Annotated in this window: 92 protein-coding genes, 1 tRNA gene, 5 pseudogenes and 1 other annotated feature; of the genes and pseudogenes, 72 read left to right on the forward strand and 26 right to left on the reverse strand. The window is 44.8% G+C overall.

What is annotated here, in order from left to right:
* Positions 1 to 25 precede the first annotated feature (25 nt).
* From WKT10_RS11600 to WKT10_RS11610, 3 genes are all read left to right on the forward strand, one after another.
* Positions 26 to 469, forward strand: a complete 444-nt coding sequence (locus WKT10_RS11600) for a hypothetical protein (protein ID WP_340277320.1) — start codon at positions 26 to 28, stop codon at positions 467 to 469.
* A 353-nt stretch (positions 470 to 822) separates the two neighbouring features.
* On the forward strand, positions 823 to 2,214 hold the full coding sequence (locus tag WKT10_RS11605; protein ID WP_340277322.1) for an AAA family ATPase: 1,392 nt from the start codon (positions 823 to 825) through the stop codon (positions 2,212 to 2,214).
* Positions 2,207 to 2,923: a hypothetical protein gene (locus WKT10_RS11610; RefSeq protein ID WP_340277323.1), complete on the forward strand. Its 717-nt coding sequence runs from the start codon at positions 2,207 to 2,209 to the stop codon at positions 2,921 to 2,923. Before WKT10_RS11605 ends, WKT10_RS11610 begins: the two co-directional genes overlap by 8 nt.
* Here the strand turns inward: WKT10_RS11610 and WKT10_RS11615 are convergent.
* Together WKT10_RS11615 and WKT10_RS11620 are read right to left on the reverse strand one after the other, a co-directional pair.
* On the reverse strand, positions 2,904 to 3,245 hold the full coding sequence (locus WKT10_RS11615; protein ID WP_337434390.1) for a nuclear transport factor 2 family protein: 342 nt from the start codon (positions 3,243 to 3,245) through the stop codon (positions 2,904 to 2,906). The genes WKT10_RS11610 and WKT10_RS11615 overlap by 20 nt on opposite strands.
* A gap of 35 nt (positions 3,246 to 3,280) precedes the next feature.
* Positions 3,281 to 4,072: an SDR family oxidoreductase gene (locus WKT10_RS11620; protein WP_337434389.1), complete on the reverse strand. Its 792-nt coding sequence runs from the start codon at positions 4,070 to 4,072 to the stop codon at positions 3,281 to 3,283.
* Positions 4,073 to 4,171: 99 nt separating this feature from the next.
* On the opposite strand from WKT10_RS11620, the gene pdxR reads away from it, so the two are divergent.
* The 3 genes and pseudogenes from pdxR to WKT10_RS11635 all read left to right on the forward strand — a co-directional run bounded on the left by pdxR (position 4,172) and on the right by WKT10_RS11635 (position 8,274).
* Positions 4,172 to 5,569: a MocR-like pyridoxine biosynthesis transcription factor PdxR gene (gene pdxR / locus WKT10_RS11625; RefSeq protein ID WP_337434388.1), complete on the forward strand. Its 1,398-nt coding sequence runs from the start codon at positions 4,172 to 4,174 to the stop codon at positions 5,567 to 5,569.
* A 118-nt stretch (positions 5,570 to 5,687) separates the two neighbouring features.
* Positions 5,688 to 6,770: pseudogene (locus WKT10_RS11630) on the forward strand (iron-containing alcohol dehydrogenase); the annotation flags it as partial.
* A 16-nt stretch (positions 6,771 to 6,786) separates the two neighbouring features.
* Positions 6,787 to 8,274 (forward strand): aldehyde dehydrogenase family protein, encoded by a 1,488-nt coding sequence (locus tag WKT10_RS11635; RefSeq protein WP_340277325.1) that lies wholly within the window; start codon positions 6,787 to 6,789, stop codon positions 8,272 to 8,274.
* Between the two features lie 78 nt (positions 8,275 to 8,352).
* Here WKT10_RS11635 and WKT10_RS11640 read toward each other — a convergent pair whose 3' ends face one another.
* From WKT10_RS11640 to aroF, 4 genes are read right to left on the reverse strand one after another with little or no spacing between them, the layout of a single operon-like run.
* Positions 8,353 to 8,865 (reverse strand): GNAT family N-acetyltransferase, encoded by a 513-nt coding sequence (locus tag WKT10_RS11640; RefSeq protein WP_066549130.1) that lies wholly within the window; start codon positions 8,863 to 8,865, stop codon positions 8,353 to 8,355.
* Positions 8,865 to 10,157 (reverse strand): 3-phosphoshikimate 1-carboxyvinyltransferase, encoded by a 1,293-nt coding sequence (gene aroA / locus WKT10_RS11645; RefSeq protein WP_337434387.1) that lies wholly within the window; start codon positions 10,155 to 10,157, stop codon positions 8,865 to 8,867. Before aroA ends, WKT10_RS11640 begins: the two co-directional genes overlap by 1 nt.
* Before the next feature lie 21 nt (positions 10,158 to 10,178).
* Entirely contained in the window at positions 10,179 to 11,309 is a 1,131-nt protein-coding gene (locus WKT10_RS11650) for a prephenate dehydrogenase/arogenate dehydrogenase family protein (RefSeq protein WP_340277328.1), read from the reverse strand.
* Between the two features lie 34 nt (positions 11,310 to 11,343).
* A complete protein-coding gene (gene aroF, locus WKT10_RS11655) occupies positions 11,344 to 12,363 on the reverse strand; it encodes a 3-deoxy-7-phosphoheptulonate synthase (protein ID WP_296038184.1) in 1,020 nt (339 codons plus the stop codon).
* A gap of 329 nt (positions 12,364 to 12,692) precedes the next feature.
* Between aroF and WKT10_RS11660 the strand changes: the two genes are divergently transcribed.
* Positions 12,693 to 14,786: an elongation factor G gene (locus WKT10_RS11660; protein WP_296038182.1), complete on the forward strand. Its 2,094-nt coding sequence runs from the start codon at positions 12,693 to 12,695 to the stop codon at positions 14,784 to 14,786.
* 88 nt (positions 14,787 to 14,874) lie between these two features.
* Positions 14,875 to 15,039: a rubredoxin gene (gene rd, locus WKT10_RS11665; protein ID WP_066549112.1), complete on the forward strand. Its 165-nt coding sequence runs from the start codon at positions 14,875 to 14,877 to the stop codon at positions 15,037 to 15,039.
* An 81-nt stretch (positions 15,040 to 15,120) separates the two neighbouring features.
* Here the strand turns inward: rd and WKT10_RS11670 are convergent, their stop codons facing one another.
* A complete protein-coding gene (locus WKT10_RS11670; RefSeq protein WP_337434385.1) occupies positions 15,121 to 15,771 on the reverse strand; it encodes a Crp/Fnr family transcriptional regulator in 651 nt (216 codons plus the stop codon).
* 180 nt (positions 15,772 to 15,951) lie between these two features.
* On the opposite strand from WKT10_RS11670, the gene WKT10_RS11675 reads away from it, so the two are divergent.
* From WKT10_RS11675 to WKT10_RS11755, 17 genes are all read left to right on the forward strand, one after another.
* Positions 15,952 to 16,644 (forward strand): DUF5714 domain-containing protein, encoded by a 693-nt coding sequence (locus WKT10_RS11675; protein WP_337933003.1) that lies wholly within the window; start codon positions 15,952 to 15,954, stop codon positions 16,642 to 16,644.
* A 29-nt stretch (positions 16,645 to 16,673) separates the two neighbouring features.
* Positions 16,674 to 17,168, forward strand: a complete 495-nt coding sequence (locus WKT10_RS11680; protein WP_340277332.1) for a hypothetical protein — start codon at positions 16,674 to 16,676, stop codon at positions 17,166 to 17,168.
* Between the two features lie 106 nt (positions 17,169 to 17,274).
* Positions 17,275 to 17,580, forward strand: a complete 306-nt coding sequence (locus WKT10_RS11685) for a DUF5655 domain-containing protein (RefSeq protein WP_340277334.1) — start codon at positions 17,275 to 17,277, stop codon at positions 17,578 to 17,580.
* Between the two features lie 9 nt (positions 17,581 to 17,589).
* Positions 17,590 to 18,162 carry a GrpB family protein gene (locus WKT10_RS11690; RefSeq protein WP_340277336.1) on the forward strand — a complete coding sequence of 191 codons (573 nt, stop codon included), beginning with the start codon at positions 17,590 to 17,592 and terminating at the stop codon, positions 18,160 to 18,162.
* A complete protein-coding gene (locus WKT10_RS11695) occupies positions 18,159 to 18,311 on the forward strand; it encodes a hypothetical protein (protein WP_340277338.1) in 153 nt (50 codons plus the stop codon). Before WKT10_RS11690 ends, WKT10_RS11695 begins: the two co-directional genes overlap by 4 nt.
* Before the next feature lie 83 nt (positions 18,312 to 18,394).
* Entirely contained in the window at positions 18,395 to 19,087 is a 693-nt protein-coding gene (locus WKT10_RS11700) for an MBL fold metallo-hydrolase (RefSeq protein ID WP_066549102.1), read from the forward strand.
* 19 nt (positions 19,088 to 19,106) lie between these two features.
* Positions 19,107 to 19,433 carry a hypothetical protein gene (locus WKT10_RS11705; RefSeq protein WP_337434380.1) on the forward strand — a complete coding sequence of 109 codons (327 nt, stop codon included), beginning with the start codon at positions 19,107 to 19,109 and terminating at the stop codon, positions 19,431 to 19,433.
* A 296-nt stretch (positions 19,434 to 19,729) separates the two neighbouring features.
* Complete coding sequence (locus WKT10_RS11710) at positions 19,730 to 19,945, forward strand: PF20097 family protein (RefSeq protein ID WP_066549095.1); 216 nt, start codon at positions 19,730 to 19,732, stop codon at positions 19,943 to 19,945.
* Between the two features lie 110 nt (positions 19,946 to 20,055).
* Positions 20,056 to 20,511, forward strand: a complete 456-nt coding sequence (locus WKT10_RS11715; protein WP_340277341.1) for a hypothetical protein — start codon at positions 20,056 to 20,058, stop codon at positions 20,509 to 20,511.
* Between the two features lie 88 nt (positions 20,512 to 20,599).
* Positions 20,600 to 21,304 (forward strand): MFS transporter, encoded by a 705-nt coding sequence (locus tag WKT10_RS11720; protein WP_340277343.1) that lies wholly within the window; start codon positions 20,600 to 20,602, stop codon positions 21,302 to 21,304.
* A 368-nt stretch (positions 21,305 to 21,672) separates the two neighbouring features.
* Entirely contained in the window at positions 21,673 to 23,979 is a 2,307-nt protein-coding gene (locus tag WKT10_RS11725; protein ID WP_340277345.1) for a hydratase, read from the forward strand.
* A gap of 20 nt (positions 23,980 to 23,999) precedes the next feature.
* Entirely contained in the window at positions 24,000 to 25,343 is a 1,344-nt protein-coding gene (locus WKT10_RS11730) for a citrate synthase (protein ID WP_337434377.1), read from the forward strand.
* A gap of 3 nt (positions 25,344 to 25,346) precedes the next feature.
* Positions 25,347 to 26,348 (forward strand): isocitrate/isopropylmalate dehydrogenase family protein, encoded by a 1,002-nt coding sequence (locus WKT10_RS11735; RefSeq protein WP_340277347.1) that lies wholly within the window; start codon positions 25,347 to 25,349, stop codon positions 26,346 to 26,348.
* Positions 26,349 to 26,430: 82 nt separating this feature from the next.
* Positions 26,431 to 26,667, forward strand: a binding site (T-box leader).
* An 81-nt stretch (positions 26,668 to 26,748) separates the two neighbouring features.
* Complete coding sequence (leuS, locus tag WKT10_RS11740) at positions 26,749 to 29,163, forward strand: leucine--tRNA ligase (RefSeq protein ID WP_340277349.1); 2,415 nt, start codon at positions 26,749 to 26,751, stop codon at positions 29,161 to 29,163.
* 104 nt (positions 29,164 to 29,267) lie between these two features.
* Complete coding sequence (locus tag WKT10_RS11745; RefSeq protein WP_178275755.1) at positions 29,268 to 29,849, forward strand: 50S ribosomal protein L25/general stress protein Ctc; 582 nt, start codon at positions 29,268 to 29,270, stop codon at positions 29,847 to 29,849.
* A gap of 108 nt (positions 29,850 to 29,957) precedes the next feature.
* A complete protein-coding gene (locus tag WKT10_RS11750) occupies positions 29,958 to 30,215 on the forward strand; it encodes a hypothetical protein (RefSeq protein ID WP_340277354.1) in 258 nt (85 codons plus the stop codon).
* Positions 30,216 to 30,220: 5 nt separating this feature from the next.
* Positions 30,221 to 30,949, forward strand: coding sequence for a L,D-transpeptidase family protein (locus WKT10_RS11755; RefSeq protein ID WP_340277357.1), 729 nt, complete (start codon positions 30,221 to 30,223; stop codon positions 30,947 to 30,949).
* 41 nt (positions 30,950 to 30,990) lie between these two features.
* Here WKT10_RS11755 and WKT10_RS11760 read toward each other — a convergent pair whose 3' ends face one another.
* Complete coding sequence (locus tag WKT10_RS11760; protein ID WP_066549070.1) at positions 30,991 to 31,272, reverse strand: hypothetical protein; 282 nt, start codon at positions 31,270 to 31,272, stop codon at positions 30,991 to 30,993.
* 67 nt (positions 31,273 to 31,339) lie between these two features.
* Entirely contained in the window at positions 31,340 to 31,768 is a 429-nt protein-coding gene (locus WKT10_RS11765) for a hypothetical protein (protein ID WP_317438906.1), read from the reverse strand.
* Positions 31,769 to 31,904: 136 nt separating this feature from the next.
* Here WKT10_RS11765 and WKT10_RS11770 point away from each other — a divergent pair, with 136 nt between their 5' ends.
* Positions 31,905 to 32,072, forward strand: coding sequence for a hypothetical protein (locus tag WKT10_RS11770; RefSeq protein ID WP_340277359.1), 168 nt, complete (start codon positions 31,905 to 31,907; stop codon positions 32,070 to 32,072).
* Positions 32,073 to 32,231: 159 nt separating this feature from the next.
* Here the strand turns inward: WKT10_RS11770 and WKT10_RS11775 are convergent, their stop codons facing one another.
* Positions 32,232 to 32,465, reverse strand: a complete 234-nt coding sequence (locus tag WKT10_RS11775; RefSeq protein ID WP_066549066.1) for a hypothetical protein — start codon at positions 32,463 to 32,465, stop codon at positions 32,232 to 32,234.
* A gap of 190 nt (positions 32,466 to 32,655) precedes the next feature.
* Here WKT10_RS11775 and WKT10_RS11780 point away from each other — a divergent pair, with 190 nt between their 5' ends.
* From WKT10_RS11780 to WKT10_RS11805, 6 genes are all read left to right on the forward strand, one after another.
* On the forward strand, positions 32,656 to 33,831 hold the full coding sequence (locus tag WKT10_RS11780) for an alanyl-tRNA editing protein (protein WP_340277363.1): 1,176 nt from the start codon (positions 32,656 to 32,658) through the stop codon (positions 33,829 to 33,831).
* Positions 33,832 to 33,847: 16 nt separating this feature from the next.
* Positions 33,848 to 35,017, forward strand: a complete 1,170-nt coding sequence (locus WKT10_RS11785; RefSeq protein WP_340277365.1) for an AI-2E family transporter — start codon at positions 33,848 to 33,850, stop codon at positions 35,015 to 35,017.
* Positions 35,018 to 35,195: 178 nt separating this feature from the next.
* Positions 35,196 to 36,641 carry an ABC transporter substrate-binding protein gene (locus tag WKT10_RS11790; protein WP_340277367.1) on the forward strand — a complete coding sequence of 482 codons (1,446 nt, stop codon included), beginning with the start codon at positions 35,196 to 35,198 and terminating at the stop codon, positions 36,639 to 36,641.
* 121 nt (positions 36,642 to 36,762) lie between these two features.
* Positions 36,763 to 37,689 (forward strand): carbohydrate ABC transporter permease, encoded by a 927-nt coding sequence (locus WKT10_RS11795; protein WP_296038127.1) that lies wholly within the window; start codon positions 36,763 to 36,765, stop codon positions 37,687 to 37,689.
* A 14-nt stretch (positions 37,690 to 37,703) separates the two neighbouring features.
* Positions 37,704 to 38,570 carry a carbohydrate ABC transporter permease gene (locus WKT10_RS11800; protein WP_066549054.1) on the forward strand — a complete coding sequence of 289 codons (867 nt, stop codon included), beginning with the start codon at positions 37,704 to 37,706 and terminating at the stop codon, positions 38,568 to 38,570.
* Positions 38,571 to 38,593: 23 nt separating this feature from the next.
* The gene (locus WKT10_RS11805) at positions 38,594 to 41,029 is read left to right on the forward strand and encodes a hypothetical protein (RefSeq protein ID WP_317438911.1); all 2,436 of its coding nucleotides are present in this window, start codon (positions 38,594 to 38,596) and stop codon (positions 41,027 to 41,029) included.
* 62 nt (positions 41,030 to 41,091) lie between these two features.
* Here the strand turns inward: WKT10_RS11805 and WKT10_RS11810 are convergent, their stop codons facing one another.
* The 5 genes from WKT10_RS11810 to WKT10_RS11830 form a co-directional block, all read right to left on the reverse strand.
* On the reverse strand, positions 41,092 to 42,579 hold the full coding sequence (locus WKT10_RS11810; protein WP_340277369.1) for a DUF3604 domain-containing protein: 1,488 nt from the start codon (positions 42,577 to 42,579) through the stop codon (positions 41,092 to 41,094).
* On the reverse strand, positions 42,576 to 44,420 hold the full coding sequence (locus WKT10_RS11815; protein WP_340277371.1) for a sensor histidine kinase: 1,845 nt from the start codon (positions 44,418 to 44,420) through the stop codon (positions 42,576 to 42,578). The genes WKT10_RS11810 and WKT10_RS11815 overlap by 4 nt, the downstream gene beginning before the upstream one ends.
* Positions 44,420 to 46,021, reverse strand: a complete 1,602-nt coding sequence (locus WKT10_RS11820; RefSeq protein ID WP_340277373.1) for a response regulator — start codon at positions 46,019 to 46,021, stop codon at positions 44,420 to 44,422. The genes WKT10_RS11815 and WKT10_RS11820 overlap by 1 nt, the downstream gene beginning before the upstream one ends.
* 209 nt (positions 46,022 to 46,230) lie before the next feature.
* Positions 46,231 to 46,467: a polya polymerase gene (locus WKT10_RS11825; RefSeq protein WP_337434370.1), complete on the reverse strand. Its 237-nt coding sequence runs from the start codon at positions 46,465 to 46,467 to the stop codon at positions 46,231 to 46,233.
* Positions 46,468 to 46,499: 32 nt separating this feature from the next.
* Positions 46,500 to 47,363, reverse strand: coding sequence for a PHP domain-containing protein (locus tag WKT10_RS11830; RefSeq protein ID WP_337434369.1), 864 nt, complete (start codon positions 47,361 to 47,363; stop codon positions 46,500 to 46,502).
* A 96-nt stretch (positions 47,364 to 47,459) separates the two neighbouring features.
* Here WKT10_RS11830 and WKT10_RS11835 point away from each other — a divergent pair, with 96 nt between their 5' ends.
* The 8 genes from WKT10_RS11835 (at position 47,460) to WKT10_RS11870 (ending at position 63,737) form a co-directional block, all read left to right on the forward strand.
* The gene (locus WKT10_RS11835; RefSeq protein ID WP_340277375.1) at positions 47,460 to 48,575 is read left to right on the forward strand and encodes an ATP-binding protein; all 1,116 of its coding nucleotides are present in this window, start codon (positions 47,460 to 47,462) and stop codon (positions 48,573 to 48,575) included.
* Entirely contained in the window at positions 48,563 to 50,902 is a 2,340-nt protein-coding gene (locus WKT10_RS11840) for a DUF5682 family protein (RefSeq protein WP_340277377.1), read from the forward strand. The genes WKT10_RS11835 and WKT10_RS11840 overlap by 13 nt, the downstream gene beginning before the upstream one ends.
* Positions 50,892 to 52,019 (forward strand): VWA domain-containing protein, encoded by a 1,128-nt coding sequence (locus tag WKT10_RS11845; RefSeq protein WP_340277379.1) that lies wholly within the window; start codon positions 50,892 to 50,894, stop codon positions 52,017 to 52,019. Before WKT10_RS11840 ends, WKT10_RS11845 begins: the two co-directional genes overlap by 11 nt.
* Positions 52,016 to 54,085: an SWIM zinc finger family protein gene (locus WKT10_RS11850; protein ID WP_340277381.1), complete on the forward strand. Its 2,070-nt coding sequence runs from the start codon at positions 52,016 to 52,018 to the stop codon at positions 54,083 to 54,085. The genes WKT10_RS11845 and WKT10_RS11850 overlap by 4 nt, the downstream gene beginning before the upstream one ends.
* A 43-nt stretch (positions 54,086 to 54,128) precedes the next feature.
* Complete coding sequence (locus WKT10_RS11855; protein WP_340277382.1) at positions 54,129 to 57,677, forward strand: DUF4132 domain-containing protein; 3,549 nt, start codon at positions 54,129 to 54,131, stop codon at positions 57,675 to 57,677.
* Positions 57,678 to 57,847: 170 nt separating this feature from the next.
* Complete coding sequence (locus WKT10_RS11860; protein ID WP_340277384.1) at positions 57,848 to 59,668, forward strand: VanW family protein; 1,821 nt, start codon at positions 57,848 to 57,850, stop codon at positions 59,666 to 59,668.
* Positions 59,669 to 59,954: 286 nt separating this feature from the next.
* Positions 59,955 to 63,491: a pyruvate:ferredoxin (flavodoxin) oxidoreductase gene (gene nifJ / locus WKT10_RS11865; RefSeq protein WP_340277386.1), complete on the forward strand. Its 3,537-nt coding sequence runs from the start codon at positions 59,955 to 59,957 to the stop codon at positions 63,489 to 63,491.
* Positions 63,492 to 63,664: 173 nt separating this feature from the next.
* Positions 63,665 to 63,737 (forward strand) — tRNA-Ala (locus WKT10_RS11870).
* 78 nt (positions 63,738 to 63,815) lie between these two features.
* Here WKT10_RS11870 and WKT10_RS11875 read toward each other — a convergent pair.
* Together WKT10_RS11875 and WKT10_RS11880 are read right to left on the reverse strand one after the other, a co-directional pair.
* Complete coding sequence (locus tag WKT10_RS11875) at positions 63,816 to 64,688, reverse strand: methionyl aminopeptidase (RefSeq protein ID WP_317439123.1); 873 nt, start codon at positions 64,686 to 64,688, stop codon at positions 63,816 to 63,818.
* A 90-nt stretch (positions 64,689 to 64,778) separates the two neighbouring features.
* Complete coding sequence (locus tag WKT10_RS11880; RefSeq protein WP_066549023.1) at positions 64,779 to 64,994, reverse strand: helix-turn-helix domain-containing protein; 216 nt, start codon at positions 64,992 to 64,994, stop codon at positions 64,779 to 64,781.
* A 170-nt stretch (positions 64,995 to 65,164) separates the two neighbouring features.
* Here WKT10_RS11880 and WKT10_RS11885 point away from each other — a divergent pair, with 170 nt between their 5' ends.
* The 22 genes from WKT10_RS11885 (at position 65,165) to WKT10_RS11990 (ending at position 85,379) form a co-directional block, all read left to right on the forward strand.
* Positions 65,165 to 65,314 carry a hypothetical protein gene (locus WKT10_RS11885; RefSeq protein ID WP_167544882.1) on the forward strand — a complete coding sequence of 50 codons (150 nt, stop codon included), beginning with the start codon at positions 65,165 to 65,167 and terminating at the stop codon, positions 65,312 to 65,314.
* A 200-nt stretch (positions 65,315 to 65,514) separates the two neighbouring features.
* On the forward strand, positions 65,515 to 66,027 hold the full coding sequence (locus tag WKT10_RS11890; RefSeq protein WP_445293018.1) for a DUF1653 domain-containing protein: 513 nt from the start codon (positions 65,515 to 65,517) through the stop codon (positions 66,025 to 66,027).
* 14 nt (positions 66,028 to 66,041) lie between these two features.
* Positions 66,042 to 67,964 carry an excinuclease ABC subunit UvrC gene (uvrC, locus tag WKT10_RS11895; RefSeq protein ID WP_337434360.1) on the forward strand — a complete coding sequence of 641 codons (1,923 nt, stop codon included), beginning with the start codon at positions 66,042 to 66,044 and terminating at the stop codon, positions 67,962 to 67,964.
* A gap of 81 nt (positions 67,965 to 68,045) precedes the next feature.
* Positions 68,046 to 68,978: an HPr(Ser) kinase/phosphatase gene (hprK, locus tag WKT10_RS11900; RefSeq protein WP_066549018.1), complete on the forward strand. Its 933-nt coding sequence runs from the start codon at positions 68,046 to 68,048 to the stop codon at positions 68,976 to 68,978.
* Between the two features lie 25 nt (positions 68,979 to 69,003).
* Positions 69,004 to 69,915: a UDP-N-acetylmuramate dehydrogenase gene (gene murB, locus WKT10_RS11905; RefSeq protein ID WP_296038085.1), complete on the forward strand. Its 912-nt coding sequence runs from the start codon at positions 69,004 to 69,006 to the stop codon at positions 69,913 to 69,915.
* Positions 69,916 to 69,952: 37 nt separating this feature from the next.
* Positions 69,953 to 70,819, forward strand: coding sequence for an RNase adapter RapZ (gene rapZ / locus WKT10_RS11910; protein WP_066549017.1), 867 nt, complete (start codon positions 69,953 to 69,955; stop codon positions 70,817 to 70,819).
* A gap of 22 nt (positions 70,820 to 70,841) precedes the next feature.
* The gene (whiA, locus tag WKT10_RS11915) at positions 70,842 to 71,801 is read left to right on the forward strand and encodes a DNA-binding protein WhiA (protein WP_337434359.1); all 960 of its coding nucleotides are present in this window, start codon (positions 70,842 to 70,844) and stop codon (positions 71,799 to 71,801) included.
* A gap of 36 nt (positions 71,802 to 71,837) precedes the next feature.
* Positions 71,838 to 72,092, forward strand: a complete 255-nt coding sequence (locus WKT10_RS11920) for an HPr family phosphocarrier protein (RefSeq protein WP_066549013.1) — start codon at positions 71,838 to 71,840, stop codon at positions 72,090 to 72,092.
* A gap of 115 nt (positions 72,093 to 72,207) precedes the next feature.
* Positions 72,208 to 75,693, forward strand: a complete 3,486-nt coding sequence (locus WKT10_RS11925; protein WP_340277391.1) for a DNA polymerase III subunit alpha — start codon at positions 72,208 to 72,210, stop codon at positions 75,691 to 75,693.
* Between the two features lie 78 nt (positions 75,694 to 75,771).
* Positions 75,772 to 76,746: a 6-phosphofructokinase gene (gene pfkA / locus WKT10_RS11930; protein ID WP_066549005.1), complete on the forward strand. Its 975-nt coding sequence runs from the start codon at positions 75,772 to 75,774 to the stop codon at positions 76,744 to 76,746.
* Positions 76,747 to 76,806: 60 nt separating this feature from the next.
* On the forward strand, positions 76,807 to 77,169 hold the full coding sequence (locus tag WKT10_RS11935) for a DUF6145 family protein (RefSeq protein WP_340277393.1): 363 nt from the start codon (positions 76,807 to 76,809) through the stop codon (positions 77,167 to 77,169).
* The gene (gene dusB / locus WKT10_RS11940) at positions 77,159 to 78,121 is read left to right on the forward strand and encodes a tRNA dihydrouridine synthase DusB (protein WP_340277395.1); all 963 of its coding nucleotides are present in this window, start codon (positions 77,159 to 77,161) and stop codon (positions 78,119 to 78,121) included. Before WKT10_RS11935 ends, dusB begins: the two co-directional genes overlap by 11 nt.
* 216 nt (positions 78,122 to 78,337) lie before the next feature.
* Positions 78,338 to 78,820: a transcription elongation factor GreA gene (gene greA, locus WKT10_RS11945; protein WP_066548999.1), complete on the forward strand. Its 483-nt coding sequence runs from the start codon at positions 78,338 to 78,340 to the stop codon at positions 78,818 to 78,820.
* Positions 78,821 to 78,864: 44 nt separating this feature from the next.
* Entirely contained in the window at positions 78,865 to 80,817 is a 1,953-nt protein-coding gene (lysS, locus tag WKT10_RS11950) for a lysine--tRNA ligase (RefSeq protein ID WP_296038064.1), read from the forward strand.
* Between the two features lie 239 nt (positions 80,818 to 81,056).
* Positions 81,057 to 81,293, forward strand: a complete 237-nt coding sequence (locus tag WKT10_RS11955; RefSeq protein ID WP_008976884.1) for a DUF6462 family protein — start codon at positions 81,057 to 81,059, stop codon at positions 81,291 to 81,293.
* A 32-nt stretch (positions 81,294 to 81,325) separates the two neighbouring features.
* On the forward strand, positions 81,326 to 81,574 hold the full coding sequence (locus tag WKT10_RS11960; protein WP_117500813.1) for an excisionase: 249 nt from the start codon (positions 81,326 to 81,328) through the stop codon (positions 81,572 to 81,574).
* Positions 81,562 to 82,347 carry a ParA family protein gene (locus WKT10_RS11965; RefSeq protein ID WP_008976882.1) on the forward strand — a complete coding sequence of 262 codons (786 nt, stop codon included), beginning with the start codon at positions 81,562 to 81,564 and terminating at the stop codon, positions 82,345 to 82,347. Before WKT10_RS11960 ends, WKT10_RS11965 begins: the two co-directional genes overlap by 13 nt.
* Positions 82,337 to 83,236, forward strand: a complete 900-nt coding sequence (locus tag WKT10_RS11970; RefSeq protein WP_008976881.1) for a ParB/RepB/Spo0J family partition protein — start codon at positions 82,337 to 82,339, stop codon at positions 83,234 to 83,236. Before WKT10_RS11965 ends, WKT10_RS11970 begins: the two co-directional genes overlap by 11 nt.
* Before the next feature lie 90 nt (positions 83,237 to 83,326).
* On the forward strand, positions 83,327 to 84,325 hold the full coding sequence (locus WKT10_RS11975) for a DUF6017 domain-containing protein (protein ID WP_008976880.1): 999 nt from the start codon (positions 83,327 to 83,329) through the stop codon (positions 84,323 to 84,325).
* Between the two features lie 10 nt (positions 84,326 to 84,335).
* Positions 84,336 to 84,632 carry a hypothetical protein gene (locus WKT10_RS11980; RefSeq protein WP_008976879.1) on the forward strand — a complete coding sequence of 99 codons (297 nt, stop codon included), beginning with the start codon at positions 84,336 to 84,338 and terminating at the stop codon, positions 84,630 to 84,632.
* A 39-nt stretch (positions 84,633 to 84,671) separates the two neighbouring features.
* Complete coding sequence (locus WKT10_RS11985; protein ID WP_255779374.1) at positions 84,672 to 84,992, forward strand: SdpI family protein; 321 nt, start codon at positions 84,672 to 84,674, stop codon at positions 84,990 to 84,992.
* Between the two features lie 90 nt (positions 84,993 to 85,082).
* Positions 85,083 to 85,379, forward strand: coding sequence for a hypothetical protein (locus tag WKT10_RS11990; RefSeq protein ID WP_243037740.1), 297 nt, complete (start codon positions 85,083 to 85,085; stop codon positions 85,377 to 85,379).
* A gap of 240 nt (positions 85,380 to 85,619) precedes the next feature.
* On the opposite strand, the gene WKT10_RS11995 is transcribed toward WKT10_RS11990, so the two are convergent.
* On the reverse strand, positions 85,620 to 86,777 hold the full coding sequence (locus WKT10_RS11995) for a sensor histidine kinase (RefSeq protein WP_117500814.1): 1,158 nt from the start codon (positions 86,775 to 86,777) through the stop codon (positions 85,620 to 85,622).
* Positions 86,774 to 87,061, reverse strand: a pseudogene (locus WKT10_RS12000) (winged helix-turn-helix domain-containing protein); the annotation flags it as partial. The gene WKT10_RS11995 and the pseudogene WKT10_RS12000, both read right to left, overlap by 4 nt.
* Before the next feature lie 68 nt (positions 87,062 to 87,129).
* On the opposite strand from WKT10_RS12000, the gene ltrA (WKT10_RS12005) reads away from it, so the two are divergent.
* The 10 genes and pseudogenes from ltrA (WKT10_RS12005) (at position 87,130) to ltrA (WKT10_RS12050) (ending at position 98,525) form a co-directional block, all read left to right on the forward strand.
* Positions 87,130 to 89,037: a group II intron reverse transcriptase/maturase gene (gene ltrA, locus WKT10_RS12005; RefSeq protein WP_109258339.1), complete on the forward strand. Its 1,908-nt coding sequence runs from the start codon at positions 87,130 to 87,132 to the stop codon at positions 89,035 to 89,037.
* A 134-nt stretch (positions 89,038 to 89,171) separates the two neighbouring features.
* Positions 89,172 to 90,239, forward strand: a pseudogene (locus WKT10_RS12010) (VirD4-like conjugal transfer protein, CD1115 family); the annotation flags it as partial.
* A 324-nt stretch (positions 90,240 to 90,563) separates the two neighbouring features.
* On the forward strand, positions 90,564 to 91,046 hold the full coding sequence (locus tag WKT10_RS12015; RefSeq protein WP_117537619.1) for a DUF3955 domain-containing protein: 483 nt from the start codon (positions 90,564 to 90,566) through the stop codon (positions 91,044 to 91,046).
* A gap of 323 nt (positions 91,047 to 91,369) precedes the next feature.
* Entirely contained in the window at positions 91,370 to 91,510 is a 141-nt protein-coding gene (locus tag WKT10_RS12020; protein ID WP_117993716.1) for a Maff2 family mobile element protein, read from the forward strand.
* Positions 91,511 to 91,649: 139 nt separating this feature from the next.
* On the forward strand, positions 91,650 to 92,024 hold the full coding sequence (locus tag WKT10_RS12025; RefSeq protein WP_002591345.1) for a hypothetical protein: 375 nt from the start codon (positions 91,650 to 91,652) through the stop codon (positions 92,022 to 92,024).
* Positions 92,025 to 92,710: 686 nt separating this feature from the next.
* Complete coding sequence (locus WKT10_RS12030) at positions 92,711 to 94,873, forward strand: HelD family protein (protein WP_002591344.1); 2,163 nt, start codon at positions 92,711 to 92,713, stop codon at positions 94,871 to 94,873.
* 206 nt (positions 94,874 to 95,079) lie between these two features.
* Positions 95,080 to 95,499, forward strand: a complete 420-nt coding sequence (locus WKT10_RS12035; RefSeq protein ID WP_002591343.1) for a winged helix-turn-helix domain-containing protein — start codon at positions 95,080 to 95,082, stop codon at positions 95,497 to 95,499.
* A 422-nt stretch (positions 95,500 to 95,921) separates the two neighbouring features.
* Positions 95,922 to 96,317 (forward strand): plasmid mobilization protein, encoded by a 396-nt coding sequence (locus WKT10_RS12040; protein WP_105310330.1) that lies wholly within the window; start codon positions 95,922 to 95,924, stop codon positions 96,315 to 96,317.
* Positions 96,289 to 96,570 (forward strand): annotated as a pseudogene (locus tag WKT10_RS12045) (relaxase/mobilization nuclease domain-containing protein); the annotation flags it as partial. The gene WKT10_RS12040 and the pseudogene WKT10_RS12045, both read left to right, overlap by 29 nt.
* Positions 96,571 to 97,241: 671 nt before the next feature.
* On the forward strand, positions 97,242 to 98,525 hold the full coding sequence (ltrA, locus tag WKT10_RS12050) for a group II intron reverse transcriptase/maturase (protein WP_340277412.1): 1,284 nt from the start codon (positions 97,242 to 97,244) through the stop codon (positions 98,523 to 98,525).
* Positions 98,526 to 98,708: 183 nt separating this feature from the next.
* On the opposite strand, the gene msr(D) is transcribed toward ltrA (WKT10_RS12050), so the two are convergent.
* The 7 genes and pseudogenes from msr(D) to WKT10_RS12085 all read right to left on the reverse strand — a co-directional run bounded on the left by msr(D) (position 98,709) and on the right by WKT10_RS12085 (position 104,912).
* The gene (gene msr(D), locus WKT10_RS12055) at positions 98,709 to 100,172 is read right to left on the reverse strand and encodes an ABC-F type ribosomal protection protein Msr(D) (RefSeq protein ID WP_008976877.1); all 1,464 of its coding nucleotides are present in this window, start codon (positions 100,170 to 100,172) and stop codon (positions 98,709 to 98,711) included.
* Positions 100,173 to 100,292: 120 nt separating this feature from the next.
* Entirely contained in the window at positions 100,293 to 101,510 is a 1,218-nt protein-coding gene (mef(A), locus tag WKT10_RS12060; protein ID WP_008976876.1) for a macrolide efflux MFS transporter Mef(A), read from the reverse strand.
* Positions 101,511 to 101,875: 365 nt separating this feature from the next.
* On the reverse strand, positions 101,876 to 102,037 hold the full coding sequence (locus WKT10_RS12065) for a hypothetical protein (protein WP_153903692.1): 162 nt from the start codon (positions 102,035 to 102,037) through the stop codon (positions 101,876 to 101,878).
* A 4-nt stretch (positions 102,038 to 102,041) separates the two neighbouring features.
* The gene (locus WKT10_RS12070) at positions 102,042 to 102,419 is read right to left on the reverse strand and encodes a TnpV protein (RefSeq protein WP_008976875.1); all 378 of its coding nucleotides are present in this window, start codon (positions 102,417 to 102,419) and stop codon (positions 102,042 to 102,044) included.
* A 429-nt stretch (positions 102,420 to 102,848) separates the two neighbouring features.
* Positions 102,849 to 103,136 carry a helix-turn-helix domain-containing protein gene (locus WKT10_RS12075; protein ID WP_322099891.1) on the reverse strand — a complete coding sequence of 96 codons (288 nt, stop codon included), beginning with the start codon at positions 103,134 to 103,136 and terminating at the stop codon, positions 102,849 to 102,851.
* Positions 103,113 to 103,337 (reverse strand): annotated as a pseudogene (locus WKT10_RS12080) (hypothetical protein); the annotation flags it as partial. The gene WKT10_RS12075 and the pseudogene WKT10_RS12080, both read right to left, overlap by 24 nt.
* Before the next feature lie 27 nt (positions 103,338 to 103,364).
* Positions 103,365 to 104,912 (reverse strand): relaxase/mobilization nuclease domain-containing protein, encoded by a 1,548-nt coding sequence (locus tag WKT10_RS12085; protein ID WP_008976870.1) that lies wholly within the window; start codon positions 104,910 to 104,912, stop codon positions 103,365 to 103,367.
* Between the last annotated feature and the right edge of the window lie 15 nt (positions 104,913 to 104,927).

Here is a 104,927-nt window from a genome sequence, read left to right on the forward strand (position 1 = left end):
AGGTATAACGGAAAAAGCGTAGGGTATGAAGGGCAGTATTTCTTTATACAAATTACATATAATGTGGGGTGTTTTTATGATAGGAATTTTCAATTCAAAAAGTAAGATTATAAAGGCTGAGCTAGACCCTGTTTTGGAAAAATTAGGGTATCCAAAATTGAAGCGGGGTGATGTAGATAAAGGAAGAATTTGGATCCCTGAAAAAAACACAGGAGGCTTAACTCAGAAAATAACAATTCAGGAAGTTTATAATATTTTAAATATAGACTTACGGACTAACGTTTATGCTGCCAAAATGATACGAGTGGACGAGAAAGAAGGGATTTTAAGATTTACAGAGAAAGAGGGGAATGGGGTTAGTTACAAAAATATAAATGAGTTTAAGAATGTAATTTTTCGGTTTAAACTTCGTATGGAAAAAGATCTTGTTAATGAATTGGAAAAATTGAGTATGAAGCAAGAAAAATAAAAATATTATAGGATTGGGCTCTACATTGACAGATGTAAAAAATTCAGTAAGAAATTACGTAAATGTCTATGACACTTATGAAATGGAGACAGATAAAGGAATATGTTTTAAATTAGAAGATATTGATGATTGGGGATCATATATATGTATTTAGAGTCAAAGCGATAAAAGAGGAACAGGCAGAGTGAAAAGAATGAGTTCGTAAAGATGAAGCAGCGCATATCAGCTGTGATATTTGCCTATCCATATACAAAATTGTTTTTTGGAAAAAGGAATAAAAAATGCAAAAATACAAAAAATATTGAAAGTGAGTGCAGTTCATGTTAGAATTGGATTCATGGAGGAAGACATAGATGGAGAGTATTGTAAGGCTGGCATCGCTGACGATTTCCAATATTAAAAATGTTAGAAACGGTCAAATCATTATGCCGAATACTTACCGCAAGCACCTTTCTTACAGGAATGCCGAAGTGCTGGGTGTGTATGGACAAAATGGTTCAGGGAAGACGGCAGTTATTGATGCATTATATTATCTGCACAGAATTATGATTGGTCATCCGCTTGAGGATAAAATTGTGGATTATATTGATACAAAAAGCGACTGTGGGGAAATTTCTGCAAATTTTAATATTTTTACGGAAGATGTTATTTATGAGATAAGTTACACGATTGTGCTGCAAAAAAGTGAAAAATATGCAATGATCGTTCGGGAAACCTTAAGCTGTGCGATAAACCAGGGAAATTCCAGAAGCAACAAAACGGTATTCATGGATTATAAACGCATTGACAGGGCGGATATATTTTCCCCAAAGAAACGATTAGATGAGGTGATTGAAGCCGGTCGGGAGAACAGAACTGATCTTATTGTAGCCAAAAAGATGGCTGAAAAAGCGAATTGTTCTTATATATTTGGAGAAAGCAGCAGAGAAATTTTCTGCCGTGATTACGAAAATAATTTCAAACATTATTCTGAGGTCATAAAGGCATTATTCAAGTTTGCATTGAAAGATCTGTTTGTAATACGAAACACGCATTCCGGGGTGATTTCAGCAAATTTTTTACTGCCAATGGCGTTTAAAATTGAACAGAACGAAATAGGGATGAAAGGTGATCTTGCTATTTCTTTAACTGAGCCGGTTGTTTTAGGGAAAGAAGAGAAGGAGCTTCTTGATACGATTGTAGATCAGGTAAATATGGTTTTATATACAATCATTCCCGGAATGAAAATCGCTGTCCATAATTATGGAATGCAGCTGATGGATTCAGGAGAAAATGGCTACAGAGTGGAACTGGTTTCAATCCGTGGTGATATGCCGGCTATTCCCATTCGTATGGAATCAGAGGGGATCATCAAGATTATTTCGATATTAAATGCATTGATCCAGGCATTTGGGAATCCTTCTATCTGTTTGGCGATTGATGAACTGGATGCTGGGATTTTTGAATATATGCTGGGAGAACTGCTTGATATTTTCAATCAAAGTGCAAAAGGTCAGTTGATCTTTACCTCTCATAACCTTCGTGCACTGGAAATGCTGGATAAAGACAGTATCATGTTTTCTACGGCGAATCCGGATAGAAGATATATTCGGATGAAGAATAAAAAAGCTACAAATAATCTCAGAAATATGTATTTGAGAGGAATCCTGGTGGGTGGTCAGGATGAAGTGATTTATGAGAAAACGGACAGCCTGCGTATTGCACGCGCATTTAGAAAGGCGGGGAGGGCGATACAGCATGACTGAGAAAAAAGTAGTGATATTTATAGTAGAAGGACCAAGTGATGAAGCTGCCCTTGGGACAATTATGAAAGAATACTTTGCCAGTAATGAGGTGCAGTTTGTGGTTGTACATGGTGATATAACACTGAAGGATTATGTTTCAGCAGACAACATTATAAAGAAAATAAAAGGTCAGATTGAGGCAGTTAAAAACAAGTATCCGTATCAGTGGGGTGATTTTATCCGGATCGTTCATATTGTTGATATGGATGGCGTGTATATTCCGGATGAAGCGGTAAGAGCTGCCGATGTGGAAGCAGTCCGATATTTCGAGGATCATATAGAAGCTAAAAATGTTTTGGAAATAAGAGCACGCAATAAAAGAAAAGGGGAAATCCTTTACAAGCTGAGGACAACAGGAAAAATTCGCGGTATCCCTTATCAGATTTATTTCAATTCCTGTAATTTGGAACATGTCCTGTATGGTGAACTGAAAGATTTTACGGATGAAGAGAAAGAAATACGATCCGATAATTTTGCTGATCTGTATGAGGGAAGGGCAGAGGCGTTTATAGAGTTCATTTCCGGCCTGGCAGTAGCTGTTCCCGGCACATATAAGGATACCTGGAACTATATCGAAAAGAACTGTAACTCCTTAAATCGGCATTCCAATATGCATTTGTTATTTGAGCAAAACGGTGCTTCCAACCAGCTCACCGCGGCCGCACCGTAAGCCGTCTGATATGGCCGTCAGCAGAGAGCTGCTGGAGGTTTGCGATCGCCATCACATAGCAGCCTCCAAAGGAAGCAATGAACTCTGCCTGGCGTTCATTTAAGATGACCGGGCTTAGGATGGAATACTGGCGGAACAGAAACTTATTCTGAAAAAACATAGTGATTGCTTCTTTTCCGTAGAGATGGTATTCGTGCTGGGACGTTCCGTTGGGGCAGTAGTCGCAGTAATGCCCGTCTGAAGTGAATAAATCCCCCAGTGCTTTAAAATCCTTCGTTTCAAGTGCTTCTATATATCGTTCAATGGCAGAATGTTCCGTCATGGTGTCTGATCCTTCTTTCTTTTATATCTGAATTTCTAATAAACCTTTTCCGTATTCAACAGCGCATCTGTGCCACCGTCCACAAACATGACGATCCCGTTGACGCCTCTGGCCTCAGGAGAGATGAGAAATGTGATCACAGAAGCGATTTCTTCCGGATCCATCTGCTTTTTTGTGCCGTACTTTGTGGGGATCGGAAGGGCATTTAAGGCCGCTGCCGTATCCTTTGACCCGGTCGCTGTCATAGGGGTGTTTACATTCCCAGGAGCCACGGCATTGATCCGAACGCCGTTGGCGGCATAGGAGGCAGAGTGGCGGCGCATCCAGCGGCAGAGTGCATACTTGGAGGCAGCGTAGATCTGATCCCCAGTATTTAAGTCTGCTCCATCCATCCGGCCGATCACCTCAAGGATCCGATATTCATCGTCTCTGTTGTTGTTTAAAAGGTCTACCAGATCGGTTTTCATATCTTCCCTGGAAATGGCGCTGGAGGCAGAGATGACACAGGCGCCGTTTTTCTGCTTCAGAAGATCATAGGCGCCTTTTATAATGGAAATGGTTCCGAAATAGTTGACGGAAAGGATCAGACGCAGGTCTTTTCGGGAGCCGGGGATGCCGGCACAGAGGATCAGGCCGTCCAGTCCCTGAGGGCAGAGGCTGAAAAGCTCGTCAATGGCCTTCTGCCTCCCTTCGGGAAGAGACAGATCTGCTTCAATATCTCCACGCTTCCAGTCTATATTGATGGTTTCATGGCCTTTTTGCTTTAAAATGGAAATGGTTTTTGCTCCGATTCCGTTAGAACCTCCGGTTACTGCATAGACTCCCATACGATTTCCTCCCTTTACAAATGGCATTACCCCTATTATAATCGAAATTGAACTCTATTTAATACCCAGTTTTAATAAAAAAAAGGATACCAGATAAAAATGCTGCATTATGAATTAGTGAAAAAAAGGGGGTGTCCCCTCTATGAATGTCTTTATGAATGTCTGAGGGAGGACATTCTCAGAGGCCGTCTCCTGCCGGGAACAAAGCTGCCTTCCAGAAGAGAGCTTGCCAGAGATAATGGGATCAGTGTGAAAACCGTGGTGAATGCCTATGAACAGCTCCTGGTGGAGGGTTATCTGATCGCAAAGGAGAAAAAGGGCTATTTTGTAGCAGACGTAGAGACCATGGATCAGTATCATCCTGAGAAAGCAGAATATCCCCAGCTGTACCGGGAGGAGAAGTGGTTTGCAGATTTTACGGCTAACAATACCATATATGAAAAATTCCCCTTTTCCATGTGGCGAAAGGTCATGCGGGAGGTGCTTTCCGAGTACGATATGGAGCTGGTGCAGAGAGCCCATTTTCTGGGAGTCAGGCAGCTGAGAGAGGTTATTGCAGACTATTTATACAGGCTGAGAGGGATTGTGGTATCTCCGGAATGTATTGTCATAGGAGCAGGAATTGAATATCTTTATGGAAAGCTTGTAAAGCTGCTTCCCGGAGACTCTATTTATGGGGTGGAAAATCCGGGATACAAAAAGATTCCCAGGATCTACGAGGAATATGGTCTATCCTGGAGATATACGGAAATGGATGAAAATGGGATCAGTATGGAAAGCTTAAGAGAAAGCGGGGCAGATGTGATCCATGTGTCACCGGAGCATCATTATCCTCTGGGGACAGTCATGTCTGCCGCAAGAAGACAGGAGCTTTTAAATTGGGCCGTAGAAAAGGAAGGCAGATATGTGATCGAGGATGATTATGACTGCGAGTTCCGCTACCGTTCCCGCTCAATCCCTGCCCTAAAGAGCATGGATCGGAATGGGAGGGTGATCTATATGAATACTTTCAGCAAAACTCTGGCTCCTGCGATCCGGATCAGCTACATGGTACTGCCGGAAGCGCTGATCAGCCGGTATATTGATAATGCCAATTTCTATTCCAACACAGCCTCTGCATGTGAGCAGTATGCTCTGGCAAAGTTTATGGAGAAAGGGTATTTTGAGCGTCATCTGAGCCGCCTTAAGAAATATTATCACACAGAGGGGGAACGGCTGATCCGGATCATCCGCCAGTCCTCCCTGCTCCCGGTAGCAGATGTACGGGGCGGAGAGAGCGGAACCCATTTGCTGGTAAAGCTGGATACGTCTCTCACAGACGGACAGATTCGTGAGAAAGCGAAGCAGCAGGGGATTTTAGTAGCCTGTCTGTCCCAGTTTTGTACCAGGGTGCGTCCGGAGTATGAAAGGGTACTGGTGCTCAATTACAGCGATATGGATGAGGGACGGCTTCGTGAAGCGGTCCGAAGACTTGGAAATGTATTTATGCAATGGTAAAGGATGCTAAACTGGCATCCTTTTATTATTTTGTTTTGGCTGTTTTAAAGAGCGCAGATGGGTGGTAGGATGATGGTGTCACGGGGGTAACGGATCGCACAGGGGTTATGAAACAGGCGGTCTGATGAAGAGCCTGGGAGGCAAAAAGACACTGATCGTTACGGATGCATTCCTGGAGAAACAGGGAATGGCAGCCATGATCCAGGGAATTTTATCCGAAGCCGGAGTAGAGAGCGTAGTATTTGGGGGCGCAGAGCCAAACCCCAAGGATACCAATGTAGAAGCCGGATTAAGGGTATTTAAGGAAAACGGCTGTGATTCCATTATCTCTTTAGGCGGCGGCTCTTCCCATGACTGTGCAAAGGGGATCGGCCTTGTAGCTTCCAACGGAGGAAATATACGGGATTATGAAGGAATCGACCGTTCCACAAAGAATATGTGTCCCATGGTCGCAATCAATACAACCGCAGGAACGGCGTCTGAGATCACACGCTTCTGTATTATTACAGATACCAGCCGCCATGTAAAGATGGCAATCGTTGACTGGAGAGTGACGCCTCAGATCGCAATCAACGATCCGAAGCTTATGGTGGGAATGCCTCCGTCACTGACTGCTGCAACGGGGATGGATGCGTTGACACACGCTATCGAGGCTTATGTATCAACCAATGCTAACCCGCTGACCGATGCGGCGGCTCTGATGGCCATTACCATGATTACCCAGTATTTGCCAAAGGCAGTAGCAAACGGTACCTATATGAAGGCCAGAGATAAGATGGCTTACGGTCAGTATCTGGCAGGTATTGCTTTTAACAATGCGTCACTTGGCTATGTACACGCCATGGCCCATCAGCTGGGCGGCTTTTATAATCTGCCTCACGGCGTCTGCAACGCGATCCTGCTTCCTCATGTAGAAGAATTTAACCTGATCGGAAATATGAACCGTTTCCGCGATATTGCCAAGGCAATGGGCGAAAATATTGAAGGGCTTTCCGCCACAGAGGCTGCAAAGAAAGCGATTCATGCAATCCGCCAGCTCAGCGAGCAGGTAGGAATCCCGAAGGATTTAAGAAGTCTGGGCGTAAAGGAAGAAGATTTTGAGATCATGGCAGAGAATGCAATGAAGGATGTATGCCAGTTAACCAATCCGCGCAAGGCAACCAAGGAGCAGGTAATCGGAATTTATAAAGCTGCGTATTAAAAAGGAGGAAATCATTATGAAGAAAGCAGAGCTTCAGAGTAAATATCAGTTATTGATCGGAGGACAGTGGAAGGACGCTTCAGACGGGAAGCTTTTTAAGACCACCTGTCCTGCAGACGGGAGCTTTCTGGCAGAGTGCGCCGAGGCTACAAGAGAGGATGTAGATGAGGCGGTAGCTGCAGCCTGGAAAGCATTTGAAAGCTGGAAGAATACAACCGTGGCAGAGCGGGCCGCTGTCTTAAATAAGATTGCAGATATCATTGACGCCAATAAGGAGCATCTGGCTATGGTAGAGTCTATGGACAACGGAAAGCCTATCCGTGAGACGCTGGCCGTTGACGTGCCTATGGCGGCAGATCATTTCCGCTACTTCGCAGGCTGTATCCTGGCGGAAGAGGGAAGCGCCAATATGCTGGGAAATACGACCTTAAGCCTGATCTTAAGAGAACCCATCGGCGTGGTAGGCCAGATCGTCCCATGGAACTTCCCCTTCCTTATGGCTGCCTGGAAGCTGGCTCCTGTGCTGGCAAGCGGCTGCTGCAGCGTATTTAAGCCATCCAGCACCACTTCCTTAAGCGTACTGGAATTTGCAAGACTGGTGCAGGATGTAATCCCGGCAGGCGTATTCAATGTAATTACAGGCTCCGGCTCCCGTTCCGGCCAGTATATGCTGGAACACAAGGGCTTTAGAAAGCTGGCATTTACCGGTTCTACCGAGGTAGGACGCAGCGTAGCTATGGCAGCGGCTGAAAAACTGATCCCATCCACGCTGGAGCTGGGCGGAAAATCTGCCAATATCTTCTTTGAGGACTGTGATTGGGAGATGGCTATGGACGGCCTGCAGATGGGTATCCTGTTCAACCAGGGTCAGGTCTGCTGCGCAGGCTCCCGCGTGTTCGTCCAGGAGAGCATTTACGACCTCTTCGTAGAGGAGGCTGTCAAGCGCTTTAACCAGGTGAAGGTTGGACTTCCATGGGAAGAAGATACCCAGATGGGCAGCCAGATCGACCGCCGTCAGATGGAGAAGATCTTAAAATATGTGGAAATCGGCAAAGAAGAGGGCGCAAAGCTGCTCTGCGGCGGTGTTCAGGCCAAAGAGGGCGAGCTGGAAAAGGGCTGCTTCCTTCGTCCTACCCTCTTAGGTGATGTTACCAACCACATGAGAGTGGCTCAGGAGGAAATTTTCGGACCGGTGGCCTGCATCCTGAAGTTTAAGACAGAGGAAGAGGTCATTGCCATGGCAAATGACAGTGAGTACGGACTGGGCGGTGCTGTATGGACCAGAGATATCAATCGTGCCTTGCGCGTGGCAAGAGGCGTGGAAACAGGCCGCATGTGGGTAAATACCTATAATGCAATCCCTGAGGGAGCCCCCTTTGGCGGATATAAGCAGTCCGGCATTGGACGTGAAACCCACAAGGTAATCCTGGATCACTACACCCAGATGAAGAATATCATGATCAATCTGGCAGAAGTTCCCACCGGATTTTATCCTGCAAAATAAAATTTAAAAAACATCCCCTGTAATCAGGCAGTCAGAATGATACATTCCGGCTGGCCGGTTACAGGGGATTTCTTTTGGTTACAGCGTGATCCAGTACCGCTGCATCACGGTTCCGTCTTCTTTTTCAATTTCATTTTCAAGGATGCCGCCGTTGTTCATAATACTTTTGGCAGAGCCTGTATTTTCCTTTTTGCAGGTCATAAGGACACGGGTGATACCCAGTTTTTTACATTCCTCAAGTCCCAGGGCAATCATCCGGGTAGCAATTCCCTTCCGGCGTTCAGAAGGACGTACCCCGTCTCCGATGTGGCCGCCGAATTTTAAAAGATGGTCATTTAAATAATGACGGATATTGATGGCTCCCACCAGGATATTTCTCTCTTTATCCAGGCAGAAAAAGGTAGAATCGGGCACCAGGCCGGGAACCGCCTCCGTAAGCTCCAGGCTGTCTAAATAGGCTGGGAAATCATGAATGTCTGCCTGATCAATAGCACTTGGGATGATGGCTTCACCGGAGGCCTTCCATTCACGGAGCATATCCTCGGCCATTTCCCGGTATTCAGGCCCCATTTTTACTAACTGTAAATCCATTAACAAACGCCTCTCTTTTGAATCAGTCCCATCAGCTCCTCATAGAAGCGGGGATAGGAGATATTGACACAGTCCGCGCCCTGTATGGTTGTGAGTCCTTCCGCACACTGGGCGGTCACAGCAAAGGTCATGGCGATCCGGTGATCTAAGTGGCTGTTGATCACAGCTCCATGGAGGGGCTTTCCGCCGCGGATGATCATGCCGTCCTCTGTTTCAGTCACATCAGCGCCCATGGCAGTGAGGTTTTCAACCATGACGGCAATGCGGTTGGATTCCTTGACTTTTAATTCCCCTGCATCACAGATCCTTGTTTCCCCTTCTGCCGCAGCCGCCATGGCAGCGATCATGGGAAGCTCGTCAATGAGGGTAGGAATGATGGCACCGCCGACGGTGGTTCCGTGAAGGGCGCTGTGGCGAACCAGGATATCTGCCGTTGGTTCTCCCTCCTGGCCCCGTACATTTAAAAGGGTCAGATCGGCTCCCATGGCGCGGCATACATGGAGAAGCCCGTCTCTGGTAGGATTGATGCCTACATTTTTGATCAGGATTTCAGAGCCGGGAACCATCAGACCGGCTGCGATAAAGTAGGCGGCGGAGGAAATATCTCCCGGCACCATGACCTTTTGTCCGTAGAGCTGGGTGGCAGGGGAGATAGAGGCGGTTGTCCCTTCTGTGGAAACAGAGGCTCCAAATAGCTTTAGCATCCGTTCGGAATGATTTCTTGATACAAAGGGCTCTGTGACCTGGGTTATTCCGTCGGCATAAAGGCCTGCCAGCAGAATGGCGGATTTTACCTGGGCAGAGGCCACCTTTGAGGTGTAATGGATCCCATGAAGCTTTGTACCACGGATCAGGAGCGGAGCACAGTCATTTCCCCGGATGCTTGTGATATCGGCTCCCATCCGGGAAAGGGGCTCCATAATCCGTTTCATGGGCCGTTTCTGGATAGAAGCATCTCCTGTGAGAGTAACGTCAAAATCCTGTGCGCTGAGGATGCCTGAGATCAGGCGGGTGGTGGTGCCGCTGTTTCCGCAGTCCAATATAGTTTCTGGTTTTTTTAGGCCGTGAAGGCCGTTTCCATGTACCAGAACCACATCCCCTTTATTTTCAATGGAAACGCCCATTTTTTCAAAACAGGAGATGGTAGAAAGACAGTCGGCGCCCTGAAGAAAGCCGTGGATTTCCGTGGTTCCCTTTGCAAGAGAGCCGAACATAACCGCCCGGTGGGAAATGGATTTATCACCGGGAACTGTGATTTCGCCCCGGAGGGGACCCCATTTTTTCAGTTCCATAAAATATGATTCCTTTCTGTTTTACAGCCGCACCAGCTCAAACTTGTATTTTTCAAGCCGTTCCCAGGCCTCCTTCATGGAAGCCTCGTCATAAAAGGCAATTTTTAAAGCGCCTTCGCCGTGTTCTCTGTTGTTGTTGATGCCGATATTTTTAATACTGATGCCCTTTGCGGCTAAAATAACGGCAATAGTAGAAATGGATCCCACCTCGTCCACCACATCAACTGAAAATTCATAGGAGGGTTCGATAGGGCCTTTTGCCCGGTCTGTAATGGAATCTCGGTAGGAGCGTGATTTTTCAAACAGCCGGTAAATCTCTTTGTCCTTGTGTCCGCGGATCTGATCCAGAATATCCTGAAGGGAGCCGATATACTGCTCCAGCATATCTCCGATGGGCCCGGCGTTTGTCATGCAGATCTGCTCCCACATTTCAGGAGAGCAGGAGGCGATGCGGGTAATGTCCTTAAAGCCGCCTGCTGCGACCCTGCGCATGATGCCTTCCGGGGAATCGCTGTCCTTTACCAGGTTTACTAAGCTGGAGGCCACCAGATGGGGCAGATGGCTGATGGCGGCCGTTACCCGGTCATGCTCCCTGTAATCCAGCACCAGAGGGATTGCTCCCACAGCCTGAGCCACTGCCAGCAGACGGCAGACGTTGTCCGAATAGGATGCAGAGGGCTCTGTCAGGCCTTCTGGCGGGGTCACAATATAATAGGCATTTTCCAAAAGATGATCTGTAGAATGTTCATAGCCTGTTTTTTCGGATCCGGCCATGGGATGGCCTCCCACAAAACAGTGGGAAAGGCCCTGGCGCAGGATTTCTTTATGGATATCTGTTTTGGTGCTCCCTACATCTGTGATCAATGCTCCCGGTTTTAAATAGGGGCGGATGGCAGAGAGATACTGGGCATTATACTCCACAGGAGTACATAGGAAAATGATATCACATTCCAGGAGCTCTTCCCCGATCCCATTTAAGATCACGTCTATAATACCGTCTTTTTTGGCCTGCTCTAATTTGGAGCGGGTCCGCATATAGGCCATAATGCGGATATCTGGACGGGCCCGCTTGAGCCCCCTTGCAAGGGAACCGCCGATCAGTCCCAGACCGATAAAGGCTATAGTGGAGTCCTTGATTGTAAATTGTTCCATAAGATGCAGCCCCCTTTATCTTAAGATTTCCCTTTTACCGTGTGACCGTTCTGCCTGCCAGATCACAGTATGGCTTTAAGTCGGCCATGAGCTTTTCAAAGGCGTCAAAGGTCAGAGACTGGGGGCCGTCAGACAGGGCGCAGGCCGGATTTGGGTGAACCTCGATCATCAATCCGTCTGCTCCTACGGCGATCGCAGCCTTTGCCAGAGGCTCTACATAGGCTCTTACACCGGTGGCATGGCTGGGGTCTACGATAATAGGGAGATGGCTCTTCTGGCGGATCACAGGCACGGCGCTGATGTCCAGAGTGTTGCGGGTAGAGGTCTCATAGGTGCGGATACCGCGCTCGCAGAGTACGATATTTGGATTCCCCTCAGAAATGATGTACTCTGCTGCATTGAGCCATTCATCAATGGTAGCGCACAGGCCTCTCTTTAAGAGAACGGGCATACCGGATTTTCCTGCCTCCTTTAAAAGCTCAAAATTCTGCATATTTCTGGCGCCGATCTGGAGCATATCCACATATTTGGAGGCAGCCTCGATGGCGTGGGCGCTGGTGACCTCGCAGATCACATTTAAACCGGTGGCTTCTCTGGCTTCCTTCATATATTTTAAGCCCTCTTCCTCTAAGCCCTGGAAGGAGTAGGGAGAAGTACGGGGCTTGTAAGCGCCGCCCCGGAGGAAGGTAGCTCCGGCTTTCTTTACTGCAAAGGCGGTTTCCATTAACTGTTCTCTTGACTCAATGGCACAGGGGCCGGCCATAACGGTGAGCGTCCCAGGGCCGATATGGGTATTGCCTACCGGGATCACAGAATCATCCGGATGGAATTTCTTATTTACAAGCTTATAGGATTCAGTGACGGAAACAACCTTGTCTACGCCTTCGCTCATTTCGATGTTGCTTCCCATCAGCTTTGTCTTATCGCCTACCACGCCTACGATGGTTACCTGGGAGCCCTCGGAAAGATGGGGCTGAAGTCCTTTTGCTTCAATCAGATCGGTTACTTTTTTTACAGCCTCTTTGGAGGCGTCTGGCTTCATGATAATGATCATTTGTCTTCTCCTTTTCGTAGGGACACTGCTGTCTGCCCTAACCTCTTTTTTCTGATATCCTTCAGTTTAAAGCCTGTGTCTGAAAATGTCAACACTTTATTACTTTAAAGTTTCACACTTTTATGTACAAAATCATCATGCGGCGCAAAGGTGTGTAAGCAAAAAATGTCAAAGAATTGGAAAAGCCAGTTTAATTTTATGATCTTTCACGGACATTAAAATAAAAATAAAAATTTCATTGTGCAAATAAGTCAAAAAGCTTGAAAAATTCTGAAAAATTTAGTAGAATAGACACATGGCTTAAATAAATATGCACAGGAGGGAAGTTTATGAACGTATATGGTACTGAACAAATCCGCAACGTTGTATTACTTGGACACGGAGGCGCCGGTAAGACGACCGTTGCGGAGGCTCTGGCATTTATTACAGGTGTAACAAAGCGTATGGGTAAGGTGCCCGACGGCAACACCATCAGTGATTATGACAAAGAAGAGATCAAGAGGCAGTTCTCCATTTCCACCACCCTCATTCCTCTGGAATATGAAGGCGAAAACGGGCCTGTTAAGATCAATCTCCTGGATACTCCCGGATTTTTTGATTTCGTGGGAGAAGCAGAGGAAGCTATCAGCGTAGCAGACGCTGCCATTATCGTTGTAAACTGCAAGGCCGGCATTGAACCCGGCACAGAGAGAGCATGGGAGATGTGCGAAAAGTACAATCTGCCCAGACTGATTTTCGTCACCAATATGGATGATGATCATGCCAGCTATCGTGAGCTGGTGGTAAAGCTGGAAAAGAAGTTCGGACGTAAGATCGCTCCGTTCCAGCTGCCTATTCGTGAAAATGAAAAATTCGTGGGCTTTGTCAACGTGGTTAAGATGGCAGGACGCCGTTTTACTACTTTAAGCGATTATGAGGAGTGCGAGATTCCCGACTATGTTCAGAAGAACCTGACCATCGCAAGGGACGCTCTCATCGAGGCCGTTGCAGAGACCAGTGAGGAATATATGGAACGCTACTTCCTGGGCGAAGAGTTTACGCAGGAAGAAATTTCACAGGCACTCAGAACTCATGTAATCGAGGGCGATATCGTTCCTGTTATGATGGGTTCCGGCATTAACTGCCAGGGATTTAAGGTGCTTTTGCAGGCCATGGACAAATACTTCCCGTCACCGGATCATTTTGAGTGTATTGGCGTAGACGTATCCACAGGCGAACGCTTTACTGCAAAGTACAATGATGATGTATCCCTGTCTGCAAGAGTATTTAAGACCATTGTAGATCCATTTATTGGAAAATATTCTCTGATGAAGATCTGTACCGGTACGTTAAAGGGAGACACAACGGTATATAATGTAAATAAGGATGCTGAGGAGAAAATCGGAAAGCTTTATGTGCTCCGCGGTAAGGACGTGATCGAGGTTTCCGAGTTAAAGGCCGGTGATATCGGAGCAGTGGCAAAGCTTACAGTGACTCAGACCGGAGACACCATGGCAGTGCGCACCGCACCGATCGTATACCACAAGCCTCAGATTTCCACTCCATATACATATATGGCCTACAAGGCAGTAAATAAGGGCGAGGATGACAAGGTATCCACCGCTCTGGCACGTATGATGGAAGAGGATCTGACCCTGATCGTTAAAAATGACGCAGAAAACCGCCAGTCTCTGATCTATGGAATCGGCGACCAGCAGCTGGATGTAGTGGTAAGCAAGCTGCAGTCTCGTTATAAGGTGGCAGTTGAGCTTTCCAAGCCGAAATTTGCCTTCCGCGAGACCTTGCGAAAGAAGGTAAAGGTACAGGGCAAGCACAAAAAGCAGTCCGGCGGCCATGGACAGTACGGCGATGTTATCATGGAGTTTGAGCCCTCCGGCGATCTGGAGACACCGTATGTATTTGAGGAGAAGGTATTCGGCGGTTCCGTACCGAAGAATTACTTCCCCGCAGTTGAGAAGGGTCTTCAGGAGTGCGTACAGAAGGGGCCTCTGGCCGGTTATCCGGTAGTCGGCTTAAAGGCGACTCTGTTAGACGGTTCCTACCATCCGGTAGATTCCTCTGAGATGGCATTTAAGATGGCTACTATTCTGGCTTTTAAGCAGGGATTCGTGGATGCCAATCCGGTTCTTCTGGAGCCGATTGCTTCTCTGAAGGTAACCGTTCCGGATCGTTTCACCGGTGATGTTATGGGTGACTTAAACCGCAGAAGAGGCCGTGTTCTTGGCATGGAATCCGATCACCATGGCAAACAGGTCATTGAGGCAGATATCCCAATGTCTGAGCTGTTTGGCTACAATACCGATCTTCGTTCCATGACCGGCGGTCTGGGAGACTACTCCTATGAATTCAGTCGTTATGAGCAGGCTCCCGGCGATGTTCAGAAGCGTGAAATCGAAGCAAGAGCCGCAGCAAAAGAAGAATAAATAAAATGATAAATGTTGCATATATCACAGAAAACAGCAGATACTTGTGGTAAGATAACTCTAGATTTACGAAAGGAGATTTTAAATTATGAAGAAATATGTATGTGATCCATGTGGATATATTTACGACCCTGAGTTAGGAGATCCGGACAGCGGTATTGCTCCCGGTACAGCGTTTGAGGATATTCCTGAGGATTGGGTATGTCCGATCTGCGGAGTTGGCAAGGATCTGTTTTCTGTAGTAGAAGAATAGGATTGTTTTGATCTCTGAATAAAAAGACAGCGTCTGAGGAAATTTTCCCAGGCGCTGTCTTTCGTTGTGCCCGTAAAATACCTATACCAGCAGCCGGATTGATTTCCGGTCAATTTCCACCAGTTTTTCATCCTTCATCTTTTTCAGTTCCCGCGTCATGGCGCTGCGGTCAATAGAAAGATAATCAGCCAGATCTACCATGGTAAAGGGAAGCTGGAAGGCAGAAGAGCCAAAATGGACAGCCTGTTGGGAAAAAAAGCACATGAGCTTGTCACGGATGGTACGCTGGGAAAGAACCTCTACCCTGCGGCTTAGATCTCTGGCCCGGCAGGAGATCAGATCTATAAGGTTTCTTGTAAGCTGGTGGTGAAAGGCGCAGGCATTTGCGCAGGAAGCACAGATGCGGTCGTATTTAATAAAAAGGACATCACATTCCGTATCGCAGATGACACTCACGCCGGTCTGGTCGCTGCTTTCGTAGGAGAGCATGGAGCCGAAGATGCTCTGGGGAACCAGTTGTTCCAAAATGGTCCTGGCCCCGTTGTATTCGAAACGTACTACAGAAGCTCTTCCCCGGCCTATAATGCCGATTTCCTGAGAGCCTGAGTCATAGCAGCAGATGGTTTCATCCGGCCGGAAGGTTTTTATCCGCCCCTCCATGCAGGAGATCAGATGTTTGTACTCATCTAATGAGATGTTTTTAAATAGGTTTTTCTGAAAAAAGTCTGTCATATGGGAATCCCTTCTTTTGGTAGTTTAGATGTAAACTGTTGTTATTATAAAACATATCTGTTGCATTTGCAACATGAAGCGGGGGCCTGTAAAGAGAATGTAAAGAAAAATCCCTTTGCTTTTATGCATATTTCCTGTATCTTATAATTATAGAAATGAGTGATAAAGGAGAACTATACAATGAAAGAGGAATGTCTGATCTGCCGTCAGCCATTAGAATATCTGGAGGAGGATGTTTTGATGGAATGTGCGGTCTGCCATAAAAAAGAAAGCAGTAAAACACGCTGTATTCAGGGGCATTATGTGTGCAGTGAGTGTCATACTCAGGGGATGGACAGTATAATCGGGCTGTGTCTGCATGAACACAGCAAAAATCCTATTAAGATAATTGACAAAATGATGGCGATGCCTTTTTGCCATATGCATGGACCGGAGCATCATGTAATGGTCGGAGCTGCGCTTCTTACTGCCTATCATAATGCAGGGGGAAAGGTGGAGCTTTGGAAGGCTCTGCCGGAGATGTACCGCCGCGGAAAAGAGGTTCCCGGAGGAGCCTGTGGTTTTTGGGGAGCCTGCGGAGCAGGGATCAGTACGGGGATGTATCTGTCGATTGTTACAAAATCCACTCCTCTGGCAGAAAAAGAATGGGGATTGTCCAATCAGATGACAGCAAGGGCGCTTCAAAAGATTGGTGAAGCGGGAGGCCCTCGCTGCTGTAAACGGGATTCCTACCTGTCGATCATAGAGGCGGTAAGGTTCACTGAGGAAAAGCTTGGAGTCCATATGGAAATAAAAGAGTTTTCCTGTACGCGCTCCGACCGGAACAATCAATGTATTCAGAAAGCTTGTCCGTTTTATAAGGCCGGGAGATAATTTTTTTAAAGAGATGGGGGTGTGCTTTTATGGAAAAATTAAAAAAATACGGAAACAGTATCTGGAGAGTTCCGCTGATCGCGGTAATTGCAGGCTTTCTCTATGCCCCGATTTATACAAGAATCGTGCTTGGTTTTGGCATAATCCAACCGGGAGTGATTGACAAAAGGGTATCGCTGTTTACAGGCGCGGGAATCACTATGGCAGTTTTGATACTGGGCGGAATGCTTCTTCTCCGGGGACTGTCAAAAAAGGAGATATTTATTTCTGCATTTGTGCTTTCTGCCTATGGAATACTTCTGCTTCTGGTTCAATCACTTCTTGGTGCGGTAACGGGACCTGGAGCTATTGTGTTTATGTACCTGTGGAAGCCGCTGGAATGGACGGGTTTTTTCGTGGATTTTTCTTTCTATTTGAGGGAACGCTTTGGTTTTTCCCTCCCGTTGATCGGATGGCTGAGATGCTTGGTTTCGTTTCTGTTTGTGTTATTCGGGCATAAGACACATAAATCCGAAAAAATATGAAACGCTGGCAGAAGGGAGTGTTTTTATGGATCATACGGTACAGGACGCCAGACAGTTTTTTGATTCCTGCCCGGATACATATCCGCTGTATGAATGTTTTGTTTAAATGCTGGTTTCACGTTTTCCGGAAACCAGAATAAAGGTGCAGAAATCACAGATTTCTTTTTATAACAGACACCTCTACGCCTGTGTGTCATTTCTGAGAGTGAAAAAGAAGGCAGAGCTTCCAGAAAGCTATTTTGTACTGACTCAGGGACTGGCAGAGTCTTTAAATTCGGATCGTGTGGCTGTAAAGACAGAGCCATATCAGGGCAGATGGATCACTCATTTTGTGATCAGTAAGCCCTCTGATCTGGATGAGGAGCTGTTTGACTGGATTACTCAGGCGTATGATTTTGCGCAGTTAAAATGAGGAGGGTCTGTGAATAAATCATTATCAGAAATGACATTAAATGAATTGTGGGAATTATTTCCGGTTATTCTTTCTGAGCATAAGACGTATTGGAGCGATTGGTATGCACAGGAGAAAAGACGGATCGAAACATTTCTGCAGATGCCCGATGTACGGATCAGTCATGTGGGAAGCACTGCGGTTCCCGGTATCTGGGCAAAGCCCATTATTGATATTCTGGTGGAAATACCGAAGACAGCTTCTATGGAATATGTAAAAGAGGTGTTAACCCGTCATGGATATATCTGTATGTCGGAAAGGGATAACAGAAAATCATTCAATAAGGGCTATACAGAGAATGGATTTGCGGAAAAGGTATTTCATTTGCATTTGCGGTATTATGGGGATCATGATGAGCTGTATTTTCGTGATTATTTGAAGGGAAACCCTGCTGCCGCTAAAGAGTACGAGGCGTTAAAGCTGTCATTGTGGAAGAAATACGAACACAACAGGGATGCTTATACCGACGCCAAGAGCGAATTTGTTAAGGAGTGCACGGAAAAAGCAAAATTGGATCACAGGGGATGTGGACAGGATAAATGATAGAGGTATTATTTGGAGAGAGTGAAGCGGCTTCCATGAAAGCCGCAAAGAACAGGGAGGTAATCTGTGTTGGTTTTATGCTGGATATCGGTTTATGCCATAAAGCTTCCGGAGCATGCGGTAAGAAAAAGAAGCGTCATTTCCTATAGAAACTGGGGCGAGGTTTCGACGGAGGAGTTTGCCGGTTTTCTCTCTCAGGAGAGAAGATTGACGAAGGAGGAGAAGATTGAAAATGAAATTAAACAAATTAACGAACAGAATTTATTTTTTAGAACATGACCCTGAAGCAGACCGGCCTATGTTAGCTTATCTTAAAGGGGATAAATTATCTCTGGCGGTTGACGCCGGGTATTCCGCTGCTCATGTTCAGGATTTTTATGAGGCAGTCGAATCAGAGCATTTTAGAAAACCTGATTTTACTGTAATTACACACTGGCATTATGACCATACGTTTGGTATGCATGCCATCAGCGGAATAAGCATTGCCCATGACAAAACAAATGAGTTTCTCAAAGATCAGCAGGAACAGGCGAGGGACTCCGGTTATATGGAAGATCTGAAAAAAGAAGATGAACATTTTAGAAAAGAGTATTACGGACAGGAGAAATTAAATATTGTGCTGTCAGATATAGCATTTTCAGATAAAATGACGCTGGATTTAGGAGGGCTTACGGCCCGAATCTTTCATACAGTTTCACCGCATTCAGAGGATACGGTCTGTGTTTATGTGCCGGAAGAAGGAGTATTGTTTTTAGGAGATTCCACAAGTGAGGATTTTTTTAATGACGGATATATGGATAAGAATAAGCTGCATTCTTTGATACAGACAATTCAGTCGGTTGATTGTGAATACTGTATATTAAGCCACTGTGAGCCGCTTGGTAAGGAAGAACTGCTTGCGTATTTGTATTCATTAGAAGCATAAGCGTTCAACGGAGGAAATTATGGCTGGATTAAAAAAGAACATTATTTTTTACATTTTATTGTTTATAGATTTTTATATCATTCCCCGGTTTATAAAAGATACAGGAAGTGCAGTGATTGTGATGTTAATGATTATTCCTCTGATATGTTTAATAACATCTGTTTTTTATGGAATCAGGAATGGCTTTGATTTTTGGTATATTTTGATTGCAGCAATTATGTTTACCCCATCTATATTTATATTTTATAACTCAAGTGCATGGGTATATGTAGTTGGATACGCAGTTATCGCACTATTGGGGAATTTAATAGCATTACCATTAAGAAAAAATAAATCGGTAATCTAAGGAAGTCTGGCTTAATAGGGAGGTGCCGGCAGATGAACTGTCCTAAGTGTGGAAAAGAAATGGGCTCCGGTTTTTTGCAAACTGGAAATATTATTGCTTTTAATAAAACTTTTATAAACATAATGTTCAGTTTGCCAAGCTGGAAAGGGTTATATAAAAATTAATTGGTTCGACCAATTTTACTAAAGAGATACCATTGGAAAAGGGAAAATGGCAGTATAATTGCTCAGATATATTTCAAAACGGAGGAAACATAAAGATTGTAGGAACAATCAAATTTGCGGAGGTGAAATAATATGAAGTGCCCATATTGTGGTGAAGAAATGAAAAAAGGATTTTTAATGAGTTCTAGAGATATTACGTTTGCAATTGACAACCCGGATGGTAATATTTTCCGAATTAAAAAACATGGTGATCTGGAATTAAGCAAAGGCTCAGGGGGGATACCTCATTGCGAAGCTTATCAGTGCAGCAGCTGTAAAAAAATTATGATTGATTATGCAAATAGATAAAATCCAAGGTTTACAGTTCACTTTATGGAGGAAGCCGGATGGATATAGAAGCAATTTAGACAGCCATCGGAAAATATGTATCAATCTGGATTGCATTTATAATTTTAATAATGTCAATAACAGCCTGCGGTAGGAAAGATACGCGGGATATTGTTTCAGAAGTCCTTTCTCTGGACGCGTCCGGGGGAAGTGAGATATTAAACTATGACACCCACAGCGGGAACGGGGACGGTACTTCCTGTATTGTGCTTCATTTTAAGGAGGATGCGGTTTTAAAAGAAATTCAGGAGAATAAATGGAACGCTTTTCCGTTGGATGAAACCGTGAAAACTCTGGTTTATGGCACAGAGGATGGGGGAGGAAAATATGGGCCATATTTGACCGATCAGGATGGTAATCCATTGATTCCGGAAATCCGGAACGGTTACTATCGGTTAATCGACAGGCAGATAAAAATGGGTGAAGCATCCGGAGCGGATATTCTTCATAGAAATTCTTTTAATTTTGATCTGGGGTTATATGATGCGGATACCAATACGCTGTATTTCTGCCGGATGTATACGTGAGGAGCAGCGGCTATACTGATTTCCGGCCTTATCCGGCAGAGGATATGTATTGCATAAACAGGAACGGTTGTACTGGGGGTGATTTTAAATGAAGCAAGGTACAAAAATGGTTGTTTGGGGCTTGGGGCTGGGGTTGTCATTGCTGGTTATGAAAATAGGATTTTGTATCCCGAATCATTTTTTCGGAGTTGCAATTATCCTGATGATTTGCGCCGGAGCTTCTGAAATGTCAATGGCTCAGTGGGCATCAGCTTTTGCAGAATCTGCATTAGGATTAACAAAATCCGTTGGCGATTTGGCGGGGCCGTGTTTGTTTGCGATCACAATGGGAATTGCCCGTGTGCTGTACGGCAAATTTGGTGATAAGATAGATTTGACAAAGTTCATGCAGGTATCGGGAGTTCTTTGTGTATTGAGCTATCTTTTTGTTGGTCTGTCTGCAATGCCGATTTTGGGGTTGATTGGATGTATCATATGTGGCTTCTCAGTTGGTATTATGTGGCCCGGAAGTATCAGCATTACTGTTCCGAGGATTCCAAAAGGAGGTACAGCCTTGTTTGCACTGCTGGCTGTAGCCGGAGATATGGGTGGTGCTTTGGGTCCGAGTATGGTGGGATATTTTTCGCAGCAGGCAGGAGATAATCTTCAGACAGGTTTATTGATGGGATGCATATTTCCTTTGATCATGTTGGCCGCTTTGATTGCAATGCGAAAAATGGCAAGAAAGGATAAATACTGCGGTTGCGCTAATGTAATATCACCGCAGGTAAGTTATACAAAGCAGTCTTTATAACCTTATTCGCAAATATTATAGAAGAAACGATACAATTCTATTATGAAAAGCTCAAAGATACATATAAGAATCCGGCTGAACGTCCTCAATACATCCCCAAATTTACAGATGGATGCACCTTTTTCATATTCCGGCATGAGGATAACAGCCGCCGCATACACTGTCAAAAAGCCAAAACAGATATTTTAACAGTGTGAAGTGATAGTAAATAACAGTGCTGAGTACAGGAGATTCGGTTTTGCCACAACTAAAAAGCTGTATCAATTACAACTTTTCAACTGGACAAATAAGCATCTGTGATTTATAGTATAAAAAACAACGAATTCACAGATTTGGAAACAGACAGGAGAATCCGGGAGGTAGAGAGCATGGTATCATTATATGAAGGCGGCGTTTATCTGGTAAATGGAACAGAGCTGGTTCCGGAAAAGGAAGCAGGAAAGGTAGAGGCACTAACTGGAAAAGCGGCAGACCGTGAGACTGCCAAAAAGGGTACGATTGCCTATTCTATTTTAAAGGCGCACAACACAACGGAGGACATGGAGCACTTAAAACTTCGCTTTGACAGTATGGCTTCCCATGATATTACCTTTGTGGGGATCGTCCAGACAGCCAAAGCCTCCGGGATGGAGCAGTTTCCTATTCCCTATGTATTGACGAACTGTCACAACACACTCTGCGCAGTAGGCGGCACCATCAATGAGGATGATCATATGTTTGGGCTTTCTGCGGCAAAGAAGTACGGCGGTATCTATGTACCTCCGCACATTGCGGTGATCCATCAGTACATGAGAGAGCGGATGGCAGGCTGCGGAAAGATGATTTTAGGCTCCGACAGCCATACCCGCTATGGCGCTCTCGGCACCATGGCAGTAGGAGAGGGCGGCGGAGAGCTGGTAAAGCAGCTTCTTAAGGATACCTATGATGTGTCTTATCCCGGCGTAGTTGCCGTATATCTGGACGGAGCGCCAAGACCGGGAACCGGGCCTCAGGATATTGCCCTTGCGATTATCGGGGCTGTATTTAAAAATGGATACGTGAAAAATAAGGTGATGGAATTTGTAGGCCCCGGCGTTTCTTCCATGACAACGGATTTCAGAAACGGCGTAGATGTGATGACCACAGAAACTACCTGTTTAAGCTCCATCTGGCGCACTGATGAGGACACCAGGGACTATCTGGCAAAGCATCACAGAGAAGAGGATTACAGACAGCTGGATCCCGCTGATGTGGCTTACTATGACGGCTGTGTGTATGTGGATCTCTCTACGGTAAAGCCCATGATCGCTCTGCCGTTCCATCCCAGCAATACATATGAGATTGACGAGCTGAAGGAAAATCTGACGGATATTTTGGCTCTGGTGGAAAAGGAAGCTGCAAGGATTTCAGGCGGCCGTGCATCCTTTACCCTGCTTGATAAGGTACAGGGAAAAGATTTGATGGTACAGCAGGCAGTGATTGCAGGCTGCGCCGGCGGAAATTATACAAATGTAATGGAAGCGGCTCAGGCCCTTCGGGGAAGAAACTGCGGCTGCGGCGAGTTCTCCCTGGCAGTCTATCCTTCTTCTCAGCCTGTATTTGCAGATCTGGTAAAGAAGGGAGCTGTTTCGGATCTGATGAACGCGGGAGCCATTGTCCGCACCGCCTTCTGCGGCCCCTGCTTTGGCGCAGGTGATACGCCCTGCAATAATGGTTTAAGTATCCGCCACACTACCAGGAATTTCCCTAACCGGGAAGGCTCCAAGCCTGGAAACGGACAGATGGCAGCAGTAGCGCTGATGGATGCCCGTTCCATTGCGGCAACAGCGGCAAACGGAGGCAGACTGACTTCTGCCTGGGAGATGGACGGCTGGGATCAGGTGCCTGAGTATGAATATGACGATACTTCTTATCGAAACCGGGTATACACAGGCTTTGGAGCGGGTGATGCGTCTGCAGATCTGGTATACGGGCCGAATATCAAAGACTGGCCGGAGATGAGCCCGCTGACAGACAATATTTTATTAAAGGTATGTTCAAAGATTCTGGATCCTGTGACGACTACGGATGAGCTGATTCCCTCCGGCGAGACCTCATCCTACCGCTCCAATCCTCTGGGGCTGGCAGAGTTTACTTTATCCAGAAGGGATCCGGAGTATGTGGGCCGCGCCAAGGAGGCGGGAGCTCTGGAAACAGCCAGAAGAACCAGGGGCACCGGAGCGCAGCTGGAAGCAGAACCGGCTCTTGAAGGTATCTTTGCAGCCATCCGTACCATTTCCGGAAATGAAATGGTAAAAATGGATGACACAGAGCTTGGAAGCATGGTTTATGCTGTAAAACCAGGCGACGGATCTGCCAGAGAGCAGGCGGCCAGCTGCCAGAGAGTGCTGGGCGGTCTTGCAAATATCTGTAAGGAGTATGCGACCAAGCGCTACCGCTCCAATGTAATTAACTGGGGTATGCTTCCCTTCCAGATGGAGGAGGAGCCGGATTTTGAAGTGGGTGATTACATTTATGTACCCGGAATAAAAGCTGCCCTGGAAGGAGATTTAAAGGAAATTCCGGCGTATGTTCTGGGAAAAGACGGAACTGCACCGATAAAAGAAATCAGGCTTTATATGGCAGACATGACGGCTGAAGAACGGCAGATCGTAAAGGCCGGATGTCTGATCAACTATAACAGAAACCGTCATTAAAATCAGAAAGGAGAACCGCCATGACAAGAGAAAGCTATCTTGCACAGTTTTATGGAAAGTCTCAGAATTATACAGATATTCCTAATAAATGGTATAAGGAATACAATGTAAAGAAAGGTCTGAGAAATGAGGATGGCACAGGTGTCCGTGTTGGGCTTACACGGGTTGCAGATGTTGTAGGATACAGTGAGGGAGCGGACGGACAGATTGTGGCGATTCCCGGAGAGCTTTATTACAGAGGCTACAATGTGGTCGATCTGGTAAAGGGAAAGCTGAACAGCCATTTCGGCTATGAGGAGGTATGCTTCCTTCTGCTTTTTGGGTATCTTCCAAAAAGAAAGGAGCTGGATCAGTTCTGTGCAATCTTAAGAGATTGTTATGAGATACCAGATGAATTTGTGGAAATGAACCTGCTGCGGATGCCGGGAAAGAACCTGATGAACAAGCTGCAGGATGCGGTTCTTACCCTGTATAATTATGATGACGATCCAGACAATACAGATGTATATGAAACGCTGGTAAAAGGAATCAACCTGGTGGCAAAGCTGCCGTCCATTGCCTGCTATGCCTATCAGAGTAAGGTTCATTATTATAACAGAGACAGCCTCTTTATCCATTATGCCAATCCGGAATATTCCATTGCAGAAAATTTCCTGAGTGTTCTGAGAAAAGATCAGAAGTTTACGGATAAGGAAGCCAGCCTCTTAGATACGATCCTGATGCTTCATGCGGATCATGGCGGCGGAAATAACTCTACTTTTACCAACGTGGTAATTTCCTCTACAGGGACAGATATTTATTCGACCGTATCTGCCAGCATCGGTTCTTTAAAAGGCCCCAGACACGGAGGCGCCAATATCAAGGTGGCAGAAATGATGGATGCAGTTTTGGATGAAGTCGGAGGCTATACGGCAGATGATAAAAAGCTGCGGGCTGCAGTCCATAAGCTGATGGATGGAAAGCTGTATGACGGTTCTGGTCTGGTATACGGTTTCGGCCATGCGGTTTATACGGTTTCCGATCCCCGTGCAGATATGCTCAGAGCCTGCTGTGCAGAGGTGGCTAAGGAGAAAAAGCAGATGACGGAATTTGACTTCCGCCAGAGGTTTGAAAATGCTGCCCTGGAGGTTATGAAGGAGAGAAAGGGTGTGGCTCTGCCTACCAATGTAGACTATTACAGTGGTTTTGCTTATGGAATGTTAAATATTCCCAGAGACCTGTATACACCATTATTTATGTGCAGCCGTATGGTAGGCTGGGTGGCCCACAATATCGAAAACAAGCTGTATGACGGACGGATCATGCGTCCTGCTACCAAGTATGTAGGGGACAATAAGGACTATATGCCAATGGAGGAGAGATAAGTCATGGAAATGAATACAATCACAGTATTTAAGGGAGACGGCATTGGACCGGAGATTACAGATGCAGTGCTTGCAATCCTGGATGCGGCAGGTGCAGATCTGGATTATGAGATTTTCCGTGTAGGAGCGGCAGAGTATGAGGAAAATGGTGCTCTGATACCGGAAGAAGGCTTTGCTTCCTTTGAAAAGACCCATGTGCTTTTAAAATCTCCGATCACGACTCCATTAGGAACCGGCTTCCGTTCGCTGAATGTAACGCTGCGCAAAAAATACGATCTTTACGCCAATATGCGCCCTGCAAAGTCTAACGCTGCAGTTAAGACGCCCTTTGAACATGTGGATATTGTAATGTTCAGAGAAAACACAGAGGATCTCTATGCAGGCGTGGAAGAAAAGATTGATGAGAATACGGCCCATTCCATTAAAATCATTACCAGAAAATGCAGTGAGCGCATTGTCCGATCCGCCTTTGACTATGCGGTAAAGAACAAAAGAAAAAAAGTAACCTGCGTCCATAAGGCTAATATCATGAAGCTTTCCGACGGCCTGTTCCGTGATGTTTTTTACGAGATCAGCCGGGAATATCCTGGAATTGAAGCAGAGGATAAGATCGTTGATAATGTAGCCATGCAGCTGGTAATGCATCCGGAAACCTTTGACGTAATAGTGACAGAAAATCTGTATGGAGATATTCTGTCGGATCTTACCAGCGGGCTCATCGGCGGACTGGGTCTTCTGCCCTCCAGCAATATGGGAACGGACTTTGCCATGTTTGAGGCAGTTCACGGCAGCGCCCCCGATATCGCAGGAAAGGGAATTGCCAATCCCACTGCATTTTTGTGGTCCGCCTGCATGATGTTAGAGCATCTGGGAAAGCAGGAGATTTCTGCAAAAATCCGAAGAGCAGTGGATGAGGTATTAAAGGATGGAACGATTCTAACGCCGGATCTGGGCGGATGCGCTGGAACGGAAGCATATACAAAGGCAATTATCGAACGCCTGTAAGTTTTTGGCGGTATAAACAGCCACGGCTTTTTTTGACAGTATATTGACAGCCATTGTCAAATGTGTTAAATTAAGATTCAGTATAAATGCATTGACAGGAAGTAGTACGTATTTATTTTGTCTCACAGAGAGCCGGTAGAGGCTGAGAGCCGGCGGCAGGAGGATACTGAACTGGTCCTGGAGCAGCTTTTCTGAAGGGCATTTGCCAGTCTGAGTAGGAAAAGCCGGAGTGCCCACCGTTACAGGGGCAGATGAGTGCGCATGGGCTTACCATGCGAATCAGAGTGGTACCGCGTGGAACTATGACCGCGTCTCTTGAAGCAATTTAAGAGATGCGGTTTTTTGTTTTACAGGAAAGTGTGTCCAGCTCTGAGCACTAATATTAACGGAGGAATGAATTATGGCATCACAGTACAATCACAGCGCCATTGAAAAGAAGTGGCGTGAGAACTGGGAAAAAAATCCGATCAATGTAAATGACGGAACGAAAGAAAAATACTACTGCCTGGATATGTTCCCGTATCCATCTGGAAGCGGCCTTCATGTAGGTCACTGGAGAGGCTATGTAATCTCTGATGTATGGAGCCGGTATCAGCTGTTAAGAGGCAAATATGTGATCCATCCTATGGGATGGGATGCATTTGGACTTCCGGCAGAAAATTATGCCATCAAGATGGGCGTTCATCCTGCAAAGTCCACAGAGGCCAACATTACCAATATCAAGCGCCAGATCAAGCAGATTGCTGCAATCTATGACTGGGATATGGAAGTAAATACCACAGATCCTGAGTTTTACAAGTGGACGCAGTGGATCTTTGTGCAGATGTTTAAAAAGGGACTTGCCTATGAGAAGGAATTCCCTATCAACTGGTGCCCTTCCTGTAAGACCGGCCTTGCAAACGAAGAGGTGGTAAACGGCTGCTGCGAGCGATGCGGAACCTCTGTTACAAAGAAGAACCTCCGTCAGTGGATGTTAAAGATCACGGCCTACGCAGAGCGCCTGTTAAATGATCTTGACAAATTAGACTGGCCGGAAAAGGTTAAGAAGATGCAGGCGGACTGGATCGGCAAATCCTACGGCGCCGAGGTGGAATTCCCCATTGACGGCAGAGAGGAAAAGATCACCGTTTATACTACAAGACCTGATACCCTTCACGGCGCAACCTTTATGGTTCTGGCTCCGGAGCACAAGCTGGCAAAGAGCCTGGCTACCGATGAGACAAGAGAAGCCGTTGAAAAATATATTTTCGATTCCTCCATGCGTTCCAACGTAGACCGTATGCAGGCAAAGGAAAAGACCGGCGTTTTTACAGGCAGCTATGCCATCAACCCCTTAAATGGAGCAAAGACGCCAATCTGGCTGTCCGATTATGTACTGGCTGATTACGGCACAGGTGCCATCATGTGTGTACCTGCCCATGATGACAGAGACTTTGAATTTGCTAAGAAATTCGGCCTTCCTATCGTTCAGGTAATCGCAAAGGACGGCAAGGAAATTGAAAATATGACTGAAGCCTATACAGAGGCAAGTGGAACCATGATCAATTCCGGCGAATGGAACGGCATGGAGTCCTCTGTTCTGAAAAAAGAAGCTCCTCAGATGATCGAGGAAAAGGGCTTTGGACGCAAGACAGTCAACTACAAGCTGCGCGACTGGGTATTCTCCCGTCAGAGATACTGGGGCGAGCCCATTCCGATCATCCACTGTCCAAAGTGCGGCTGCGTGCCTGTTCCGGAGGATCAGCTTCCGCTGCGTCTGCCTGAGGTAGAGAGCTATCAGCCTACCGGTACCGGTGAATCTCCTCTGGCTGCCATTGACGAGTGGGTCAATACCACCTGTCCGGTCTGCGGAGCTGCTGCAAAGAGAGAGACCAATACCATGCCTCAGTGGGCCGGTTCCTCCTGGTACTTCCTGCGCTATGTGGACAGCCACAACAGTGAGGCCCTTGTTTCCAGAGAAAAGGCAGATAAGTACCTTCCTGTAGATATGTATATCGGTGGCGTAGAGCATGCGGTGCTTCACCTTCTGTATTCCCGTTTCTACACCAAATTCCTTTGCGATATCGGTGTTGTCGATTTTGATGAGCCCTTTAAGAAGCTCTTTAACCAGGGTATGATCACCGGAAAGAACGGCATCAAGATGAGCAAGTCCAAGGGAAATGTCGTTTCCCCGGATGACCTGGTAAGAGATTACGGCTGTGATTCCCTGCGTCTGTACGAGCTGTTCGTAGGACCGCCGGAGCTGGATGCAGAGTGGGATGACCGAGGGATCGAGGGCGTTTCCCGTTTCTTAAATCGCTTCTGGAACCTGGTCATGGACAGCAAGGATAAGGATATCCAGCCGACAAAGGAAATGATCAAGCTCCGCCATAAGCTGGTATATGATATTGAGCAGAGATTCAACCAGTTCAGCTTAAATACCGTTATTTCCGGCTTTATGGAGTACAACAACAAGTTTATCGAGCTGGCAAAGAAGGAAGGCGGAATCGATAAAGAAACCTTAAAGACCTTCGTTACTCTCCTTGCTCCATTTGCACCTCATATCGGCGAAGAGCTGTGGAGCCAGCTGGGCGGCACAGACAGCGTATTCCATTCCCAGTGGCCGGAGTGCGATGAGGAAGCCATGAAGGACGACGAGATTGAGATCGCTGTTCAGGTAAACGGCAAGACCCGCGCAGTCATCAACGTACCTGCTGATATTGCAAAGGATGATGTGATCGCTCAGGGAAGAGAAGCGGTAAAGGACAAGCTGGCAGGAAATATCGTAAAAGAGATTTACGTTCCTGGAAGAATTGTAAATATTGTCTGCAAATAATTTGAGAAAAAGAGAGGAGATTTTCGTATGTTGCGAAAGGTCTCCTCTTTTTTCAGGCATATTTCGCCGCACACGGCATATATAGTCTATAAGGAGGCGAAATTATGGATCAGATTCATGTAAAAAAGAGAGATACTGGAATAAAGGCAAAGCGGTTGAGACAGTTGGGGATGGTTCCGGGTAATATTATTGGAAAGTCCCTTCCTGAGTCCATTTCTATTCAGATGGAGGAGGCAGAGGCCCGCAGGCTGGTGCGGCAGTTAAGAGAGGGAAGTAAGATTGCCATTGACTTGGAGGGACAGGCTATTCCGGCGCAGATTAAGGAAAAAAGCCTGAACACGCTGAATAACGAAATCCTTCACCTCAGCTTTCAGGCGCTGGTTGCAGATGAGAAGGTAAACAGTGTAATCCACATTCTGCTTGAGAATGAAGAAAAGGCTGGGAACCAGCTGGAGAAGATGATGATGGAGATCCCATATGCATCTCTCCCGGCGGACATGATCGATACGATTACCATTGACCTGGATGGAATGGCGGTAGGCACAGTGGTAATGGTGAAGAATATTCCTGAGCTTATGAGTGATGCGATTGAACTGCGGGTGGATCCGGAGGAAATTGTTCTGCGTATCAGTGATAAAACATATCAGGATTCTCAGGCAGATACAGATGGATCAGAAGAAACATAGAAAACAGAAACAGATCGTCAAAACAGAGGCATACATTCAGGAAACTGTAAGAGATTTTCGGATCAATCTATGGTAGAATGAAATCATCAGAGAGGAGTGTGTGCTTCTATGTTTGGTTTTTCAAAGAAAGAAATATTTATGAATACGGATCCGGAGCTTTTCTTTCGGATAACAGCAGCGCTTAAGGAACATGGAATAAGATATGAAACAAAACATGTAAACGGTACTACTGTAAATCGGATGACTGGTACTGCGGCTTCTGTGGGAGAAACTCTCAGACGCCAGACCTCGTACTATGCCTATGTGGATAAAAAGGATGCGGAAGAAGCTGCCTATATTGTGAAAAAGGCGCTGGAGCGGAGGTAGGAGATATGTACAAAAGAAAAAGGATGGGCACTGCTGTTGGAGTATGCATCTGTGCAGCATTGATGTTTGGGACGGCAACGGCTTTTGCAGCGGGACAGGCTGAGACAGGGTCAATGAGCGGCGGACCTGGTGAGATAAAAACTCATGACGAGAAAAAAAAGCAGGATCAGTTTCAGAGTACAGATCAGTTGATCCTTGTTAAAGGAACGGTCGGCTGTGAGGCTGATATTTCCTACTATGTGCATATGCAGGATGGCTGGCGGCATATGTGGACAGAGCCGGGCTATGTGGGAAGCAAGGGGATCACAGAAAACAAAAAGGAAGGGGATAAGGCCACACCGGCTGGAGTTTACAGCTTTGATCTGGCATTCGGCCTTTTGGAGGATCCGGGAAGTGTGCTGCCTTATCACCAGATTGTCCAGGGAGATATCTGGGTGGATGATCCTGCCAGTGCATATTATAACCGCCTTGTAAATACATCTTCTGTATCAAAGGACTGGGTTTCGGGCGAAAACCTCATTCAGGCCTCGCCCTATTATAATTATGCTCTGAATCTGACCTACAATGCAGATTGTGTGCCGGGAGAGGGTTCTGCTATCTTTCTTCACTGTTTTATGGATTCCTCCTATAAAGGTTCTTCAGGCTGCATTTGTCTGCCTCAGGAACGGATGGAGGAGCTGATAAAGAACGTAACATCGGATACGAAGATTGTTATTGTCGGCAGTGACGGATGACGAGTCCGCCTCTGCTGACAAAATATCTGTGTGATTTGGGACTATTTTCCAGCCATAAGTTTTTGAGAGATCATTTTTAAGAGATCGACCTTCTTTTTTTCCTTGGGCGTCATATGGGCGCTGAGGATATTTATAAGGAGAGCGGTCTCTTTGTCATTAAAATGGATTCCCTGTTTTTGGGATTCTAAGTGAATCGCCATAAGGGTCTGGGGAAGCTCTTCCTTTTTGGATCGGCCTGCCTGTTCGGCAAAGCGGGTCAGAAGCTCCAGTTTTTCTTTGTCCATAGTCTTAAGACGGGGATCATTTTTCCAGCTGTCGTCCATAATTATGTAATCCTTTCCGGGATCTGCATGTACGATTCCCTTTTAGAATGAATGTTTGTACGAAGCATTATGCCATGGCCTGGAAAGCCGTGACCATCATTTGAAGTGTTTCAAAACGGGCCTGCTGTTCCGGAGACAGGAGACGGCGCAGCTGTTCCATGGGGGTCTGCCCTTCGATAAAGGCTTTTGCCAGATCGATTAGATCCTGTTCCTGTGGGGTTCCATAAGGCCGTATCGCCTTTAAAAGCTCTTTGACAGAGCCGCGGGACTGAGGTTCTTCCAGAGAACAGATTCCCATGGAAGCTATTTCTTCTGTTTCAAAAAGCTCCAATGTATTTTTTAATTCCTGAGCTTTTACAAATACAGATACAGCTTTTTGTTCCGGTACTTCTAAAAAAGGCAGGGCAGCCTTGATCATCTGAAGGTGGTGGTCACCAATGAGATAGTCCAGATCGGTGAGTTTATAATCACTGCTTTCCCCTGAAGGGTTCGCCATACTGCTTCACCAGCTTTCATGCTTTGGTCTAAACATATGCTGTTTTTGGGAATCTCATGCATATATATAAAATAAGGGAAGGATTGATATTCCCCATTTTCAAAAACGCAAAGTATGGAAAAAGAGGTTAATGTATATGTATGGAAAGCTTGTTATAGATGGAAATGCTGTATATGAAATAGATGAAGCCTGTCTTTTGAGAAAAAGGGACGAAAAAATGGGCGGTCAAAACGGCTGCCAGGGAATGGGATGTCCATTGAAATCTTCTCCGGAAGCAGTTCACAAACCGGGCGGACGGGGATAAGATGGACGGATTGAGAAAGGGCGGCTGAGGGCCGCTTTTTCTTCGGCTTATTTTTTAAAGGACAGGGCCGCAGCCCTTCGGACGCTGTCTGCGCCTGCCGGTCTGCGGCCCTGTGAGGAAGATAAGGGGGTTAAAGCGTTAAGTCTGTGCGCAGGGGAATCAGCAGAAGCTGTTTCCGCCGCAGCAGCACAGGATCAGAAGGATCCAGATGATATCGCATCCGCATCCGAATCCGCCGCCGTGGTTATGTTCACAGCATCCGCCGCCGAAGCTGCCTCCGCCGCAGCAGCACAGGATCAGGATCAGCCAGATGATATTAAAGCCGCCTCCTGACTGGCATCCGCACCCGCAGTCACATCCGCATCCGCAATTTGTTGCTGCTACATCACTCATTTTTGTTCCTCCAGAACTGTTTGATTACAATGTATCATATGAAGGGAAGCTTGCTCATGTTTCTGAAAATACGAAAAAATTTTAGAAAAATTAAATGGAAGAGCCTGACAAAATGTAGTATAATCTGTTACAGTCCTGTCCGTGTATAAAACGGACAGCAGATTATGCGTATGGGACCGGAGGAGAAAAAATGGATCAGAATCGTTTATATTACGGAACACCTTATGTAAAAAGCTTTATGTGTACCGTTTTGTCATGTACACCATCAAAAAAAGGAACATGGGAGGCTGTCTTTGATCAGACCGGCTTTTATCCTGAGGGCGGCGGACAGCCCTATGATACAGGAACAATCAACGGGATTTCTGTATTAAGCGTCCATGAGAGAGCGGGGGAGATTGTTCATGAGCTGGCAGAGCCCATTGAAGCAGGAATCCGGGCCGAGGGAATCATAGACTGGAATAGACGGTATGACCTGATGCAGCAGCATACCGGAGAGCACATTTTATCCGGACTGGTGCACCGCCATTTCGGCTATGACAATGTGGGCTTTCACATGGGAGCGGATGAAGTAACGATTGATTTTAACGGTGTTCTCACCCAGGAACAGCTTGAGATGCTGGAGGATGAGGCAAATGAAATTGTATATGCCAATGTGCCGGTAAAGGTGCTTTATCCATCAGATGAGGAATTAAAAAATCTGGAATACAGGAGTAAAAAAGAGCTTACCGGGCAGGTGCGTATTGTGGAAATCCCCGGCGCGGATGTGTGTGCCTGCTGCGGAACCCATGTAGAACGTACGGGAGAAGTGGGTATAATCAAAACAAGGACGATGATCCATTATAAGGGCGGAGTGCGTATTTCCATGCTTTGCGGCCGTCTGGCCCTTTTGGATTACAGAAACCGTTTAAAGGATGAAATCCGCATTTCCAATTTTCTTTCCGCCAAAGTAGCTCAGGTTCCTGAGGCAGTAGAAAAGCTTAAGCAGGAAAGCCAGCAAAAAGACGGGCATATTGGGGAAATGTGGCGTCAGATCTTTCAGCTGAAGCTTGCAGTATGTCCTGAAAGCCACGGACCGGAGGAATTTTTTGAGGAAGGCATGGAGCCGCTTCAGCTCCGCCAGTTTGCCACCCTGCTTTATGAACAGAACAAGGGAAGGATTACAGGTGTATTTTCCGGAAATGATGAAGCTGGTCTGTATCAGTATGCTCTTGGCAGCAGCCAGGCAGATATGAGGATTTTAAGCAAGGCCATGAATGATCGTCTTGCAGGAAGAGGCGGCGGAAGTACGATGATGGCTCAGGGAACCCTTAAGGGAACCAGGGAAGAAATCCGGCTTGTATTTTTAGAAGAGGCAGGAAAATTGTAAAGAAAAGGAAATGAAAATGGAACTGAATCGCGATACCATCAATAAAATAAGGGGCTTGATTCTCTTTACCGTGATTACGGTCATTGTAGGCATCAATTATATAAAGGTGCTGGGACTGCTGGCGGCAGCTGTTAATATGGCTGCCCCATTTATCCTGGGAGCAGCCATCGCTTTTGTACTAAATGTACCTATGCGCAGGATCGAGAGCAGCTTAAGCCACGTGCTGAAAAAGGGCAGCCGTCTGCTGCGCCCTGTGAGTATGGCACTGTCCATCCTCCTGGTGGCAGGTGTGCTGTTTCTTGTTATGTTTGTAGTGGCTCCCCAGCTGGTGCGCACACTATTAGGCCTTCAAAGCAGTATCCCCGTATTTTTCGGAGAAGTCCGTCAGTGGCTTGAGCAGCTGTTTGCAGAAAATCCCCAGATTCTTATCAATATGGAACAGATCCAGATTGACTGGCAGCAGCTTTTCAATGACTCTTTGAAATTTTTGAAAAATGGAGCTGGCTCCATGCTGGATACGACCTTCTCTGCGGCCATATCCATTGTGAATGGAATGTCTACTTTCCTGATCGGCTTTATTTTTTCAATTTATATTCTTCTTCAGAAAGAAAATCTTATCAGGCAGATAAAAAAGCTTCTGGCGGCTTTTCTTCAGGAGAGAACCGTTGAAGGGATTGTGAGGATCGCAGCGCTTACTTCAAGGACATTTTCTAATTTCTTTACAGGCCAGTGTATGGAAGCTGTAATCCTGGGCTCTATGTTTTTTATTGTGCTTGTGGTGCTGCGTCTGCCCTATGCGCTGCTCATCGGTGTTCTGATCGCATTTACAGCGCTGATTCCCGTATTTGGGGCCTTTATCGGCTGGGCGGTAGGAGCTTTTCTCATGCTGATCATTTCCCCTATGGATGCGCTGCTGTTCAGTGTGGTATTTTTCACTCTCCAGCAGATTGAGGGGAATATGATCTATCCCCATGTGGTAGGCAATTCTGTGGGCCTGCCGTCTATCTGGGTTTTGGTCGCTGTAACTCTGGGCGGCAGTATGATGGGCGTGGTAGGAATGCTGATTTTTATTCCGTTGTGCTCCGTGCTGTATACACTTTTGCGGGATACGGTGAATGAACGGTTAAAAAGGAGAAAGTTGAGCGTAAAGCCAGATGATTTAAAAAGAGACAGTGCTGAAAATTAAAAAGTATTGCAAAAAGACATTCTGCTACAGCATAAACACTGATACAGAATGTCTTTTTTTGTAAATATAGTGCATTATAATTAAAAAAGTGATATTTATATTGGAATAAGCCATTAAAATATATAGTTTTAAATGGTAAAATCAGAATAACAAGTTAAAAGTAACAAAGGAGGTTATTATGAGAAGGAGAAGATGGGTGAGTCTGATGTTGGCAGGGACAATGGCAGCATCATTAGCAGGATGTTCAGGCAGCAGTGATGCTGCCAAGGATCAGGAGCCGGCAAAGACAGAAAAGAGTGCAGAGGCTGGGTCCGAAAAAAAGGAGGAGGCAGCAGACTCCGGAGAAAAGACAGTTGTCACAGTATGGACACAGGATCGACATGATTCTGAGTATGTGGAGTCAAAAATCGAGGAATTTAATAATACGAATGATAAGGGAATCGAAATTGCATTAAATGTAATTACAGATGATTATGCAAATATGATGTCATTAGCGTATTCCTCAGGGACCGCGCCGGATATTGCAGGTGTGGGAGCAGCAACCAGTGGATTTGATCTGAAGACATTTGCTGAAGCTGGTATACTGGAGCCCTTAAATGAGTACATAAAGGATACTGAATATGAAAAGGTTACAGAAGCCAGCAAGCTGCAGTTTGAGGGAATAAATGTAATTGATGGTAATGTATACTGGATTCCGACAGGAATGAGAAGCGGTACTAGAATCGAATATAATAAAGAACTGGTGGAAAAAGCAGGATATACGGAATTTCCTGACACACTGGAAGGTGTAGTGGAACTGGCTGACAAGATCACACAGCAGGGAGAAGGAACCACTTATGGCGTAGGTTTTACCCAGTCTGTACCGTTTGAACGATGGCTGGAAGGAGTCGCTGAGACAAGCGGTATTTACCGTTATGACTTTAAAGAAGGAAAGTTTAATTTTGACGGATATAAACCTTTGATTGAAACAGCATCCAAATTCTTTACAAATAACAGTGTATTCCCGGGATCCATGTCTCAGGGAGTAGATGCGATGAGAGCACAGTTTGTAGAGGGCACGTTTGGTATCTGGGGAAATGCTTCTCAGGAGGCGGGAGTATTTACTTCTCAGTTCCCCATTGATAAGTTTGAGTGGGGCGTTGCAGAGGTACCGTCTTTAGACGGAACCAGAAAGGGAGCCCAGGCAATTAAACCTCAGAAGGGATATATGATGTTTTCCTCCTGTCCTCATAAGGATAAAGCTTGGGAAGTAATCAAATTTTTCAGCAGTGAAGAATTCTTAAAGGGTTATCTGGAGGCTGGATTATATCTTCCGATTTCCGATTATATGGATGGCATTATAGATAAATCTAAGACAGGACGTCTTGCAGATTTCGCGCTGACTGATTATGAAAGCGTATATCCGACAGTTCCTTCTGTAACGCTGGAAGGAGATCCTTATGGAACTGTAATCTGGAGAGCAATTATGGGTGATATCAGTGCAGATGAAGCCATTGCGGATTTGAATAAGCGCTACAATGAGGCTTTGGAAAATGATATCAAGATAGGAAAAACAAAACGTATTGTCATCAAAGATTTTGATCCCCTGCATCCGGGTGAGGGAACGGTAGAATATACAGAATAGGTGCTGGGTGTAACGATCGGATATGGTTAATGCAGGAGGTGCTGTAAGGTGACTGTCACAGGTCTTGCAGCACCTTCTTACTGTTTTATAACACTTTAATAAAAGAAAAAGGAGGCTGGCTATGAAAAGCAGTAATAAATTATCGTTTCGGGATCGAATTGCTAGGGCTAACTCCAGGGGAGATTTTGCAGCTGTATTCATGATGCTTCCGGCTGTAATCCTGTTAGTGGTAATGTCGATTTATCCGTTCTTCTGGCTGTTTCGATATATTTGTTATGACTATAATGGATTTAATGCTTATTTTACAGGGGCAAGAAATTTCATGCGTATGCTGGAGGATGAAACCTTCTGGCGGAGTGTACTCCATACCTTTGAGTATGCAGGACTGAAGCTTTTATTTGTAATTCCGCTATCCCTTCTTCTGGCAGTGCTTTTAAACCAGAAGCTGACAGGATCTTCGATATACAGGGGAATTTATTTTATGCCTACTGTTATCAGCTCTGCAATCTACAGTTTGATTTTTGGATTTATTTTTGCGGTGTATAATGGTGTTTTAAATGCATCCCTGCAGAAAATGGGGCTCATCCAGGCTCCTATTGACTGGTTGGGGGATCCTTCTATTGTTATGCTTTCGATTGTGATTGTAGCAGTATGGGGTGGTTTCGGCAATTACATGATTTATTTTATATCTGGTATGAGCAGTATTCCGGAGGAAATTTATGAGAGCAGCCGAATTGACGGAGCCAACGGAGTACAGACCTTTTTCCATATTACACTGCCTATGCTGAGCCCGGTTCTGAAGGTTATTTTAATGCTGGCGATCACCACTGCATTTAAGGACTATCAGTCAATTCTGGTACTTACAGACGGAGGTCCAAACAATCGTTCTCATGTTATGTTTTCTTATATTTATAAGCTTATATTCAGTTCCAGTACAACGCCTCAAATTGGATACGCTACAATGTTAAGTGTTGTTGCTGCCCTTATTATAGGTATTGTCACTGCGATTTATATGTTTGTGGCAAGAAAACTGGATGATGTAGTTTAGGAAAGGAGAGGAACATGGAAAAGAATCATAGTGTGTACTCTACAAAAACAAAATGTATCCGTCTGATTTTGACGATATTTCTCATTATTGTAGCAGGATTTACGCTGTATCCATTGATCTATATTGTCTTTGGTTCCTTTAAAGAAAACGCAGAGCTTCTTCGGGGAGGAACAAAGCTTCTTCCTGAAAAATTTGTCCTGGATAATTATAAGGAAGCCTGGGAAAAGGCAAATTTTGCACGCTATACATTAAACAGTGTAATTATAAGTTTGGGCGTCATGCTGGTAACCCTGTTTGCAACCAGTATGTCCGGTTATGTATTTGCCAGGAAAAATTTCCGTGGAAAAGAACTTCTGTACAGTTTGTTTGTAGCATTTATGTTTGTAAATGTAGGAAGCGTTACACTGCGTCCACTGTTTGAATTGGCGGTAAAATTAAAGATGAATCAGTCACTTTTAAGTGTTATACTGATTGCGGCGGGAACTGCGCAGACAACCTATATTTTTCTGGTAAGAGGCTTTGTAAATACAATTCCAAAGGAATTAGATGAAGCGGCCATGATTGACGGATGTACATTTTTCCAGATCTACCATATGGTAATTCTGCCTCTGTTAAAACCTATTTTAGCTACCATAGCACTTTTGTCATTCAGAGGAGGCTGGAATGAATATATTATGCCGCTGGTATTTACGATGTCTAATGAAAAAATGCGTCCTCTGACAGTAGGTGTTACCATGCTCAAAAACAGCGGAGACGGAACGGCTGCCTGGAATCTGATGTTTGCAGGAGCTACTATTTCCATTGTGCCGATTGTGGTAATTTATATTTTTTCCAGTAAACATTTTATGAGCGGAATGACAGCGGGAGCTGTAAAAGGATAAGCAAAAGAGAGGAGAAAATCAGGATGGAAAACAGACTGAATGAGGAAGGTTTTATTATGCAGTATCTGATATCGGGACTGCGGGAAGAGCCGTTTATTGACCATACAGCAGATGAAAATCAACTTCGTTATGAAAAATACCTTCGATCGATTCTTACCAGACCTCAGACAAAGGAGCCGCAGGATCGGGTTAAACTGAATGAAACGGGAAGCCTGGGTCTTCCGTGGAGATATTACTATAACTATGGAAACTGGTTTGTAGACCTAAGCACATTTTATTCTGTACTTACCCGGGTGGAGATGGATGCCTGCACGCAGCTTGAAGCAGAGGAGGATATGCAGGTGAGAGCTGTGGTCTGGTCTTATGCATCTGTTGATCTTTGGTGCAATGGTGAGCATGTCTGCGCTATGGCTCCTCCGGTTTACAAACCCATTCAGAAGCAGAATGTTATGTTTAACCTGAAAAAGGGAATAAACAGATTGTATATTCGTTTGCAGACCCTGGGCGTCAGGGATACGCGTACACTTTTTGGAATTCAAGTTATTGATCATAAAGATGAAATTCGTGTGGTTTTACCGGACGAGGAGCATACAAACTGCGTTTTAAACTGCGCTAAATGGCTGGATCAGCTGATCATACAGGACGGAAAACTTTTCTGCCACACCCCTGCTCCAAAGGGAACAACGTTGGGATATGATTCCATGAGTCCTGATTTTGCTAAGGCAGAGACAAAGGTAGAACGCCATGATATCGGTGGGGCAACAGAGGCGGTTCTTGAAGCTGGCAGACCGTATATTGTTGTAGAATGTACGGCAGAGGGCCAGAAGCTTGCAAGACGGATGGAAGATACGGCGATGATTGTGCCGTCATTCCTGAAAGTAATGGACTATGAGAAAAATAAAGAAGCGATATATCATAGGATTTCCGATGTAGAGTCCTTAAGCCGGGGAGGAAAATTCGGATTTTCCATTTCTAACATTCTGGCACGAAAGGCAACAGGAAGAATTACAGCAAAAGACAGAGAGCTGTTTTTGGAAACTCTTTCGCAGATTGAAAAACGGTTTGACTGTTCCGATTTTCTGGTCTGCGGTCTGGTAAGGTATCTTAAAAATTATGAGTTAGATGATGAATTAAAGAATAGGGTAAAGGAGGTACTACTTAATTACAGATATTGGATGGATCAGGAAGGATCAGATGCCATGTGTTTCTGGAGTGAAAATCACTCCCTGATGTTCTATGTATCTGCAATGAATGCAGGAGAATTTTATCCGGAAGAGTATTTTACCCGTGCGCACATGACAGGCCGTCAGCTGTGGGAAGCAGGAAAAAAGAGAGTAGAACAATGGCTGGATGATGTAGAGGAGAGAGGGTTTGAAGAATTCCTCAGCACAGTATATATGTGTGTGACATTTGCCGGGCTCTTAAATGTGATTGACTATACCCCGAAGGAAATTTCAGACAGAGCAGTCAAAGTTACAGACCGTCTGCTTGAAATGCTGGCTCTTCATACCTATAAAGGTTCCGTGATTGCGCCTATGGGACGTGTGTATCGTCAGGTTATTTATCCGTTCCTTCAGGGAGCGCAGGCTCTGATGAATCTGATTGATCCGGATGTTCCATACTCTTATGGGGAAGGATGGCTGGCCTTTTACGCTACCAGCCGTTACGAAATTCCGGAAGGCCTCAAAAAACTTATGAGAGATCCTGTTCTGACAGAGTATAATACGGGAAATGCGGTGATTCGGCTGGAGAAGAATGAGGCATACTGTATCACATCTGTTCAGTCTCCAAGAAAAGATACAGATTATGACCGATGGGTTAATTTGACACTTTTGGAAGAAAGACAGAATGTAGATAAAACCTCCCACGCTTACACAAAGTCCTTGAATGAGCGGTTCCATGGGACAACCTGTTTTGAACCTGGGGTTTATGGGTATCAGCAGCATATGTGGAGCTGTGCTTTGGATAGTGAAACACAGATTTTTGCCAATCATCCAGGCGGCACCTGTGATTCCAGCCAGATGCGGCCGGGATACTGGTATGGAAATGGTGTAATGCCGGCTGTGCGTCAGGAAAAGGGAATACTGGGAGCTGTGTATCAGATTCCAAAAGAGCATCCGATTCACTTCACTCATGTATACTGGCCTGGTGTAAAGTTTGATCAGAACAAGGTGGAAGATCACTGGTTGTTTGGAAAAAAGGGAAATGGTTATATAGGAATGTGGTGCAGCAAAAAACTGCAGCCCTATCAGGATCAGGTCTTTAACTGTGAATACCGCAGTTATGGAGATGAGATTGCGTACTGTGTTTTCTGTGGGGATCAGAAGGAATATAATACAATGGAAGCCTTTATTGAGAACTGCAAAAAGAGAACTCCGGTTTATGCAGATGGAGAACTGAGAACAGGGGCATTTGAAGTAATGTATAAAAAATACAGGGACGAAACACAGTATATTTAAAAATTAACAGTAAAATGCCGCCGCAGGCTTGATTGCTTCGGCGGCATTTTTTGTGCAGACAATTATTCGAAAAATATGGGGCTTACAAATGCCCACTGCTGATTGGTTTGAGCCACTTCCATATGATAGAATGCAGGTCCCTCCCATTCGTCAGTAAAAGAGTTTTCCGCAGTATACTGGGAGCAGGAAACGGCAGTATGAACTTTGTATGCCTGTGAATGATATGGCTTCATATGTTCACTGTATCCATATATGCATAATTCACCGATTGATGTCCGGCGGCAGTGGCCGTTAACTTCGATTTCTACCACAGTATCTCTGCTGCCCTGTATTTCGGCGATTACAGCGCATGTCTGGGGCTGAACGGGAGATGGATTTTTGACTGTAAAGCACTGCCAGGAAACAGAATCATTGCTGATGGACAGGATACGATTATCAATTTCATTTATATTATCCTGGGATACGTCCTGGGAAGCACTGGGAGCCAGAACGCTTCTGCCGCGGAAACAGGGCTCTGCTTCTAAAATTTGTCCGTCGGATACTCTGATCCTTCCCTTCCATGGGAAAAGTTCCTGCTCATTATTTCCCCATCCCATTTCAATCCGAATTTTATAACGGTTATCTTCTGATTTTGGCATCATGGTTAAACCTTCTGCAATATGAATGGGATTTAGATTACGGTAAATGACAATTTTATCTATATTAGCACAGCCTTCTACCCGATAGGAAATTTGATGACGGGGTGAGGTCAGTGGAACAATACTGCCCATCAGATGTCCGTCCACTGAAAAATCGCATTTAATCCGGTCACCTGTTACTGCATAGGTTCTTCTGTTTTTCAGTCCATCCCAGATTGCAGATCTGGTCTTTGATTCTGCCAGAACAGCCAATTTTCCATCGCCATAAGATCCGGGATAGCCGGCGTGATGATCGGTAGAACCTACAAAACCAAAATGAAATCCTCTCTTCAAACCCTCGTATACGGTGCAGCGGCTGTCTCGGGGGCCCATATTGTGATAATACGGATAGGGGGCTGTTTCACTCATACCGCAGCCATGTTTGGAACAAACTTCGATTAAAGGCGTTACTGCAGGATCGTAAAGATCCCAGTTGATTCCGCGATAGCCGGGCGTATAACCAATATGATGTGCAACCGTAATACCGTCACAGCCGCTGTCATGCAGCAGCTGCGCAGGAGAGTCACGGTAAATCAGAGGAAGGCTGTCGTCAGGAGTGACAATATGATGGTCCCCGTACAGAGAGGAATGCATTTCATAAGCCTGAAAGGTGATAAAGTCCTCTGTATTAGCCTCTGCGATGGTGTGCCGTACTTCTTCCCAGTGGTCATACAATTTTTGGAAGCCTCTGCGGTGAAAGTCCACCACAAAAGCGGTTTCTTCATTTCGCTCCGGTATATCCGGCCACATGGCATGTCCGGTGACAGCGCAGAAATCAAGATGGCTTTTCGCACGGTCTAAGGCGTGTTTTAGAGAACCGTAGCCATAAGTGATGCCGCAGTGGTTGTGAAGGTCTCCCCAATATCTGTTCATAGTGTTTTTATCTCCTTTTGATTATTTTTGGCAATTTTATAAGGAATGGTAATGCGGACGACATTCCTGAAATAAGGAATGGTTTCAAAGTGAATTTGAGCAGTTCCGTAGCAGGCTTTTAAGCGGGCGTAGACGTTATTCAGGCCTACATGCTTAGAACAGGGCTGACGCCCATCTCGAGACAGAGCTTCATTTGCCCGTGAGATATCAATACCATGACCGTTATCGATCACCTCAATTGTGAGGATTCCGTTATTTTCAAAAACATTTACAGAAATTTCCGGCATGGGAACCGGAATACAGCCAGATTCATCCAGATTGAATCCGTGCCGTATGGAATTTTCGGCCAGAGGCTGCAGAATGGATTTTAAGATCAGACAGTCTGTAAGCTCTGGAGGAATGGTACTGATCAATTCAATTTTCTGACTGAAACGATAATTCATAATATCTATATATGATTTGACATGGAGCAGTTCTCTGGATAAAGGGATCAGTTCATTTCCGTAATTCAGTCCGATACGCATAAAATCTCCCAGGCTTGTAATCATGGCAGAGGCTGTTTGTTTTCGGTCGCTCAGGATTTCCATGTTGATGCATTCCAGAGTATTATACAGAAAATGGGGGCTGATCTGGGCAGATAAAAGCTGTATTTCTGCCTGATATTTATCTCTTTCATTTTCGCGTATCTGCTGTATCTGTTCTTGTATCGTTTTGTACATGGAATTGATAGCCATATTCAACTGGCCTATTTCATCCTTATATTTCATCTGGTCAGGAGTATCATAGGTGTTATTTTCTATTCTGTGTACGTTTTGGATCAGCCGGGCCAGAGGCCGGGTGAGAAAACGGGAAAGAATCAGAGAAAGAAAAGCGGTCAGCATCAATCCTGCTAATGATATAAGGAGGAGGAAGGTGCTCATGCGGGCAAGTCTGGTGTGAAGCGATGTTTTTGGCACGATGCTGACAAGGTTAAGACCGCAGAAATCTAACGGAATGGAATAAAGGCTGTACTGGTTTTCATCCAGAACCTGTTTGAAACCTTCTGATTTTGTACAGGAACGGAGACTGTTTTGTACACATTCATCAGAAACCGTCTCATACCAGGAGGAATTCGGAGAAAGACTTAAAGGAGTTCCGAAAGCATCAGCTATGTAAAGGGTACGTTCTGAGTGGGAGGATGCAGCTAAAGCCAAACGTTCTTCTATTTTTTTGGAATCAAGCAAAAGGACAATGTAAATATCCGTATTCTCTGGATTTCGGCAGATATGGAGATAGTGCGTAGAGGGAACCAGAGAAATGGGAAGAACTACAGGGATGATCTGATTGTTTTTTATAAAAGGGCTGGAACGGATGGGGAGCCAGGTAATATCATTTATGGAAAAAAAGTTCCAGTTAAAAGCGTCCCATGGAGTATATCCCTTTTTTAAGGTGTTGGTATACAGGGAATAATATTCTCCGTTTTTGCCAAGGATAGCCAGACTGTCCAGGATGGGGATGGAATCAGTTAAATTGCTCAGAGGTGCCTGCAAGGCTGCTTTGTGCATGACATCCTTTTCATGACGATTCATATGTACATCCCGTACTAAAGCAGAAAAATCTGCAGTAGAAGCAGTATCGATCACATTTTTTAAAAGAAGATTATAAGAGTCCGTCAGTGACTGAGCTCCGATATGGAGAGAATCAGCGGCCTGATTGTAGGCATCTTCCCGATACAGCTGGGAGAAATAGTGGCTGCTGAAAGAAATAAGGAAGGCAGACAGTGTGAGTGAAATGGTAATCATACATAACCATATTTTATGCGAAATATTCAGGTTGGCAATCAAAGTAAGGATTTTTTTCATCAGTGAACAGAATCTCCTCCCCGGCATTTTGTCTGATATTCAGATGGAGTCTGGCCGGTATAATTTTTAAAAGCGCGGTAAAATGAGCGGTAATCGTCATAGCCTACAGCGCAGGATATTTCGCTGATATTAGCGTCAGCGGCCATCAGCAGGTGTTTGGCCTGTTCCATTTTGCGGCTTAACAGGTAATCCCGGAAATTGATTCCTGTTTTGGATTTAAAATAAATGGTAAAATATGAAGGGCTTAAATTTACGGCCTCCGCTATAAGTTCTGCAGAAATCTTACGATTTATATTGTTTTCTATGAAGCGTTTAGCTTTTGCAATGATGCGATCTTTTCCAAATGATTTATATTCAGAAAGAACCTTCCCATATTGAAGAAACTGGGAAAGACACCAGTCTTTAATCTGTCGGAAAAAAGAAAATTCATTGATTCGGATGTAGGGAGGTTCAAAAACCAGTTCAGGCCAGTCTTCTGTTTGCTTTTTCAGTGTATTTTGGATATCCGTTACCAGATAAATGCACATTCCTCTGATAAAGCTGGGAGACGGCATGGGAACATAAAACAGCGTTCGGATATATTCTGAATACCAGAAAACAATGGCATCTGTGTCGTTGTTCCAAATGGCATCTAAAAGAGGAGCCGGATCAATGTGATTGGCAGAGACAGATGGTGGTATGGTACAGATAACAGAAGGATCAAAGATAAGGTGTTCTGTTTCATACATCTGATAGGATAGGGCTGTGACAGCCATAGCATAGGAGTGCCCTGCCTGGAGCAGGGATTTTTCCGGTGTTCCGATACCGATGGTCAGACGCATACCATGCTCTGAGATCCAGATTTCTATAATTTTATGCGCAAGAACATGAATTGCCGACAAATTTTCTGAAAGTGCTGGGAAAATAAGCGCTGTTAGCTGGAAGGTTTCGTTATCCCATACTTGAGCATAAAAGCCGGTCATATGGCGTTCAATTGTATGCTTCAGAGCAATAAGGGACTGAGGATCAATGGGAGATCCTGTTCCCAGAGAAAAGATAAGAACCTGACAGAAGCCGGAAGGAAAAGAGAGACCGGATTCTTTTACAGCTGTTTCCAGATCATGTTCATAATGGAATTCATTATGGATCAGTTGATTTAAAAACAACTTTCTGGATAGAGCGGTCATGGTCTCTTCGCTGGGTGCGGCAGAAGAGGAAGAAAGACCACGCTTTTGACGGATTTCATCCAATAGTATCTTAAGCTCTTCTTTTAATTCTTCATTTTTAAAAGGTTTTAAAAGATAGGATTTGGCACCATAGCGGATTGCTGATTGGGCGTAAGTAAAGTCATCAAATCCGCTGAGAATGACAAAGTCAATGTGAAAGCGGGCTTCTTTACATTTTTTCATCAGGTTCAGCCCATCACAGAGAGGCATACGTATATCCGTGATTATAATATCCGGCATATAGGTCTGGATTAGATTCCAAGCTTCCAGCCCGTTTCTGGCAGTTCCAAGAACGCGTATATTCAGATTCATGGATTCCACAGCAGATCGGAGTCCGTTGCGGATTGAAGCTTCATCATCAGCGATGATAACAGAAACAGGGAAATTGGCAGTCATGAAAATGGCTCCTTTCAATCGATTCAAATATCTTTCAATTCTAAAAAATTATACCATAGGCTATATGGGGATTCAATGGAGTTGGACGAAAGTGATAAGAAGTGTGATATATTTATTGGAATATGACAACAATATATATAAAAACAGGGCCGGAAATCATGCCGTAAGAGCATGGCTTCTGAACCCTGAAATATGTGGATTAAATATTTTTATTCCCCCTGATACATAAACCGTATCAGCCGTTCAATATCCTCCTTCTCATGGGCCACCAGATCCAGTTCCCGGATATAGCCGTTTGCGAAGATAGAGGCAATGGACACATACTGGGCCAGCTTGGACTTTAAATTGATACGGTCGCCGTCAGGGGATACCAGCTCTACCGTTCCTTTACATTCATCAATCACCTTAAAAAATTTGTCTACATCTGTGACATTCTGGATTTTCATATTCAACATCCTCCTTTTATTTGTTGACAGATTCAGGTTTCCTTTTGGGATTTGGGGCAGACACAGCGCCGGATATCCTCTAAAAGAAGCTCTGATACCCTCAGTCCGCCCCGGCCTGTGCCGATTGAAATATCCGGCTTGCATGAGCCGTGGAAATCAGAGCCTCCTGTAGGAAGAAGCTTAAGGCCGGCAGCCATTTTCTGCAGCTTGCGGCTTTCCAGAGGGTAATTAGAAGAATGGTAGACCTCTAATCCCTGCATTCCGGCCTCAGCCAGCCGGGTAATGAGGGCTTTCGTCTGTTTGTCTCCGAGCTTGTATAAAAAGGGATGGGCCAAAGCTGCAAAAGCCCCGTTTTTAAGCAGGATTTTTACAATGGATTCCGGCTCGGTCTCCTCCTTGGGCGGGCAGTAGCGGCCACCGTATTCCAGATATTTTTTAAAGGCCTGATTCGCAGAAGAACAGAACCCCTTCTGAACCATGGCACGGGCCACATGGGCTCTTGTGATAACGGTCTGGGGATTGGAACCGAACAGCTCTTCATCTGTAAATGAGATTCCGTCTGCTGCCAGACGGCGGAACATCTCCTCATTGCGCCGGTTCCGGCGGCTTCTCATGTCTTTGAGAAATGCTTTAAGCTCCGGATCGTCCGGATTGATAAAAAGTCCTAAAATATGGATTTCATGGCCTTCGTAATTACCGGATACTTCAATGCCGGGGATAACCTCTACTCCCAGCTCTTTTCCGGCATCAACGGCATCGGCAATCCCGGCAGTTGTATCATGGTCGGTAAGGGCGATGGCGCAAAGACCGGCCTCCTTTGCCAGATGCACAAGATGGGCCGGAGTGAAGCTGCCGTCTGATGCATCAGAGTGTGTATGCAAATCAACAAAACCCATGGATATTCACTTCCTTTTTTTGTATATATAGTAGCACAGCAGACGGAATTTTGCTATACTGATATATATTTTCCTGATATAAAGGAGGACATACAGATGACGGAGAAGCAGTGGATCAAACCGCCGGTGGAAATCCGGTATGCAAAGGAACTAAAGGCATTAAAAGAAAATGATACAGGCCCCAGACCCCTAAACTGGCAGCTTTCACCAAAGGCTGTGCGCACCTTTATTCTGGGAAGTTCAAAGGAGATTCCCTATTCGGGCGGCGCGTGCCGGATCCGGAAGAAATATTTTGGAAATGATGCTCTGGTGGAGCGCAGCATCGTTACGCTGGCGGGAAACAGGGGGCTGATGCTGGTGGGAGAGCCGGGAACGGCCAAAACCATGCTGTCGGAGCTTCTCTCTGCGGCTATCAGCGGCGTCAGCACCAATACGATCCAGGGAACAGCCGGAACCACAGAAGATATGATCAAGTATTCATGGAATTATGCGCTGCTGCTGGCAAAGGGGCCGGTGCGCGAGGCTCTGGTGCCGTCGCCTTTGTATACGGGCATGGAAAAGGGAATCCTTACCCGCTTTGAGGAGATCACCCGTACTCCGGCAGAGATTCAGGACAGCCTGATCAGCGTTTTAAGCGATAAGCTTTTAAATATTCCGGAGCTGGGCGATGAGGGTTTTCTCTTTGCCGCTCCCGGATTTAATGTAATCGGAACGGCCAATACACGGGATAAGGGCGTAAATGAGATGAGCAGCGCCTTAAAACGCCGTTTTAACTTTGAAACGGTTCAGCCGGTGCGTGAGGTTTCCATGGAAAAGCAGATCATTCTAAATGAGGTGGAAAGCCTGGCAAAAGAAAGCCATATGGAAATGGAGCTGGATGAGAGTGCGGCAGAGCTGCTGGCTTCTACCTACCATGAACTGCGGGAGGGAGTATCTTCCCTGGGACACCGGATTGACCGGCCGGGAGCGGTTATGAGTACGGCAGAGGCTGTATCTGTGTACTATCAGACCATGATTTCAGGTTATTACTATGGAAATAAAACCATGGATATTGACTGCCTGGTACAAAATCTTACCGGAGCAATTTCAAAGGAAAACAGGGATGATCTGGAAAAGGTAAAGGCCTATTTTGGAACAGTGATCCGTGACAAGAGCAGCAGAGAGGGCGGAATATGGAGCAGATACTACGACGCAAGGAAATGGCTGAAATAATCCTTCTTCCCGTGCGCCATCACAGCCCGGCCTGCGCCTGGCATATTGTGCGGATGATAGAAAAATTAAAGCCTGATGCGGTTCTGATCGAAGGGCCTGAAAATGCAGGCTCCCTGATCCCGGCCATGATCCATGAGGAGACCAAGGCGCCCTTTGCCGTATATTATTCCTATCAGGATCAGGCAGGAGAGATTGGCGGCGGTGAAGAATACTATAAATGTTATTATCCCTTTCTGGATTATTCGCCGGAGCTGGCAGCCCTGAGGACGTGCAGAGATCTGGGAATCCCAGGTAATTTTATGGATCTGCCTTACAGGGAGATTCTGGCTGCCTGTGAAAAGAGCCGCAGCGAAGGCCTTACAGGGGACCGGCTGCTGTCGGACGGCCGTTTTTTTCAGAAGCTCTGCCAGAAAACCGGTCTGCGCTCCTTTGATGAATTTTGGGAGAAGTACTTTGAAATCCAGGGCCTGTGCATGGAGAGCGAAACCTGGTTTGAAATGCTTCTTGGCTACTGCCGGATGATCCGGGAGGATACCCCGCCGGAGCAGATCTGTTCAGAGGGCTGCGAGGCCAGAGAGCAGTTTATGGCAGGAAGGCTTAAGAAAAAGGCGGCCGAGGTGGGAGAAGAAGGGCTGGTGCTTGGAATCACAGGCGGATTTCATACTCCGGCGCTGGCAGAGTATCTCAGGGAACAGACAAAGCTTAAAGAATGGAAGGAACAGGCAAAAAAGGGGGAGGAGGGCATTTACCTGATGCCCTATTCCATGGAGGAGACAGACGCCTGGGGCGGTTATGCCAGCGGTATGCCTTTTCCCGGCTTTTACCAGAGAATATGGGAAAAACTGGAAGAAAATAAAGAGAAGGAACAGCCGCAGAAGGGAGTGTATGAAGGAGCAGTCCTTGATTTCCTGATTGAGACCGGAAGGGACGGGAGAAAAAAGGACGGCGTTCCCACCACCTATGATGAGATCTGTGCTCTGGATCAGGCAAGAGGGCTTGCATCCCTTCGGGATAAGAGAGAGCCCGGAGCCTGGGAATTAAAGGATGCGGTGCTTTCCTCCTTTATTAAGGGCGAGTGCTCCTTATCATCGGATAAGCCACTTCGGATTCTCAAAAAGCATATGACAGGAACCCGGTTGGGAAAGCTCTGCAAGCAGGCTGAGGTACCGCCTCTGATTCAGGATTTTGAAAGGCAGTGCGCCAGGTTCGGCATCCGAAGCCGGTCTGCTATGGAGATCAAGCGGGTACTCACCCCATTTTCCAACGAAAAACACAGGGAAGAGAGCAAATTTTTAAACAGGATGGTATTTCTTCAGACAGAGTTTGCCAGAAAGACAAAGGGACCGGATCTGCGTCTGGGAAGAGACCGGAATATGATGCGGGAAACCTGGATCTGCCGCTTCAGACCCTCCGTAGCAGCAGCCCTTATGGACGTATCGGTCCGGGGGGCAGTGATTGAGGAGGCAGTGACAAGCCTTGTAAGAGAGGAACTTAAGACGGAAAGTGATGCCGGGAAAGCCGCCCTTTTGCTTACCTCTGTGTTTGAAATGGGACTGGATCAGGAGATGGAGCCTGTTTATGAAGCGGTCAGCCGGATCATTCTGGAGGATACCCGGTTTTTTGCAGTGGCAGAGGCATTGTCACGCCTGCGGATGCTGAAAGAGCTTCAGGGGCTTTACCGGGTAAATCTTCCTTTTGAACGGCTGATCGCAGGCTGTTATGAAAAGCTGGTGATCCTTCTTCCCTCCATGGCCCGGATTAAGGATGAGGATCTGGAAAGCGCCATGAAGGCCATAAAGCTTCTCTATCAGACCGGAGGGCAGACAGGCTGCAGCAGGGAGGCATATTTTGAGGCTTTAGAGCGGATGCGGGAGGATGGAAAGCTCCATCCGGGCCTGGAGGGATGTATTCACGGGATCCTGTTTGGCTGCGGCAGGGAAGAGGCGTATGAAGCGGAGGCTGCGGGCCGGGGATACATTACCGGAACCAGAGAGCAGCTTCTTAAAACGGCTGTTTTTCTCAGAGGCCTTTTTTTCACAGCTAGAGATCTCATTTTTATGGGGCAGGGCATGATTCCCATGCTGGATGCGTTTTTCTCCCAGGTGGAGGATGGGGAATTTTTAGAACTTCTGCCCCAGCTTCGTCTGGCCTTTGGCGCATTTACTCCGGGAGAGTTAAAGAGGGTTGGAAATCTGGCGGCCGGGCTTCACCGGGAAAAAAGTCTGGAAAAAGAAACGCCGCCAGTACTTCCGGGTGTGTTTGCCTATGGGAAAGAACTGGAAAACTTTGTAAAACTATCCATGGAGGGAGAGCCGGATGAGAGATGAAAAAGAGATACTGAACCGCTGGCGTCTGGCTCTGGGCCGGTATGCCGAAGGGCCCGTGCATTTTTCAGAGGGCAGTCTGCCCTATGGTGAAATGGATCAGGTGCTGGAGTTCCTTTATTCCAGAGAGTACGGGGAAGAACAGGAGATCCGAAAGGACCGCGGGGGAAGCGGCGATCCCTCCAGCCTTACCGTACCCTCCTGGATTGAGAAACTGCGCCGCCTGTTTCCCAAGTCAACCGCAGAGATCATGGAGCGCCATGCTCTGGAAAAGTACAATATGACGGAGCTTTTAACGGATCCTGAGGTATTAAAGCGCATGGAGCCCAACAGGGAGCTGTTAAAAATGGTGCTGGAACTGAAATCCATGATGAAGGGGCCGGTTCTTGAAATGACCCGTGAGGTGGTAAAAAAGGTCGCAGAAGAGCTTACAAAGGAGCTGGAGCAGGAGATACGGCCTGCGCTTACAGGCCGCATGGATCGTTTTTCGGGCAGTCCGGTGCGCTCTATGCGGAATCTGGATATAAAGAAGACCATTCGGATGAATTTAAAGCATTATGATGTGGAAAAGAGGCAGCTTCTGCTGGATCAGGTCTATTTTTACGGCAGGCTGAAACGCCACAGCCCATGGAATGTAATCATCTGTGTTGATGAAAGCGGCTCCATGATGGACAGCGTGATCCACAGTGCCGTGATGGCGGGGATTTTTGCCAGGCTTCCTGTGGTGGATGTGAAGCTGGTTATTTTTGATACCAGTGTGGTGGATTTAAGCGGATATGTGGAAGACCCGGTCGAAACGCTTATGAGTATCCAGCTGGGCGGTGGCACAGACATCGGAGGAGCTTTAAGGTATTGTGAAACCCTGATCGAAGCTCCGGCCAGAACCATTGTGGTGCTGGTATCCGATCTTTATGAGGGTGTAAGCCAGGCAAATATGTACGGCGCTGTGAAGGATATTGTGGAAAGCGGGGCCAGACTGGTAGCTCTTACAGCTCTGGACCGTCAGGCAGATCCGGTATATGACAGAAATGCAGCAGAAAAGATGGCGCGGCTGGGGGCTCATGTAGGGGCTATGACTCCGGAGCAGCTGGCAGAATGGATGGGGAAAATCATAGCATGACAGATTGGAAAACCATACTGGCCGGTGCGGATGACGAATATCTGGCCGGTCTCAGCAATAAGGGTACGGTAAAGCGGGCCCATAAGGACAGAGAAACTACTCCCTGTGAGATTTTGGATACAGGGGATCAGGGCATAAATGTAAAGCTTGGAGAGGAAGAGCTTCTGATCGCTCCGGTGCTGGCGGAAAGCCGGTGCAGCTGTCCGTCCAGATCCATATGCAGGCATATTGTGCAGGCTATTTTGGTTCTTAAGGATATGTATGAAGCGGGAGAAGGCGGGATAAAAGAGGAGAAGAAAGAAAAATCCGAAGCTCTGCCCTCAGAGGAGCTTTGGCAGGCCGTTCTGGAGATTGGGAACCAGAAGATCATACGGGCATTAGGGATGAAGAAGCTTGGGGAGGTACTGGGGCAGATCCGGGCGGGGAAAAGGGCAGATATCGCTCGTTCCAGCACGGTTTTGGTGGAGCTTCCGGATTCAGAGTTGCAGGTAAAATTTCTGCTTCCGCTGGAATATTCCTCCTGTACCTGCAAAAAGAAGGAATTTTGCGCTCACAGGGCTGCTGCGGCTTTGTGGTGCCGTATGGAGGCGGGAACTCTGCGTTTGGAGGAATTTGAAAAGGAAGAGGAAGAACCGAAAGCGGATCTGAACCGGATACGGGAAAAGGCCGGTGAGATGAAGGCTGCATTAGAGGATATATTAGCTTCCGGCCTTTCGCGCACTGCCAGTCAGAGTGCCGATACCTTAGAACGGCTGGCAGTGATCAGCCACAATGAAGGACTGGCCTCCTTTGAAGATGCGTTCCGGAGCCTTCAAAATGGATATGAAGCGTATTTTAGCCGTTCATCCTCTGTAAATGCCGCAGGGCTGATGGATGAAAGCGCCCGCCTTTATGAACAGATCTGCCGTTTGAGCCGGGTGAAAACAGACGGGGAGCTTAGGAACCTGGGAGGAGTCTTTCACATGGACTATGAACCGGCAGGAGATATGGAACTGATCGGCATTACGGCGGAGGCCTTTCAGAGCAGAAACGGTTATCAGGGAGAAACGGTATATTTTCTGGAAAAGAATACAAAGAAATGGTATACATATACCAGCGCCCGTCCGGTGTACTATGACAGCCGGGGAAGACGGGGGCGGATGGAAAAGGCAGCCGCTCCCTGGGGATTAAATGTATCCTTAGAGGAACTGGCCGGAACAGAGGTCTGCTTAAAACAGGCAAAAGCCGGAAAAACAGGCCGTCTGTCATCCAGTCAGGATACAAAAGGCATGATAACAGGAAAACACAGCTTCTGCCCGGAGGACGCGGGAAAATGGCTTTATAAAGACTTTGGAGCGCTTTTTAAAGAACAGTATTTTTTGAAAAACAGCTGGTTGAAACGGGGGGAGGAGACGCTGCGGATCGTGTGCGTTCAGGCTGCAGCCTGGGATGCGGCCCGTTTTTCTCAGGCAGAGCAGAAATTTTCCATGGCTGTTTTTGATTCCAATGGGAAAGAACTTTTGACAGAGATGGCATACAGCAGGCGGGAGGACGCGAATATCCGCTATCTGGAGCGGATTGCAGATCAGGTGGAAAAGGGAGAAATTCCCATTCCTGCCATTGCAGGCAAGCTGTACTTAAAAGATGGGAAAATGATCCTTCATCCTCTGGAGATTTTTCAGTGGGGGCAGGAAGCCGGCAAACGGGAAGCGTTTGCAGATGAATGGGTTTCAGATTCACCGCAGGAACGGGAACGGGTACTTAAAATCAATGCCATGGAGCAGATGTACCGCCTTCTGGAAGAGGTCAGCCAGCAGATCGAGGATCTGTACCAGAGCGGGTTTGACGCCGTTCATGACAGCACCCTTGGGATGCTTCGGCAATGGGCGGAACGTGCAGGAGAGAGCGGGCTTGTCTTTCTTGGCATACAGCTTGGGAAGCTGTGCCGGGAGATTGAAAGCTGCCGTCACAGCCTGCATCCCGTTCATGGGGCAGAACTGGAAATTTATGTAAATATAGCGGAATACCTGTGGCTGGCCAGAGGAAAGACGGAGTTTGATCTGGCAGAAGCCTACTATACACAGTGATAGACGATACAGCAAAAATCCGGTAAAAAGGAGGAGAAGGCGTATGATACAGCCAAAGAGAACATATGGGGATAAAATAATGGAAACTCTGGAAAAAATCGGTCTGTCTGAACAGGAACGGGAGAAGATTTTTTCCTATGTATCAGGCGAACGGGGAGAGGAAGCCTTACAGGGTTTAACGGCAAGGGACTTTTACCAGCTTGCCGAAACGCAGCTGGAGGCTGCGGCAGCTCTGTTTAGCCATTTCTGCGACCGGCATTCAGAGGAAGCAAAAAAAATGCTCCGGGTGCTTTTTACACTGGGACAGTCAACCTGCGGCGCGCTGGAACGGGGGAATTATGCATGGCGTTACAGCTTTATGAGAGAGGGGAAGGACTTCTGGGGACTGAAGCCGGAAGAGTGGCTTTCGGTTGTGGCAGAGATCGCGGGCAGAAACAATGATACACGTTTCAGCTATCTGATGGATCAGATGATAAAACAGACTAAGACTCCGGAATACCTGCTGTCAGCCATGAAGTATTGCATCGGGGATATGGCTAATGGCAGGCTGATCCTTCTTTCCCTCTATTTTCTCCGGAAATACCCGGATAAAAAGCTGGAAGAACCCAAAGAGGGGGCTGCGGGTGCAAAGGGTATTTTGAACCGGCTTGTTTCAGCGTTTGGAAATGGAAATGGGCTTTCCGGTGAAGACGCGGAGCTTATGAGACAATATGAAACGATTGTATGCAACACCATTGAAGACGCGCTGCCGTCCTCTGTTTCCAAGGCGAGCCGGTTTCAGATTGCCCGTGCGCTAAAGGAAGGATCCATGACGGATGAGATCCGTTCTCTGGCAGGTTCTCTGGCCCAGAATAATCTTATTACATGGCTCATATGCGGAACCGCTTTTATGAATATGGCCCTGTCCCCCTGTCTGATGCGCACAGTGGATCTGTATCTGGCTTCTGATATGAACTGCTGCCTTCCTATTATGGAGCAGCTGGATTTCCGCAGGGATCTTCACGAACGGGGAGGAAGCTTTGATGAGCTGTTCCATCTGGACAGCAAGTCCTACATTTCCTGGGCAGCCATCAGAAAGCAGGGGAAGATTCTTTGCAGCCAGCTTAAAAAGAATAAGGAGCTGTATCTGGAATGCCTAAAGGAGGCAGATCTGGAGCAGATGAATTACATGATGAATGTGGTTCGCAGCGCAGATCCTAAGCTTTATAAAACCCTTCAGTCCTCTGCCGGCATGCGCAGAAGAGATGCGGTTATAAAGGTACTGACAGAGGAAAAAGGCTCGGAAACCCAGACGTTAATTGATTACCTGTATGGACGGGTTCCTTTCAGCGCTCTGTATCCATATGAGGAACAGATGGCAAAAAACAGCCATTTTTACAGGGGCTATAGACTGCGTAATCTGCTGGACGGCTTTCCTGCTAAGGATGAGAACCGGGAATTTTTTAACCGCTGCCAGGCCTGTACCTTTCTTCGGCAGGAGGGGTACTTTATGTCCTCGGGAAAAAATCCGTTCTACCAGCCGAAGGAAGAAGCCTTTGCAGAATTTTTTAAAGACATGGAAGAAGCGGGAATGGATGAGGCGCATCTGTTAAAGACCTTTATCCTGAATGTAAAATCCTTATACCTTGATTCGGATAAGGAACGCTGCTTTGAGCTGGCAGCCAGAAGAGTATTTCTGTATAAGCTCAGAGCCAATCCGGAAGAAGTGATGGAAGTGTTTCGTGAGTCTGAGGCAGAAGGCCGCCGTCTGGGGCTTATGACCATGGCTCTGATGGCAAAAGAGTACAAAAAAGAAATTCTTTCCTATGCAAAGGATACGGCTAAATCCGTCCGGGAGGAGCTTTTAAAAATTTTAGAGGAGCAGAAGGACTGGAAGGATGATATACTTGTTCTTTTAAGCGATAAAAAGGCAGGCCCCAGGGAAGCTGCGGTATATGTTTTGGCTGCATGGAATGACGTTTCCGACCGCCCGGCTCTTGAGGCAGCTCTTGAAAAGGAAAAAAATGCCAAGGTGCGCCGGCTTTTAATCCAGGTGCTGGGGGTAAAGGAGGAAGCAAATGAAAGCTCCGCCGGCGTTTTAAAGAGGGAGGATCTGGTAAAAGCCCTTCATAAAGGAGGAAAGAGCCGCACGCTGTCCTGGGCCTTTCAGACTCCTTTCCCGGCGGTTCATTTTGAAAATGGGGAGGAGGCGTCCGTTGAATATCTTCAGGCCATTCTCCTGTGTTATGCCGGAGCAGGAACCAGTCCGGGCGTAAATAAAGACGCTGAATTTCTGGCCGGAGACCTTAAGAAAGAGGAGTTTTCTCTTTATGTAAATGAACTCTTTGACCGTTTTATGGAGCAGGGCGCAGAAGCAAAGAAGAAATGGGTTCTTTATGCAGCGTCCATCCACGGAGGCGATCTGATGGTTAAAAAGCTGTACCGTCAGATCCAGGAATGGCCGGCAAATGCCAGAGGCGCCATGGCCTGTGAGGCGGTCAACGCACTGGCCTTAAGCCCTGTTTCAGAGGCGCTTTTAAAGGTAGACGGCATTGCGTCAAAATTCAAGTTCCGTCAGGTGAAGGCTGCGGCTGCCAAAGCGCTGGAATTTGCTGCCGGACAGCTTGGGATTACCAGAGAGGAGCTTTCAGACCGGATTGTGCCGGATCTCGGTTTTAATGAGCGGATGGAGCGTGTTTTTGACTATGGAGCAAGATCCTTTACCGTGTCCATTACCCCGGAGCTTGAAATTCAGGTTCGGGACCAGGAGGGCAGAAAGCTTAAAAATATGCCTGCTCCGGGCAAGCGGGATGAGGAAGATAAGGCGGCAAGGGCTTATGAGGAGTTTAAAGCTATGAAAAAGCAGTTAAAAACCGTGGCTGCCAGCCAGAAGCAGAGGCTGGAGCTGGCCCTGTCATCCGGACGTATGTGGAAGAAGGAGGACTGGGTGGAGCTGTTTACGAAAAAGCCGGTGATGCACCCCTTTGCCATTGGCCTGATCTGGGGTATATATAAGGAAGAAACACTTACAGGCAGCTTCCGGTATATGGAGGACGGCTCCTTTAATACGGTGGATGAAGAGGAGCTGGAGCTGCCTGAGGACGCAGTAATCGGCCTGATCCATCCCATTGAGCTTTCAAAGGAAGAGAGGGACGCATGGAAGGAGCAGTTGGAGGATTATGAAATCATTCAGCCTGTGGAACAGCTGGACCGCACTGTGTACCTCATTTCCGAAGAAGAAGCGGGGCAGAAGGCAGTGGAGCGCTTTGAAGGAGTGATCCTTAACGATCTGTCTCTCATCGGAAAAATGCAGGCTCTTGGCTGGTATACGGGTTCTGTTCAGGATGCGGGCTGTTTTTATACCTTTTACCGGGAAGACGGGAAGCTGGGAGCGGAGCTTCATTTTTCAGGAACCTATATCGGAGGACAGAACGAGGAGGTAACAATAGAAGACGTCCGTTTCTATCCGGCCGGAACCATAGAGAGGGGAAGCTATGTCTATGATGAGGCGGATGATAAAAAGGCGCTTCTTCTGGAGCAGGTTCTGCCCAGATATTTCAGCGAGATTATTTTGCAGCTTTCAAAGGTCACAGCCTCTAAAAAAGAGCAGTGAAATACTTTGGTAATACTTCCATAATATTTCATTTATAATAAGTAACAGTAAATTCATAAATAGAAAAAATCAAAGGAAAAAAATATAAAAAGCGGTTCCATTTTAAATAAAGTATGCTATACTACAAGCTGTAATTAATGCAAAAGTATTTTGAACAAGGTGTGAGAAAAATGAATCAGTTAGAAAACAACAGCAGGAACCGCAGCGCTTCGCCGGGCAGAAGCCGGGCAAAGGGCGCAGACAGAGGACGTAGTGCTTCCGGGAGAGCATCATCCAGAGGTACCTCTTCCAGAAATACAGGACACGGTGGCTCACGCAGCAGTTCCTCTTACCGCTCCGGCCAGGCAGGAAGGATGAACGCCATGCAGAATGTAAGGCGGAACAGCCGCCGCCACAGAAGAAAGGGGCCGGATTATAAATGGATTGCCATTGGAGGCGTGATCCTGATCGTAGTGATTACCTGCATTGCTATGGCGTTAAATGGAAAGAACTCTGATGAGACGGGAGTGCAGGCAACAACAGAGGCAGTGACAGAAACCGAGATGAAAAAAGAGGTGTCCGTAGACGGCATTTCCATCACCGGCCTTTCCAAATCTCAGGCCAGAGAGGTGCTGTTAAAAGAATTTCCATGGAGCATGACCGTTTCTTATGATTCTGAAGTTTATGAGGTAAATGACCTGATGGCCGGAAAAATCGATTCTCTTTTAAATGAGATCTACAGCGGAGAGCCTCAGGAAAGCTACACGCTGGATACGGCCGGATTAGAAGAGCAGATTAAAGCGGAGGCAGCAGCCTGCGCGGCGAAGTGGGATAAGAAGGCAAAAAATGGTTCCATCGACAGCTTTAATGCAGAAACAGGGAAGTTCGTTTTCGCGGGAGAGGAGAATGGCTTTGCCATTGATCAGGAAAAGCTGATCGATGATATCACACAGGCTCTGGCTGCAAAGGACTTTGATACCAAAATTGAGGCATCCGGCAGCACGGTGGCACCTGAGATTACGGCGGCCAGCGCAAAGGAGCAGTATAAGACCATTGGTTCCTTTACTACAAATACCACATCCAATAAAAACAGAAATACGAATGTCCGTCTGGCGGCAGAAGCTATTAACGGCACCGTTATCAAGCCGGGCCATGAGTTCTCCTTTAACGGAACTGTAGGCCAGCGTACAGAGGCTAAGGGTTATAAGGGTGCGGCTGCCTATAATAACGGTGAGGTTGTTCAGGAAATCGGCGGAGGCGTATGCCAGGTTTCAACTACTCTGTACAATGCGGTATTTAAAGCAGGCTTAAAGATCAGCTATCGCCGTTCCCATACCTTTGAGCCAAATTATGTAACTCCGGGACGAGATGCTACTGTAAGTTATGAGCAGCCTGATTTTAAATTCATCAATACCTCAAGCACAGCGATCGGCCTGCGGGCAAGCTATGCGGATCAGAAGATGACGGTATCTGTATATGGTATCCCGATTCTGGAGGACGGCATCACCTGGGATCTGGAGTCTAAAAAGGTAGAAGACCTTGGTGTGCCGGAACCGGAATATGTAGAAGATCAGACTCTGGATCCGGGAGTGGAAAAGACCACAAGCAAGGGAAGCTCCGGAAGCCGCTGGGAAACCTATAAGGTTGTCTATAAGGACGGCAAGGAGATTTCCAGAGAACTGGATCATAAAACAACGTATAAGGGCCACAAGCCGGTAGTCCACCGCAATACCAGCGGTGTGGTATTAAATCCGGAGGAAACCACCACGCAGGCAACAACGGTTACGCCGACAGTGGACGGAATGCCGGAGGGATATACCGGCCCTGCTGAGACGACCCAGTCCCAGCCTGGGTCAGGTACGGCTTCCTCTGCTCCGGCAGAAGGGCCGGGATCAGCTTCTACAGAGCCGTCTTCCGTACCTGTGGCCCCTGCTCCGTCAGAGGACGCGCCTTCCGGTTCACAGGGCGGGCCGGGAGCCGGAGCCGTGGTTGTTCCCGTAAAGCCGGAATAGCGGTTTGAATTTTTAAAAATTTTAAGAAAGAAGCAGTCCGTAAAATCCCCAAATGGAAATTTTACGGCTGCTTCTTTTTCGCTATTTCTGGCTGTCAGAGGATTTGTGCATAAATTATACTGTATACATTGTATTTTTTGCAGTAATAGCAATTAAGCATTTGCAATTTGTTAAAGAATTGTTTATAATAATATACAGGTCAGTCCGCTAAAGGCTATGTGCCGTCGGGCGGACTTACATGTATACTATCATATACATATTTCACTAATTGCAGGAGGAAATCAAAATGGCAAGAAAAATGAAAACCATGGATGGTAACCATGCAGCAGCTCATGCTTCCTATGCATTTACTGATGTAGCGGCTATTTATCCGATTACCCCATCCTCACCTATGGCAGAAGCTACAGATGAATGGGCAACAGACGGAAGAACCAACATCTTCGGTCATGAAGTTCAGATTACAGAGATGCAGTCTGAGGCTGGTGCAGCAGGTGCTGTACACGGTTCTCTGGCAGCAGGTGCGCTGACCACCACCTATACTGCTTCCCAGGGTCTGTTACTGATGATCCCTAACCTTTACAAGATCGCAGGCGAGCAGCTGCCAGGCGTATTTAACGTATCTGCCCGTGCACTGGCAAGCCATGCATTATCTATTTTCGGTGACCATTCCGACGTTTATGCCTGCCGTCAGACAGGATGCGCTATGCTGTGTGAGTCCAGCGTACAGGAAGTTATGGACTTAACTCCAGTTGCTCATCTGGCAGCAATCAAGGGCAAAGTTCCTTTCATCAACTTCTTTGACGGTTTCCGTACATCTCACGAGATCCAGAAGATCGAGACCTGGGATTACGAGGATCTGAAGGATATGGCTGATATGGATGCGATTGCAGCATTCCGTAAGAACGCTCTGAATCCAAATCATCCATGCCAGAGAGGTTCTGCTCAGAACCCTGATATTTTCTTCCAGGCAAGAGAGGCATGTAACCCCTACTACGATGCACTTCCTGCAATTGTTCAGGAGTACATGGACAAGGTTAACGCTAAGATCGGTACAGATTACAAGCTGTTCAACTACTACGGCGCTGCTGATGCAGAGCATGTGATCGTTGCTATGGGTTCTGTAAATGATACCATCGAGGAGACCATTGATTACCTGGTTGCACAGGGCAAGAAGGTTGGTGTTGTTAAAGTTCGTCTGTACAGACCATTCTGCGCACAGGCACTGATCGATACCATTCCTGAGTCTGTAAAGACCATCACTGTATTAGACAGAACAAAAGAGCCAGGCGCTATGGGCGAGCCTCTGTATCTGGATGTTGTTGCAGCTCTTAAGGGCAGCAAGTTTGACCAGATCAAGATCCAGACCGGACGTTACGGCTTAGGTTCCAAGGATACCACACCTGCTCAGATCGTAGCAGTATTTGAGAATGAGACAAAGAGCCCATTCACGATCGGTATCGTGGATGACGTTACAAATCTGTCTCTGGAGATTGGCGCTCCTTTAGTTACTACTCCAGAGGGAACAACCAACTGTAAGTTCTGGGGTCTTGGCGCTGACGGTACGGTAGGTGCTAACAAGAACTCCATCAAGATCATCGGTGATAACACTGATATGTACGCTCAGGCATACTTTGATTACGACTCCAAGAAGTCCGGCGGTGTTACCATGTCTCATCTGCGTTTCGGACACAGCCGCATCAAGTCTACCTACCTGATCCGTCAGGCTAACTTCGTTGCCTGCCACAATCCTTCTTATGTACGCAAGTACAACATGGTTCAGGAGCTGGTTGACGGCGGTACCTTCCTGTTAAACTGCCCATGGGATATGGAAGGTCTTGAGAAGCATCTGCCAGGACAGGTTAAGAAGTTCATCGCTGATCATAAGATCAACTTCTACACCATCGACGGTGTTAAGATCGGTATCGAGACCGGCATGGGCCCGACCCGTATCAATACTATCCTTCAGTCCGCATTCTTCGAGCTGACAGGCATCATTCCTGCTGAGAAGGCAAATGAACTGATGAAGGCAGCTGCAAAGGCAACCTACGGCCGCAAGGGCGAGGACGTTGTTATGAAGAACTGGGCAGCAATCGATGCCGGCGCTAAGGGCGTTCACAAGGTAGAGGTTCCTGCAAGCTGGTCTCAGTGCGAGGACGAAGGCCTTGATTATAAGGTAGTTACCGAGGGCCGCAAGGAAGTTGTTGATTTCGTAAACAATATCCAGACCAAGGTAAGCGCTCAGGAAGGAAACTCCCTGCCTGTATCCGCATTCAAGGATTATGTAGACGGTACTACACCATCTGGTTCTTCCGCATACGAGAAGCGTGGTATTGCAGTAAATGTTCCTGTATGGAATGTTGACAACTGTATCCAGTGTAACTTCTGTTCCTATGTATGTCCTCACGCTGTTATCCGTCCGGTAGCTATGACAGCTGATGAAGCTGCTAACGCTCCTGCAGATATGAAGATGAAGGATATGACCGGTATGCCAGGCTACAAGTTTGCCATGACCATCTCTGCACTTGACTGTACAGGATGTGGCTCCTGTGCAAATGTCTGCCCAGGCATGAAGGGCAACAAGGCTCTGGAGATGAAGCCTCTGGAAGAGAGCCTCAGCGAGCAGGCTATCTTTGACTTTGGCCAGACTGTATCCATCAAGGATGAGGTTGTTGCAAAGTTCAAAGAGAACACTGTTAAGGGAAGCCAGTTCAAGCAGCCTCTGCTTGAGTTCTCCGGCGCATGTGCAGGCTGTGGCGAGACTCCTTACGCTAAGCTGATCACCCAGCTGTTTGGTGATAGAATGTACATTGCAAACGCAACAGGATGTTCCTCTATCTGGGGCAACTCCTCACCTTCTACACCATACACCATGAACGCTAAGGGACAGGGTCCTGCATGGGATAACTCCCTGTTTGAGGACAATGCTGAGTTCGGTTATGGTATGTTACTGGCTCAGAACGCAATCAGAGACGGCTTAAAGGCTAAGGTTGAGAGCGTTATGGCAAATGAGAACGCAACTGACGATATCAAAGCAGCCTGCAAGGAGTGGTTAGATACCTACGGCATCGGCGCTCTGAACGGTTCTGCAACCGATCGTCTGGTTGCTGCATTATCCGGCATTGACTGCCCGGTTTGCAAGGACATCGTAGCTAACAAGGATTTCCTGGCTAAGAAGTCTCAGTGGATCTTCGGCGGTGACGGATGGGCTTACGATATCGGCTTCGGCGGCGTAGACCACGTTCTGGCTTCCGGTAAGGATATCAACATCATGGTATACGATACCGAGGTTTACTCCAATACAGGCGGACAGGCTTCCAAGGCTACCAAGACCGGTGCAGTTGCTCAGTTCGCAGCTGGCGGTAAGGAGACCAAGAAGAAGGATCTGGCTGGCATCGCTATGAGCTACGGCTATGTATACGTTGCACAGATCTGTATGGGCGGCGACATGCAGCAGACCGTTAAGGCACTGGCTGAGGCTGAGGCATATCCGGGACCATCTTTGATCATTGCATATGCTCCATGTATCAACCATGGTATCAAGAAGGGCATGAACAAGGCTCAGACTGAGGAGAAGCTGGCATTAGAGTGTGGCTACTGGAATAACTTCCGTTACAATCCTGCAGCAGAGAAGAAGTTCACTCTGGATTCCAAGGCTCCTAAGATGGAAGGCTATCAGGACTTCTTAAAGGGCGAGGTTCGTTACCTGTCTCTGACCATGAAGAATCCTGAGAGAGCAGCAGAGCTGTTCGCACGCAACGAGCAGGAGGCTAAGGAGCGCTTTGAGCACTTATCCAAGCTGGTTGCTCTGTATGGAAATGAATAATTTCTACAGTGAAAATGTATATTAAATGATAGAAGCTCCCCGGAAGGCGAAAACCTTTCGGGGAGCTTGTGTCTTGGAAACCTTTTGAGAAAAGTTTGGAAAATACTTGATTTATTCTGCCGGATATGGTATTATCAACGAGTCGACGCCAGTTGATATAAATATGTTCCAATGGGGGTATAGCTCAGTTGGGAGAGCGCTTGCATGGCATGCAAGAGGTCATGGGTTCGAATCCCACTATCTCCATTAAAAAAAGTCCTGTATTACAGGACTTTTTTTAATGCGTGCTGCATTTCGTGTTGCATACTCTATTCGGAAAATCGTCTACCACGCCAGTATTTCATATCCATCCTCTGTGATCAGCACCTGGATTTCCCATTGGGCGGAGGGCAGTCCGTCATCCGTATATACCGTCCAGTCGTTGTCCGCATCCACAAATACATCCGGCCGTCCCATATTTACCATGGGTTCAATGGTAAAGCACATTCCGGGAACCATGAGCATTTCTGTACCTTTTTTGGACACATAGCTTACCCAGGGTTCTTCATGGAATTCCAGTCCCACGCCGTGACCGCCGATTTCACGGACAATGCTGCAGCCGTTTTCTTTGGCAAAATTATGGATTGCCTGCCCCATATCACCTAAAAATCCCCAGGGACGTACTTCTGTCAAACCAATCTCCAGACATTGTTTTGCTGTATCTACCAATCGTTTTTTCTCCGGAGAAACCGCTCCGATGCAGAACATACGGGAGGAATCAGAAAAATAACCATTATAGATAGTAGAGACGTCTATGTTTATAATATCGCCTTCTTTCAGAATGTCATTTTCGGATGGAATGCCGTGGCATACCTGGTCATTGACAGAGGTGCAGACGCTTCTGGGAAAGCCGTTATAGCCTAGAGGCGCGGGAATGCCTCCTAAACGGGTGGTCTGTTCATAGACCCACAGATCGATCTGGGCAGTAGTGATGCCGGGGCCGATATGTGCAGCTACATAATCAAGAACGGCTACATTGATCCGGGCACTCTCTTTTATGCCACGGATCTGTTCGGGTGTTTTTAATAAGGCTCTGGTGGGGACGATGGCGCCCTGACGACGGAACTGGGTCAGCTTTTCTTCCAGCTCCATGTGACAGTCTTTGTATTTTTTACCGCTGCCGCACCAGCAGGGATCATTTCTTCCAATCTTCTGCATTACAAAGAAACCTCCTTATACGTTAAGCTTCTTAAAGTATAGCACAGGAAAAAACAGAAGGCTATTGTAAAATGTTCAGAGTTTGACCGTTTAATGTGGTTTATCTTCAGGAGGTATGTACGCGGCAATTTCACCCACCTGGCAGTTCAGAATATGGCACAGATCGTCAATGGTGATTGTGCTTAAGGGTTTATCCTTTCGCAGACGGTCAATGGTAGCACTGGAAATTTGATGTTTATGGATTAGGGTATAGGTGGTTTCGGGTGACTTTTTCAGGGTTTCCCAGAATGGCTTATAAGTAATCATAAATATTCCTCCTTATCAGAAGTATAAAATTAACAGCCTCTACTATATAAAACGGATGAAGGAGAGAAATTCCCCGTCTGTCAGAAAAAAATTTAAAACTTGCATTTTTGCGGAAAAACGGTATAATGTGAGTCGGATCCAGATGTGATCCTTAGGAGGAAAAGAGGATTATGAAACTGAAAAAAGGATTGGAATGCTTTGCCTGGGTGATTCTGGCAGCAGTGCTGATTCTTGTAAATGCGGCAGCGGCGAATGCAGATGAATTTTCCGGTCAGGAATATTTAGCTGCAGGAAAAGACGCGGCAGCTTCTTTACAGTAAGGAATGCAGAAGCATACCTTTTCAGACCCAGGTGTACGCCCCGCAGCTTTGCAGACAGCATAGCAGCAGGGCGTTTTTATCTGCCCGGACAAAATTCCGTTGATTCTAAAATGAGATATGGTATACTAAAAAGATAAACACAGAGTTCGGCATAGGCCGGGCGGAAATGAGGTAGATGCATTTTGCAGCAGAGAGAGTGTATGCCTGTGCCGGGAGCATTTTACAGGCATTTTAAAAATAAACTGTATCAGGTCATAGCAGTGGCTGTTCATTCAGAAACAGGAGAGCCTATGGTGGTGTATCAGGCACTGTATGGAACATTTGGTATGTATGTCCGCCCTCTGGAGATGTTTATGAGTCCGGTAGACCGGGAAAAATATCCGGATGCGGATCAGGAATACCGTTTTGAGCGTGTATGGCCGGAGAATGATCCTGTAAGAACTGCCTGTCAGGAAAGGGAACAGGGGGAGACGGATAAGGAAGAGGAACTTCCAGGCCCCTGGCTGGAGCGTTTTTTGGATGCGCTGCGCCCTGAGGATAAGTTAGCTGTTTTGAAACAGATGGAAGGAAAGGCAACCAAACGGGAGCTGGATTGTATGTTTATGGCTATGGATTTAAAACCGGAGCCGGAAATGCCTGTGGAGGAGCAGATTCAGGCGCTCCGCCGCTATGTACAGCTTCTGCGCCGCTATGACGGCACACGGCTGCGCTGAACAGGAGGGTTTTGATGTTTGATCTGGAAGAGGAATTAAAAAAACTCCCTGCCAGTCCGGGCGTTTATCTGATGCACAATGACAGGGATGAAATCATCTATGTGGGAAAGGCAGTCAGCTTAAAAAACCGGGTGCGCCAGTATTTTCAGAGCAGCCGGAATAAGACTGCCAAGATCGAACAGATGGTTTCCCATATTGCCTGGTTTGAGTACATTCTAACCGATTCAGAGCTGGAAGCGCTGGTATTGGAATGCAATCTGATCAAGGAGCATCGCCCCAGATACAATACCATGTTAAAGGATGATAAGACATATCCTTACATCAAGGCTACGGTGGGTGAGGATTTCCCAAGACTTTTATTTTCAAGGGATATGAAAAAGGATGGGCGCAGCCGGTATTTTGGCCCATATACCAGCGCCGGGGCAGTCAAGGATACGCTGGATTTGATCCATAAGCTGTACCGGATCCGCACCTGCAGCCGGAATCTGCCGAAGGATACGGGAAAGGAGAGGCCCTGCTTAAATTACCACATCAAGCAGTGTGATGCTCCCTGTCAGGGGTATATTTCAAAGGAGGATTATCAGAAGTCCTTTGGACAGGCGCTTGATTTTTTAGGAGGCCATTACGAGCCTCTTCTGCGTTCCCTGAAGGAGAAAATGGAGCAGGCGTCGGAGCAAATGGAGTTTGAAAAGGCCATTGAATACCGGGAGCTGTTAAACAGTGTAAAGCAGGTGGCACAGAAGCAGAAAATTACCAGCAGCAGCATGGAGGACCGTGATATTGTGGCTCTGGCAAGAGACGAAAGGGACGCTGTGGTACAGGTATTTTTTATCAGGGAAGGAAAGCTGATCGGAAGGGATCATTTTCATTTGTCAGCGGGAGCAGCAGAGAGCGAGGAGGAGATTCTGGACGGCTTTGTAAAGCAGTTTTATGCAGGAACGCCGTTTATCCCAAGGGAGCTTTGGCTTCAGTATCCCATTACAGACAGCGAGGTTATCAGCCAGTGGCTGACCGCGAAAAGGGGACAGAAGGTAAGGCTGGTGGTGCCCCAGAAGGGGGAGAAGGAAAGGCTGGTGGAGCTGGCGGCAAGAAATGCGGCTCTGGTCCTGTCTCAGGATAAGGAACGGATCAAAAAGGAAGAACTGCGTACCATAGGAGCCATGAACCAGATTGGAGCGCTCATTGGGATCGGTGCAGTGCGCCGGGTGGAGGCCTTTGACATTTCCAATACAAGCGGCGTGGAGTCGGTAGGTTCTATGGTAGTTTATGAGGACGGAAAGCCAAAGCGCAGTGACTACAGGAAATTTAAGATCCGCACCGTCCAGGGGCCAAATGACTATGCCTCCATGGAAGAGGTTTTAACCAGACGGTTTTCTCATGGAATGGAGGAGGCAAAGAACCTCAGAGCGGAGGGAAAGGAACTTTCTTTTGGAAGCTTTACCCGTTTTCCGGATCTGATCATGATGGACGGCGGAAGAGGACAGGTCAATATTGCCCTTGGGGTTCTTGAACAGATGGGCCTTTCCATTCCGGTATGCGGCATGGTAAAGGATGATTTTCACCGCACCAGAGGCCTGTATTTCAACAATAAAGAGGTGCCTATTGACCGGCACAGCGAGGGCTTCCGGCTTATTACGCGGATTCAGGATGAAGCCCACCGGTTTGCCATTGAATATCACCGAAGCCTTCGGGGAAAAGGGCAGGTAAGATCGGTACTGGATGAGATCCCGGGCATCGGCCCTGCCAGACGGAAGGCGCTGATGCGTCAGTTTAAGGATATCGAGGCCATAAGAAATGCAAACATCCAGGAGCTGGCCCAGACGCCTCAGATGAATCAGAAGGCCGCAGAGGCCGTTTACCATTTTTTTCGCAAAACAGGGGGGCATTCGTTCTGCGGCGGAATGTGCGCGGATGTAAAAACACATGACAATCAGTGAAACTTGTGATAGTATATATGTTAACCAGATAGCCTTTCCGCGTCCATGTGCGGAGAGCAGACACAAGGGGGTAATTATACCATGCATGGAGTAACCATCAGTGAGCTTATTGAGAAAATGAAACTGCGCAACACCACACCGGAGATTGATACGGATAAGATCGTACTGACCCATCCAGATGTAAACCGTCCTGCGCTGCAGCTTACCGGATTTTTCGATCATTTTGACAGAGAGCGCGTACAGATCATAGGATACGTGGAGCAGGCATATATCAATACCATGGACAGAGAAGTGAAGCGTCAGATGTATGATAAGCTGACCTCCAGCCAGATTCCCTGCCTTGTATTCAGCCGGGGACAGAATCCTGATGATGATCTGCTGGAATACTGCAATTATTACGGTGTTCCCTGTCTTGTATCAGATAAAACAACTTCCTCTCTGATGGCAGAGGTCATCCGCTGGCTCAATGTGAAGCTGGCTCCCTGCATCAGCATCCACGGAGTGCTTCTTGACGTATTCGGTGAAGGTGTGCTGATCATGGGAGAGAGCGGGATCGGAAAGAGTGAGGCGGCGCTGGAACTGTTAAAGAGGGGACACCGCCTTGTGACGGATGATGTGGTGGAGATCCGCCGTGTCAGCGACGATACCCTGATCGGAAGTGCGCCGGATATTACCCGGCATTTTATTGAGCTTCGTGGTATCGGGATCATTGATGTAAAGACTCTGTACGGTGTTGAGAGTGTAAAGGATACACAGTCGATCGATATGGTGATCAAGCTGGAGGACTGGAACCGGGATAAGGAGTATGACCGCCTGGGCCTGGAAGATCAGTATACGGAATTTCTGGGCAATCAGGTTGTGTGTCACACCATTCCCATCCGTCCCGGACGAAATCTTGCCATAATCGTAGAGTCGGCGGCTGTAAACCACCGCCAGAAGAAGATGGGCTACAATGCGGCTCAGGAGCTGTATAACCGTGTACAGGCAAATTTAAAAAACGGGATGAATGACTGATATTCAGACCGGAGAAAGGAAACAGATGGAGCTTAAAGAAAAACTGCAGGCTCTTTTGGAGCTGGAGGGCTTTCCGTGCCGTTTTATGGAGCCTATGAGCAGCCACACCACCTTTCGGATCGGAGGTCCCGCAGCGGCTTATGTATGTCCGTCCGGAGAGACAGAGCTTAAAACGGTCCTCTCTTTCTGCAGAAGGGAGAAGCTTCCGTTTTTCATTCTGGGAAATGGAAGCAACCTGCTGGTCAGTGATGCAGGATATGAGGGAGTGGTTATTTCCACGACAGAGGGGCTGACGCGTCTTGAGGCAGAAGGAGAGAGGATTTTTGCATCATCCGGACAGCTTTTAAGCCGAACGGCGAAAAGAGCTTTAAAGGAGGGGCTTACAGGTCTTGAATTTGCGGCCGGGATTCCGGGAACCATAGGAGGCGCTCTGGTGATGAATGCCGGGGCCTATGGGTCAGAGATAAAGGATGTACTGGAGTATGCCAGAGTTATGACGCCGGAGGGAGAAATCCTTACTCTTGGGCCAAAGGAGCTTAAGATGGATTACCGCACCAGCTGTATCCCTGCTATGGGTTATACCGTGCTGGACGCCTGCTTTCGCCTGAAAAAAGGAAATCGGGATGAGATTGAGGCGTATATGAATGAACTGTCTTTAAAACGCAGGGAAAAGCAGCCTCTTCAGTATCCGAGTGCGGGCAGTACCTTTAAACGGCCAAAAGGGCATTTTGCGGCCAGACTCATTGAGGATGCCGGATTAAAAGGCTTTACCGTCGGCGGCGCGCAGGTGTCCCAAAAGCACAGCGGCTTTGTGATTAACAGGGGCGATGCCACAGCGGCAGATGTGATGGAACTCTGCCGTCAGATTCGGGAGCGGGTAAAGACACAGTTTGATGTGGAGCTGGAAATGGAAGTAAAGACACTGGGGAAATTTTAAGGTGGATTACGATAAAGAGTACGAGGTGAACTGACAGATGAAGCTTGTAATTGTCACCGGAATGTCTGGGGCCGGAAAAACCATTGCTTTAAAAATGTTGGAGGATCTGGGATTTTATTGTGTGGACAATCTGCCTATCTCCCTGGCAGATAAATTCGTGCAGCTGGTATCGGACGGAGGAACTGTGCAGAAGGCGGCTCTGGGGATCGATATCCGCAGCGGGGAGGGTCTAAAAGATCTGGAAGGCGTTATCGAAAAGTGGCGCAGAGAACAGATGGATGTACAGATCCTTTTTCTGGATGCAAGCAATACCGCTTTGATCAAACGCTATAAGGAAACAAGACGTTCCCATCCTCTGGCCGGAAAGGGACGGCTGGAAACAGGCATTGAAAAGGAACGAGCCAGAGTGGCGTTTTTAAAGAAGGGATCGGATTTTATTATTGATACCAGCATGCTTTTGACAAAGGAACTGCGTCAGGAGCTGGAAAAGATATTTTTAAAGGAAGAAAGCTTTAAAAATATGTTTGTTACCGTTATGTCCTTTGGCTTTAAGTATGGTATTCCTGAGGATGCAGATCTGGTCTTTGATGTGCGTTTCCTCCCGAACCCTTACTATGTGGAGGAGCTGCGTCCCCTGACCGGAGAAAACCAGTCTGTGAGAGATTATGTGATGCAGGGGAATACAGCAGAGACGTTTATAGAGAAGCTGAATGACATGATGGATTTCCTTCTTCCCAATTATATCAATGAAGGGAAAAATCAGCTGGTTATCGCTGTCGGATGCACCGGGGGAAAGCACCGGTCTGTCACCATTGCAAAGGCTCTGTATGACCATTTGAAGAGCCACGGAGAATATGGGATCCGCATGGATCACAGAGATATTGATAAGGATAGTAAACGATAACAGGGAAAGTTAAGAGGGAGCAATGTCATTTTCTTCCAAAGTAAAGGAGGAACTGTCCAGACAGTGGTCTCCGGCAAGGCACTGCCAGATCGCAGAAACAGCGGCTGTTTTAAGCCTCTGCGGCCGGGTAAAGATATCGGCCTCCGATCACTATGCCATTGAGATCCATACAGAAAATCTGGCAGTTGCAAGAAAATACTTTACATTATTGAAAAAAACATTTAATATAAATACGGATGTTTTAATCCGCCGGGGCCAGATGCCGGGGCGGAGCCGAACATATATGGTAGCAGTGAGAGAGCATGAGGATGCGCTCCGGGTTCTTCAGGCGTCCAAACTTTTGGATTCTTATGGAGAAATTGCGGAGGATCTGTCGCTGATACATAACGTTGTGGTGCAGAATGTCTGCTGTAAGCGGGCATTTATCCGCGGGGCCTTCCTTTCGGCGGGTTCCATCAGTGATCCGGAAAAGTTCTACCATTTTGAGATCACCTGTGCATCCATGCGGAAGGCAAAGCAGCTTCAGGGGCTGATGGCTTCATTTGATATTGAGGCCAGGATCGTTCTGCGCAAACGCTATTTTGTAGTGTATGTAAAGGAGGGAAGCCAGATCGCAGAGCTGCTTCAGATCATGGAGGCGCCGATGGCGCTTATGGAGCTGGAAAATATCCGGATCGTAAAGGAGATGCGAAACAGCGTAAACCGTCAGGTAAACTGCGAGACTGCCAATATCAATAAAACGGTTTCGGCAGCCGTAAAGCAAATGGAGGATATCCGGTATATTCAGGATACCATAGGACTTGAGTCCCTTCCGGAGAACCTTCAGGAAATGGCAAGAGTGAGGCTGGAACGGCCGGAGGCGACACTTAAGGAGCTGGGGGAAGCTCTGGAGCCGCCGGTGGGAAAGTCAGGAGTCAATCACCGGCTGAGAAAACTCAGCCTTATGGCGGAGGATTTAAGGGAAAAGTTCCCGGAGCAGTAAGGAAACGCTCCATCCGCAGATATGAGGAGGATAATCATGAAGAAAAAAATAATTACCGTTGAACTGCCCGATGGATTAGAAGCAAGACCGGCCGCTATGCTGGTGCAGGTTGCCAGCCAGTACGACAGCAGAATCTATCTGGAGTCCGGTTCCAAGCGTGTAAATGCAAAGAGTATTATGGGAATGATGACCCTTGGGCTGATTGCCGGCCAGTCCATCACAGTAGAGGCTGACGGTGCGGATGAGGATCAGGCAGTGTCTGAGATTGAGAAGTATCTCATCAATGCATAAGTGTTTCAGAGAGATTAAAAGGATAGTTGGAAACCAGGCAGTGCAGAAGGCTGCCTGGTTTTTTTCATAACAGACAGGAACAGGACGTTGTTCCGGGAAAGGAGAATCAGTATATATGGCGTTTACACATTTGCATGTCCATACAGAATACAGTCTTTTAGACGGCTCATCCAAGATAAAAGAGCTGACCGCCAGGGCAAAGGAGCTGGGAATGGACAGCCTGGCGATCACGGATCATGGCGTAATGTATGGAGTGATTGATTTTTACCGGGCGGCAAAGGAAGTGGGAATTAAACCGATCCTGGGCTGCGAGGTATATGTGGCTCCTGGATCCAGGTTTGACCGGGAAAATACGGGAGGAGAGGACCGGTATTACCATCTGGTTCTTCTGGCAGAAAATGATCAGGGTTATAAAAACCTGATGAAGATCGTATCCAAGGGCTTTGTGGAAGGCTTTTACTATAAGCCCCGTGTAGACTATGAGGTTCTGGAAACGTATCACGAAGGAGTCATTGCCCTCAGCGCCTGTCTGGCCGGAGAAGTGCAGAAATATCTGGCCAGAGGAATGTATGAGGAGGCCATGCGTTCTGCACAGCGGTATGAGGGAATATTTGGGAAAAATAATTTCTTTCTGGAGCTTCAGGATCATGGGCTTCCAGAACAGAAGATGGTAAATCAGGGACTTCTCAGGCTGAGCAGGGACACGGGGATTGAACTGGTCGCCACCAATGATATCCATTATACCTTTGCAGAGGATGAAAAGGCTCACGATATCCTGCTGTGCATCCAGACCGGCAAAAAAGTAGCGGATGAAGACCGGATGCGCTATGCGGGCGGCCAGTATTACTGTAAATCCGAGGAGGAGATGCAGGCCCTTTTCCCATACGCCAGAGAAGCCCTTGAAAATACACATAAAATTGCAGAGCGCTGCAATGTGGAGATTGAATTCGGCGTCACCAAGCTGCCAAAGTATGAGGTGCCGGAGGGCTTTGACTCCTGGACGTATCTGAATCATCTCTGCCGGGAGGGCTTTAAGACCCGATATCCAAAGGATGACGGCACGTTAAGCCGACGCCTGGACTATGAGCTGGATGTAATCCGTACCATGGGGTATGTGGATTATTTCCTGATCGTATGGGATTTTATCAACTATGCCCGCTCAAAGGATATTATGGTGGGACCGGGACGTGGTTCTGCCGCGGGAAGCATTGTTTCCTATACTCTGGGCATTACCAATATTGACCCGGTGCGCTATAACCTGCTTTTTGAGCGCTTTTTAAACCCGGAGCGAGTTTCCATGCCTGATATTGACGTGGATTTCTGCTACGAGCGCCGCCAGGAGGTCATTGATTATGTGGTGGAGAAATACGGCAAAGACCAGGTGGTTCAGATCGTTACTTTCGGTACTCTGGCAGCCAAGGGTGTGGTCCGTGATGTAGGCCGTGTGCTGGATCTGCCCTACGCCATGTGTGATTCCATTGCAAAGATGATCCCAAATGATCTTGGAATGACACTTGACAAGGCCATAGCGGCAAATCCGGATTTAAGAAAGCTTTATAATGAAGACCCGCAGGTAAAATACCTGATCGATATGTCAAAGCGTCTGGAGGGCCTTCCAAGACATACCTCCATGCACGCGGCGGGAGTGGTGATCGGCAGCCGCTCCATTGACGAATTTGTACCCCTTTCCAAGGCGGCAGACGGCACCATTACCACCCAGTTTACCATGACGACCATTGAGGAGCTGGGGCTTCTTAAAATGGACTTTCTGGGCCTGCGTACACTGACTGTGATCCAGAATGCCGTGCATCTGGCTGAGAAGGATTACGGCATTTCCATTGATATTGACCATATTGATTTTGATGATAAAAGGGTACTTGAATCCATCGGAACCGGAAGGACCGAGGGCGTGTTCCAGCTGGAAAGCGGCGGGATGAAGAGCTTTATGAAGGAGCTTAAGCCGGAGAATCTGGAGGATATTATTGCGGGAATTTCCCTTTACCGTCCCGGCCCTATGGACTTTATTCCCAGGTATTTAAAAGGAAAGAATGATAAAAGCTCCATTACCTATGAATGCCCTCAGCTGGAGCCGATTCTGAGCCCGACTTACGGGTGTATTGTATACCAGGAGCAGGTAATGCAGATCGTCCGCGACCTGGCCGGATATACCATGGGACGAAGCGACCTGGTACGCCGTGCCATGAGTAAGAAAAAGACTGCTGTGATGGAAAAAGAGCGTCAGAATTTCGTTTACGGAAATGAAGCCGAGGGAGTAAAGGGCTGTATTGCAAACGGTATTGATGAAAAGACGGCCAATCATATTTACGATGAAATGATCGACTTTGCAAAGTATGCCTTTAATAAGTCCCACGCGGCAGCTTATGCCGTGGTTTCCTACCAGACCGCTTATCTGAAATACTACTATCCAAAGGAGTTTATGGCGGCCCTTATGTCTTCTGTGATGGAAAATGTGAGCAAGTTTTCCGAATATATTTTAAACTGCCGCCGCATGATGAATATCGCAGTTCTTCCTCCTGATATCAATGAGGGAGAGAGCGGATTTTCCGTGTCCGGCGGAGGAATCCGCTATGGCCTTTCTGCGATTAAAAGCGTGGGAAAGCCGGTGGTAGACGCGATTCTGGAGGAACGGGCGAAGAATGGAAAATTCCGTACCATGGAGGATTTTATCAACCGTATGACCCAGAGAGAGGTAAACCGCCGTACGCTGGAAAATTTCATCAAATCAGGCGCACTGGATTCCCTTCCCGGCACAAGACGGCAGAAGATGGCTGTGGGGCCAGCACTTCTTGAGAATAAGGCCAGAGAGCGGAAGAATGCCTTTGAGGGACAGCTGAGCCTTTTTGATATAGCCGGAGAAGAGGAAAAAAAGGAGTTTGAGGTTGTATTTCCTGATGTGGGGGAATATGCAAAAGAAGAGCTGCTTGCCTTTGAAAAGGATATTTTAGGCGTATACATCAGCGGTCATCCGCTGGATGATTATGAGGCATTGTGGCGGAAAAATATCACTGCTACAGCAGCTGATTTTATCGTGGATGAGGAGACGGAGGAGGCCGTGGTAAAGGACGGCATAAAGGCTGTCATAGGCGGATTGGTAACGGGAAAAACGGTCAAGACTACCCGCACAGGCCAGCTGATGGCCTTTATCACGCTGGAGGATCTGATGGGATCAGTGGAAGTGATCGTATTTCCAAGAGACTATGAAAATAACAGGGATCTTCTAACAGAGGATGAAAAGCTCTTTATCCGGGGACGTGTTTCACTGGGAGATGAACCGGTAGGAAAACTGGTCTGCGAGCAGGTGATCCCCTTTGATGCTGTGTCCCGTCAGCTGTGGCTGCAGTTTGAAGATATGGCCGGGTATCAGGCAGCAGAGGCAGAGCTTATGGAGCTTCTAAAATCCAGTGAGGGAAATGATCAGGTAATCATCTATTTAAAAAAGGAACGGGCGAAAAAAATGCTCCCTCCCAACTGGAACGTAATGGTGGATGCAGGACTTTTAAATCGCCTGTACTGTAAAGTTGGTGAAAAAAATGTCAAAGTCGTAGAAATGACTCTTGATAAATCATGGAAAATGAATTAGAATAGCGTTGTGTGTAAAATAGAAAGAAGAAAACAACAGGCATAGATGGATATGCTTAATATAAGGAGGTAAATTGCTATGGCAAAGGCAGTGAAGACCATTGGAGTATTAACCAGCGGCGGTGACGCACCAGGCATGAACGCAGCAATCCGCGCAGTTGTGCGCGTTGCGATCAATAAAGGACTGAAGGTAAAGGGCATTATGAGAGGCTATGCCGGTCTTCTGGAAGAGGAGATCGTGGACATGGAGTCCACCAGTGTTTCAGACACCATTAACCGCGGCGGAACCATTCTTTATACAGCAAGATGCAAGGAATTTACCACTCCTGAGGGTCAGCAGAGAGGTGCTGAGATCTGCCGCAAGCACGGAATTGACGGCATGGTGGTAATCGGCGGCGACGGTTCCTTTAAGGGAGCAGGAAAGCTGTCCGCCCTGGGGATCAATACCATTGGCCTTCCGGGAACCATTGACCTGGATATTGCATGTACCGATTACACCATCGGCTTTGATACGGCAGTCAATACGGCAATGGAGGCCATTGATAAGATCCGCGATACATCCACTTCCCATGAGCGTTGCAGCATTGTAGAGGTAATGGGACGCAATGCGGGATATATTGCTTTATGGTGCGGTATTGCAAACGGTGCAGAGGATATTCTGCTTCCGGAGCGTTACGACGGAGATGAGCAGGCACTGATCAACCGGATCATTGAGAACCGTAAGAGGGGAAAGAAGCACAACATTATCATCAATGCAGAGGGAATCGGTCATTCCAGCTCTATGGCAAAGCGTATTGAGGCTGCCACAGGCATTGAGACAAGAGCTACCATTCTGGGCCACATGCAGCGCGGCGGAACGCCTACCTGCAAGGACCGTGTGTATGCGTCCATTATGGGAGCCAGAGCGGCAGAGCTTTTGGTAGAAGGAAAGAGCAACCGTCTGGTGGCATACAGAAAGGGCGAATTTGTGGATTTCGATATCCAGGAAGCATTAAATATGAAGAAGGATATCTCAGAAGAACAGTTTAATATTGCAAAGATGCTGGTAAGATAAGAATTGCAGAAAAGAGGTCCGCTGTCTGTATGGGCAGCGGACCTTTGCGGAGATAAGAAGATGATGGATAAAGTGGTGCTCTGTGGAGCCAGCTCCTATGAGCAGAAATATTATTTTAATGAAGAATTTAAGAGCCTTCCCCAGTCGGTACAGGATGAGCTGCATATTATGTGCGTCCTTTTTACAGAGGATGTGGGCGGAGTCCTGACACTGGAATTTGACGACAAGGGACGTCTGGAATTTAAGGTAGTCTCTGAGGAAGGCGACTACCTGTTTGACGAAATTGGAAGTGTCCTTAAGATCAAACAGTATCAGGAAGAGAAAAAGGATCTTCTGGAGGCGCTGGAATTATACTACAGAACCTTCTTTTTAGAGGAGGATGTAGACTGGGAAGAGAGCGGGAGAGATGAGGATGAAGCTTAGGCTGGGAGATAGGGAGCTTAACAGCAATATCATACTGGCCCCCATGGCGGGAGTAACCGATCTGCCTTTTAGGCTTTTGTGCCATGAGCAGGGAGCGGGAATGGCGGTGACGGAAATGGTCAGCGCCAAAGCCATTTTATATAAAAATAAGAATACAAAAGAGCTGATGGCGGTGGACCCGGCAGAGGGGCCTGTGGCAGTGCAGCTTTTTGGCTCGGATCCGGAGATCATGGCTGAGATCGCAGCTCAGATCGAGGACGGTCCTTTTGCGGCTATTGATGTAAATATGGGCTGTCCTGTGCCGAAGATTGTGAATAACGGTGAAGGCTCTGCACTTATGAAGGATATAAAGCTGGCAGAAAAGATATTGACTTCTATGGTAAAGGCAGTGAAGAAGCCTGTGACTGTAAAATTCAGAAAGGGCTTTAACGACCAGTGCCTCAATGCAGTTGAATTTGCGAAAATGGCAGAAAGCAGCGGGGCAGCCTGGGTGGCCGTTCATGGAAGGACCAGGGAGCAGTATTATTCCGGCACGGCAGACTGGGAAGTGATCCGTCAGGTAAAAGAGGCAGTGAAGATACCGGTGATCGGAAACGGCGATATCTTTCATGCTCAGGATGCGGCCCGGATGATGCAGGAAACAGGCTGTGACGGCGTTATGGTTGCAAGAGGCGCCAAGGGAAATCCATGGATCTTCCGGGAGATCCGGCAGTATCTGGAAACAGGGGAGATTCTTCCAAGGCCATCTACGGAGGAAATCCGGGAAATGATCCTGCGCCATGGACGGATGCTTTCAGAATATAAGGGAGAAAATGTGGCTATGCGGGAAATGCGCAGCCATATGGCCTGGTACACCAAAGGGATGAAGCATTCAGCCTCCCTTCGGTGTGAGATCAACCAGGTGGAGACTCTTGAAGGGCTGGCAGCACTTTTGGACGGACGTATGGTTTAGTTTTTGGGCAGGCGCCGGGATAGCTTCCCATACTTGACAATGGGTGCTTTTTCTTATATAATACACAGAATGTCGGGGTATCTTTTTTATACAGACAGAAACAAAAAATACATCATAGATGAGACGTTTTTAAATATCCGGGCAGGACTTTAAGTCTGTCCGGAAATGTGCTGTCTTTAAGGCAATTTAGAATGAAAAAGGAAGGAAGCAGGAGACATGGCAGACAAGAAACACATTTTGACCTATGCCGGATTAAAACAGTATGAGGATGAGCTTCAGAATCTGAAGGTTGTAAAGAGAAAAGAAGTAGCTCAGAAGATCAAAGAGGCCAGAGAGCAGGGCGACTTATCCGAGAATGCAGAGTATGATGCAGCAAAGGATGAGCAGAGAGATATTGAGCTGCGGATTGAAGAACTGGAAAAGCTGTTAAAGAACGCAGAGGTAGTAGTAGAGGACGAGATCGATGTTGATAAGATCAATATCGGATGCAAGGTAAAGCTTCTGGATGTAGAGTATGATGAGGAGATGGAATTTTTCATCGTAGGCTCCACAGAGGCCAACAGCCTTCAGAACAAGATCTCCAATGAGGCTCCCGTAGGCCATGCCCTGATGGGAAAATCCGTAGGAGATGTGGTTGACGTAGAGACACAGGCAGGCGTGATCCAGTACAAGGTGCTGGAGATCCAGAGAGTATCATAAGAAACATTTTACAGTTAAATATTTCACAAAGGAGCAGAAGAAACGTGGGAGAGCAGAAGTCAAATCAGACAGAGCAGGATTTAAATCATGTACTGAAGGCCCGCAGAGATAAGCTGGCAGAGCTTCAGGCAGCAGGAAAGGATCCATTTCAGATCACAAAATATGATGTAACTGCCCACAGCATGGAGATCAAGGATCATTATGATCAGTGGGAGGAGAAGGAAGTAAGCATTGCAGGACGTATGATGTTTAAGCGCGTCATGGGCAAGGCTTCTTTCTGCAACCTTCAGGATCTGCAGGGACGCATTCAGGTATATGTGGCCCGAGACAGTGTGGGGGAAGATGCCTATAAGGAATTTAAAAAGCTGGATATCGGTGATATTGTAGGCGTAAAAGGAACAGTCTTTACTACAAAGACAGGAGAAATTTCCGTACACGCAAGTGAGTTTACCCTTCTTTCCAAGAGCCTTCAGGTTCTTCCTGAGAAGTTCCACGGCCTTACAGATACAGATCTGCGCTACCGCCAGAGATATGTGGATCTGATTATGAATGAGGATGTTAAGGATACATTTATTAAGCGTTCTAAAATCCTTGCTGCTATCCGTAAGTATCTGGGTGGAGAAGGCTTTATGGAGGTAGAAACTCCTATGCTGGTATCCAATGCAGGCGGTGCGGCTGCCCGCCCCTTTGAAACCCATTTCAATGCACTGGATGAGGATCTGAAGCTTCGTATTTCCCTGGAGCTTTACTTAAAGCGTCTGATCGTAGGCGGTCTTGAGAGAGTTTATGAGATTGGCCGTGTATTCCGCAACGAGGGCCTGGATACAAGACACAATCCTGAGTTTACCCTGATGGAGCTGTATCAGGCATATACCGATTACCACGGTATGATGGATCTGACCGAGAACCTGTACCGTTTTGTGGCTCAGGAGGTTCTTGGCACTACAAAGATCGTCTACAACGGCGTGGAAATGGATCTTGGAAAGCCATTTGAGCGCATTACCATGTTAGATGCGGTTAAGAAATACTCCGGTGTGGACTTTAATGAAATCCATACATTGGAAGAAGCAAGAGCTGCTGCAAAGGAAAAGCATGTAGAGTTTGAGGAGCGCCATAAGAAGGGCGATATCTTAAACCTGTTCTTTGAGGCCTTTGTAGAAGAGCATCTGATTCAGCCTACCTTTGTTATGGATCATCCGGTAGAGATTTCTCCGCTGACCAAGAAAAAGCCGGAGAATCCGGAATATACCGAGCGTTTCGAGTTCTTTATGAATGGCTGGGAGATGGCAAACGCCTACTCCGAGCTCAATGACCCGATCGACCAGAGAGAGCGCTTCAAGGCTCAGGAAGAGCAGTTTGCAGCCGGCGATGAGGAGGCAAACCATACAGACGAGGATTTCTTAAATGCACTTGAAATCGGTATGCCGCCTACAGGAGGAATCGGCTTCGGTATCGACAGAATGTGTATGCTGCTGACAGACTCTGCGGCAATCAGAGATGTGCTGCTGTTCCCGACAATGAAGAGCATGGGAGCCGCAAAGAATGAAGCTAATAATGCTGCACAGTCTGCGCCGGTTGAAAAAACAGTGGAAAAAGCAATCGCTGAAGTGAAAGAAACATATGATTTCTCTAATGTAGAAGTGGAACCATTATTCAAAGATATGGTTGATTTTGACACATTCAGCAAGTCAGATTTCCGTGCTGTAAAGGTAAAAGAATGTGAAGCAGTTCCAAAATCTAAGAAGCTTCTGAAGTTCGTATTAGACGACGGAAGTGGCGTAGATCGTGTGATTTTAAGCGGAATTCACGATTACTATGAGCCTGAATTCTTAGTAGGAAAGACATTACTTGCAATTACAAACCTTCCACCACGTAAGATGATGGGAATTGATTCTTGCGGTATGATTATCTCCGCTACACATCTTGTAGAAGGAAGAGAAGGACTCAATGTTTTGATTCTTGATGATAAGATTCCGGCAGGAGCAAAACTGTACTAAGTGAGTAAAAATACTTCGCAATTTGACAACAAAAATTTTCTTTGACAACAATTTGACAACAAATTTGTATTCCAACATGAATCATCATGAAGAATGGTGATTAGTTGTCAGTAATACTACTCTAACAATATAGATTGTTGAGGGCACTTTTTGAAAGAAAAATCTTTCAGAGAGTGCCCTTTTTTTATTCATTAACAATGTCCGTTGTGGTTGAGTAAAAGCTGAAAGGAGAAACAGATTTGAAAACAGAAAATATGTACTATAACCAACAGAAACGTTCAGAGGTAAAAGAAGAAGCCCGTCGACTTAGAAGAAAATTTCTTCGTTATCAACAAGCAGAAATCGTATATAGCCTGTCACATAAAAAGTTGATGGAACTTGCAAATGATGCGGGTGCGATTTACAGAATGGATGGAATCGTTTTGATAAACAGAGAAATCTTTGATGAATATCTTGAACAATTTCATGAAAAATAAGATGACAAATCGGAGAAAGGAATTTAGTTGAGATGCATGGAAAGGTATGGATGTTTTCTAATCTTATTGATGATGAAGATATAGAATTTATGCAACATGAATTTATAAGTTATAAACAAGCTATGGATTATTACGAGCTTGGATATAAGCCAATCGTAAGATTATCGCATAAGGCAGGAGCAGTTTATAAGATTGGGAAAAAAGTTCTAATTAAGCGAAGTACATTTGAAAAATATCTGCGAGAAAATATCAGAAGGGAGAAAGAAGAATGGGAAAGGTAATTTCAGTAGCAAACCAGAAAGGCGGAGTTGCAAAAAGTACAACAACCTTAAATCTTGGAGTAGGATTAGCGAGAAATGGAAAGAAAGTATTGTTAATCGATGCGGATCCACAGGGAAGTTTGACAGCTAGTCTTGGATATGTAGAACCGGACGATATTGGAACTACACTTGCAACTATTATGATGAATATTATCAATGACGAGGAAATTGCTGAGGAAGAAGGCATTTTACATCATGAGGAACAATTGGATCTCCTACCGGCCAATATTGAGTTATCTGCTCTGGAAGTAACCATGAGTAATGTAATGAGCAGAGAACTGATCATGAAGGAATATATTGATACGATGCGATCACGATACGATTATATTTTGATTGATTGTATGCCGAGTTTAGGCATGATGACTATCAATGCTTTAGTAGCTTCTGATACGGTTCTGATACCTGTACAAGCTGCATATCTGCCGGTTAAAGGACTTCAACAGTTGATCAGGACTATTTCTATGGTAAAGAAGAGATTGAACCGGAAGCTGACGATACAGGGAATTCTTTTGACAATGGTGGATTTTCGTACTAATTACGCCAAAGATATTGCTTCCAGAGTGAGAGAAACTTATGGATCTAAGATTTCTATCTTTGAAAATGTCATTCCACTATCAGTTAAGGTAGCTGAAGCAAGTGCGGAAGGAAAAAGTATTTATTGTCATTGTCCAAATGGAAAAGTATCTATGGCTTATGAAAATCTGACGCAGGAGGTTTTGGAAAATGAAAAGTAGAAGTGGAGAAAAAATCAAATTGACAAGCATTGATGAATTGCTAGGAGTAGTCAATGAAGAGTCTGCAATGGAAATAGAAATCAACAGAATACATGCATTTAAAGATCATCCTTTCAAAGTATTGGATGATGAAAAGATGGCAGATTTAGTAGAGAGTGTAAAGACCTACGGGGTATTGACACCAGTTTTGTTACGGTCCGATGGTGAAAATGGATATGAGATGATCTCAGGTCATCGAAGAATGCACGCGGCTGTTATAGCTGGATTGGCAACAATTCCTGCAATTGTGAGAGAATTATCCGATGATGATGCAGTCATCGCTATGGTAGATGCCAATATCCAACGAGAAGAGTTACTTCCGAGCGAAAAAGCATTTGCTTATAGAATGAAATTGGAGGCAATGAAGAGACAAGGGGTAAGAAACGATTTAACTTTGTGCCAAAATGGCACGAAGTATCGTACTGATGTAGTTATAGCTGAACAGGTAGGAGAGAGTGCTCGTAATGTTCAGCGTTACATTCGCCTTACAGAATTGATTCCGGAGTTATTAGATATGGTAGATGCAAAAAAATTGAATTTTACCATTGCCGTTGATATTTCCTACATTGATAAGGAAATGCAGAAATGGATCTACGAGTATATCCGAGATACAGGATTTATTAAACCAAAGCAGATTACAGTTTTGAGAAAACAGTTGGAAGAAGGATCGGTGAATCAGGGATTTATGATCTCGATTTTCAATAGTTGCATTGCGGTAAAAGCACCGGAACGAAAAGTGGTGTTATCAGGAAAGAAACTCACAAAATATTTTCCGGAAGATTATTCGGAAGCGGATATGGAAAAGGTGATTGAGGAATTACTGGAACAATGGAAAAGAGAACATGAATAAGGGGTGTCAAAATAAGATAACCCAAAGAAAGAAGAGATACAGAAGTTTAAAAAAAGGACTTCTATGAGAGAAAGGAAGGGAGGAAGATACATGGACAAAAAAATGAATTTTAAATATTTTTATGGAACAGAAGCAGATCAGTTTAGTTTTTACAGAATACCCAAAGCTCTATTTACCAATGAGTGCTTCAAGGATCTTTCCAGTGATGCGAAGATTTTATACGGTTTGATGCTGGACAGAATGTCTTTATCCATTAAGAATCAGTGGTTTGATGAAGAAAATCGGGCATATATCTATTTTTCCATTGAAGATATCATGGAATTATTGAATTGTGGCAGAAATAAAGCGGTGAAATCTCTTCAGGAGCTGGATGATGAAAAAGGGATCGGTTTGGTCGAAAAGCGCAGGCAGGGCTTTGGAAAGGTTACGATCATCTATGTAAAATCATTTATTCAGGAGGGGTGTGAGGAAGAGAAAAAAGAAAAATCAAAGATGGTGAAGTTTACAAATCAAACTTCTGTAGAGGAAGAAGAGATAGAAGAAGTTTACATTTCAAACTTCAAGAAGTCCCAAAAACAAACTTCAAGAAGTCCCGAAAATAAACTTCAAGAAGTTTACATTTCAAACTCTAATAATACTAATATTAACAATACTAATCTTAGTGAGAATAAATCTAATCATATCGTATCTGCAGATGGGATAGGATCCGAAGAGGATGAGATGGAAACATTACATGCGTATCAATCTCTGATCAAAGACAATCTGGATTATGATTCTTTGTTAGTGAGTCATCCTCATGACAAAAATCAGATTGATGAAATCGTGGATCTGATCGTAGAGACTGTTATGTGTAAGAGTGATAAAGTATTGATTGCAAGCAATTGGTATTCAGGAGCTTTGGTAAGAGGAAAATTCATGAAACTGGATTATTCCCATGTAGAGTATGTGCTGCATTGTCTGGAAGGAAATACGAGTAAAATCAAGAATATCAAGAAATATTTACTTGCGGCATTGTTCAATGCCCCTTCAACGATAAACGGATATTACAGGGCAGAGGTAAATCATGATATGCCGTGGCTGGTAAAATAGGAGGATGGATATGGTTATTTTAAAATTGGCAGGAAGAGTGTTATTGGTTCCATTGTGGTTCATCATTTCAATCATAGGTGCCGGAGTGAAGTTACTGGTACATATGGTGGCAATCGCAAAAAAGATATTGGGATTCGGAATTATGGCGTTGCTCATAGGAACAGTGATCTGTTACCAAGACTGGCTCCAGGCAGCTTTTCTGGCTTGTATGGGAGGTGTTCTGATTTCTGTTTTATTTGCTGGAGAATTTATAGATACTGTAATCGACTTGCTTAGAGAAAAAATATGTGCATTGATTTTAGGTTAAAAAAGATGATGATAGTTGAAAGAGTCTTAGTGATTTCAGATGAAAATAGAGCCTCTCCACTTTAGGGAAACACATAGATTTAGCGGCAAATTATGGATGGCATCAGGTATTTTATGTATGCTTTGTGGACTTTTTGGGAAAAGCATGGCTGCATTGGTTGTGTATATTATAAGCATTATGGCAGCTGCAATCATTAGCATTCTCTACTCCTACTTTTTTTATAAGAAAAAGCTGGCAACCGGAGAAGGCTTAAAAATTCAGTATAATACAAAAAAGTGTGATATATCTGATCATCGCAATTTCCGCTATTGTGTTTATTATATGGACTTTGTTTTGGGGAAGCATTCAGATTCGTTGTAATGATCGTGATTTTAACATTGAAGCAAAAGGATGGAATGATTATACAGGGAGTATTCGCAAATTGATAGCATTTCTTATGAAGAAAATGTATTGCAGAACGATAATGATTACAGAACTAATGGTTTTGGAAAACTGAAGCATGCTATGGGTAACTTCAAAAACGATATCTTCGGAGATTATATCCGCTATACTCATGCCTCCTGCCATTCATATGTTGTCGTGAACATAGATGGAAAAATATTAGTTGTAAATGGGGAAAATGATGCAGAGATAAAGGAAATCTATCAGAGAATAAGTGAGAAGGTGTCAAAGGGGGAATGTCTAAAAAAGTGTGTAAGTAAGTTGTCTGATAATTTTTCTATTACCTGCTTGATTACCCTGTTTTAAATACCGGATTGTCAGTCAAGGTAAGGGTTACAGCCTTGACTGACAATTCTGGTATTTGACAAAATTTGGAGTGCAGGTCATCAGAACTTACACAGTTTCTATTACACTCTCGTCAAAGGAAAGAAAATAGTTGTCGGAAACGCTGAGAAGAAATTATTCTCAGTCAAATAACAAATTATTCTATTTTTCTCATTTAGCAAATCTGTTTTAATAGCGTTGACAAATGTGTAAAATGGAACGCTACATTGAATGCTGTGCAAAAGTCACCTCGAAAATCGTTCCCCCAGTCTTGCCTGATTTGATACAAATACTGCCATCATGTACTCTAACGATTTCACGGACAAAAGCAAGACCTAGCCCTACGCCACCCAGCTCCCGGCTTCTGGATTTATCCACACGGAAGAATGGCTCGAACACTCTCTCCCTAAGCTCCTTTGGTATTCCGCTTCCCGTATCTTCTACAGACAGATAAACATGCTTGTTTCTCTGATATGCGGTTACTGTAACCTGTCCGAGCGGATGATTATATTTGATGGCATTCTCAACCAGATTGTATACAAGCCTGTAAATAAGGATATCACTGCCTGTCATAGTGGCATCCTCACATTTTCCAATCAGCTTTATATTCTTTTCCACGGCAAGAGGCTCAAGGTCTGCCAAAACCTCTTCAACAATAGCATCCAATATAATTTTATCATCCCTTCCCACCGTCTGAAGCTCACTCATGTCAAGAAGAGTCTTTACCATCCTGTTTAATTTATCATTTTGTTCCGTAACCATTTTTATGGTCTGCAAAGTGTCTGCATCATTTCCCGGGTGAGAGGCAGAATTATATAAATCAAGCTGTACCTGCATTAACGCTAATGGAGTACGCAGCTCATGTGCTGCATTTGCAGTAAACTGTCTCTGTATCTCAAATGCTTCCGACAGACGCTCAAGCATCTTATTATAAGAAATACCCAGCTGGTTCAGTTCCTTAACATTGTTTTCCTCTATTCTTGAATCAGACAGATTCTGAGCCTGTACCTCTTCAATTTTATCTGAAAACTCCCTGATTGGTCTGAGTGCATGCCCGCTTATAAAATAAGTGACGACACCTCCCAAAAGCGCCAGCAAAACCGTGATTATCAGACTGTTTCTTTTATAGTCGGCCTTATTATTGTACACCTGAAACGAAAATTCATCCGCAAACTCATCCCACTTATCGTCCGGTATGCTGATATATATTTCATCTGATTTGTTTCCTTTTTCATCCCACTGTGACTCTACCGCATCCTGCAGAGAATCGATGTAATGCACACCATTTTTATAGACAAACATAGTCAGGCAGCCACATATAATAGCAATACACAATGTAGTAATGCACGTAAGTCTCCACTGTAGCGACATTCTTTTCATCTGTCAGACTCCTCCCGTATTTTATAGCCTTCACCTACCTTGTTCTGAATGGGATCATATCCCAGCTTCGCCTTGAGCTTTTTTCTAAGTGAAGACATATGTACCCTGATTGCTCCGCTAAAGCTGTCTGCCGTGGCATCCCACACATGCTCTATCAGCTCCTCCTGACTCACCGGTCTGCCTATATTGATAAGTAAATATTCCAAAATACCATTCTCTTTTCTTGTCAGTGGAACCGGCTCTTCCTTTGCATATGCCTCGCGTTTAATCGTATCAAACTTTATTATTCAGTCTTATGATAAGGATTACGAGTAAGACCAAAAGGGTCACTTTCGAGAGGAGGTGATGCCTTATGCCAAAGAAAAGTAAAACATTATGTGTAGATGACCTGCGTCATGCGGAGTACTATGGAATGCAAGATACTTTTGATGAACTATATCAAAAAAGTCAGAACGGTGAAGTATTTGAGAATCTTATGGATTTGATAGTGAGCAGGGATAACATTTTACTTGCGTACCGAAACATCAAAGCGAACAAAGGCAGCTACACGGCAGGAACAGATAAAAAGAACATCACAGATATTGGGAGTCGAACTCCTGATGATGTGGTAAAAAGAGTGAGATTTATTGTTACGGGAAGCGAACACGGCTACAGACCAAAGCCTGTAAGACGGAAAGATATCCCGAAACCAAACGGAAAAACACGTCCGCTGGGAATCCCATGCATATGGGATAGGCTGATACAGCAATGTATCAAGCAGATCATGGAACCAATCTGCGAAGCAAAGTTCAGCAATAATAGTTATGGATTTCGTCCGAACAGATCCGTTGAACATGCCATTAACAGAACCTACACCATGCTTCAAATGATGAACCTTCATTATGTTATTGAGTTTGATATTAAAGGATTTTTCGATAACGTAAATCATAGCAAGTTAATCAGACAGATATGGTCGCTGGGTATCCATGATAAAACGCTGATTTTTATTATCAAGCGAATACTAACAGCTCCAATTAAAATGCCCGATAATACAACGGTATTGCCCGACAAGGGTACACCACAGGGAGGAATTATCTCACCACTACTGGCAAACATCGTTCTAAATGAATTGGATTGGTGGATAGCCAGTCAATGGGAGGAAAATCCAATTGCTATAAGCAGAGGGCGAGAAAGAATAATCGGAAAAACTAAGGTTTTTGATAAAAGCCATGGTTATAGGATTATGAAAAACACAGAAATGAAAGAAATGCATATCATTCGGTATGCGGACGATTTTAGGATTTTCTGTAGAACGAAAGAGGACGCAGTCAGGACAAAAGAAGCGGTTACGGAGTGGATTGAAGAGAGGTTGAAATTAGAGGTGTCTCCTGAGAAAACAAGGATTGTGAACACCAGAAAACGGTGGTCAGAGTTTCTTGGATTCAAAATAAGGGTAAGGTTGAAGCATCATAAATATGTGGTGCAGTCGGCAATCTGTGACAAAAAGGTTGAAATTGAAAGAGCAAAGCTAGTGGAACAAGCGAAAAACATCGCAAAACCCAGAGAGAAAAAAAGTTGTTTATCAGAAATTCAGCTATATAACTCCATGGTGTTAGGCATACAGAATTACTATCAGCTTGCCACCTGTATCAGTATTGATTGCAGAGAATTCCATAGGCGAGTAATGACAGTTTTGACGAACAGGTTAAATACAGAAACAGGAAGTATGCTAAAACGTGAGGGTGGAACTATCACCCAAGCAGAAAAGGAAAGATTCGGACAGTCAAAAATGATTCGATATGTTTCAGGAATTGACCAGATGATCTATCCGATTGCATTCATCAAAAATAAAATACCGATGGCGAAGCGATCAATCGTTTGTAGTTATACAAAAGAAGGTCGTGCTCTGATTCATACAGAACTTAACCTTAATCAGTATGTTCTGAAAGGACTGAGAGAAAAAATATCCGTTGGTCATAGCACAGAATACCATGACAGTAAAATATCTTTATTTTCTGCTCAAAAGGGAAAATGTGCAATCAGTGGAGAAGAATTCGCAGATGCGGAACATGTAGCTGTATGGCTCAAAGTACCAGGATCACTTGGTGGATTTGAAAGATATAAAAACATGGTTCTGATTCACAAAAAATATCTGATTCTGTTACAAGAACTGCCCCAAGCAGCAATAAAAGACCTGATAAAAACACTCAATATCACAAAAAAGATGCTCGTGAAAATCAATAGTCTGCGAGAGCAGGCGAACCTGTCAGCAATAATATAAAACTTAAATTTGGTGACTGATTAAATGTCTTGTGAAGACAATCGATGGAGCGCCGGATGCGGTGAAAGTCGCATGTCCGGTGTGAAGTGGGGGAAAAGGTGGAGATAATATCAAAACCTTACCTATCACTATAAGCGGAACGTCTTCTGTATTCTGCCCTGATCGGTTATATCTGGTATGAAGCACCGGAAGAAGAGCAGAACTTTTCTACTCTTTTGGAATTCATCAATGCCAGTGAAACGAGAGAAGATGATGAAGAATTTAAGAATGCGGTAGATGAACTGTTTGAAGAATTGGAAGCAGAGAATCCGGAACACTTTGCAGTCAGACAATATCGAAAATATAAGCTGGCCGCCGGAAAAACAGCGAAGTCGATCCTTATTTCCTGTGGAGCCAGATTAGCTCCTTTTGATATCCAGGAGCTTCGGGAAATCATGTCCTATGATGAGATGGAGTTGGATATGATCGGAGATCAGAAGACAGCAATGTTTGTCATTATCAGTGATACTGATGATACTTTCAACTTTGTGGTGGCAATCATGTACACACAGCTTTTTAATCTGCTCTGTGATAAAGCAGATGATGAGCATGGTGGAAGACTTCCGTACCATGTGCGATTACTGCTGGATGAGTTCAGTAATATTGGTCAGATCCCGAAATTTGATAAACTGATCGCAACGATTCGAAGCCGTGAGATCTCCGCCTCTATTATTTTACAGTCGCAGAGTCAGTTGAAAACCATTTATAAGGATGCTGCTGAAACCATCACGGGGAATTGCGATACCGTATTATTTCTTGGAGGAAAAGAAAGTTCCACGTTAAAGGAAATCTCGGAAACGCTGGGAAAAGAGACCATCGATCTTTACAATACCTCTGATACCAGAGGAACAAGTCAGTCCTATGGTTTGAATTATCAGAAGACAGGGAAAGAATTGATGAGCCGGGATGAACTGGCTGTAATGGATGGAAATAAATGTATCTTACAGCTTCGAGGCGTACGGCCATTTCTTAGTAACAAATATGATATCACAAAGCATAAGAGATATAAGGAATTGTCGGATGCGGATAAAAGGAATGCGTTTGATGTGGAAAAATATCTGGAGCATAAACTGGTCTTTTCTCAGAATACAGAGTTTGAGATGTATGAAGTAAATGTAACAGAAGAGGATGTGAAAGAAGTGATAGAGGAAGAAGTAAACTAAAAAGAGTATCTTTTGGGTTAGAAATGTGATATTCTTTTATAAAAACAAATTTGAATTGAACTAAATTTCAAGTTGTGAAGGTGAAATGGCAATGTACCCTAATTTTTGGTTAATAATGTTTTGTGCTTTTATAGTTTTGCTGGAAGATATATCAGTAAAAAAAAGGAAATAGATAAAACGGGAAATTTAAATGTTGGAGAAGGGAATATTAGCCTCAATATAGGAATGCAAGAGGTTCTTGCGTCTGTTTTTTTGATATGCAAGAGGCACTTTCTTGAAAAAAACTTGGTTGAATTATAGACTGGAAACACGGAGGTGAAATACATGGATTTTGGAGAACAAATTAAAAACATTCGTCAAAAAGAAAAATTGACACAAGAACAATTTGCTATGAAACTGAATGTGAGTAGACAAGCTGTTTCAAACTGGGAGAATAACAAAAATCTTCCAGATATAGGAATGCTTATTTTGATGTCTGATGTGTTTCAAATATCTCTGGATTATTTGATTAAAGGAGAAAACGAAATGAACAACATGACAGAAAAAGTAATCAAAGATGGAAGTGAAACCAGAAGAGCCAAGTATAATATGGTGTGCTCGATTATAGGCAGTTTCTTGATTTTAATCGGAATTATACTGCTTTTTGTGAAGGGACTGTCGGTAGAGTATATTGATGCACAAGGGGTGCTGCATGAGAATTTCTTTCTTGTCCCAATTGGATTTTTATGCGTGTTTAGTGGTTTGATTTCTTTTATTACAGTTGGTATAACTACAATTATCAGCAAATTTAAAAATAGGAACTCATAATTATAGTGCTATTTTCAAGGCAATTTTTTCTTGAATGTGGAAACTATTATTCACATGGATTGTCAAATTTCAGTTTGTCAAATTGAAGTGTAGTATTAAAAATTAAATAAAAAGCGTTAGAGCATGTAGATATCCGTCTATGTGCTCTTTTTTTGCGTTTTTTTAAGAAAAGCCCTGATGATCAGGCAGAAAGGAGAGGAAAGTGAAGATAAAAATAAGATCACCTTGCAAATAAAACCAGTAAAAAAAGAGGTCTGAATAATAGGGGAAGGAGAGAGGAAACGCTGACAGACCATAGAAACAGCGTTTATTCAGAAAAGAATATGGGATTTTTCGGAAGTGCAATTACAATCTTACAGACATTAGTCGTAGCGATTGGTGCAGGTCTTGGTGTCTGGGGAGTCATCAACCTGATGGAAGGTTACGGAAATGATAATCCGGGTGCTAATGCTCATGTGCCATAAAGTAACACACTGATAAATGCAGACAGCCAACCTCTATTCCGTATAAAATGGCATATATGGCATTTCAAATATGTGGTTCAGAAGTAGAAGAAAACTGAAAACAGTATTCCACAATTTGAAAGGATAGAGGTAATTGAGCATGGAAAAAACAGTATATATCACAGAGGAAGAACGGGAAAAGTGTCGCAAAGTGATTGATGTGTTTGAGGAACTGTACGAAATAGAGGACGAAGATATTTTGTTGGTTGATGTTGGTAGGTATGGCTTTGTTAAACTGCAATGCTATACAGCGTCACATGGCTTTGAGGAGCTTGACACCTATACAGACAGTAACAGCTTATTTGAGGGGCTTTGGGAGGAATGGCTTAGTCTAAATGTATTTTTGCTTGCGAGAGAAATGCAGTTAGCTGATGTTCTTTATGATGATTTATTCAACAATCTTCCAAAGGAAAAACAGTCAGAGCTTACCGGGAGAAAAGACTACTTTGCAAAAAAGGCGGGTATCACTCTGTAAAATGAATTTTGCAGAAAGGAAACGCTCTATGTAGTGGATAAAAAAAGATTAGAATGGCTCTGTATATAATAACATACAGGGCTTTTCTTTTCCGAACCAACGACCAAAAGACAAACATTGTGGAAATGTGCATAACAGGCTATGGAATCATGGATAACTCTATTCACAGCACATGGAAAAGCTAAAGTGCAGCTTTCCCACGTCCTGCAAACAGAGTTACCCACAATTCCATGATACAGTCAGTTATACACATTACGCACAATGCCGACTACTACGGAATCCAACTCATTTTTTCACAGAACAAGATTTGCTTTTACAGAAAGAGATTATAGGTTGGAATGGAGATACGGGAGCCTGCATAGAGCACAGTGGAAAAGTTGAAGAAACTGATTGAGGAAGAATTTGTCGGGCTTGTGTTTCTGTCTGCTGAAGATATGGAGTAATAGCAAATTGGGACATAGTGGTATAACTGCTTTGTCCCAATTTTTTTATTGTTTTAATTACACGTCCGTATTAGAATTGATATGCTTGCAGAAATCAAATATCTAACATACTTCTTCCCACTGTAATAATACCATACAAATTTTATAAATACAAGACTGTTTATATAAGCTGACACATGCTAAACTAGCCTAGCAATGTTTCAGTAAAATTTTCTTTCATTTTTCAAGGAGGTCATAATCATTATGGGGAATAATCAGACAGAAAAAGCGTTTGAAGAAAAAAGATTAGCACAAACAATCTCTTTAGCCGAGGAACAATTAAAGCAGGCAAAAGAAGCGGCAGACAAAAAGAAATCAGAAATTATCGAAGCCAAAAAAGATGTGCGTGAAAATACAGAACACGGTATTACATCACTGTATACATCGGACGGTTTCGAGGCACTTGTTGAATTAAGCCAATATATCAATCCTGTAACAGACAAAATTATAGATTACGAAGAAGAAGAACATAAAATACTTCTGTTAGAAAAGATGATTAAATCGCCCTATTTTGCCCGAATTGATTTTAAATTTGATGATGAGGACGAATTTGAAAAAATATACATTGGACGTTCTTCTCTACGAAAAAACAGCTATCAAGAGATGTATGTTTATGATTGGAGATCGCCGATTGCCAGTATTTTCTATCGTTTTATGACCGGCGAAGCGTTTTATGACGCTCCATGTGGACGAGTAACAGGCGAACTCAATTTGAAACGCCAATATGAAATAAAAAACGGAAAACTGGAATATTTCTTTGATTCAGATGTTCAGATTGTTGATGAATTTTTAAGGCAATTACTGTCACAAAACACTACTGCTAAAATGAAAGCGATTGTTGAAACAATTCAGCATGAACAGGACGTGGTTATTAGAGATATGGAAAATGACCTGCTAATGGTACAGGGTGTAGCGGGAAGTGGAAAAACCTCTATTGCTCTCCACCGGGCTGCTTATCTTATGTATCAAGGTTTACAAACAAAGCTGTCCGCAAATAACATTATGATTATTTCCCCAAATTCTATATTCGAGCAATATATTTCAAATGTATTGCCCGAATTGGGAGAAGATAATGTTATTTCTTCCGTGTTTGAAGATATACTTAGTGCGTTATTAATTGGCAGGAAAATTCAGTCAAGAAATGATTTTTTAGAAAACCTGATTGTCAATTCAAAATACAAGGAAATTTCAAGAAATAGTATAGAATTTAAAACGTCAAGTTTTTTTAGGGAAATTTTAGACCAATTTCTCATTGATATACCCCGCCAGTGGATAGAATTTGAAGATGTTTATTATGAGGGAAAATGCGTTGTAAGCAGGCAAATTCTAAAAGATAAAATATTAGGAAGAACAGAAACACCATTAGGCATAAAATTAGAACAATTAGAAGATTATATTTTAGAACAAATATTTGGAACAGGAAAAGGGCGGGGGCATAAAGAAGAAAAAAATCTAATCAAGCAGGAAATACAGAAATTTATAAAAATTGACATTGTTGAATTATATAAAATATTATTTAGCAATGAAGCCTATTTTTATAGCCTGCTGCAAAATAGCAATCTGTCACAAGGCATAAAAAGTATATGGGAATATACTAGGGAAAATTTGGAAGCAGACAGATTGTATTATGATGACGCAATAGCAATCGCTTATTTGTATTTAAAAATATACGGAACAAATAAATATAAAAATATTAAGCAGGTAGTCATTGATGAAGCACAGGACTACTACCCTCTCCAATATGAAATATTTAATTTGCTATTTTCTAATGCCAAATTTACTATTTTAGGAGATATGAAACAGACTCTTGCCAAAAAAGAAGATATTTCTTTCTACGAACAAATTCAAAAAATATTGAACAAGAAAAAATCTTCTCTTATTATGTTGGATAAAAGTTTCCGTTGTACGAATGAAATTTTAAATTTTAGTTTAAAGTTCATTGAAAAAAGTTCACAGATAAAAAGTTTTAATCGGAATGGCGATAGCCCAAAAGTATATATTGCTGATAATTCCGAAATCTTCATTGATGAAATTGTTAAGGAAATAAATCTATGCCAGGAGAAAGGGTTTCAGTCGATATGCTTAATTTGTAAAACCGAAAAAAATTCAATCTATCTATTTAATAAAATTAAACACAAACTTGATATTCAGTTAATCAAAAATGGGAGCGTATCAGATTTACAAGGCGTGTTTATCTTACCAGTATATATGTCAAAGGGATTAGAATTTGATGCTGTCTTAATTTGTGATGCAGACAGCCAAAACTACCATGATGAAGATGATAAAAACCTCTTATATGTTGCCTGCACAAGAGCACTTCACAAACTTAGCTTATTTTGTGAAAATGAGGTTAGCCCGCTGATATAGATAAATTTACAATATATTGAATTGCCAAAATGCCAAACGCAGCGTAGGCGCAAATGAACAAAATGATAATAATTAGACAGACCACCTATTCTCTTAATGACATTAAATTGACATTACGCTCTCTATGATATATATTTGTTGCTTACTGTCAAAAAACACGACAGAAAAATATAGTTTAAATTCAACGGATAAAAGGGGTAATGAACATGGGAAAATTACTACTACTGACACTTAACGAACAAGAGGAAACAGCGATTGACAAAATCATATCGGCAATATCTAATTATATGCGACTTGAACCCATGCAGCTTACACCCGTTTCCGTGTTATCTTTTCCGGGATTGGAAATAAGGCAGAGCCAACGCCGGGTATTTCAAGACGGGGAGGAAGTCAATCTAACACGTCTTGAATATAATGCCCTTGTATTCCTTGCTTCCAATCCCGGCATTGTCCTCACAAGGACACAGATATTTGAAGCCGTTTGGAACATGGAAAGCGATACTTGCCATTCAAGTGTTGCCAACGTGATTTACAACCTGCGGAAAAAGATAGAGCCGGACAGCCGCAAGCCCACCTACATAAAGACCGTTTTAGGCATAGGCTACAAGTTTGCTTCCGGGGAATAACAACAGAACAACCGCCGCCCACCACAGCGACATACCATGACAGGAAATCAAGAAAAGGTTTCCTGTTTTTTTGCGCCAAAAAACGTGCTGATTTTCCAGCTTTGTCGAAAAGTTTTCTCAAAAAGTTTCCCAAAACTTTGCCATATCTTCATTTCTCTGCGTAGTAAGGAGTAGAAGGGGAAGTTTACGCCGTTTTCTTAGAGCAAGATTCTACCACAGTACCAAATTTCGCCTATCGGCTCATTTTGTCCTGCGGGAATCTTGTTGGGGTTGCCACCCCAAGCCCGCCTTTTGCGGCTTGTGCCGCTTGAAAAATCCCCCAAAAAATTTTTTCGGATTTTTCAAAAAACACTTCCGCTTATGCCCCTGTTTTTCTCCTATTAGTGAAAGGGCAAAGCATAAAAGAAAGGAGGTCTACGACCATGAAAAGATACAACACGCCCCACCGCCGCCGGGTAATCAAAACACGCTTGACCGAGGAAGAATACGCCGAGTTTTCCGAGCGTGTCACCCTCTGCCAAATGAGCCAGTCCGAATATATCCGGCAGGCACTAATTAAGTCACGCATACGCCCGGTCATTACCGTTTCCCCGGTCAATGATGAACTGCTCTCTGCCGTTGGGAAACTTACAGCAGAGTACGGGAAAATCGGCGGCAACTTGAATCAGATTGCCCGCTGTCTGAACGAGTACGGCGCACCCTATAACACACTCTCCAATGAGGTACGCGCCGCCATAGCGGAGCTTGCCGCCTTGAAGTTTGAAGTCTTGCAGAAAGTAGGTGAAACCGTTGGCAACGTTCAAACATATCAGCTCTAAAAATGCCGACTATGGGGCTGCCGAACAGTACCTAACCTTTGAGCATGACGAGTTTACCATGAAGCCCGCCCTTGATGAAAACGGGCGGCTTATCCCCCGTGATGATTACCGCATTTCTTCCCTTAATTGCGGCGGGGAGGATTTCGCCATAGCGTGTATGCGCTCCAATCTGAAATACGGCAAGAACCAAAGACGGGAGGACGTAAAGAGCCACCACTATATCATCAGCTTTGACCCCCGTGACGCACAGGACAAAGAGGATAATTTTTCTGTCACTGATTGAATAATATTATCTATCATACTGAATCACTCCTTTCAATATCAAAAGCTATATCCCATGCTGAGAAACGCCTTTTTTGCCATGTGTTCCTTATGCTTTACGTATATTTCTATGGAAAGGGGGCCTTCAAAATTCATCTTGAAGGCCTTATTTTTGTTTGCCCAGCATGGGCAAACTCTAACGGGTGTAAGTCCCGAACATGCCCAGATAGTGGGAAGTGTATAGCTGAACAGCAAGGGTGTTTGTCGTGAGGCAAAATCTGAAAGAAGCTGTAAGCAAACCTCTGGTCTGACGGACAGAAATCACATATAAGGCTAGGTTCTGATAGATAAGCTTGCAAAATAAAGCAAAATCTAATAACTATCACTTTTGTAGGAACAGAGTAAATGTGGCAGATATATGGAGGGAAAGAGTTTGCACCTTAACTGGGGAGGTCTCACAGAGGTTTCATTAGCCTAGTAACAACGAACGGTGAGAAGTCAGCAGAGCCCATAGTAGTGAAGAAGTTTCTGTAATGGAAATGGAGCGAAGGGGCGAACAATCAATCAGTTTTAGTAGAGTCTCGATTGCAGAAAAGACAACATCTGCCGTAACCAATCGGGTAAAGGGTGGTCAATTCAAGCGAGACGGAAAGGAACGAACGCATGGACACAAGTAGTCTAATGGAGCAGATATTAAGTAAAGATAATCTTAATACGGCATATCTGCAAGTCGTACGAAACAAAGGTGCAGAGGGAGTGGACGGAATGAAGTACACGGAACTCAAAGAACATCTTGCAAAGAACGGCGAAATTATCAAGGAACAGTTGAGGACAAGAAAATACAAACCTCAACCAGTACACAGAGTGGAGATATCAAAACCAGACGGTGGTGTCAGAAACCTAGGAGTACCAACAGTAACAGACCGATTTGTACAACAAGCCATAGCACAGGTACTAACACCAATCTATGAGAAACAATTCCATGACCATAGTTATGGATTTAGACCAAATAGATGTGCACAGCAGGCAATCATCACAGCGCTTGATATGATGAATGACGGCTACGATTGGATTGTAGACATTGACTTGGAGAAGTTCTTTGACACAGTAAACCATGATAAACTGATGACCTTAATTGGCAAAACAATCAAGGACGGGGATGTAATCTCAATCATCAGAAAGTTTCTTGTAAGTGGAATCATGGTAGACGATGAATACAGGGAATCTGTGATAGGAACACCACAAGGTGGAAATCTATCGCCACTCCTTGCGAATATCATACTGAACGAACTCGATAAGGAAATGGAACAAAGAGGGCTGAACTTTGTCAGATACGCAGACGACTGTATTATTATGGTTGGAAGTGAAATGTCTGCAAGGCGAGTGATGAGAAATCTCACGAAGTTCATTGAAGAGAAACTGGGGCTCAAAGTAAATATGACAAAGAGTAAGGTGGACAGACCAAGAGGGCTTAAATACCTTGGATTTGGATTTTATTTTGATAGCAGAACACACCAATACAAGGCAAAACCACATGCAAAATCGGTAGCAAGATTTAAGGCAAGAATGAAACAACTTACTTGCAGAAGTTGGGGAGTAAGCAACTCCTACAAGGTACAGAAACTCAACGAACTTATCAGAGGGTGGATTAACTACTTCAAGATAGGAAGTATGAAAACCCTTTGTGCGAAGTTGGACAGTAACATTCGCTATCGGTTGAGAATGTGCATCTGGAAACATTGGAAAACGCCACAAAATAGAGCAAAGAACTTGATGAAACTAGGAATCGAAAAGAACAGAGCCTTTCACGTCGCATACGCAGGATACAGAATAGCGTATGTATGCAATAAAGGAGCTGTAAATGTTGCGATAAGCAACAAGAGACTAACCCAATTTGGATTAGTCTCAATGTTAGATTACTACACCAAAAGGTGTGTTACTTGTTAAGTTGATTGAACCGCCGTATACGGAACCGTACGTACGGTGGTGTGAGAGGTCGAAATTTCTCGCCTAAGAGGAATTTCTCCTACTCGATTCTGATTAGAGGTCTAACCTACTTAACGTTTAGTTAAAATCAATAACCTCTTTCACGGCCTACTTACGATCTGTCAAATACGAAAAGTAAAATAATTATCGGACTAAGTTTAATTTCTTATCTTTAATTTCATAAATTACATCAGCCACATTTTCAAGTAACCGTTTGTCATGGGTGATAAACATGATCGTTCCTGCATATTCCTTCATTAGTATTTCCAAGGCCTCCAGGCTTGGTATGTCAAGGAAGTTGCTCGGTTCATCCATTAGTAGGATGTTATATCTACCCATAAGCATTTTAGCTAGCAATAATTTCATAATTTCACCACCGCTTAAAATAGATAAGCTTTTTCCAATATCGTTCTGTTTAAACCCCATGGATGCAAGCACGGAACGAATTTCTGAAACATTGTAATCACAATCCTCCTTCATAAACTCCAGGACTTTCTGATTACTGTTGTACTTGTAACCATTTTGTGCAAAGTATCCTATTTTTGCCTTAGGTGAAATAGAAATTCCATCTTCATAGTTTAAGATCATTTGGATTAAAGTTGTTTTTCCTGTTCCATTCCCACCAGTTAGAGCCACTTTTGCTCCAAGCGGAATTTGAAAAGATGCATCTTCAAACAATACCTTATCTCCAAATATTTTAGTAATATCCGTACCGACAATAGGATATGGATTATGGAGCTCCAATGCTTTACTTTGCCTGAAACGAATTCTGCGAATGTCTTCCGGAGCTTCTACATTTCCTAAGGCCGCAATCCGATGCTCTAGAGATTTAGCGGCATTATGCATCTTTTTTTCCTTACTTCCCATTGATTTCTGATGAGCCAAACGCCCTCCACGTTCCGTACTTTTTTTCTTTGAAGCACCTTTTGCCTTCTGTTCTATTTTACGAGCCTGTTTTCGCTTTTCCTCCGCAGCCCTTTCCAATCGGGCACGTTCGGTAACAAATTGCTCGTATTCTGCAACCTGGTTCTTGCGTTCTTCCTCTTTCTGACGAAGATAATCAGAATAGTTTCCCCAATACTCAGTGATTTTGCCATCTTTCAGTTCCCATATTTTATCTACTACCTCATCAAGAAAATAGCGGTCATGGCTAATAACTAACAGTGCACCTGTAAAATATTTTAGCTGTCCGACTAGAAAATCAATTCCTTCACGGTCTAAATGACTCGTAGGTTCATCCGCTAAAATACCATGAACCTGTGCCGATAAAGCTTGTGCTATTTTAAGCCTTGTTTCTTCACCGCCGCTCAAGGTTTGTATATCTAATTGCTTAACACCAAGCTTGCCTACAAGTGCAAAATCTTTTTCCTCCTGCAAGGTTACTTCGTCCAACTGAGGGATATAGGCAAGTTCACCCAGACGATTCATTTTACATCCTAGAGGAGTTAATTCGCCTAAAAGCACCTTGAATAAAGTGCTTTTTCCTGCACCATTTGCTCCTACTAAACCAATACGGTCATAATCATATACTTCTAAATTATCTATATCTAAAACATCGCGTCCTTTAAATTCCACACGAATGTCTTTTGCTTTTAATATCAATTCCATAACATTTTCCTCCTGTCTATAATCGCATGTTTTCATTTGCTTGTACGCAGGGAAAACCCTGCGATTTAAGCAGGAAGAATTACATGAAAATAAGATACATAAATATCCCTCCAATATTGTTTATTTTAAATCAAATTTTCTAATCTCAGTTATCATTGGGCAAACTATTGCAATGCAAATAATTAAAATACCTGATAGTAAAAACCAATGATTTACACCGATTCTATCAGCAAAGAATCCAGAAAGAATTAACCCAATTGGCATAGCAAGAGACATGATACTTCCAGTTAAAGAAAATACACGTCCTAAATATTCAGGCTTAATTTTCTCCTGAAAAAGAGCTGTTTGCACACCGCTGTAAAACGGAACCGAAAGCCCCATTATTGCACAGCAGACTACAAATATGAAAAATCCACTTTGGGGAAGTAATCCTGAAATGGTTAAGCTTATCCCCATCATAAAAATGGATGCCGTTATTAATAAGATTCGCTTTTGGTAATTCCCAAATAACCCTAATAATAGACCCCCTATCAACATACCAGAGGCATAAGCAATCTCCGTAATAGAAATATACATCGGTGTACCATTAAAATATTCCATAGTGATTAAAGGATATAAAGCATTTATGGGCATATAAACAAACATATATAATGTTCCAACGAGTAATAAAGCAAATAATCCTTTATTTTGCCGTAGTACAGCCATTCCTTCTTTCATTTCTCGTATGAAATTTGGTTTCAAACTTTGCACTTGATCACCCAGCTTAGGAATACGTACAATTGCTACCGTAATAGATGCAATCACAGCACCCAATACATCGATGGCAATAATAGCATTTAGTTCCCAAACGGAGTATAAGAGTGCTGCAACCGCCGGACTAACAATATAGCTTATAGACTGCAAAGACTGACTATAGCCTGCACATTTCGTAAGCTGTTCTTCTGGTACTAAAAGTGGCGTAACCGCATTGAGAGCCGGGGTGTGAAAAGCCGTTCCAATGCTACGGATAAACAATACTACCATAACCATCCAGATAGGTAGCTCCATATACAATGCAACAATAGCAAGCACTGCCCCAGCTGCTGCGATAATTAAATCAGCACCAATCATTATCTTCTTCCTATCATGACGATCCACTAATACACCAATAGCTGGTCCAAAGACCGCATAGGGTAAAAAACCTACTAGTGAAGCCATAGACAAGACTATCGCAGATCCTGTTTTCTCTGTAAGGTAAAAAATGATCGCCATTTGCAGGATGGCACTAGTGATTAATGATACTGCCTGCCCTGCCCATATTGTATAAAACTTAAGTTTCCAATTGTTGTATTTTTCCATTTATATTATCTCCTGCATATTATTTTGCTTGAATTTCTATTTTGAACAGCATTCTAGGCAATAAAAAATGCAGGCCAAAATCCACAATGTGGCTTTTGGTCTGCATACATACAATTTGGAAACATTCATATTAAAGACATAGTTAAATAAAGGTATAGTTAAATAACTTATATCTCACCGTAACTAATGAATGCTCAATATCGTATAAATAAGCACAACAAAAAAGCCTATCATCGGGGATAGATTCTGCTTTTTTTATTGCCAGCTTATCTTAAACGCATTGAGGCTGTCATAGTTTCGGTTCCTCCTAAACTCTTATTTGTATCAGCATATATTTTAACACAATAAGTTGTTTTAAGCAACGTTTAAAATTGAAAAAAGCCACGGACAGCGATAGCAAAATACGCAATACCGTCAATGGTCTCGATGAACAGTGCAAGCACTGCCATTGACGGTATTTCTTTATTTTGCTTATGAGCAGACAAGGGCAGTAAGCCAAAAGCTGGCTTACCGCCCCAATCACTCATTCTGTTATGCGTAGATAATCTCGCTGTAAATGATTTCTCTAACTCTGGACTGAATTTCATTCATTTTCTGTACCCACAGCATAGCATTATCTGCTTTCAGTTTCTCGGTCACATTTTCCTGCTCTGCAATTTGCTTTGTCAGCAGGAGCAAACGCTCCTGTGCCTGTCTGTCAATATCTGCAAGGTAGGAGTTTAGTGTACCCTCAATCAGCATTGTGGTATAGAGGAACTGCTTATGCTCCTTTAGATACTGCTTGTGGCGCTGTCCCCACAAACCGATAGGCTGTGTTTCTTCTTCGGAAAGTATCAGACAAGGGATATAATAATCTCCCTGCAATTCATACCATAAACCGTTGCTTTCATCAAAAATGTACTTGTCCATATAATAAATCCTCCAGTATAATATATTCGCACATACGTCACAGTTCTCCGATTGCCACATTCTCTTATATCTTGTTATCAGATTTTCTTGCCCTTGTGTTTGCCCTTATCAGCTTCCAAGGGAAGAATAAACGTAAGTGAAATCGTATAATAAGTTAAGGTGAGCATTTTGCGATAAACCCTTTATTTTCAAGGCTTTCGGAGGATTTTATTAAAACCCTGTGAGGGTTAATAACCACTTATAAAAATGTGGTTTTCAAATTGCAGTTTGTATAACTGGCAACCCAATCACAATTAAATCTTCACAGCTTTGCTAAGCAGGAAATCTGAAATGATATGCTCCCTTTATGAGAGACAGTAAAATAATAAACTGTCATCACGAAGAGAGCATATCTAAAGATTTCCTGCTTTTTTTATTTTATTAAAAAAATTATAATTCTGCAGAAAGTTCATGCATCCAGAAGGACGCAGCATCATATTCTCTTGGTTCAGATAATACTGGAACGGTGAGGACATCGATTGGTACGTAAAGTATTTTAGCCATTTTAGCAAGGATTTCATCACGAGGCTTTCTTGCATCTGCTTCATATTGTGCAATTCTGACATCAGCAGAATCTTCCGGAAAGCCAAGTGCAATACCTAGTTCTTTTTGTGTGAGATGATTTTTCTGTCTCAAATGTTTTAATTTTCTTCCAAACGTAATCATAATAGAAAACATATCATAGAGAGATACGACATGCTTCGACATCATTCCGGCCAGAGCAGTCTTAGGTGTGCATCCCTGTAATGAGGCAGCAATTTTAAATGCACTCAGGCGATCAATGCGGTCTCCGGTGTATTCTTTTTTCTTGTGTACCAGTACATCGGCACATTTTCGATATTGTTGTTCAAGGACAACATTAAATTCATTTTGTGTCATATTGTAATTCCTCCTTCGTAAAATGATTTATAATTCGGGTTCCCGTGTCTTTTGTTTTTTGGGAACCTGGTTGTGGAGAATTGCTTCCACATTTTTGTCTACGGTTCTTAAATCTTGTGTCAGATCCTTTAGAGATCGGATGGATGATTTTTGCTGGTCGATCTGTTCCTGCAAGCTGGCTTTTTGTTCCTTCAATGTTTTGATAGGAAGCATCTTTCCATCTGGATAAAAAGATTTCAGCCAGTCACGGGCTTCTTCATATGCTTGAATTTCAGCGGTGTGTTCCTTTCGGAATCTGCCTTTGTTTTTCGCTTTTAAAAATTCGGTATAGATTGCTTTCTGTGCAAAATATTGTCCGGTGTAATGAATCTGCCGGTTGATGCTTTTCAAATCTGCATTCATTTCCATAAGCTGATCTGTTGCCTGATCTAACTGTTTTTGAGATTCGGAAAAGGCACTTTTTAATTCGGTTTGGGTATTGTATCCATGTTCTTGCACATAGATAATGGTATTTGCCATTTCCTGAAGATTGGATATTTTTACCCGATGAGCATATCCGGGACTTTGCATTGCTTTCACATTTTTCTGAAGATCTACCACCAACCGTAAATGAGATCTGACATAAAGAATGGTTATCGGATTTTTTCGTAAGAAGAGCTGTTCTAAATGTTCTTTGCCGTATTGAGTTCCTAAAGCCTTCTCTGTAATCCGTTTGTCCCGATCCGGATGGAGATAACGATATCTTCCCCTCTCTTCAATAACGGAAATCTGATATTTTTCAAAAAGCAGAGATTGGAATTCCTGAAAGTTTTTGGAATGCGAGCTGCATTCTTCAATGGCATTTCTGAGTTCCTGCTTCTGTGTTTGAAATGTTGTGGCTGTTGGTTTCAATCCATCGGCAATGATTTTTTTATTTGTCTCTTCTAATTTTTTCTGTCCGGATTTTTGAGCCATATATTCTGCTTGTGGCACTTTAGTTTCAGCCGGAGAGAGAAGATCGATTTGATGAAGTCCCTCTTGGATGCACATATCCATAATTTCCTTTTTGAAATAATCCAGAAATTTATTTGTGGATCGGTGCTTGTATCCGGCTTCATGATCGTGAGGCTGCGTCATATAAGATTCTCTTTTTACTGTGTTTTTACGAACACTATTGATAACAATGTGCGTATGGATATTGCCGGATCCATTGTGACCATCGGTATGTGTCACGATAAGAGCCTGATATCCTGGAAAAATTTTCTTTGCAAGTTCTAAAGATAGAGCCTGTGCTTTTTCTCCCGTCAGATCACATTCAATAGCATCGGCAGGATCATAACTGATGATATAGTGATGACTTTTGATTTCGGATTTGCTTCGGTTCTTTTTAAAATGTTCATTACATTCATAGCATTCAACATCAAAAGTATCGGGATTACAGTTGAGACCATCCATGTATAATTCATCTCTTCGCAGTGGTCGATTAAATTCATCAAGAATCATTTTTCCGGTTGATTCATCATGTTGAAAGATGAGATAATCCAGAGCATCTGAATAGTTTGCATTTCGACTTTTAATATGTTTCACTATTGCCATGATAATCACCTATTA

The sequence above is a fragment of the Enterocloster sp. HCN-30185 genome, assembly GCF_037890305.1.
Classification (GTDB): domain Bacteria; phylum Bacillota; class Clostridia; order Lachnospirales; family Lachnospiraceae; genus Enterocloster.

Bases quoted from the DNA above. Each gene is read 5' to 3' on its own strand.
- WKT10_RS11965 (WP_008976882.1), top strand. From the start codon at position 81,562: ATGGGAAAGGTAATTTCAGTAGCAAACCAGAAAGGCGGAGTTGCAAAA.
- WKT10_RS11985 (WP_255779374.1), top strand. From the start codon at position 84,672: ATGAAAATAGAGCCTCTCCACTTTAGGGAAACACATAGATTTAGCGGC.
- WKT10_RS11880 (WP_066549023.1), bottom strand. From the start codon at position 64,994: ATGATTACTTATAAGCCATTCTGGGAAACCCTGAAAAAGTCACCCGAA.
- WKT10_RS11860 (WP_340277384.1), top strand. From the start codon at position 57,848: ATGAATCAGTTAGAAAACAACAGCAGGAACCGCAGCGCTTCGCCGGGC.
- WKT10_RS12035 (WP_002591343.1), top strand. From the start codon at position 95,080: ATGGGAAAATTACTACTACTGACACTTAACGAACAAGAGGAAACAGCG.
- pdxR (WP_337434388.1), top strand. From the start codon at position 4,172: ATGCTGCATTATGAATTAGTGAAAAAAAGGGGGTGTCCCCTCTATGAA.
- WKT10_RS11890 (WP_445293018.1), top strand. From the start codon at position 65,515: ATGCCTGTGCCGGGAGCATTTTACAGGCATTTTAAAAATAAACTGTAT.
- WKT10_RS11730 (WP_337434377.1), top strand. From the start codon at position 24,000: ATGACAAGAGAAAGCTATCTTGCACAGTTTTATGGAAAGTCTCAGAAT.
- WKT10_RS11960 (WP_117500813.1), top strand. From the start codon at position 81,326: ATGCATGGAAAGGTATGGATGTTTTCTAATCTTATTGATGATGAAGAT.
- WKT10_RS11735 (WP_340277347.1), top strand. From the start codon at position 25,347: ATGGAAATGAATACAATCACAGTATTTAAGGGAGACGGCATTGGACCG.
- WKT10_RS12020 (WP_117993716.1), top strand. From the start codon at position 91,370: ATGGGATTTTTCGGAAGTGCAATTACAATCTTACAGACATTAGTCGTA.
- WKT10_RS11750 (WP_340277354.1), top strand. From the start codon at position 29,958: ATGTTTGGTTTTTCAAAGAAAGAAATATTTATGAATACGGATCCGGAG.
- WKT10_RS11720 (WP_340277343.1), top strand. From the start codon at position 20,600: ATGAAGCAAGGTACAAAAATGGTTGTTTGGGGCTTGGGGCTGGGGTTG.
- rd (WP_066549112.1), top strand. From the start codon at position 14,875: ATGAAGAAATATGTATGTGATCCATGTGGATATATTTACGACCCTGAG.
- WKT10_RS11660 (WP_296038182.1), top strand. From the start codon at position 12,693: ATGAACGTATATGGTACTGAACAAATCCGCAACGTTGTATTACTTGGA.
- WKT10_RS11695 (WP_340277338.1), top strand. From the start codon at position 18,159: ATGATAGAGGTATTATTTGGAGAGAGTGAAGCGGCTTCCATGAAAGCC.
- WKT10_RS11970 (WP_008976881.1), top strand. From the start codon at position 82,337: ATGAAAAGTAGAAGTGGAGAAAAAATCAAATTGACAAGCATTGATGAA.
- WKT10_RS12030 (WP_002591344.1), top strand. From the start codon at position 92,711: ATGGGGAATAATCAGACAGAAAAAGCGTTTGAAGAAAAAAGATTAGCA.
- WKT10_RS11925 (WP_340277391.1), top strand. From the start codon at position 72,208: ATGGCGTTTACACATTTGCATGTCCATACAGAATACAGTCTTTTAGAC.
- WKT10_RS11710 (WP_066549095.1), top strand. From the start codon at position 19,730: ATGAAGTGCCCATATTGTGGTGAAGAAATGAAAAAAGGATTTTTAATG.
- WKT10_RS11610 (WP_340277323.1), top strand. From the start codon at position 2,207: ATGACTGAGAAAAAAGTAGTGATATTTATAGTAGAAGGACCAAGTGAT.
- WKT10_RS11700 (WP_066549102.1), top strand. From the start codon at position 18,395: ATGAAATTAAACAAATTAACGAACAGAATTTATTTTTTAGAACATGAC.
- WKT10_RS12025 (WP_002591345.1), top strand. From the start codon at position 91,650: ATGGAAAAAACAGTATATATCACAGAGGAAGAACGGGAAAAGTGTCGC.
- WKT10_RS11845 (WP_340277379.1), top strand. From the start codon at position 50,892: ATGAGAGATGAAAAAGAGATACTGAACCGCTGGCGTCTGGCTCTGGGC.
- WKT10_RS11795 (WP_296038127.1), top strand. From the start codon at position 36,763: ATGAAAAGCAGTAATAAATTATCGTTTCGGGATCGAATTGCTAGGGCT.
- WKT10_RS11820 (WP_340277373.1), bottom strand. From the start codon at position 46,021: ATGACTGCCAATTTCCCTGTTTCTGTTATCATCGCTGATGATGAAGCT.
- WKT10_RS12085 (WP_008976870.1), bottom strand. From the start codon at position 104,912: ATGGCAATAGTGAAACATATTAAAAGTCGAAATGCAAACTATTCAGAT.
- WKT10_RS11885 (WP_167544882.1), top strand. From the start codon at position 65,165: ATGAAACTGAAAAAAGGATTGGAATGCTTTGCCTGGGTGATTCTGGCA.
- whiA (WP_337434359.1), top strand. From the start codon at position 70,842: ATGTCATTTTCTTCCAAAGTAAAGGAGGAACTGTCCAGACAGTGGTCT.
- WKT10_RS11835 (WP_340277375.1), top strand. From the start codon at position 47,460: ATGACGGAGAAGCAGTGGATCAAACCGCCGGTGGAAATCCGGTATGCA.
- WKT10_RS11780 (WP_340277363.1), top strand. From the start codon at position 32,656: ATGGATCAGAATCGTTTATATTACGGAACACCTTATGTAAAAAGCTTT.
- WKT10_RS12075 (WP_322099891.1), bottom strand. From the start codon at position 103,136: ATGTTTTCTATTATGATTACGTTTGGAAGAAAATTAAAACATTTGAGA.
- WKT10_RS11830 (WP_337434369.1), bottom strand. From the start codon at position 47,363: ATGGGTTTTGTTGATTTGCATACACACTCTGATGCATCAGACGGCAGC.
- WKT10_RS11825 (WP_337434370.1), bottom strand. From the start codon at position 46,467: ATGAAAATCCAGAATGTCACAGATGTAGACAAATTTTTTAAGGTGATT.
- WKT10_RS11600 (WP_340277320.1), top strand. From the start codon at position 26: ATGAAGGGCAGTATTTCTTTATACAAATTACATATAATGTGGGGTGTT.
- WKT10_RS11685 (WP_340277334.1), top strand. From the start codon at position 17,275: ATGCTGGTTTCACGTTTTCCGGAAACCAGAATAAAGGTGCAGAAATCA.
- WKT10_RS11980 (WP_008976879.1), top strand. From the start codon at position 84,336: ATGGTTATTTTAAAATTGGCAGGAAGAGTGTTATTGGTTCCATTGTGG.
- ltrA (WP_109258339.1), top strand. From the start codon at position 87,130: ATGCCAAAGAAAAGTAAAACATTATGTGTAGATGACCTGCGTCATGCG.
- WKT10_RS11775 (WP_066549066.1), bottom strand. From the start codon at position 32,465: ATGAGTGATGTAGCAGCAACAAATTGCGGATGCGGATGTGACTGCGGG.
- WKT10_RS11935 (WP_340277393.1), top strand. From the start codon at position 76,807: ATGATGGATAAAGTGGTGCTCTGTGGAGCCAGCTCCTATGAGCAGAAA.
- pfkA (WP_066549005.1), top strand. From the start codon at position 75,772: ATGGCAAAGGCAGTGAAGACCATTGGAGTATTAACCAGCGGCGGTGAC.
- WKT10_RS11920 (WP_066549013.1), top strand. From the start codon at position 71,838: ATGAAGAAAAAAATAATTACCGTTGAACTGCCCGATGGATTAGAAGCA.
- WKT10_RS11815 (WP_340277371.1), bottom strand. From the start codon at position 44,420: ATGAAAAAAATCCTTACTTTGATTGCCAACCTGAATATTTCGCATAAA.
- WKT10_RS11875 (WP_317439123.1), bottom strand. From the start codon at position 64,688: ATGCAGAAGATTGGAAGAAATGATCCCTGCTGGTGCGGCAGCGGTAAA.
- ltrA (WP_340277412.1), top strand. From the start codon at position 97,242: ATGGACACAAGTAGTCTAATGGAGCAGATATTAAGTAAAGATAATCTT.
- WKT10_RS11620 (WP_337434389.1), bottom strand. From the start codon at position 4,072: ATGGGAGTCTATGCAGTAACCGGAGGTTCTAACGGAATCGGAGCAAAA.
- WKT10_RS11670 (WP_337434385.1), bottom strand. From the start codon at position 15,771: ATGACAGACTTTTTTCAGAAAAACCTATTTAAAAACATCTCATTAGAT.
- WKT10_RS11765 (WP_317438906.1), bottom strand. From the start codon at position 31,768: ATGGCGAACCCTTCAGGGGAAAGCAGTGATTATAAACTCACCGATCTG.
- nifJ (WP_340277386.1), top strand. From the start codon at position 59,955: ATGGCAAGAAAAATGAAAACCATGGATGGTAACCATGCAGCAGCTCAT.
- WKT10_RS11615 (WP_337434390.1), bottom strand. From the start codon at position 3,245: ATGACGGAACATTCTGCCATTGAACGATATATAGAAGCACTTGAAACG.
- WKT10_RS11770 (WP_340277359.1), top strand. From the start codon at position 31,905: ATGTATGGAAAGCTTGTTATAGATGGAAATGCTGTATATGAAATAGAT.
- WKT10_RS11755 (WP_340277357.1), top strand. From the start codon at position 30,221: ATGTACAAAAGAAAAAGGATGGGCACTGCTGTTGGAGTATGCATCTGT.
- murB (WP_296038085.1), top strand. From the start codon at position 69,004: ATGGAGCTTAAAGAAAAACTGCAGGCTCTTTTGGAGCTGGAGGGCTTT.
- WKT10_RS11855 (WP_340277382.1), top strand. From the start codon at position 54,129: ATGATACAGCCAAAGAGAACATATGGGGATAAAATAATGGAAACTCTG.
- WKT10_RS11790 (WP_340277367.1), top strand. From the start codon at position 35,196: ATGAGAAGGAGAAGATGGGTGAGTCTGATGTTGGCAGGGACAATGGCA.
- WKT10_RS12040 (WP_105310330.1), top strand. From the start codon at position 95,922: ATGAAAAGATACAACACGCCCCACCGCCGCCGGGTAATCAAAACACGC.
- rapZ (WP_066549017.1), top strand. From the start codon at position 69,953: ATGAAGCTTGTAATTGTCACCGGAATGTCTGGGGCCGGAAAAACCATT.
- WKT10_RS12015 (WP_117537619.1), top strand. From the start codon at position 90,564: ATGGATTTTGGAGAACAAATTAAAAACATTCGTCAAAAAGAAAAATTG.
- WKT10_RS11760 (WP_066549070.1), bottom strand. From the start codon at position 31,272: ATGGACGACAGCTGGAAAAATGATCCCCGTCTTAAGACTATGGACAAA.
- WKT10_RS11840 (WP_340277377.1), top strand. From the start codon at position 48,563: ATGGCTGAAATAATCCTTCTTCCCGTGCGCCATCACAGCCCGGCCTGC.
- WKT10_RS11975 (WP_008976880.1), top strand. From the start codon at position 83,327: ATGGACAAAAAAATGAATTTTAAATATTTTTATGGAACAGAAGCAGAT.
- leuS (WP_340277349.1), top strand. From the start codon at position 26,749: ATGGCATCACAGTACAATCACAGCGCCATTGAAAAGAAGTGGCGTGAG.
- WKT10_RS11800 (WP_066549054.1), top strand. From the start codon at position 37,704: ATGGAAAAGAATCATAGTGTGTACTCTACAAAAACAAAATGTATCCGT.
- WKT10_RS12070 (WP_008976875.1), bottom strand. From the start codon at position 102,419: ATGGACAAGTACATTTTTGATGAAAGCAACGGTTTATGGTATGAATTG.
- WKT10_RS11995 (WP_117500814.1), bottom strand. From the start codon at position 86,777: ATGAAAAGAATGTCGCTACAGTGGAGACTTACGTGCATTACTACATTG.
- WKT10_RS11745 (WP_178275755.1), top strand. From the start codon at position 29,268: ATGGATCAGATTCATGTAAAAAAGAGAGATACTGGAATAAAGGCAAAG.
- WKT10_RS11810 (WP_340277369.1), bottom strand. From the start codon at position 42,579: ATGAACAGATATTGGGGAGACCTTCACAACCACTGCGGCATCACTTAT.
- dusB (WP_340277395.1), top strand. From the start codon at position 77,159: ATGAAGCTTAGGCTGGGAGATAGGGAGCTTAACAGCAATATCATACTG.
- uvrC (WP_337434360.1), top strand. From the start codon at position 66,042: ATGTTTGATCTGGAAGAGGAATTAAAAAAACTCCCTGCCAGTCCGGGC.
- WKT10_RS11680 (WP_340277332.1), top strand. From the start codon at position 16,674: ATGGAAAAATTAAAAAAATACGGAAACAGTATCTGGAGAGTTCCGCTG.
- WKT10_RS12065 (WP_153903692.1), bottom strand. From the start codon at position 102,037: ATGAGTGATTGGGGCGGTAAGCCAGCTTTTGGCTTACTGCCCTTGTCT.
- aroA (WP_337434387.1), bottom strand. From the start codon at position 10,157: ATGGAACTGAAAAAATGGGGTCCCCTCCGGGGCGAAATCACAGTTCCC.
- WKT10_RS11640 (WP_066549130.1), bottom strand. From the start codon at position 8,865: ATGGATTTACAGTTAGTAAAAATGGGGCCTGAATACCGGGAAATGGCC.
- WKT10_RS11635 (WP_340277325.1), top strand. From the start codon at position 6,787: ATGAAGAAAGCAGAGCTTCAGAGTAAATATCAGTTATTGATCGGAGGA.
- WKT10_RS11675 (WP_337933003.1), top strand. From the start codon at position 15,952: ATGAAAGAGGAATGTCTGATCTGCCGTCAGCCATTAGAATATCTGGAG.
- WKT10_RS11785 (WP_340277365.1), top strand. From the start codon at position 33,848: ATGGAACTGAATCGCGATACCATCAATAAAATAAGGGGCTTGATTCTC.
- WKT10_RS11725 (WP_340277345.1), top strand. From the start codon at position 21,673: ATGGTATCATTATATGAAGGCGGCGTTTATCTGGTAAATGGAACAGAG.
- WKT10_RS11805 (WP_317438911.1), top strand. From the start codon at position 38,594: ATGGAAAACAGACTGAATGAGGAAGGTTTTATTATGCAGTATCTGATA.
- WKT10_RS11605 (WP_340277322.1), top strand. From the start codon at position 823: ATGGAGAGTATTGTAAGGCTGGCATCGCTGACGATTTCCAATATTAAA.
- greA (WP_066548999.1), top strand. From the start codon at position 78,338: ATGGCAGACAAGAAACACATTTTGACCTATGCCGGATTAAAACAGTAT.
- WKT10_RS11705 (WP_337434380.1), top strand. From the start codon at position 19,107: ATGGCTGGATTAAAAAAGAACATTATTTTTTACATTTTATTGTTTATA.
- aroF (WP_296038184.1), bottom strand. From the start codon at position 12,363: ATGATCATTATCATGAAGCCAGACGCCTCCAAAGAGGCTGTAAAAAAA.
- WKT10_RS11715 (WP_340277341.1), top strand. From the start codon at position 20,056: ATGTCAATAACAGCCTGCGGTAGGAAAGATACGCGGGATATTGTTTCA.
- WKT10_RS11650 (WP_340277328.1), bottom strand. From the start codon at position 11,309: ATGGAACAATTTACAATCAAGGACTCCACTATAGCCTTTATCGGTCTG.
- hprK (WP_066549018.1), top strand. From the start codon at position 68,046: ATGCATGGAGTAACCATCAGTGAGCTTATTGAGAAAATGAAACTGCGC.
- WKT10_RS11850 (WP_340277381.1), top strand. From the start codon at position 52,016: ATGACAGATTGGAAAACCATACTGGCCGGTGCGGATGACGAATATCTG.